This window comes from Metabacillus niabensis, from assembly GCF_902829255.1.
Classification (GTDB): domain Bacteria; phylum Bacillota; class Bacilli; order Bacillales; family Bacillaceae; genus Metabacillus; species Metabacillus niabensis.
Genome location: NZ_CADEPK010000353.1, coordinates 1 through 115,343 on the forward strand (window position 1 = coordinate 1; position 115,343 = coordinate 115,343).

A 115,343-nucleotide genomic window follows, 5' to 3' on the forward strand; every position below is an offset into this window, starting at 1 on the left:
TCTTCATTGTTTTTACTATTGTTAAATGCGATGACATTATCCTTACCTTTCATTACCTCTAAATAATGAATTTGATGACCATCACTATTATGTACTTTAAATATGAAACCAGCTTCTTCAACCTTAGCACCGACACTTGCGTCAAAGTTTTGTGTAAGGAACCATCCGCCAATTGTATCAATATCCTCATCAGAAAATGCTGTACCAAGGAGATTATTTACATCTTCTATAAGAAGTTTCCCATCGAGAATGTAGTGGCCGTCATTTATTCTACGAATTTCTGGTATTTCATCTTCATCGAATTCATCTCGAATTTCACCAACGATTTCCTCTAAAATATCCTCCACCGTTACTAATCCTGATGTCCCACCATATTCATCAATTAAAATAGCTAAATGTGTTCGTTCTTTTTGCATTTTCAATAACAAATCATGGATTGGGATCGTTTCGATGACGCGAATAACTGGGTTAATAAATGTATCGATTACAAATTCCTTATTGCTTTCCATATCTGTAAATCTAGAGGTTAAAAGCTCTTTTATATTTAGGAAGCCTACTATATTGTCCTTGCTTCCATCTGTTACAGGATAACGGGTATACTTCTCATTTTTAATAAGCTCTAAAATTTCATCATAGGAATCTTCGACTGAAATTGATACAATCTCAGTTCGTGGAACCATGATTTCTTTTGCTAACTTCTCGTCAAATTCAAATATATTATTGACGTACTTAAGCTCATTTTTATTTATTTCTCCACTTTTATAGCTTTCAGATAACAAAATTCGAAGCTCTTCCTCAGAATGTGCTAATTCATGCTCAGAGGCTGGCTTCAGTCCAAATATTCCTACTAAAACACGGGCAGATCCATTTAAGAACCAAATGAATGGATACATAATTCGATAGAACCATATAATTGGATTTGCAAACAGCAATGTTACCGTTTCTGCTTTTTGTATTGCAACGGTTTTTGGGGCAAGTTCACCGACTACAACGTGCAAAAATGTTACTAACGCAAAGGCAATACCAAACGATAAGATATGTGTTATCGACTCGTTAAAATGTAAATATTCAAACAAGGGATGTAATATCTTTTCTACGGTTGGTTCTCCTAACCAACCTAGTCCTAAAGCTGTGACAGTAATCCCCAACTGACATGCTGATAAATATTCATCTAAATGTGAAACTACCTTTTTTGCCGCCTTTGCTCCTTTTTTCCCTTCAGCAATTAATTGGTCAATTTTTGACATTCTGACCTTTACAATAGCAAACTCTGTTGCCACAAAAAAACCTGTTAAAGCAATTAATAGAAAAATTAAAATTAAGTTAATTGTCGTCAATGAGTAGTCCTACAAAAGTAAGACCTACACCTCCTAATAAATTGTATGATTGTTTATTATTCACTATTTCATCCATGAGATTCACCTTGCTAATTAAGCAGAAGTAACAAAGATTGAATTAATGAGAGACTTTCGTGTGAGACATGCTTTTTAACATATTCCTGATTTTTCATGTTACTTTTATCTAGCTGTGATAATACTTCGGTTACATCCTTTTCTAAGCATTGAATTTTCAATCGCAGTTCAAGGACATCAATTTCTTCTGCATTCTCTTCAATTATTTTTCTTTTTATTTCATCTAATGACATACCATCAGCTTTATGTTTTTCAATTAATTTTATTTGTTCAACTGTCGATTTATCGTAGTAGCGATAATTAGAAGCAGAACGTTCTGCTTTTAACAACCCTAAGTTGGTATAATAATCGATCGTTCTCTTTGTTACACCTGTTATTTCTGCAAGTTCTCCTATTTTTAGCTTTTCAGTCCCAATCGTTAAACCTCCAAACTATAACGTGATGGTTTTATTATATTTGTACAAATTCATTTCAACAACTATTCAAGTGAGTAATTAATAAAATGTTCACAAATATAAGTGAATGCTTCATTTATTGCTAGCACCTTGGACTATTCTTAGCTCATTATTAAAGCATTAACAATAAATACGATTAAACATAGATAAAGGTTTCAAAAATTTACTCTTCATGATATAAAAGAGAAAAGGGGGTGTATTATGTCCCCTCTTCAACTATTCATATCTGTTAGTATTTTAAAGCTAGTCTAATTCAACAAAAGTTACACCTAAAGCTTAAATGTATTAACAGTATCCTTCAGTTTTGTTGCAAGCTCTGATAACGTTCCGGCAGATGCTGAGATCTCCTCCATCGTCGCCATTTGTTCTTCTGTAGATGATGCAACGTTTTGTACATGAAGTGAGGATTTTTTAGAAATCGCAGAAATTCCGGCTACTGATGCTGAAACCTCCTGTGCACTTGCTGACATTTGTTCAGAAGTTGCCGCTATTTCACTAGTTTGATCCTTCATTTTATCCATTGTTTTTATAATTTCCCGGAAAGCAATATGTGATTTGTCGGCTATTGTTAACCCGTCTTGTACATCAGCTTTTACCTTGCTCACCGATTTGTTTGAACGTTCCATATCTTCCTGAATTTCAAAAATCAACTGTGAAATCTGAGCAGATGATTTTTGTGATTGTTCAGCAAGTGCGCGTACCTCTTCTGCAACAACAGCAAAGCCTTTTCCATGCTCTCCCGCTCGTGCTGCCTCAATCGCTGCATTTAATGCTAGTAAATTCGTTTGGTTTGCAATTTCATTTATCACCTTTGTAATCGAATCAATTTGTTGTGATCGTTTATCAAGCAGTGCGATGACTTCGCCTGTTTCTTGAACAGAGGTATGGATAGCATGCATCTGTGTTACTGTTTTTCCGACATAGTCACCGCCAAGAACTGCCTGTTTACTTGCGCTTTGTCCAGCCTCAACAATTTGTGACGTACTTTCAGCCATATTATTTATTCCGAGCGCAACTTCCTCTAACGCTATTGATGTTTCCTCAACACTATTCGTTTGCGCATCCGCTCCATTTGCTACTTCTTGTATCGCATCGGCTACTTGTGCTGACGCTAAACTTGTTTGCTCAGCACTTGCGTATAGCTCTTCAGATGAAGCAGCTACCTGTTCAGACGTATCGACGACATTGCTTATGAGCATTTTTAAACTATCCTTCATATGACGATAGCTTGTTGAAAGCTCCCCAAGCTCATCCTTTGTATTATCAATGATTTCGATTGTAAAATCCCCTCTCCCCGCATTTTCCAAAGCATTTGAGAGTGAACGAAGTCTTCTTTTTAAATTTCGCGTAAACAAGAAGACGATAATCGATGCTATAACGATAATAATTAGTAATGAAATGATAAATTTTACTATAAAGCTATTAATTGTATCATCGATAACCTGCTGTGACGCACCAACATAAAAAATACCGATCGCATCACCATTTTTATCATTTAGTGGCATATAAGCTGATTGATAAAGATATTCAGCCACCTTTGCTTCTCCGTAGTACTTTTCACCTTTCTTTAAGACTGCCTCAGCAACTTCCTCAGAAACAGTAGTCCCAATCGCCCGTTTTCCATCAATTTTAACATTTGTTGCGATCCTCGTATTCCCTTGAAAAATTGTGACAGTATCGTCTGTTTCCTCACCAATCTGATCAACAAGCGCAAAATTTTCATTCATAAGCTCATTGCCTTTATACAAATTTCCGTCCTTAATCTCCCAATCACCGGGAAATCTACTATCTATATAAGAATAAGCTAACCCTAAATCACCCTTTGCTTTCTCAATTGCAAAGCTTTTGATCCCTTTTGTTACCTCATGAACAACTAATGCACCAATTGTTATTGAAAAAAGCAAGATGATAGCAACAACAATGAGATTTATTTTAGTCCCGATTTTTAATCTCCCTTTTAACATAAATGTTCTCCTTTACTTTATATGTATACATATATATCGGATCATTTAATAGAGATTTTTAGATTAAAATTATTTTTAGATGATAATTTTTATTGGAAAATATACCCAATTAAAAAATTAATCATTAATAAAATCTCATAAAAGGGAGCAGGTATATCAAATCATCAAATCGTTGCCAATACAAACAAAAGGAATGCCTCCTATAAGCATTCCCCTCCTCATATATTTAACTAACTGTTCCCTATCGATTATTTCTTCTAATTCTTGAATAATAAACGTAGGATACTCTACTAAAGAAATTTCAATTCCCAATAGTTTAATACACTCTTTTAGTTTCTGTTCTATTGTTCAACCTACACACACGTTTCTTTCGAGTATAAATAGATTAGCAGGTTGTATTCACAATCTTGTAGCATCGTTTATCTTACAGCTCCTAAACGGCTATATTTACGCTTTACACTTATAAGTGAACGGTCAAGCTTATTGGCTACCTCATTTAATGTATAGCCTTCCATTACTAGCACTTTCAATTGGTTTTCTTCTTTTATACTCCAAACCTTGTATGAGGTTGGATTTTCATATTTTCTTTCCTTTTCAACCCATGATGGTTCAGGAATAATTGTATGTGGTTCAATTTTTGAAAAATCTATTTTCTCACGATTATCTTTTGCCCATTTCCAGAAATCTTCAGGATGAATAAAATAAAATTGCCTGCTGCAGCGAGTCGTTTTTTTTGTACTTTGTAACCCATGCTTTGTTATCCAGGCTCTAACAGTCGTTGCATCCTTTTGAACTAATTTCGCTAGTTCATAGGTTGTCAGGTACCCGGTTTGCGCCTTCGTATTTGATATACCTAATCGCTTCAACTTATTTTTGATTGATTCCTCTGTCCGATTTAACTTCTTCGACATCGTTGTAATCTTAAGTTTTCCAACATTATCTTTTAAAAAATCAATCTCTTCATCTGTCCAATTTCTTCTTTTCACCAAAACACTCACCCTATTTAGTCAAATATGAATAGTAAATACGAATTAAATTATATCAATCACTTACGAAATTTCAATCTTTTTTTATTAGTAAAATACAAAAAAACTTCATTTGTGTAGTAAAATATATCTACCCATAGTAATTTTATGCGGAATTGTGTAAAATATAGTCGAATAGTCGTTCTTGATAGGAGATAATATGAAAAAGCAAATACCTAGACATAATTCAATTGGAGAAAAGCTTCGCGAAGCAAGAAAAGCAAAAGGACTTACGTTAGGTGAATTAGCTAAAGGGATCTGTTCTCTCGGTAAAATGAGCAATATTGAAAATGGCCATGTATCCGTTACAGATGAAGAACTGAAAAAATTTTGTGAGAAATTAAATATCCCTATTAATTTTTTTGCTGATCCTAATATTGAAGACAAAATTAATGAACTCGACAATCAAAAGCAAATCATCATAGACTTAATTAGGTTAAAAAATTGGAAATCGATCAAGCTGCAGTTAGCAAGCTTTAAGAAAAAAATTGAAACCTATGCCATTCATACGAGAGAAATAGATTATAACTATTTAAGCGGTGTCTACTATTATGAAATAAAGCATTATTTGCTTGCAGAAGAATTTTTAACAAAAGTGATGGAGGAAGAAGAAGAGAACAATTATAATCTTCGTCTCAAAATAAAAGCGTATAACGTTCTTGTCGGAATTTACTTTTATCAAAAAAAGAGCGCAAAAAGCAATTACATATTAAGTGAGGCGTTAAAACTTTCACAGGCAAGTCCTACGATCACAAAAGAGGAAAGAGACAATATTTATTATAATTTCTCAATTCTTAACCTATACACTGGCTTAAACGATTTGGCATTAAATTATATAAATAAAGTAAATCATCATATCATTTCACCGCTCGAAACAGAATATATAAAGCTTTTAATTTCATTTTTAGAAAATGACTCTGTCGATGAAATGAGAGAAGACTTATTTAATCTAAGAGAGAAAGTTCAACAAACAAATGATAAAGAAGGCATCCTTAGAGGATGGGCACTCATGATATACTCAGACATGACTGCTAAACCGGCTATAGAGCTTATACAGCAATGGAAGGACAGTTTCTACTTCGACTTAGATTTAATCTCTCAAGAATTTGAAGAGGAAACATTATCATTGTTACAGTTAAGTATTTATGTCTGTTTAAAAAAATCCGAAGAGCAGGATCTTATTGAGGAACTATTTGAGAAAACAAGAACATTTCTTCCAAACATCTCAAATCAAGAGCTTATTGCAAGAAGCTACTTTTTAGAAGGAATTTTTGAAAGAGTTTATAAGCAAAATTCTGAAAGAGCCCTTACTCTTATGCAGCAAGCACTAGACACATTCGACAAAGCTGATGAAGGCTTATTAAAGGCAGACATTCTGTTTGAAATCAGCAGCTTATTAGGAATAGATAATCAAGCAATGGATGCGCTAAAAATTTATCATTCCCACACAAAAGGAAATTTCTTGTTTACTCATTTTCATGAACTGACATTACCAAGATTAAAATATTGAGATGTATAGAACGAGAAAGAACAGAACGTTTGTCTTTTCTCGTTTTTTATCCTTCACTTTTTATACTGGCTTCTTATTAGATTCAACATTCGGCTAATAGCTGCTTATTCATTCTTTAAAAATAATCCAATCAAAAGAAGATGCCCTTTCCTAAGAAAGAGCATCTTCAAAAATTCTTACTCTACTCTAATAATTGTTAACGCTGCTCCTGTTGCTCCCCCACCTAGTAATGTTGCTACTCCTAAAAGTCCAAATAGTTCTAATGAAATTGTATCCCCTGCAGTTAAATCAACGATTACATCATTATTATACTGTGATATACCAACAACTGGTGAAATGATAGATCCAGGAATTGGTGTAGTACCATTGATTACTAGTCTCGAGCTTACTAAAACTCCAGCAGTGGTGTTAATTTGATAACTAATATAGTAGCGACCAGTAGCTGGAACGGTAAATGCAGTATCTGTTGCATTTGCAGTGAAATCATCTAAATTTTTGACATTCGGAAGTGGTATTTCTGTTCCACCAACAACTACACTAATTACACTACCTTCAGTGTTTGCAGCAAACATTGAGTTAGAAGTAACTGTAGCTCCTGTTGGGCCTGCTGCTCCTGTTGGGCCTGCTGCTCCTGTTGGACCTGCTGCTCCTGTTGGACCTGCTGCTCCTGTTGGGCCTGCTGCTCCTGTTGGACCTGCTGCTCCTGTTGGGCCTGCTGCTCCTGTTGGACCTGCTGCTCCTGTTGGACCTGCTGCTCCTGTTGGGCCTGCTGCTCCTGTTGGACCTGCTGCTCCTGTTGGGCCTGCTGCTCCTGTTGGACCTGCTGCTCCTGTTGGACCTGCTGCTCCTGTTGGACCTGCTGCTCCTGTTGGGCCTGCTGCTCCTGTTGGACCTGCTGCTCCTGTTGGGCCTGCTGCTCCTGTTGGACCTGCTGCTCCTGTTGGGCCTGCTGCTCCTGTTGGACCTGCTGCTCCTGTTGGACCTGCTGCTCCTGTTGGACCCGCTGCTCCTGGTAATCCCGGTGCTCCTGTTGGACCTGGTGCTCCTGTTCCCCCACTACCTTCACCAATATATAATAGTGAAACATCATCAACAATTACATCTGAAGAACCACTCCTAGGTAGATTATTAACCAAGACTAAGGCCTGTGTAGTGCCTAAAGGAGCCGGTGATGTTGTTTGATAAACTTCTAACCATGTATTATTATCTTCAACATTAGGTATCCGATCTTCGTCTATTATTGTAATTAAACCATAACCTAGAAAATTGAAGAATTGATCATAGTAACCGACAGATAAGGTAATAGGTGAACTTAGAGAAGTACCAACTCTAGCTAAAGATGCTAAAAGTTCAAAACTTTCACCAGCATTTGCTTCGACTATTTGGTAAATGTAGCCGTTCACACTATCGCTTAGCAACCTAGTTGAATAGTATCCACTATGAGAAAATTCTCTTGTTACAAATGCATTAAAAGGAATCCATGGTGTAAGTAGACCAGTCTCAAAGCTGTTGTTAATGACTCTCATAACTCAATAATGTCCCCTCCTTTACTATTAAAATTCACTAATTTTATGAACACACTATTATATATTTCTAATAAAATTTAGCAGTGTGGGGATATATTACTCAAATTAATTAGTTAAAATCATTAATTACTGGTGAAATTAGCCACTAAGGATTGTCCAATTTCTCAATTGACTATAAAAAATTGAGCCACTTTTTAAATTACTATCACGGATTTGATAACTTTCACACTATGAGGAATTAATTATTAACAGCCAATAACACTGAATTAAATTAAAGGATAGTCGAATACATCTAGGTCAATTAACAATATATCTTCACGATTGTAATATTAATAAACATTTCATTGAAAAGAGATATGATTGCTTTTCTCTGCTTATCCCCATTCAATTAAATATGCTGCAGAAAAAACAAAGAAGCTGTCTAAAGGGTTATCCCCTTTGTATCGAGACAGCTTCTTTGTCATAAGAATCATTAAATATCAGATTTTAGCTTTGAATAAATTGCGAGATCAATAAATTTCCCTTTAGATTTTTCCGATTGTCTAAGTGTTCCTTCATAGGTGAAACCTAGTTTTTGTAAGACTTTAATTGAGTTTACATTTTCTGGTTCAACCTTTGCTTCAACCCTATTAAGGTTTAGTTCTTTAAATGCAGTTTCTACTAAAATAGCGATCGACTCTGGAGCATAGCCATTTCCCCAATAAGGCTTTGCTATATCATAACCTATTTCAGTCTTGCAATTTTCAAGGTCGAATGAATTAAATCCACAGGAGCCTATTATTTCATTCGTTTCTCTTTGAAAGATCGAATAACGGATCGCTTTATTTTCTTCCGCAAGTCCATTTAAAAAGGTAATCATTTCAATCGCCTCATTAACATTTGTGAAACGATGAATATTCATATATTTCGTTACATTTGGATCAGACCATATTTTAAATAATTTAGGCGCGTCCTCTATTGTCATTTTTCTTAAATGTAACCGCCTTGTGTACAAATCGTTAATCAATACCTTTACCTCCTAGGATGAATTTGGATGAAATAAAAATATTGATATCTGCGCATAATTCAGTCCCTTCAGTTCCAGTTTAAAAAGCACGATAAAAGTTAATAGTTAATTTTCGTTGCAGTTACTCGCTTTCTCGAAGGAAACCGAGACTTTTTCTGAATCAACAAAGTGCAATAAAGCTTAACAAACATATTTATGCTTTCATAGGCTCCAATTTCATAATAGCACCAAAATACTGCGAGGCTGTAGTAAAAGTAATAAAAGCACAAAGCTCGCTAATCTCTTCATCAGATAGGTGCTCCTTCAATACCTGAAATGTCGCATCAGATATATTTCCCTTTTGTTTACTAAATACCTCTGCGAATGCTACTGAAATTGCTATTTTTTCATTGAATAAACGTGGATCTGGCTTTCCTTTTGCTTTACAGTACTCACAGCCATTCGTTTGTGCTAACGTTCTTCTTACTTGCTCTTTTAACTGAGCAGAAAGAAGTCCATCCTTTTCAAGCCCTTCCCCTAATTTATTCCACGAATTCATGATCTCTATGTTATGTCCTAACAGTTTTTGAAATGGGGTATCCCCGTGATTTGATTGACGAATTCTTGCCATACTTCATACCTCCTTGTACTATTAATAATATCGAAGTATTTAGGGATTTCACATTAAATATGAAATTGAATTCGGCTTAACTTTTTAAAAGACGAATAAAAAAAGGAGATTAACTTTAAAAATGAAAATTGATTCAATAGATAAGAAAATTATTGATGAATTAAGAGAAAATAGCAGATTATCGATGAGTGAGTTAGGAAGAAGAATCAATTTATCTTCTCCATCTGTAACAGAACGTGTAAGGAGAATGGAGTCATTTGGGATAATCAAAAAGTATACATTGGAAGTGGATTATGAAAAATTAGGACTTCCGATTCAATGCATAATAGAAGCTACCGTTAAGAATGGCGACTATACCTCTTTTAAAAAATATATTGAGAAGTTACCCAATGTTGAATTTTGTTATCGAATTGCAGGAAATGCCTGTTACATGCTTAAAATGCAATTCGATACTTTTGCTAAAGCAGAGGAATTTATTGAAAATGTGAATCCGTATGCGCATACGATCACGCATTTTATTTTTTCACAGGTCGAGACTCAATTTAAAATGGATTCTAACGATTATTCATAAAAATTCTATATGTAAGACTGCCTGTAATATTCATTATCATTATATAATGGAAGCACAATAATAAAAAACGAGAGATTCAACTATCTCTCGTTTTTTACATTTAGAAATTACACCGCTTCATTTTCCCACTTCTTGTCATCTTCAACAAATAAGATGCCTAATTCATGATGCTCTCCATCATATAACGCGCGTTGGGTAAAGCGGATTTCTCCATTAAAATCGATGACCTCGAGCTTACAATATGCTCGGTTTTTTTGAAGTGCTTGATAAAATTCGTCAATTGTTTTTACAGCATGACCATTTACCTTCATTATCATTTCCCCGACCTGCAGACTCATTTTCTCCGCTGGTGAATGTGGAAGAATCCCGAGAATCATTAATCCTTTATCACGCTTTGAAAAATAAAATGCAGCAGAATCATCGTTCATTCGTTGTCTTATCGTAATAAATTCACGCCCAACAATTGCAACAAGTATAGCAATAAAGGAAACGATCGGTACCCATATGCTAACGACTGAAACGAGCAATGTGATAATCCCTAACCAAATAACTCGAACGCCCGTCACCTTAATGCTTTCCTTTGGTAATGAACCTTGGACTTGCTGATGAAATCCTAGGAAAAACGGAACGAAAAGCAGCATAAATGGTTCACCGTTTACCGTTAACACAGGCCACCATGGAAGAGTGGACGATAGCTCTCCACCAGGAACTAAGAATAATAATGGAAGCATCCATGACCGATTTGCAACATGTGTTCCAATCGGCAAGCCTCTCGTACTCGTCTTTACATATGGTGATGTCCGCTTATGTGCTGTCCGAAAAATAAGCACACCTTCTGCAATGATTAATAAGCTAGCAACAATGCTTAACGACGAAAAACTCGTTTCCGATAAACCGATTAAAAATTGCTCGGCATTAGCAACTTGTCCATTAACTAATATTTGTGCGGCTAAAAAGGTTATACCAACGGAAAATGCTGCCGAAAGCAAACGTAGACGCAATGTTAACCCAAGTATTGCCGTCACAATCGCGAGAAGAACCAATGTGCCAAACGGAAGGCTTACTCCAAGTGCGAAAAGAATGATGGAAACAATCAATCCGATGAATAAACCTTTTGTATACGTAAACTTTAGCTCTTCATACATATCTTGAACACGGATATGAAAGGAATTTCTTTCTCGTTTAATGCGAATATATCCATGAGCAAGAGCTAGTAGAAAGAACAAATAAAATAGGGGATGAAGAAAAAAACGGCCAACTGCAAAAAGCAACTCTAGTAACCATTGTTCTATCAAAACAGAATCCCACCTAACTGTTTCTACTCTATTGGTTACTCATATTTTACCACCTCTATGAATAATTGAGTATGCTTATTTTAAGTTGTTCCATAGACTTGTATTTGATAAAGAAAAATCACTTAATGAATGATCAATTTCAATATGCAAAATATCCTCTATCATTTGGAGTGATTTTTTTATATCTGCTAAATTCAATGACAGTCTCTTACTGTTCTGAACTAAGTATGTAAAATAGTCACGAACGACTTCTTTATCAATTTGCTCTGTTTCTTTCACTGTCGTGTAATTTGCTAAATATCTGCAAAATAACTGAATCCATTTACTCTAATGAGCAGCACCCTGTGCATCCGCGTTTATCTCACTTAATTCTTTAATTAAATGCTGATAAACCTTTTCCCGATGATAGCTAGACTTTTTCATGATGAATCCCCCGGCTTTCTAATCGTTTATCATTTATCTTACAATGTTTTATCCATGAGCCTATTTTTAATATCATTCGTGTTCACTTATATGTATTCGACATTTTTATCAGTTTTCCGTCTAACCGGATTAAAATTAGTGGATCTTACCTAGACGTTTTTTATTTATAGGCATTCAGAAATAAGAAATTACGGGAAATAAAAAGGGACTAACGACAGGTTAGCCCCTTTTTGCTTATTCAAACAATGCCTTCATTCCCATTTTTAATTGCTGGTCATTTTCATCATTGTCTTTTAGTTCACTGATTTTTTGATTTAATGTATCGGCAGTCTGCAAATCAATTTTTCCTGTTACCGGAAGCTCATTTGCTTCTTGGAACTTCTTAACTGCCTTTTCTGTTTCTTTACTAAAATAACCATCCTCACGACCTGGCTCAAAGCCTAATCCCTTTAAAGCAATTTGTGCAGTTTTTACTTGCTCATTATTCATATCAACAACTAATGATTTATCGATTTGCAACGGACTTAACTGGTAAACAGCCGACTGGGAAACAGGGATTGTCGGTTCTACACCTTTTTTATGAATCCAATTTCCTTCAGGTGTTAACCATTTGTAAAGTGTGAGCTTGATGTTACTTCCATCTCCCATTGGAACAGCCTGTTGTACCGTTCCTTTACCAAAGGATGTGTCACCAACAACCTTATAGCCAGATGCCTCCTTTAAGGCACCTGCAAGTATTTCTGAGGCAGAGGCACTTCCTTTATCAATAAGAACTGTTACAGGATATTTCTTTTTCTCTTTTAAAGTAGAGAAATATCGTTTTTTATCACCATTGCGTTCTTCAATTTGAATATACGGATGGTCCTTTGTGACAAATTGCTTTAAAATTTCCTCAACGCTTTGCAAGTATCCACCAGGATTTCCACGAACATCTAAGACAAGACCTTCCATCTTTTTATCCTCTAAATCCTTAAGGGTTGCCTGAAAATCTTTAGCAGTATTTTCAGAGAACGATGTAATTTGAATATACCCTACTTTTTTGCCTTTATAATCCTTCATTGAGCCGAATACCGTTTCAACTGGAATTTCATCACGAACAACATCAAATGTTAATCTTTCTCGAGAATTTGGCCTCATCACCTCGATGGCTACCTTCGTACCTTTTTCTCCACGAATTTTCAAAACCGTTTCATGTAAATTTAGCCCTTCGACATCTTCACCATTAATTTTTATAATTTGGTCATCTGGCTGAAGACCTGCCTTCTCAGCAGGAGAGCCTTTAAAAGGTGCAACAATCGTTACTTTACCACCCTTCATTCCAACTTCCGCACCGATTCCTTCAAATGAGGAATCAAGTGATTGTGAAAATTGCTTTGCCGTCTCCTTATCCATATAAACGGAATACGGATCATCTAACGTAGACAGCATCCCTTGAATGGCACCCTCTAAAAGCTTTTCTTCATCAACCTCTTCTACATAACGAGTTGAAATGAGCTCTAGTGCCTGCTTAAACTTATCAAATCCTTTTATTTCAGAAGCTTCCTCCTCAGCACTAAATACATTTCCCATTACCGGGAGTGCTTCAGTCTTGCTCGCGTTCTCCTGATGGAAAACTTCCGTGCCTAAGTACATGCTACCTGCTCCTGCAATGAATGCTAGTACGATTAACAATGCGGCTACTCTCTGCTTCATCCTATACCTCCTTGAAATTCCAATATAAACAGGTTTTAACAAACTTATAAGTAGACTTTTATTAGTATATGTTATGCTTGGACAAATCATGTAAGCAAATGTGAAAAGAAACAGCTAATATTAGAAATAGCATTTTCATACAGGTGTGACAAATTCAATATATTTTAGCTAGTTTTGTTTTATATGAGCATTTTATTTGGATTTGTCCGTATGATTCTTTTTTTAGCATGTATTTTTCCTTAGCACCTCTAGTATTTCATCGTTTCTTTCCCGCTAGTTCAGAATGCGGTTTTTAACATTCTATCGATTAACTAATACTTTTGCATAATAAAAAGCCTCTAAAACAATTGTTTTAGAGACTTCAATAATGATTGATGTTTACCGAAGATACTTTCTTGGATTGACAGCATTACTCGATCCATTCCAAGGTCCTTCGTGGATTTCAAAATGTAAATGCGGTCCAGTAGAAATACCTGTATTACCCATGAGTGCAATTTGTTGGCCTTGTGAGACTGTCTGACCAGCACTTACCAAACTTGCTTCAAGATGTCCATATACAGTTGTATATACTTGTCCATTCATATTATGAGTAATAAAAACAACATTACCATAGCCACTCATAACTCCTGAGCGAATAACTGTACCACTTGCTGGAGCATAAATCGGTGTCCCAGAACTGTTTGCGATATCAATTCCCGCATGTAGCTTTCTTTTCCCTGTTACCGGGTGAACACGCATGCCAAATTCAGATGTGACTGTTCCAGATGCTGGCCATATGAAACTACTACTTACTTCAGCAGGTGTTTCTGATGATGACGAGTTACTAGAATTGCTTGAGTCGTTTGAGCTACTTGAGTTATTTGATGAACTTGAACTACTTGAGCTTTGAGTGCTTTCTGTACTTTGTGTACTTTGAGTCGTTTGCTTACTCTGCTGTGCCTCTTGTGCTTTTTTTGCTTCCTCAGCTTGCTGCTTGGCTGCTTCAGCTTGTTTTTTTGCTTCTTCTGCTGCAGCACGGGCAGCTGCTTCAGCGGCTTCTTTTTGTCTCTTTTGTTCCTGCTCAATTGCTTTCTTTTGTTCAGCTAAAAAGTCTGCTTCAACTTCAAGCTCCTGAATATCTTGGATCGTATCGCCATATTTAGCCTGAACTTGCTTCATTAACTCCTGCTTTTGTTTAGACTGTTCGCTTAACTTTTTCTCTAATGATTCAAGCTCTTTTAAAGAATCCTCTAGGTTTTTCTTTTCTGTTATTAATGCAGTCTCAGCCGTTTCTAATGTTGCCTTGTCCTCTTCATGAGCTTTAAGTATCTCACGGTCTGCTTCAACGATCGTTGATACAGCACTAACTCGACTGACTAAGTCACCGAAGCTTTGCGCACCTAAAACGACCTCTAAATAACTAACTACTCCACCGCCTTGTTGCAATGAGCGAGCACGGTCTTCTAGTAAATTATTACGCTCTGAAATTCTCTTTTTGACTTCATCAATTTCAACCTTTAAATCTTCAATCTTCTTTGTTGTTTCTTCAATGCTTTCTTTTTTTTCACGGATTTTACCACTTGTTTCTGAAACTTGTAAGTCAATGGATTTAATTTCTTCATCAAGCTTTGACTTTTCCGCCTGCAATCCAGCTGCTTCGGTTTCCTTTTTTTCGAGATTTGTTGAAACATCTGATTGCTTTTGCTGGATATCTTGCTTTTTCTCCTCTAGCGTTTCAGCGAGGGCAGAATTGTTCAATGGTAGTAATAATCCGCTTGTACCGATAGCGGTAGCCAAGCTAAATGTCACAAATTTTCTGTTCACAATCTTTCCTCCCCAAATATATATGTAGACGCATTGAGCAGCGCCGATTTAAAAACTTTGGATTACGATGTTCAATGTGTTGATATATATGTAAAACGCAAGCGCCTTGCTTTTCTCGTAACAAAACTAGTAAACTAGCAATAAAATATTGCTAGTTTACACTTTTAAGAACTTACGTACAGACATTAAGCTTCCCCAAACACCTATTAAAGCACCAATTAACAGTAAGATAGCTGATACTTGGAAGACGAAAGGATTAAACGGTAAAAACTCAATAAATGTTCCTTGAACGCTTTGAGCAACATATTTATAAATGGAATTATAGCCAAAGATGATTAAGGCAATTGGAATAACAGCTCCTAATGCACCGAGGAATAACCCTTCTAGGAAAAATGGCCAACGAATAAATCCGTTCGTTGCTCCAACTAGTTTCATAATTTCAATTTCACGTCGACGCGCAAAAATTGTAATTTTAATAGTATTAGAAATTAAGAACATTGCTGTAAAGAGCAAACCAATGATTAAGGCAATCCCTATATTACGAGAGATTGTGAGGACATCGAATAGCTTTTCAACTTCCTCTTTTCCGTAATTTACTTTATATGCATTGTCTAGCTTTTCTATTTGTTTTGCTACTTTTTCCGTTGCCTGTGGCTCTTTTGCTTTGACAACATATACATCGTTTAGAGGGTTGTTTTGCTCAAACAGCTCAAACGATTTTCCTTCCTCACCTAAGCTATCAACTAGACTATCTAGTTCTTGATCTTTAGATGAGTACGTAATAGATTCTACTTGTTTTATCTTTTCAATTTCACTTTTAAGTGTTGCTTTCGCATTTTCATTTGCCGTTACGTCAATTAAAACCCGAATCTCTACATCGTTTTCTAAATTATCTGCGACATGATTTAAGTTCATCATGATCACTAGAAATGTACCAACTAGAATTAACGTCACCGTTACGGCACTAATTGATGCAAAGGTCATCCACGCATTTCTTGCCAAACTTTTTAAACTTTCACGAAAATGACGGCCAAGGGTATTAATCATATAAACCATACTCCCCTCTTGCTTCGTCACGCACAATTTTTCCATCTTCAACTGCGATGACACGCTTTTTCAACGTATTAACAATTTCCTTGTTATGTGTTGCCATAACAACCGTTGTTCCTCGATTATTAATTTCTTCAAATAGATGCATAATTTCCCATGATGTATCTGGATCAAGGTTACCAGTAGGCTCGTCAGCAATCATAACAGCTGGGTTATTAACGATTGAACGAGCAATTGATACACGCTGCTGTTCTCCGCCTGATAATTCATCTGGAAAAAATCGCGCTTTATGCTTAAGCTGAACTAAATCTAGTACATCTAAAACTCGTTTTCTAATATTTCTCGGACTTTCACCGATAACTTCTAAAGCAAATGCAACATTTTCAAAGACTGTTAGCTTTGGCAGCAATTTAAAGTCTTGGAAAACAACACCGATGCTACGTCTTAGCATTGGTACTTTTGATTCCTTCAAAGTTGATAAATCAATACCGTTTATAACAATCTTTCCGCTAGACGGCTTTTCTTCGCGGTACATCATTTTAATAAAAGTTGATTTCCCAGCACCACTAGGACCAACAACATAAACAAATTCACCAGGATGTATAACTATATCAATACCATTAATGGCTAATACCCCGTTCGGATATGTTTTATATACTTCTGACATTTCAATCATAAATTAATACCACCTATATAGTTGTGTATTTGGGGAGTACTGTCAGTTAGTGTCACATATTGTCGATACAAAAGACAGACGAACTCCTTGTCTTCAAACTACAAAATTCATTATACCATCAAATTTCGTCATTTATAGACTAAATTTATATTACATTTTTGTTTCATCTTTGTAGCATTGGATAAAAACCTTGTGTGGAGCGGAATTCTTGTTGAAATATGGAATAATGTGACAAGTGGGAGAGAAAAATGTAAGTGCTTCTACTATTTGAATTTTAGAACTTTTTGACTAAAACTGCAAGAAAAAATAAAAAAAGAGTGACCATTGTCTGATCACTCCTTCATCTTTTTATATGACATATGTTTTACTTTTTCTCAGCGAGCCAGCTAGCAACTGTTTCTGCTTCTGCCTCACCTAACACCTTAGGCATTCTCCCGTAGCCATTAACTAATATATCCTTTATTTCATCTTTATTATATTTTGCTCCTATTTCCGTTAAGTCTGGACCGTTTCGCCCTTGAAGGTTCTCACCATGGCAGCCAATACAGTTTTGTTGAACAATTTTTTCAACATCACTACTTGCTGTCATATTCGTATTCGAACCATCACTCGCTTCCTCTTCACCACCGCATGCTGCCAATACTATTGATGTTCCGAGTAATAACGCCGCTATTTTCTTTTTCATTTTCTAATCCTCCTCTATTTTCAATTTGCTTAAATGGAGTCTACTTATTTATTCACTATGTATCGTGATCTCGTCACTTATTATAACCACAATTTACTAGGTTTGAAACAAGTTCTATATACTACATCGGGCCTGTTTTTATAGAAAACCTTGATAATTCAACCGTTTGCTTAGTTTGATCAATTTTGTGAACTTATTAAGTAGCCTTTATTCTCTTTGCACTTTCAAACAAATTGTTGTTTTTTTAGGTTAATCGGAGCGTAAGTGTGAAACTACCGCGGGATATGTTGGATAGGTGATGCCCCGAAATAGCCATTTTTCAAATAAGGGATGGTAATTATTTCATTCTATTTTTCCTAGTAAATGAAACATGCCATATCATAAACAGACAAGCGTAAATATAAAATAGGATGGAATAGCTCGTTTTCCAGCCAGTAAATTCAAGATAATGAACATATCTCGCAATACCCTCAAAAATGGTCGAAAGCAAAACCCATAAAATAATATATAAAAAAAGCTTTACTTTTCCGGTAGGAAGGAAATTAACAAAAATAATCCCAAATAGTGCGGGTAAAGTCGTTTCTGTTATGAAATCTGATATTTGTGGGCCTTTCTTTCCCATAATATTGTACAAGCCCATGATGCTTGCAAATAAAAGATCAGCAGCTAATGTGTGGAAGGATACGACAAAGAAAGTCATATAAGCCTCTACTTTTGTGAGGCGCTTTGGCATCAAAAGCAAAACGAAGATGAGTACACTATAGGACACAATTAAAAAGGTAATGGTCACTTTGATACTCCTCAGTGTGGCGTAGTTTTCTTTATCTTAACCAATTCGATTTATTCTATACAAAAAAGCAGTGATGTTAAAAATTGAACTGTATCCCGAATAATGGACACTTTTAAAAAAGTCCATTATTCGGGATTTTTGTGTTTTATCATAAAAAAACCTTTATAATCAAAACAAATAGAGTGAACGGGGAATGAGATATGAGTAAGACATATATAGTCTGATTGACCTAAAATTAACAAGATCTTAATTACTACTTTCGAACGGATTTGCGACTTTTTTTATTTCATGGAAAACTTTGCATACTTTCTGTCCAACCAGCCAATTTTTCCATTTGAATCTTTAACCTGAATAAAGCTTCCGCTTGGGTTTTGCAGCAATGTAACAAATTGATTATTGGTAGCGGTTGCGATTACTTTGCTTGATGTATTTGCTGTTTGATAAAGAGGAGTTGTTCCCCCGCCGTAGTTGTATGTTTCAACACGTACTAAATTCGTTACCGTAACTGTTTTCGTATATTCATAGTATTTTAAACTGTTGGTCCAATAGAGTTTATTTTTATATTTAACCTTCACCCAAAAGTCGTTTCGCTTTTCTAACAAGTTAAACGTTTCTCCTGCCGAAATTGTTGCTTTTTTTCCTCCTGATGTTGAAGGAGATTGATACAAGGATAGCTTAGCACCATTTTTAACCTTCGCTACTGTTTCAGCTGGATAATAGTCAGATCCAGCAGGATACCCTGGATTTCCGACACGATTAGTATTAGGCTTTTTCGTTGCATAATACTTTGCATCAAATGCCTTGATGTTTTTCATATGGTTTGCAATTTTCGTGTGCCAGCTTGCGTCAGTTGAGTAGCTATTGTTCATTCCTGAAAGTGTTGGAGCTCCGCCATAATATGTTCCATTCGGATCGATATAATTAAATTTGACATATTGTGCTTCATAATGAATGGAATCCGCAACAGATTTGAATCGTAAAGCACTTTCATACGGCGCGGCATCATATGCTTTTAAGCCAAATAAATTGTTTTTAGAAATAGCTAAATTTGACGTACCATAGGCTGATTCATGAATACCGATTGCCGCTAAAAATAACGCATTTACCCCATATTTATCCCCAGCATCAATAAAAGCTTGTCCCTGACCTCGAAAAACACTTTTCTTCCCAGTTTTTTGCTCATATGAGGAAATATAACGATTAATCTCAGCAGCTGTTACATTTGCTGGTATTCGCAAATCGATATTACTATATGTAATATTGTCCATTTGATTATAAAGCGCGAAATAGCTCTTTCCGTTTACTTTAATTTGAACCTTATTGTTTACGACACTACCTTTTTTTACTAGGACTTCCACACCCGATTGTAAAGTACCAACCTTATTTGTAAATGAGATTGAGCTATAGTATGGCATATTGCTTGTCGTATAATAGGTGAAATAAACATTTTTATTCTTGGAAATATTACTGTATGGCGCATAGCCTTTTATTCCGTTATATTCAATTCTGCTCCAGCCGTTTTTAACACTTCCCTTTTTCACTTTAACAACAGCATCAACCGGAACATTTACCTTAGGTGTACCTGTATGTCTTTCATTGTAAAGAGTAAAATCCATTGTGGCATAATACGTGAAGTAAATTGGCGCTTTATTTGATAACTTATCATGCTGTACATAATACGAATTTCCTTTATATTGGATTTCAGACCAACCATTTAAGACTGAACCCTTTCTTACCTTTATAACGGAATCTTCAGCAATCGAACCAAATCGCTTAGTATTTGTACCTCTTCCGGCATAATAGCTAATCGGTTCTTTAGGATAGTAATTGAAATAGGTAGCCTGAGGTTTTCTATTGACGATCCATTTACTTTCTACATAAGCTGTTCGACCATTTAATTTGATTTCAGCCCAGCCATTTCGAATACTACCCTTTTTCACTTGAAAGGAGGTTTGAAATTCAAACGTACCTACCTTTGAATATTGATGTCCCCGCCCGGAATATGCAACCAAGTCATTTTTAGCATAATAAGTAAAGTAAACCTCACTAGCAACAGCCTTTTGCTGAGGATGAGAGAAGACTATGAAACTAAAAGCGAGAAGTACTGTATAACAAATAGACATGAAAGCCTTCAAATCTATCATTCCTCCCTTCTTTGTTATATAACTATCATTTTTTCCTCTATTTACTTTATCGGACAGAAGGATTTATTTTTTAGCCATATGCGAGATTTTTAACAAGGTTGTCATCGTTTCTTTACATTAGGTTAAAGAAATAGATTTTATTTCAAAAAAACAAAAATTAGTGGAATTTCAAATAAACGTCAAAAAAAGAGAGAAAAAGTAGGAAAGATAATGTTCTAAACATCTATTGAATCGATTACATTCATCTTTTCATGTAAAAGGTCTCTACTAAACTATACTGTATATTGACTATGTAAATTCCTGTCTATTTTTGTTATAAATAATGTAGTAGACATATATTATATGGAGGTATTAGATGCAGAAACTAATAAAGATCGCTCTTGCTGTTGTCCTTGCGCTATCAATCTTACAAATTTCGCCGATTGTAAATGCTGCGAGCGAACCGAATGTAACAGTTGAATTACGGAATTACATAGGGAATAAGACTTCATTAGACGTTAAACTATCTGGTGAATATAAAACTGGTAATACGAACAATGATAATCTGATAAAATCTCTTACTAGTTTTACATTAAAGGTAGAGAACAAAAAGCTAGTTTTATATGTAAATAACACGAAAAAGGGAATCGTTGAAGGAAATCTAGTTCTTACACCGACAAATTACGCAACTAGTTACGTCCAAATCAACGATCCGAATAATACGGATGCAAAGAAAATTAGAAAGTATCGTGGTTCATTCGAATTTAAGGTTGCATCTGAAAAATACGTACGTCCTTATAACACACTTCCATTAGAAGATTATATTAAGGGTGTTGTTCCAGAAGAAATGCTAGCATCCTGGGATCGAGAGGCACTTAAAGCACAAGCTGTTGCAGCGCGTTCAAAGGCTGCAAAGCTAAACTATAAATTGAATGACACTCAAGGAAATCAAGTATATGGTGGATTAGGCGATCCTGATTATGCAACAAAGATTTCAGAGGTTGTTGATGCAACGGAAGGTAAAATTTTAAAATACGGAAGCTCAGTCGCTGATACTGTCTATACCTCTAGTAACGGAGGATACATTGAATCTGCCTATGGAGCTTGGGGTCAAGCAGAATTCCCTTATCTAATCGCTAAAGAAGATTCTTTCGATCCAAAACAACGCTGGACTGTTGATGTTCAGTCAAAGCAAATTTCTTTAGATGGTTATGACCTTAACAATCCTGGTGCATGGTGGAGTTCAATCCAAGAAGCTGACGCTATCGCAAGAAATAGTATCAAGCCTTGGCTAAAAACTCAGGTTGGGTTACCATCGACATCAGATCTGAAAATTTTATCTATCGATGATTTCTCAATTAATCCAGAAAGAACACCTGGAAAACGAATTAAAAGCGGAAAGATTAAGATACAATATGTTGTGAAGGATGCACAAAATAACGTTTCCGTTAAAACATATGCGCCAACAAGTATATCTGCTGATCAAATACGCTCAATGTTCGGATCAATGACGATGAGAAGCACTCTTGTTGATCAAATTACGTCACCGACTTCAACAGATATCCAACGAATTAATGGCGATGATCGAATTGAAACTTCAATAGAAATTTCAAAGGAATTGTATCCGAATGGCTTCTCTTCAAGTCATCCATACAAAACCGTCTTTATTGCAACAAGAAGTCAATATGCAGATGCCTTATCAGCTGGACCACTAGCTTATCAATATGGGAATGCTCCTATATTGTTGACAGATTCTAAAAGTCTAAGCACGAAGATTGTAAATGAAATTACTCGTTTAAAAGCAACAAACGTCATTGTACTTGGCGGAAATACAGCTGTTTCTGATACTGTTGTTCAGCAAATCAAGCAAATTAATACAATTGCTGACAATAATGTCCAACGCGTATATGGCGATAACCGTTATGAAACAAATGCTGAAATAAATAAACGTCTTAAAAATATCGCAGGTACATTTGTTGCATCTGGAGAAGATTTTGCAGACGCACTTGCTAGCTCTTCTATTGCAGCTTTAAATAACTATGCGATTGTGTTAACAAGAGCAAGCTCATTACCTGCAGTTAGCAAAACCTTCATTTCAACACATGCAAGCAAGCCAGCCTATGTATTAGGTGGACCTGTTGCAGTTTCTGCTACTGCCTATCAACAAGTACAACATGTGAAAAGCAATGTCGCAAGATTGTCAGGTTCTAACCGTTACGGTACTTTAGCTGCATTACTTGAAAAATTCAAAGGATCCTTTAGCGGAACAGATGTTATTTATGCAACAGGTACTGACTTCCCAGACGCATTAACAAGCTCATCTTTATCTGCTGCTAAAAAAGCTCCACTTATCTTAGTTGGGGCAGATTTAAGTACAAAACTTGATAGCTTTTTGACAGGCTATAAACAATCAATTAAAACTATTCATGTGCTTGGTGGAACGGTTGCTGTTGATGAAGAAAAGGTTTCACAGTTAAAAGATAAGCTTGGCGTTATAACAACTCTACACTTAAGTGGATTAGGGTTTGGTCATGGTGTTGGAATGAGCCAATACGGTGCCCAAAAGCAAGCTAGAGAAGGTTATACCTATGCTCAGATCTTGAAATTCTATTATCCAAACACAAATTTAACAGACCTATATTAATCTAGCATTTACTCTAAACCCCGAATGAAAGAAAGGCTTTTTCGGGGTTTTTTAATAGACAACTATATAATGATAGGCACACAAAAAGGCTAAAAAGGTGATAAACCCTTTCTAGCCTTTAATTTATCTTATTCACTTAATCTCAATTTTTGCTGCAGTAACACTCTCACGTCCAATTGAAGAATAGGTCATATTCAATGCAGCAGCCTCTTTTACTTCATAACAATTTCGTCCATCAATAACGATTGGTGTTTTCATCAAATCGAGATAGTTGCGTAAAGGAAACTCCTTTACTTGCTTCCACTCGGTGACAATAAAGACGATCTCTGTGTCCTTAATAGCAGCTTCAATTGTTTCATAGTAAGTTACAGTATTCCCTAAAACCTTTCGGGCATTTGCAATCGCAATCGGGTCGTAAACGTTCACTTGTGCACCTTCATTTAACAAATGCTTTAAAACGACCAAAGCTGCCGATTCCCGTATATCGTCTGTGTTTGGCTTAAATGCAAGACCAAGGACAGCTACCTTCACATCTTTAAAAGAGCCAACATAATTCCTCGCCTTTTTTAGTAATAGGAGCGGTTGGTTATTGTTCACATTAATAACGGCTTCTAGAAGATGAAACCGGTGCTTAACATCACCTGCTAGCTGTACGAGCGCCTTCGTATCCTTTGGAAAACAAGACCCACCATATCCAATCCCCGCCTGTAAAAACTTAGAACCGATTCGTTGGTCCATTCCAATCCCTTTCGAAACATCTTCAATATTCGCGCCAACCTTTTCGCAAATATTCGCGATTTCATTTATAAAACTAATCTTCGTAGCTAAAAATGCATTTGATGCATATTTTATCATCTCTGCACTTTCAATATCTGTATGGATAATCGGGATATTTAGCGGCGAATAAAGCTCCTCCATTTTTGTTGCTGCTTCTTCATCTTCACTGCCAATGACAATTCGATCCCCATGAAAGGTATCATATAAGGCAGAGCCTTCCCTTAAAAACTCAGGGTTAGAAACGATATGTATTTTCGAGTGAAAATCTATCTCTTCTTCAATCCATTGCTTCACCTTACGATTTGTCCCGACAGGAACTGTACTCTTCGTCACAACAATTGCCTGTTGAGTATTTAAATATTTTGAAATGTCCTTTGCTACTTGATACACATAAGATAAATTAGCCGATCCATCTTCTTTTTCCGGTGTACCAACAGCTATCATAATGATGTCAGGGGTGGAATATACCTCACTACAATCCGAGCTAAAAGAAAGCCGATTGTTAAGCTGGTTCTTTACTAAAAGCTGATCAATTCCTGGTTCATAAATAGGTGAGATTCCTTCCTTTAATCGATTTACTTTTTCATCGTCAATATCGTAACAAATCACCTCATGACCAATTTCTGCTAAAGCAACACCTGTCACCAATCCAACATATCCAGTTCCAGCAATCGTAATTCTCAACCGTTTCCCCTCCTACAACATTCATTTTTTAAACGTTCTTTTTCGCTATGATATCTTCCAAATATAAGAGTAAATCATGCTTTATATCTTCTCGTTGTAAGGAAAAGTCTATCGTTGCTTTAATAAAACCGAGCTTATCTCCAACATCATATCGATTCCCGATAAAGTGATAGGCTAAAACCTGCTGTTGTGCGGAAAGCTGCTTTAATGCATCTGTCAATTGAATTTCCCCACCAGCTCCTGGCTTTTGCTGACTTAAAATATCAAAAATTTCAGGTGTTAGGATATACCTGCCAAGAATTGCACTATTAGAAGGTGCTGCTTCAGGTGTTGGCTTTTCCACCATATCATCGACTCTAAAGACATCATTCGCTAATTCCTCTCGATAGCTTACGATTCCATACTTAGATACTTCAGACTCAGCAACCTTTTGAACGCCAACAACTGTACTTTGGAACATGTCATAAACATCGATTAGCTGTTTTAAGCAAGGCTCAGTTACTGTTTGAACGATGTCATCTCCAAGCATGACAGCAAATGGCTCATTGCCGATAAATCTTCGTGCACAATAGATCGCATGACCGAGACCCTTTGGTTCCTTCTGTCTTATATAGTGAATATTTGCCAGCTCAGAAATTTTCTGAACTTCGTTTAGGATGTCCCACTTTTCCTTATTTGCTAACGTTTCCTCAAGCTCATACGATTTGTCGAAATGATCCTCAATCGCCCGCTTTCCACGCCCGCTAACAATTAATATATCTTCAATTCCGGAGGCTACAGCTTCTTCAATAATATATTGAATGGTTGGTTTATCAACAATCGGCAGCATTTCCTTCGGTTGCGCCTTCGTTGCTGGTAGAAACCTCGTCCCTAGTCCAGCTGCAGGAATAATTGCTTTTTTAATTTGCATGATAACTCCTCCTTTAATAAGTAACTACTATAGATACGTATTCATTTTATCGTATTTTACGCATACCAACGTTAATCTTTCGTAAATTTTCTGCATGATTAGTCTTATTAATACGCAATTTTAATATTTATAAAGTTCAATTTACTCGAGGAAATGCTTTGGCTCATTAGCTAGAAAAAATAATTATGCACTCATTTAAGTACTTAGTTTTAAGCTTATCTAGGTTTCCGGTTTGTCACTAATTGATTTTCCCTTTAGCTCTACATTCTCTACATTAAGTGACATCATTAAATTTACTGCAAGGGATATTCGCTCAAAAAAAATAGACAAGGGCACTCCCCTGTCTACTTACCGATAAAATATTTAGTTAGGTAATCCGCCCATACCTTATGCCCGCTTTGATTAGGCAAGCTAGGCTGTTCACCCATATCTGCTAAATAATCTTCCATTTTTTCATCATCTAATTCCGGCCAATTTTCCCAATGGTTTAAATAAACAATGTCATTCGTTTCTGTATATTCTTTTAATTGATTTACTTGCTTTGGATAAAAATTAGCATTGTATAATGGATTTGAAGGTTGTATGAATATCGTTACATCTTCATTTACTTCCTTCCATGCGTCCATCATCGTTTCGATGTTTTTCAGTGTGTTTTCAATGCCGATTACACTTTCGTTATCCTTTAACATAGGCGGTTCATAAAGAATGATGTCAGGCTTTGCATTACTTACTTGTTCATACGACTTTTCATCTACAACTTCTCTTGATGTCTTCGTTCCTTCTGAAAGAACAGTTATGTTAAAGATTCCTTCACCATATGATGCGGTTAATTGTTTCTTGAAAAGTTCTGGCCATGCCTCTTTGTCTGTTGCCGTTGAATCTGAACCATAAATGACGAACTGTAAAGGCTTCTTTGTATTTACAGCATTTTTTATTTTTTCTTGTACCTCTTTTGGTAGATTCGCAGAGAGTGCAGTCACATCGATCGCCTTCTTTTCGGAGGAAGTTTCCTCTTCAACAGGACTCACTTGCTCGACCTTTTTTTCAGCTACCGTTTTCTCTGCCTTTGCGGAGATTTTATGATTCCAGTGTAGATTACCAATAATGATTGCGGCCCCACACACTATTACTGTTAGTAAGACATAAAGCTTATTCAAAACAAGAATCCTCCAATTTTCGACATGTTCTATTCAAAATTATACACAAAAACAAAGGCATTTCAAACTATTTCCATTCTTTTTTCTTCTCACTTACTCTAGTAAACTCTATTTCTTATCTAGTAAGAAATAGGGGAGGTGTTGCGATGTTATAACAAATAAGCTCCTCCTCCAGCCTGAGGTGTTGTTCTCCGGAAAATTGGCATTGTGGGATAAACAAAAAAAGAAGGGAACATTAAATGTCCCCTTCTACCGCTTAACTATTTTTAACTTGTTTTCTTTTTTGGATAAATAATACTGCAGCACCTAAACATAAAGCAATGAAACCAATGAGTAATAGGTTATACATCATTGTAGCTGTTTCCGGAAGCTCATTTTTTGTTTTTTCTGATGAACCAGCTTTAATTGGTGTTAAAACATTATCATCTTTTCCATTTTTGTCAACTACTTTGATAGGAGCTGTTGGTTTTTCACTATCATTATTTGGTGTCGGAGCATTGTCATTACCACCTTGAGTCGGTTCTTTGTCCCCTCCACCTTGAATTGGGTCTGTTGGATTCTCCCCATTAGTTGGAGGTGTTACAGGCTCCTTGTCTCCCTCATCCTCTAATAAGAAGAAAAGTGGGTTCTCAAGATAATCGTCAGTGCTTGTAATTTCAAATTGGAACACATATTCTTTACCGTCCACTGTAGTAAAGACAATTTCATAGTTCCCAATAGGAAGAGTAAAAATGTCAATTGACTCCTCTGTTGCATAATTGATTAATTGACCTTGTTCATCTGATTCGCCAAAATAATAGACATCTTCATTTTCTTTATCTAATCCGTAAAGGTCAAAGGCTGCACCAGCTTCAGGAGCTTCAGCTGTTTTGTATACATACATGCTGACGTCCTTTACAGTTCCTTCGATAGGTAATGTTGTGAATTCAGCATATAGAGTATTCTCATATCCTTCCTCAGTCACATCAACCGTAATGTAATAATCTGTAAACGGGTCAAGTCCTTTAAACGTATGACTTCTAATCGAGCTATCAATCTCTTCCTCGATAATTGGCTCATCACTTTCATAGGAATATAAGGAAACCTTGTATTTCCCAACTCCATTTGGTAGCATTTGTCCCCATGAGAACGAAACAGTTGTTTCTGTTACATCGTCAATGATTATATCAGCCTTGCTATCTACCTCAGTATTAACATGGACATGATATTCCTTTAATTTCTTAATCACTTGAGCATTTGCGCTTCCCTCAGTTAAGTCAAGCGATGAAATATTATAAAGAGATACCATTCCTAAGCTGTCCATCTCTACTAATGGAGAGATATCAGTAATTTTTGTTCTATCTAAAATTAATTCGATTATTTGATCAAATTGAGCTAGTATTGAAATATTCTCAATCGGATTACCACTTACATCCAAATAGACTAATTGATGTTTTGACCCTTCTAATGGGGAAAGGTCTGAAATGTTATTGTCTGCTAGATTAACAAAAGTTAAGTTTGTTAGTGCTGCTAGAGCAGTGATATCCTTTATTTGATTATTTTCAAGTGACAATTCTGTTAGGTTTTTCATTCCACTTAAGAAGGAAAGATCACTTACATTGCTATTTGTTATATTTAGAGCTTCAAGATCAGGTAATTTTGCAAAAACAGAATAATCTTTAATTTGCGCATCACTTATTAAAATAGAACGTAATTGTTTTAAGCCTTGAATTGCTGATAAATCTAATGGACCGTCTTGATGGTCAAACACATTTAAGTCATATAGATTTGTTGCATATTCCAAGCCTGTTAAATCCTCGATGTCTGAGCCGTAAATATAGAATGAAGTTAATCTTTCCATATCACTTACTCTTGGATCACGTTCAATTCCAAGCTGCTCTTTTACAAGCTCTTTTAAATTTTCATCTTTAAAGACAACTGTTTCACCTGAAGGCTCCGACCATGTTGTTTCAGTGATTGGCTCACTGCTAATCACTAGCTCACCGTTTGCATCATATGCCTTCACAACAATCGTGTATGCTGTATTTGGTGTAAGCTTATCCATTTCCAAATACATTTCATCACCAGATACGGTTGAATGAAGCTTTTCATTTACATATACTTCATACTTAGTGATTTCACTTTCACCGTAATAATCCCAGAACAGATCCATTCTGTTTTCTGTTACCGTTGGAATGTATACATCCAGCCATTCTTCCCCAGGCTCTTCTTCTGAACTGTCAAATTCAACTTGTACATTTTTATCTCTTAGCTGTTCAACTACTTGTCGTGCCGGAGATGATTCATCCTCAAGGTTTAATGAGTCATTCCCGTAAAGGTAAACTTCGCTAAGATTAGCTAATTTTAATAACTCATCAATATTGTCTAATGATGTATTGCTTAATAAAACTGATTCTAATTCAGTTAACTTGTTAAGCCCTGCGATTGATGTTAATGGGTTATCATCGACATCAAGTGAAACTAATGCTGGAAATTTTTCAATACCTTTCAAATTTTTCAAGTTATTGATGTAAAGATTTAAATACGTTAAACCTTCTAACGCTGGCAATGCATCAATACTTTCAAGATTATTTTCATGTAGAGATAAAAACTCTAAATTAGTTAAATTCTCTAAAATAGAATAATCACTTATTCCCGTATTACCTAATGAGAGACTGATTAAATTTGTTAAATGGGAAATTGGTTCAAAGTTCTTAATTGGATTTCCATCAACACTTAAATATTCAAGGTTTACTGCCTTTTCTAGTCCTGAAAGGTCACTGATTTTTTTATAATCTAATAATAGATCTGTTAGTGACTTCATATCGCTTTCGTAAATTGCCCGGTCAATACCAAGCTCTGCTTTTATCGCCTTTTCAAGTCGTTCATCCTTAAATTGAACGGCCTCACCTGATGGGGCTGGCAATGTTTTAAACGTTTCTAACGTACTCGCGATAACCTCGCCCTTGCTGTTATAAGCAAAAAGCCCAACACGGTATTCCGTATTGCTAGTTAATGAATCGATGACTAGCGTATTTTCTTCGGCTGCTACCTTTGTCGTTTGCTCAGCAACCTTTACTTCATAATACGCAACATCCTCATCACCTTCATATTCCCACTCCAATGTTGCACGATTTTCGGTCGCTTTTATTTCATATAAATAAACAGAACTCCCTAGATCACTATAGATTGTTAAGCCTGTTTTCTTTAATTCATTTATTTGGTCGTTTAAATGAGCATACGTTTCCCCATAGACTATCAATGTTGTTAATTGATTTAGCTGTTGAATTGGTGAAAGTGTATGAAGCTCAAGATAGCTAAGATTTAATTCTTTTAATGCTGGATGATTTGTAATGGCAGATATATCCGTTACATTTGTAAGATTAATATCTAGCACCTCTAAATTTTTCAGGCTTGATAATGCTGTTAAATCAGCAAAATCTGTTTCTGATAGATTTAAAGACTTAAGGCTTGTTAGTTTTTGAATACTAGAGTAGTTAGACAATGAATTTCCTGTTAAATTTAGCTCTGTTAAATTCGTTGCCTTTTCTAAGCCTGTCAAATCATGAATGTCTAAGTAAGAGACATCAAGTGAAGTAAGCTTTTCTAAATCAGATGGATATATCTCATCACGATTTAGCTTTAGGGCTGATTTTATTTCTCGTTTTAAGTTTTTATCTGGAATTGTAACTGCTTCTTCTGTTGCTTCCGTAGAAGTTACAGCTGGCTCTTCACTTTGTTGAGCCTGTTCAGTTGATTTTTCGACAGCTTTTGTTGTTGCCGCTAGTGTTTCAACCTGCTTTGTTGCTTCTGCAATGACTTCCTCGCCTTGGATGGCACGAACACTAATTGTATAGCTTGTCCCATCTTCAAGGTTGTTCATTTGATATTGTGTAGTCTGACCAACTTGTTTGATGACTTTTCCATCAAGTAATACTTGATAAGCGTCCGCTAATTGGATTTCAGTCCAATTTAACTCAAATCCAGTTTCTGACACGTTTGTTGCATTTATTTCTAGCTTTTCCGCTTGAGTATATGTGACGGAGATTGCTTCAGATTTCAGCTCCTCCTCACCATTTCGTGTAACGGAATATTGATACGTTTCCCCAGGTATCACTTGGTCATCAATAAACTGATAAACCTTATGTATTGTACCCTCTTCGCCCGTTTTCTCTGAGATTAATTGTGCACTTGCAATTGTGCTCTGTGCATTATTTTTGATTAATGTAAAGCTTTCTTCAACTTCGGACGATGTAGTCGTTTCCCATTGAAGCTGGATGCCTTTTTCATTGCTAAGTGCTGGTAATAGACGTATGCTATCACTTAAAGCAGCAGTAGCATTAGCTGAAAATGGCGTTACCATTGTAAAAATCACCGTAAAAACTAGTAATAAAGTAACAATTCTTTTAATCAAGCTCGTCTTTCCTCCTATTAATTTCTATATATTGTAAGAAACATTATAGTGATATTTTTGCTTATTAGATAGCAAATCTTTTAGACAAATTTCTACAAAAGCCGAGTTTCGGGGACTGTCCCCCCTTTCGTTTATTTTTTTGTAACTTTTCCGATGTGCTAGACGTCTTAATAATGTAAGACTTTAAATAACTAGGTTGTTTTCCCCTAAAGGCTGAATTAGCGGCGAAATTTGTTAGATTTTACTTAGCGTCTTCTAGTAACCTTCAAGTAGTGTGTAACTGTCAACTAAATACGCATAATTGGAAACATTTTTTTACAAAAAAAGATTGTGATAATAGTAGGAGAGAACTATAATCTTTTATAGGCTAAAACATTAAATTTATTAAAAAAGGATGAAATGATATATGCGTGAAAAGAAACGTAAGAAGAAAAAATGGCTATGGATCGTACTTAGTATCATTGGGGTACTTGTGTTAGGTACAGGTGGCTATGCAGTCTATTTATACAAAACAGCTGCCGATACAGTTGCTAGCATCCATGAGGATATTGGTAGAGATAAATCAGATAAACGTACAGAAGAAGTGAAGTTTACCGAAAAGGATCCAATTTCGATTCTGCTAATGGGTGTCGATGAGCGTGAAGGTGACCGCGGACGTTCTGATTCATTGATTTTAATGACGGTGAATCCGAATACGCAATCAACACAAATGGTTAGTATCCCTCGTGATACAAGAACAGAAATCATCGGAAAAGGGAAGCAAGATAAAATCAACCATTCCTATGCGTTTGGTGGAACTGAAATGACTGTTGCGACTGTTGAAAACTTCTTAGACGTGCCTGTTGATTATTTTGTGAAAATCAATATGGAAAGCTTTAAAGATACGGTAGATGCCGTTGGTGGAGTAGAGGTTGAGAACAATTTAGACTTCACATACGAAGGATATCATTTTACTAAAGGGACTATTCAATTAGATGGGAAAAAGGCTTTAGCCTATTCAAGAATGCGTAAGGAAGACCCACGCGGTGACTTCGGTCGTCAAGAGCGTCAACGCCAAATCATCGAGGCTGTTATTAAAAAAGGTGCCAACATCTCATCTGTTACAAAATTTGGTGACATGTTCGGCGTCGTTCGTGACAATGTAAAAACAAATCTAACATTCGATGAAATGTGGGATATCCAGGCGAACTATAAAGAAGCTAGCAAAAAATTAGAACAGTTCCAAGTAAAAGGTGCTAATGAGAGAATCGACGGTATCTGGTATTATTTAGTTCCTGAAGAAGAACGATTAGCATTATCAAATCAACTGAAGGAGCATTTAGAAATTCCCGCAAACACTGCGAACGCAAATTAATTGGAATGCCAGCCTGTAGGGGCTGGCATTTTTTTGTTGTTGGGGACTGTCCCCACTTTGTGATTTTAACGCATTAACTGATTGGGGGACTGTCCCCCATATGAATAATTTTAATTTCTAACCATATCCTATAAGGTAAGCGGATATTTGGGAGGGATATATAATGGAATTATCTTTTGGTTTTATTGTATCCATAGTGATTGCAATTTATTTAGCAATTGATGCTCCTAAGTTCAATCGTAGCCCTTGGTTATGGGGAATTTTAGGATTCTTATTCGGACCAATTGTTTTAGGTATTTATTTAATCGTTACTGGACGAAAGGTCGTAGGCTGGATTATTTTAATTATCGCTATCCTTCTAATATTATTATTTATTTTGCTTTTTGCTGCAGGAATGTTTTTGATTTTTAGTGGAATGTAATTTGGGGACTGTCCCCGCTTTATTATTTTAACGCATTGCTATGATGGGGGACTGTCCCCCATTTTTTATTTACGTGGTATAATGGGTAAAAATGATATGTGGGGCGAGTGAGAGGTTATATGGGAGAGTGGATTCGTTTTTTTGTTGAGATTATGAATAATATTCATGATCTATTAATTGTTGTGTTGAATGATGTGTTAGGGCTGCAAATGTCTGATAAGGATATGCATTTTTGGATTATGGGGTTTATTGGGATGACAACGTTTGCGTGTGTATATGTAGTGTCAAAGTGGTTGTCTAAATTACCATATGGTATCCAGATCATTGCCTTTTTATATACATTAACCTTTATGTTTGTACTCGTATTCGCGATCGAAATCCAACAAGGGATAACGAACAGAGGAAATATGGAGTTTGCTGATGCGATCATCGGTCTATGGGGATTCTTTGCCATATTCTTCATTTATGTCGTAATTGCGATTTTCTTTATTTTCATTCGCTTCCTTTTTCGCAAGGTGAAAAATAAATATAACTAAAGCTGATTATGTTGGGGACTGTCCCCAACCAGCTATTACATTTTGATTTTCCCTAGCTAGTTTTTTAGAAATACTGTCTTTGTAGGGACTGTCCCCACATCAGCGGGCTTTTTTCAAGGTTTCGATTTCTAGTTGTAGTAGGGTGTTTGTTAGGTTTATCATTTGTGAGCGAGAGGAGTGGTTGAATTCGACTCCGTATCCGTAAAGTTCGTTTTCTAATAATTCTTCTCTTCTTACAATTTTCCCATGGATTGCATAGTTTTTCTCTTTTATTTGAAATTTCACCTCTATTGTGATGTTACCTTTTACTGGTAGGTCTTGCTTTGTCGTAAATTTTAATCCTCCCGCGCTTATATTATCAATATATCCTTCAAATTCCGTATTGTTCATCTGATTATCTAAGCTTCCAAAATGAATAATTTCAATTGAACAAATAACATCCTCAATTCCCAGTCGATAGTGCTTTCGTCTATTCCCATTTAACCGTTGTTCCCAGCTTTCCTCACTATCGATTAGAGATATTTGGTCCCCCTTTTTATTTAACAAGTATTCCCCTCTTAAATATAATACGAGCAACACAATGATAAAGATCCCTTGTATGATTAAGATATACTCCATTCTCAACTCTCCATCCACCATTTTAAACCGCTTTCATTCTCCGTGAGAAAAATAGCTTTACCAAGTCCGGAAAAGCTATTTTTAAATTAAGTCTAGATGTCGTGTTGAAGCTGCTTATATGTATAAGTAATCAATTTTTATCTTTACTGCTAGTTTATCGTGAAATAGGTCAAAAGTCCACCAAACATTATAGGCTAGTCATCACCCTTTTTTTCTCAACAAAATATGCCCATTCTTTAAAACCAATTTCCTTCAATCTTTTTCTGACAAGGTCGAAATCATCACAAATTCGTTCTGGTTTATGGGAATCTGAGCCAAAGGTTACCTTAACATTGTAATAAAGCGCCCGTTCTAAAATATCGTCAGCAGGATACCAGCCACCACAATCCTTTGTTTTTCCTGAAGTATTAATTTCAATCGCGACATCTGAATCAGAAATGATTTTTAATGTTTGTTCAATAATATCAGTCTTGATATCGGAAAACGCTGGATAAAAGCCTTTCATCGCATCAATATGTCCAAGGATTTGAAACAAACCACTTTTTGCTGACTGTTGGATAAGAGTGTAATATTCCTCTTTCACTTTTATCTGTTGTTCTGTAGACAATCCGTCCCAGCGATCTTTCTTAAAAATATTGACATCTTGTACATAATGAACAGACCCAATAATATAATCAATAGGATGTAAGAGGTATTGATCACGGTAAATGTTTACATGGTTTGGGAAAAAATCACTTTCTACACCTAAAAGAACATGAATTTTATCCTTGTATGCTTCTTTCAGACGGAGGACTTCTTCAATATACGGAACAAATTCACTTTTTGCCATCGCAATTGTTGGATAGAGCTGATCCTCATCACTATAAAAATAAGGTGAATGATCGGAAATACCAATATAATGTAGTCCATACTCAATCGCTTGCTTTACATAATCCTCAATTGTCCCTATCGCATGACCGCAACGATGATGGTGGGTATGCAAATCAAATTTAACAGTACTCGTCATCTTTATTCCCTCCTACTAAAATTACCCAATCTCAATACCTATCATAGCGTAGATTTTTGCTTTTATCTAGATGAAAAGGGCCAGTCTTGGGGACTGACCCTTCGATTTTGCTTACTCATCATCATGCTCTAGCTCAATGATTTCCTTTGTTTCAGCGTTTACTGTTATTTCTGCTTCACCGTTTGCTGTTCTAAATTCCATGTTATATTCATAACGACCGTCATCATCATCCAATTCAATTTCAATTAGCTCTCCGTCAATTTTTGTTTTAGCGATTTCAATTGCTTCTTTTTCTGTAATCACCGTTTTATTTTTAGCTGTTGCATTCGTGTCATCAAAGTCATCATCATCGTCGTTGTCGTCACGCTCATCTACTCTTGAAATAGCTGCTGTTGTACCATCAACATGAATGTCATATTCCTTATTATCTTTATCTACCTCTACTTCATAAGTTGACTTACCATTTTCCATTTCAAGCTCGACATCCTCGACAACCCCATCAACCTTTTTTTGCGCTGCTTCCTTCGCTTTATCAATCCCTATGACATCAGCTGGTTGTTTTTCCTCTGCAAAGCTATGATTGATTGCTACTCCGCCACCAAGAACAACAACGGCTGCTAATGTAATCGCAATAATTTTCTTCATTTCTTTTCCTCCTAAGATTGTTTTTCTCTTACATGTACTACTTTAAACACCTTAGATGAGAGGAAAGAGAGAGAAAGATTAAAATTTGATGAGAAAATGATAATATTTTATTCAGAGTCATCGTCATCATCATCTATAGAGCTATCAAAAATATTTCTTAATTCACCAGTATAAGCATCAATTTCATAGGTTTTTTCATCATCTTCTCCTTCGATTTCGACAAGGTAATAAGGAGTTGGCTCACCAGAAGGGAAAAATTCTACGTCTTCAACCTCCCCCTCCTTCTTAAACTCTTTCTTGGCAATCTCTATTGCTTCCTCTTCTTCCAACAAAGGTTTTGCATTTGGCGTTTCTTTCGTTGTCTCGCCTGTGTAAGCATCAAGCTCTAACGTAATCTCTTCGTTATTTTGATCAATGACTGCTACATAATGAGGTTTTTCTCCTTCAATTAGCTTCAGTGATTTAACTGTCCCTTGAGAGGAAATTCGTTCTTTTATCTCGGCTTCAGTTAATTGCTTTGGTTGCTCCTCTGTTCGTTGTTCTTGTTTGTTCACTTGCTTCTGTAGCTGAGAAACTGAGATTATATCACCACTAGTTGCGTCAATTTCTAGTTGGTAGAGCCCTGTCTCAGCCTGAAGCTCAATTTGATATTTATCATTTTGCTTAGTTGTTTTTATGATTTCACCAGCATATCGTTCCAAAGCTACGTTCTTTGCTTCTTCCTCTGTTAATGCTTTTGCTGAAAAAGCCGGTGAGAGCCATTGGAAGCCAATATAGACAAGAAGGATAGCTGCTAGGACTATGCCGATTAGCCATATCGTTTTTTTCATTTTTCCACCTCTCTAAACGTTTATTGCTTGAATTATAGCTTAGGAAAATGAGAATTTGCTGAGAAAAACAATGTTACAGTTGTCCCAACTCCTTCAAGACTGTCGAGCTCGATCCGAACATTGATTGCGTCGGCAATTTCCTTTGCCATCGAAAGTCCTAAGCCTGTCCCTCCTTGCTTTCGGCTTCTCGCTTTGTCGACACGGAAAAATCGGTCAAACACTTTCGGCAGGTCACTCTTTGGTATCCCAATTCCCCTATCCTCTATTTTGATGTAAGGACTTTCCTGAAGTTTACCTATGTGTACAGTTATTTCGTCTTCACTATATTTCCTTGCATTGTCAAAAAAGATAAAGAGTAGCTGCTTTAGCTTTTGCTCATCCGTTATTGCAAAAATATCTTCCGTACTTTGAATGTTGATTTTTCGCTGGTACGCATTTTGAAAGACCTTTGCCGATTCTGTTACTGTTTCGGGTAAATTCATTTGCTTCATCTCAAGCTTCCATTGGTCGTCATGTCTTGCAAGAAGCAGGAGTTGTTCGGTCATTTCTCGCATTCGGATTGCTTCAGAATGGATTGCCTCAACCGACTCGTCAAATAATTCCGGGCGATCCTTCCCACGTCTTTTTAATAGATCAGCATAGCTTTCAATGATCGTTAACGGTGTTTTTAATTCATGTGATGCATTTGCAACAAATTGCTCCTGCTTCTCAAAATTTGTTTTTAATAGATCGATCATATGATTAAATGTGCTCCCCATTTCAAAGAGCTCATCCTTAGATTTTTTATTAAGTGTGAGGCGTTTAAATTGACCGCTTCGTTGAATTTCCTTCATCGTGGCAATCATCGATTGAATGGGCCGGGTAATAAGATTACTTAAAATTCGACTTGATAATATAACAGGTATCATCGCAATCAGCGTTACGATAATTAACACAATGCGAAGAGTTGATAAAATTTCTTCGATATCTGCGATGCTGCTTGTTAATTGTAGGTTTACAACGCTTCCGTCAGACCAAATAATTGGTATCGATGCGAAGGCATACTTTTTTTGCTGAAAGGTGATGATTTTACTTGTTTCCCCTTGGTAGTATTCCGTTTTTCGTTCACTTAATTGTTTTTCTGTTATCGATGTACCGGATATAAGAGATGCTTCATTTTCAGCTATGACTTGAACCTTTCCGTTTATCGGCACATAGGCACGAAGCAGCTCGTTTGGGTTGATTTGTTTTATCCCTTGGCTGATATCCTTAGCTACTTTTTCAGTTTCTTCCTTTATTTGGTTTCGTTCATTCGCTATCATGAGGTTGCTAAAAACAAGATAGATTGAGATGTTCATGATGAGTAATAAACATACAAAAAGGACTGCTGTGTATAGGTTGATTTTATTTCGTAATCTCATTTTGCGTCCTTTAGCACGTACCCAACACCACGAACGGTATGGATAAGCGGTGCTTCAAATGGATAGTCAAGCTTTTTTCGAATATAGCGAATGTACACATCAACAACATTGGTATCACCGTAGTAGTCATAGCCCCAAACAGCCTCTAGTATTTGATCACGATTTAGCACTTGACGCTTGTTTTTGAGCAGGTAGAGAAGCAGGTCGTATTCCTTTGGTGTTAGGTCGATTTCTTGATTTTGTCTGATAACCTCACGGGTTTTTTCGTTTAGTTTTAAATCAGAGATAGTAAGCCACTCATCAGCTTCTCCTGTCTCTGCTTCCGTTTGTGTTGGCAGATTGGAGCGCATTCGTAAAACCGCACGGATTCTTGCGAGCAGCTCCTCGATTTGAAATGGCTTTGTGATGTAGTCGTTTGCCCCTAAGTCAAGACCAGATACTTTATCCTCAACTGAGCCCTTTGCCGTTAAAAGGATAACTGGTGTTACTAAGTCATTCGCGCGAATTCGCCGAAGCAATTCAATACCACTTAGCCCAGGTAGCATCACATCGAGTAAAATTAAATCCCACTTTCCATTACGATAAGCATCAAGCGCCTCCACTCCATCCATCGCCTTCCCTATCTCATACCCTTCATAACCAAGCTCAAGCTCAAGCAAACGCAAGATTTTCTCTTCATCTTCAACAATCAGAATAGTTTGTTTGTTCATTTTGAAAAACCTCCTTTTGTAGGGACGTTTGGCGGGGACAGTCCCCACCACCTTTGTTTTGGGGACTGTCCCTCTCCGTTCATTTCCTTACTTTCATCATACCAAAACGATCCAATCAATATCTATTTTTGAAGGTTTATGATTTTTTTGGGGACTGTCCCCAATTTCTATTGTTTCGCCCACCTTACAAGCTAGAAACCTATTAATATTAGGATTTATCGCTTATTGGGGACAGTCCCCAATAAGGGGCGGGGGACTGTCCCTCGGGTTTGAGGTGTTAGTTTTTCACGTTTAGATTTGTTTCTTTTTGACGAGAATAGGTGCTAGAAGGATTTAGGAGGTGTATGGTGTGACGAAGAAACAGATTGCTATTTTTTTGCTTATTCTTTTTTATTTATTGTCGGTTGGTAGTGCATATGCTTTTAATGGAGACACTACTGTTGAGGAACCGAGGGAGCATTCGCCACAGAGGAAGATTGAAAGAGAGCTTAAACAATTGCCAGATGAATCATTTCTTGAACAAGATGAGCGAAGTTAAGGCTGATTCTTTCTCTAGACTTTCCCATTAGGTCTAATTAGGTCATATTTTTATAAAATTGAAAGCATCCATTCAATATTAAAAAACAATCGTTATAAATAGTTGTGTCATAAGCAAGGATTGGGGACTGTCCCCCATCCAAAAAAACGAAGCCCCTTCTCATATTAACCGAGATGGGGCTTCGTTTTTTATAGTCTTGCTAACTTATTTTTTAAATCTGTTTCCATTGAAGCAAGGTCCTGTTCAGCCTGAAGGCGTTTTGCACGTCCTTCTGCTTGAATTCGCAACGTTTCCTCAAGTGTTGAGACAAGGTGGTCTTGGACCTTTTTCAGCGTATCGATGTCGACGAGACCGCGTTCGTTTTCCTTCGCTGTTTCAATTGTGTTCACTTTTAGTAATTCAGCATTTTTCAGCAATAAATCATTTGTTGTTTTTGAAACAAGCTTTTGCGCTTCAACAGCATTTTTTTGTCTAAGAAGTGTAAGGGCGATGGCGACTTGGTTTTTCCAAAGCGGGATCGCTGTTGTAATCGACGATTGAATTTTTTCGACTAGCGCTTGGTTCGTGCTTTGGATTAAGCGAATTTGCGGTGCGCTTTGAATCGTAATTTGTCTGCTCAATACTAAGTCATGTGTCCGTTTTTCAAGACGGTCAGCAAATTGCATGAGGTCGTTTACCTCTTGGAACGCCATTTGGTCTTGGGTTAGTTCGGCCTTCTTTTTCATCTCAGGAATAAGCTTTTTCTCTAATTCCTCGAGCTTCAATTCACCAGCTGCAATGTAGACATTCAAGGCGTGGAAATATTCCTTGTTCTTTTCATAGAGTTGCTCTAAAACATTAATATCGCGGAGCAGCTCATTTTTTGAATGATCCAATTTCACACTAATTCGGTCAATTTGTGCTCCCGTTTTTTGATAGCGTGATAACACCTCTTGAACAGAGTTTGAAATTTTTCCAAACATCCGTGTAATCAGGTTTTTCTTTTCAGGCTTTAAATCATCCGGGCTTACTTGCTCAAGCCGTTTCATTAAATCACTAATAATTTCGCCGATTTCTCCGCTATCCTTCTTTTGCACATGGTCGAGCATCGTGTGCGAGAAGTTTAATAGCTTTGATTGAGCTTGAGTTCCATAAAGTGAGATCGCCTGTTGATTTTTCGGGTCAATTTGCGCCGCAAGCTCAATCGCCTTCTGACGATTTTCTTCAGGTAGTACATCGATTAATCGCTTCGGCTTTTCAACTGCTTGTTCGTCCTTATCAATAACTAGTTCATTTTCCCCAAAAGGATTCGCTAATAAATCATCTAGTTCGTTGTGTTGATTCATCCTCATAACTCCTTACGTTCGATTATTCGTTTTATCAATAGTAAGCTTGGCAACATCAATTTCAAATTGCAGGTTATCTAGATCCTTTGCAAGAACATCATATAAATCCTTTTCTAATGTTTCGCCTAAACTTGAAATAGTCCTGCGCGTCTCACTTAATGAAATGCTTAATTCGGCATTTTTCTTCGGCTGTGAGGCTAAAAAGGCGTATTTTTCACTAATTTCTACTAATGAATCTAAATGGGAATAAAAAAATGGTTCGACGAGATAAAAACGCTTTGGCTCATTTTTGACAATCGTATAAATTTTGTTCACGACTCGATAAATCTCAAGATTTTGTTTAATTGATGAGAGCGAGCGAACATGTAAGAGCGATTTTCGCAGCCTGCTGATTTTTTTGCTCGCCTCTTGTAAATTTTTCTTAATGTATTTGTATTCTTTGCGAGAAAGTTGATTCTGTTTTAAAAATTTTTGATTTGTTATCCCTTTTACAGAATAGTAAGCGACTGCTCCTCCACCTACGGCATATGCGCTGGCGAGCAGATAAGGCTGGCTAAGTGCGAAATAGCTGACAAGCCAAACCGTCCCTGTTGAAACGGTCGCTACCGATGAGCGTATAAAAAAATTTGCAATTTGCCTCATTTATATCGACTCCTATTTGAAGTGAAATCTTATCTTTATCATACAACTTATAGTACGGATATTGAAGGTAGAAAGTTTCATTTCAATCATGAAAACTTGAATAGTTTTCTTTAATCATCTAAAATCACATATGTCTGTAAATTTAACTGTAAAGATAGATAGGTGATATTTTTGGCTATAAAACGAAATGATCCATGTCCATGTGGAAGTGGAAAAAAATATAAAAAATGCTGTTTGCAAAAAGAAAGCATCATTCAGCTACATGAAGTAAAGGAAGAGAAATTTTTTCAAGCGAAACAAGCGCTCGTTTTACAAGTGCGTGATTTTATCACAAAGCAGGTCCCTCCTACTTCATATTATCAATTGCAATCAGAATTTAAAAAACGGACAAATTACAAAATTGAGGAAAGACTCGTTAAAGGCCTTTTTCAATATTGGCTTTATTTTTTCCATCGCTTTGAAAACGGACTTCGCGGTATTGAATGGTTTATTCGCGAGACCGGTGGACGACTTTCAGAGGATGAAAGAAAAATGGCGGATACTTGGAATACGTTAACACCGAGAATTGTTCAGTGTGTCGAAAAACAGGACGAGACTCTTACCTTTGAAGATGTCTTCACATCTGAAACGTTTAAGGTAGCAAACTCGAAAGAAAATGTTCCTTATTTTGCCCCATGGTTCGGAACAATCACAATGCTCGAGCCGTTTGAAGACTTGCATTATTTCAACGGTGTTCGCAGCCTTGAAGGTCCCGATGGGGTGGCTCGTGCTATGGCAAAGGTACAAGCTCTTGTTGAAGAGAAAAAGCAGGATCATCAACAAATTTTACTAGATTATTATCCAGAAATTTTAACGGCATTGATGTTTGACGAGCAAAGAGAAAATCAGCCTGACCAGGAAATCGTAGAATATATTCTTCACTATCAAGTTGAAGATGAACTCAAGCTAACTAGCTTCCTTCAAGAGCAACAATCTTTTGAGATTGATGTTTGGGAAGATGAGAAAAAGCAAGGTAGCCTCGCTGGTAGTTGGTATCAATACACAGATAGCGAATTTTCTCAGCCTGTCTTTTTAGCTGAAGTATATGGAAAGCTATTTATTGAAAAAAATAGATTAAAATATAATAGTCTTGCTTTGGAACATGTGAATGAGTTTAAAGCGATGATTCAAGATTTACTTGACCGTGGTGTTTTGACCTTCTTAGAGGAAGAAACTAGTCGTTTTACAATACCGTTCCAAGCAGAGATTCGCGATGTCATGGTGACATTAGACAATGATACACCAAAGTATGTTGCCTTATACGCACAAAATGATATTCGCTTTGTATTCGATCGCCCTCTTCGTCAATTTGATGGTCTCTCGATTATGGAATTAGTTAAGGCTGGAAGATTTGATGATGCCGATAATCTATTAAAACAAATCGAGTATAATATGTATTTACAAGTGAAAAAGCAATTTGACAAAGTTGAGATAACCGCTGATTACAATTCAATGCGGAAGAAGCTCGGTCTTCCATTATCACCATTTGTTACAGGTGGCGAAGCGCGAACATCAACATTAGAGGTTGTCAAAGCAAATCAGCCAGTCGTGAACGAAAAGGATATCGAATACTTGGAACAGCTTGGTTTCACACCTGATACGGTGAACAACTTCTATTCAGATGATATCGTTCAGTTTTATAAGGAAAAAACCGATGGGAAATCTGAAGGGACAATACGTAAATATCGTAGCAGTCTCTTTGATTTAAGAATCATTCTAGAATCATACCCTACCCTCACAAGCTGGGCAGAATGTAACAATGAAGAGTTTTGGACAAAGGTCATCGAAAAGGACTTTCCAGCGCTCTATGAAACCCTATCTAAAACCGCAATAAAGGACTTCACAAGCACCATTAAAGCATTTGCGAAGTGGCTTAAGTAAGGGGGACAGTCCCCACGCTTGCATATTTCACCTAATTATTGGTAAAGGGGCATAATTTGGGGTCAGTCCCCAAATCATGCCCTTTTACTGCTTTAATAAGAAGCATCTACCCTTCAATCATTGCAAAATGATAAGGATAGGTGCTTTTTTTATTTTTTGGGGACAGTCCCCAATTCCACTTGTACAATTAAATTTTGTTGATTATCTTTGTTTTGGGGACTGTCCCCCATATCAATTCTCCTGTAAGATATTTACTATGAAGGAGGGTGTTTCGTTTAGTATGAGACTTTTATATATAGAGGATGATGTTGAGATCGGTCAGTGGGTTAAGGATGAGTTGACGGCTAAAGGGTATGAGGTTGTTTGGTTGACGTCTGGGCTCAACTTGCCGGAGAGCTTCGCTGATGTTGATTTGGTGATTTTAGATGTGATGCTGCCTGGTTTAGATGGGTTTTCCATCGGAAAGCGTATTAAGAGGGCAAAGCCTGAGATGCCAATTATTATGCTATCAGCACGCAGTTCAATTGAGGACAAGCTCGAGGGCCTTGAATTTGCTGAGGATTATGTAACGAAGCCCTTTCACCCCGATGAGCTAGCAAAACGTGTGGAGATTTTATTGCGGAGGTTTGACCGGACAACAACGTCTAAAAGGAAAATAAAGCATTTAGAAATCGACTTTTCTAGCAATCTCATTATCAACTCATTAACAGGTGAAGAAATTCTCCTTACAGGCAAGCAATTTCAAATTTTCTCCTATTTTCTTCGTCACCTAAATCAAATTCTCACAAAGGAGCAGCTCTATGAAGGGGTTTGGGAGGAGCCTTATATTGAGGGAGATAAAACGCTCATGGTCCATATTCGTTTTTTACGAGAAAAGCTAGAAATCAACCCATCACAACCTGAAATCATTGAAACGATCCGTGGAATCGGCTACAGGGTGAGAGCATGAAGCTAGTAAAATCATTACAATTTAAATACTTACTGATCATTTTCTTCGCGGTATTGCTAATCCCATTTTCAATGCCAATCATTTCAACAATTGTCACACTTCCGCTAATGGCCATAGATGATCAGAAAAAATCAGATGCATATGATGGCTTTGAAAAGTTAGAAAAGGAATGGCACAGTGAAGCGAAAAAGTTACAAGGGGCTAGTGATGAGCAAATAAAGCAGCAACTAGCAACCCTTCACAATAAGTACGATGATTCCCATATCTTTTGGGTCGACAAAAACGGGAAAACCCGAGACAAATTCTCGTATAAAAAAAACCTACCTGAGCAGTGGACAGCATCCTTTACTGTTCAATATATGAAGGATCACTATAACTCCGATCCATTTACCGTTGTCGCCTTCCTTGGTAATAACCTATCAGACGGCTTCATGGTCATTGAAGTGAAGCGCTCCTTAGTCGAGCCTCTTCTTCAAAAACATATGAGTCGCTTTGGATACGTTTATATTTACGTTCTAGTTCTCTTCCTACTAGTATTTATTTTAATATCATGGCTATTCTTTAGAAAAATTCATAAACGATTGCTTCGTTTATCTAATGCGATGCAAAATAAAAGTGAGTTTGGAATTCCCCAAACGATTGCCATTTCAAAAATGGATGAAATCGGCCAGCTTGAGGACAGCTTTAATCAGATGATAACAGAGCTAGAACAAAGCCGCCTCCGTGAGCAAAAGGAAGAAACATTACGAAAAGATTTAATCGCTAATTTATCACATGATCTGCGAACACCATTAACAGCGATTCGTGCTCAGCTTTCTCTCCTAAAAGAAGAAGTCATGACAGCAAAAGGCAGCAATGCGCTTGCATCGATAGATGAAAAAATTGATTATGTCAGCAAACTAATCGACAATTTGTTTTCGTACACCCTTCTATCTGCGAAAAAATATCCATTTCATCCAGAAAAAACGGAGATGACTCGCTTCTTAAGAAAAATCGCCGCGAGCTGGTACCCAGTTTTTGAGGAAAAGGACTTTGAAATTGACATCGACATTCAAACTGAAGCAATTAGTTGGGAAATTGATCCACAATGGATGGAGCGAATTATCGAAAACCTGCTACAAAACGTAATCCGACATGCCTCAGATGGCAAATATATCGGTTTTTTCTTAAAAGACGGTCAATTGCTTATTAAAGATCATGGCACAGGCTTTCAGGAAAAAAGTGAACATCAAGGTGCAGGAATCGGTCTTACGATTGTTAATGTCATGATAAACGAAATGGGCCTTCAATGGACGATTGATTCATCAAACGATGGAACGACCATTTCTATCTATTCTCCCCTTTCATAATGATATGAAGGGGTTTTTATTTTCGAGACTTATGTGGGATTGGTGAGAAGTAAGCAGGTGTTCAACCACACAGAAAGCGAGCATTGCATGAGGAAACCACCGAAAAGCTTCACAAATACACCCTAGAAACTTCCTTCCTCATATACACAAATTACGATTTTGAGTGTTATTCAAACGTTTGTTTAAGTGTATAAATTCATTAATTCTCCCTCCTTTCCTGAAGTAGGCTTTCATTTTATTTAACTTTTCCAAAACACCAACCCCCTTTTTTAAACAAAATTTAAACAAAACCGATCCTTCGATTTAACCAACGTCACCTATGCTATACATGAGGTGATAAAAATGAACGAAACATTAATAAAAACAACGAATTTAACAAAATCATTTAAAGGAAATCGTGTTGTAGATAGGTTGAATTTATCGATTGAAAAAGGAGAAATTTATGGATTTCTTGGTCCGAATGGGGCTGGAAAGACGACGACGATACGGATGCTGCTTGGGTTAATGAAGCCATCGAGTGGTGGCATTGAGCTATTTGGTGAAAATGTGAAAGGCAATCATTTAAAAGCATTAAAAAAAATTGGTTCATTAGTTGAGTCTCCCTCTTATTACGGGCATTTAACAGCTCGAGAAAACTTAGAGGCTGTGCGGAAAATTCTTCAAGTACCAAAAAGCCGAATTGATGAGGTGTTAAAAATTGTTCGGTTAACCAAGGATGCGGACAGAGCTGTGAAAGGCTATTCTCTTGGGATGAAGCAGCGACTTGGCATTGCATCAGCGATTTTAGCAAATCCAGAGCTACTCATTTTAGATGAACCGACAAACGGACTGGACCCTTCCGGAATCCATGAAATACGCGATTTGATTAAAAGAATGCCCAAGGATTATGGCATTACTATCTTAATTTCTAGTCATTTGTTAAGTGAAATTGACCAGATGGCGACGAAGGTTGGCATTATTTCAAAGGGAAATATGATTTTCCAGGATTCAATTGAAGTCCTTCGTAATAAAGCGAGAGCAAAAATCGCCATTAAGGTAAAGGATACGATGAAGGCAAAAACTCAGTTACTGACAATGGGACATATTGTAGAAAACGAGAATGATTATTTGCTATGTGAGGATATTTCCGATGGACAAATCGCAAGCATTATTACACACCTAGTTCAGCATGGCCATGAGATTTATCGTATTGAGGAAAAACGAAAATCGTTGGAAAGCATCTTCCTCGACTTAACGAATGAAGGAGGAACGCAGCATGTTGGCGGCACTGCAAGCTGATTTATTAAAGGTCAAACGGAAATGGTTTTGGTTTCTCGTTTTTCTAGGTCCGTTCGGTGTAATTTCACTACAAATGGTGAATTACGGGGTTCGCTATGACTATTTAGTTGGTGGAAGCAAGGATGTTTGGCGGGATTTACTCGGTAATCTTAATAGTTTTACATCACTGGCACTATTGCTAGGAATTACGATTTTAGCATCACAAATTGCTTCAATCGAGCATCAACAGAGCTCCTGGAAGCATCTTCTAAGCTTACCGATAAAACGTCGGGTCGTATATTCATCTAAGTTTTTTATTATTTTGTTTATGCTCCTTCTATCATGTGTCCTTTTATTCGTTGGAACGATTTTTTTAGGACTTGGATTAGGGTTTGGCTCTTCCCCAATGCCGCTCGATGATATTTTAATCAGCAGCTTTTATCCATTAATTGCTGGACTGCCAATTTTAGCGATTCAAACTTGGCTTTCGATTACATTTGACAATCAGGCGATTCCGTTAACGATTGGAATTTTCGGGACAATTGCTCCTTTCTTTTCAAGCAATATTCCTGATTGGTTCATTTGGAAGTGGCCAACATTAATGGGGGATCAGGAACCTATTTGGTATGTAGCAGCTGGACTAGCTGTTGGCATCGTCATTCTTTTCCTTGGGATGATTGATTTTCAAAAAAGGGATGTGAAATAATGTTTTGGAATTTAGTGCAATCTGAATTTTTAAAAATGCGGAAAACTTATATATGGCTTTTATTATTTGTCAGTCCAGCGTTCGCATTTGTTGCTGGATTTCTGACCGAGCAGGTTGAAGGGGCACCAAATGAATGGGTGATCCCACTGGTTATTATGACACCCATCCATACCATCTTGTTCCTCCCTCTCATTATTGGTGTGTTTACAAGCTTCTTATGCCGATATGAGCACAAGAATGGCGGATGGAAGCAATTATTAAGTCTTCCTGTGAAAAGAACGAATGTGTATCTATCGAAATTCTTTCTTACGATTATGCTTATTGCGATTAACCAAGGTCTTGTTTTAGTAGCATGGCTTGCGATAGGGTTTATTAAAGGATTTGAAGACCCGATTCCTTATGATGTCATGGTAAGGAGCTTTGTTGGCGGATGGATTGCCACCCTTCCCCTTGCTGCAATTATGTTACTCATATCGATGGCATGGTCTAGCTTCGCCGCACCTTTAGCATTTAACGTAGTGTTTACAGTACCGAATATTTTAGTAGCAAACTCAGAAACATATGCACCCTTCTATCCATGGGTCCAACCATTCCTCACAATGATTCCAAAAGGTGGCGAAGGACCATGGGGCGGATTTTTCATGTCATTCGAATCACTCGTCTATGCAATAATCGGCGGATTTATCCTCTTCTTCGCCAGCGGTCTTATCTACATCAACAAAAAGGCAGTGTGAGTAGCAATTTGGGGACTCAATTTGGGGACTGTCCCCAAAACAGTGCAGTCCCCAAAGTTATAACACTAAAAACACCGTTTGGGGGACTGTCCCCAAATCAACAGATTTTCCCTTTTATGCTGCAACAAACCTTATTCTATCAAGATTGGGGACAGTCCCCCACTTTAATGACATTAGCTCAAATCCCGCGCAAAACACCCTTTTCGGGGACTGTCCCCAAAAAACTCCCAACCTCCTCTCCTTCCGCCAAAAAGGGACTAATGGCCTATTCGGCGGGGGACTGTCCCCAAAAATCCATTAAAATTATCTGGAAAATGCGAAACTTTCTCCTATTTAATTCGTATTAGGTGTTGTGAGATGATTATAGTATGTTTAAGGATATGAAGTTGAGGTGGGTGCATGAGTTTTTTTAGCAGGTTGTTTGGAAAGAAGGACGATGCTCCTAGGTCCGTCGAGGAACGGAATGTATTTAATCTTCAGCCAAATGATATTGTGACATATGATTTAGAGGATTATAAGGTTGTTGGAAAGATTAGTTATGATGACCATGGCTTCAAATGGTATGCATACCAGCTTGAAGGTGTCGCAAAAACGATTTGGTTAAGCGTTGAGATGGACGATGAGCTTTACCTTGGTATTTATGAAAAGGTAAAATTAAAGCTGGATGAACCGATCCCGAAAAAAATTCGTCATGAGGGAATTACTTATTACCTAGATGAATCAGGGAAAGCACGCGTAACTGGCATTGGAAGAAATCAGAATATTAATGGTATGATTTGTGAGTACTATGATTATTGTGATGAAGAAGAAGAAAAGTACCTCTCTGTTGAAAAATGGGGAAGCGAAATTGAAGTAAGTGCTGGTTATGATATTGAAGAATATGAATTAAAATTTATTGCAAGCAAATAGGAGGAATAAACAATGTTCAAATTTTTTAAACGTGTAAAAACAGTTGTTGACTCAGAGCTTAATGCATTATTAGACAAAGCAGAAGATCCAGTAAAAATGCTAGACCAATTTATGCGCGATATGGAATCAGATATTCGCGAGGCAGAAGCAGCTGTTGCTAAGCAAATTGCCAATGAAAAAATGCTGCAAAAGAAATATGAAGAAGCACAAAAAATGGTTGAAAAGCGTGAAGAACAAGCGCTTAAAGCAGTTGAAGCTGGAAACGATGATTTAGCTCGCCGCGCGCTAGAGGATAAAAAGCTTCACACACAAACAGCGGAAACATTAAAGGAATCATACGAACGTGCGAAGCTTGATTCTGAAGCTGTGCGTAAAAAGCTTGATGAAATGAAGGCTGAATATTATCAAATGAAGCTAAAAAAGGATTCCTTAAAAGCTCGTGCGGAATCTGCGAAGGCAAAAACAAAAATGAACCGTACCCTTTCTGGTATTGGCTCTGATGAATCAAAACGAGGCTTCGAACGAATGGAAGAAAAGGTTCTCCAATTTGAAGCAGAAGCAGAAACAAGTGAAGACTTACGCTCTTCAAACAAAAGCCTTGATGATGAATTCGAATCATTAGAAAAAAATGATGTTGATGACGAGCTTGCTGCGTTAAAACGTAAATTAGGAAAAGAATAACGACCTATTACGTACACACTACAAGTGAATCAAACAAATAAGTATGAAGGGACTGTTTCAATGTGAGGGCTCATCCTTACTAAAAACAGCCCCTTTATCATGAAAACAAATTCATATTCCAAAATGAAAGAGGGTGAGTCAATGAAAAAACCACTTCTTTTTGTTATGCTATCTTTTTCACTCCTTTTAGCCGCTTGTGGAAATATTGAGGGATCAACGAGCGGAACGATTTTCAAAGATGAAATAGCTGAATATATCGATACAAATTATATCCTTCAAGACGTTGTCACAGGTCAGTCAGGATCAAATGACATCTCAGAAATCTACCTCGCAGAAAACAAATCAATCGATGAAGTGTCAAAAGAGCTACAAGATCATGAAAAACCACGTGAAATAAGCGAAAAGGTCAATAATAAGCAAGTCCTTATTTACCAGGATGTTTTTATTAGTCTAACTCTTTCAGAAGATAATCAGGATGACACAATGGTCGAAATATCCTCCTATGACTTTGTCCGGAACAATTATCATCCTAATTATTTCAATGGATTATTTGCATTATGGATTTTAGATGATATTCTTAGGGACGATAATTGGGCAAACAAAAGAGAAAGAAAATGCTCTGCAACAAATGATGACTGCTATCAAGGATATGGAGCATCAGGCGGTACATATAAAAGCTCAACAAGCGGTTCCACTTCTGTAAGAGGAAGCACGTCAACCGTTCGTGGTGGCGGACCTGGTGCCGGAAAATAAAATTTCATTATGCTCAAAAAAGAGTACAGAGGGAAACCTCAGGAGAAACTCAACAAAATTTGCTTTTTTAGTTTTTACAAAAAATGAATATGAGAAAGGATGAATCAGATGGAACCATTTATTTTAACGGCTGTCTACTTCTTAATTGCCATTATTATTGTACTTATTGGATTAGTTATTTTCGAATTCCTTACAAAGAAATATAAAGACTGGGATGAGGTACTAAACGGAAACCACGCTGTCTCTCTATCAATTGGTGGGAAAATCGTCGGTATCTGTATTATTCTTTCATTCTCGATTTACCATAGTGCGAATGTGCTAGATACATTGATTTGGGGCGCATACGGAATTTTATTGCAAATGGTTGCTTATCTTCTATTTGAGCTTTTCACAAGAAAATTCTCTGTTGAAGAACAATTGCAAAAGGGAAATATTTCAGTCGGGATTATCAGCATGTGTGTATCGATCGGCCTTGGATTTGTCATCGGTGCATCGATTACGTAACATAAGGAGACGACTTTTATAGTGAGTGAGAAAAAAAATAAACAAAGCAAAGCGATTTATTGGGCTTCGGGGATCGTTTCCGTTTGCGGGATTATCTTCGAGGTTCTATTCGGCGCAGCTGGTTCTTATTTACTTGGTGATGGTGTAAAGCAATACACCCTCACCATTTCTCTTTTTCTAACCGGAATGGGAATCGGTGCGTCAATAAGTGAAAGAGTAACAAAAAATTTAATATTATCATTTGTTTGGATTGAATATCTCATTGGAATTCTAGCCGGATTTTCAACCTTCCTCCTCTTCGGGGTATCCGCGTTTTTAAGTGAAGGAATGGATTCGTTATTCCTTTATACAATTACATTAGTTGTTGGAGGATTAACAGGTGTTGAATTACCGATTTTAATTCGTAAAGCAAATGAAATTGGTGTCACCGTTCAAAAAAGTACTGCACGAGTGCTTTTTTCAGATTACGCAGGTGGATTAATTGGCGGTATCCTCTTCGTCTACTTGTTTCGACCAGAGTTTGGCCTAGTGAAAACAGCGTTTATCGTAGCATTAATAAATGTCATCGTGGCACTCTGGATCCTTCTCTATTTTAAAAAGGAAATAAAAACGTTCAAGCGCCATTTCACAGCTGGAATTGCGATCTTCCTCCTGCTCATCGTCGGCATATTTTTCGGTGAGGAAACAGCGTTTACGTTTGAACAAAAGCTTTACCGAGATCCGATTATTTATACAGAGCAAACCGCCTACCAGCAAATCATTTTAACAAAGGAACAAGGTGATTTGCGTCTTTTCCTTGATGGCCAGCTGCAATTTAGCTCAACAGATGAGCATCGCTATCATGAGACACTTGTTCACCCTACAATGGCAACAGCGGAGAAAAGAGAAAACATTCTTATTCTTGGCGGCGGTGACGGCTTAGCCTTACGCGAGCTGCAAAAATATGATGAGGTTAAATCGATGACACTCGTAGACCTTGATCCAAAGGTCGTTGAGCTCGGTAAAACGAATCGTGATATCGTCACATTAAATAAACATTCGTATGAGGATGAACGTGTCAATGTTGTTAACGAGGACGCGTTTCAATATTTAAAAAGGGACAAGCAATTTTACGACGTCATTCTCGTTGATTTGCCTGACCCGAATAATGAATCATTGAACAAGCTGTATACACTTGAGTTTTATCAGCTGCTGCGAAATCATTTAACACCAGGCGGCTCAATGATGATCCAGGCAACGAGCCCAACGTTTGCAACAGAGGTTTATTGGTCGATTAACCAAACCGTTCAGGCTGCTGACCTACAAACAGCCAACCTTCACGTAGATGTCCCAAGCTTTGGAGATTGGGGATTTGTTCTTGCGAAACGAGAGCCCGTCAACCTAAAGGATGCAAAAATAACCGTCGAAACGGAATTTTTAACGAATGATGTCCTCGATGGTCTTACAACGTTCGGCAAGGATATTGACAAAGATATCGTCGATGAAAAGGGGCGAAAAGTACCAATCGAAACAAACACACTAACCCGTCCAACGATTATCGAAAAATACGAAAAAGCATGGAAAAGCTACTAAAGCAAAGCGAGCAACCTCTTGGGGACAGTCCCCAATGAAGGATGCTCGTTTTTATTATATTTGTTTGTCGACAAATTACGACAATTACACATATAATCTAGGAAAAAAGAATGATGTGATGAGGCATTTTATGATAGAATGTAAGAAAAAATAGAATTATTCTACTAAAAAGGCAAACTCATCGAAAGGTGAAGACGCAAAGCTACAGACCTAAAGGAAACTATGGTGGCTGAGTTACCAAAGGAATAGCGAAAAAGGTTATTACCAATGGGAAATAGCCTTTTTTATTTACACAATTTACTTTTAGTGACTAACTGTGAGGTACTACGATGTTAAAATCAAAGCGTTCAGCCTACTTATTCTTTTTCATTCTTATTGCAGTATACTACGCTAGTCTCATTTTATTTCACGACAATCTCTGGATGAGAGCCTTTATCGCATCCTTTCTTCCCATTGTCGCAGGCCTTGTAAGCTTTTCTTGGACGTTTAAAGCTTATCAAACGATGGCAGATAAAAATCGCTATTTTTGGCTCCTATTTAGTATTGGGATTTTATTTTTTACGCTATTTCATTTCACCTTATTATTTTTTCTTTTAACTAACCGGACACACAATATAGAAATCGCTATCATTTTATTATCCGCTTATTTGCTATTTCTTACCGGGTTAGCATATAAAATTAGACAAATCAAAACAAATCCAAATCGTCCTTTTTTCTTTAATCTCATCATCTTTATGACAGTTGTCATGACGGTTAGTATTCATTACATCGTTAATCCTATTTTGCCTTATAGAAATTTCTCGCTTATCTCAACGAGTATTTCGTTATGCTTTCCAGTCATCATTTGGAGCATATCTTTTACAATCACTTACTTATTCTATCTGTTTCCCGCTATCCAAGATAAGAGGTCTTCCCTTTTTATTATAGGCGGCTCTATTATTCTAGTTATCGCGGATGTCATCTATATTTTCCAAAATCTAAATAATGATTTTTTGCCAGGGAATATGACTGATCCATTGTTAACGATTGCCATCTTAATCATTGGACTTGGAGGCTTGTACACGAAGGAAAAGACAAATGAGCGAGAATGGTTTACAGATACGTTAGCAAAAAATAATGGCTATATCTTCCCATACTTAAGCGTCATGATTTTACTCGTCCTTTATTTAGAAAGCACAAACTGGTATTATAATTCCCTTACGATCGGTCTTTGCCTAACATTGTTTTTAATTGTTGGCAGGCAAATTCTTTTAGTAAGAAAAAATTATTTATTAATTGCTGAATATCATCATTTAGCATACCACGATCCTCTTACAGGCTTATACAATCGCGCAAAATTAACAGAGGATTTTACCCAGCTTCAAGAAAAAATGGATTCAAGCCCGAACCCAATTGCATTGCTTTTATTCGATTTAGATCGATTTAAAAATATCAATGATTCGTTTGGACATTATATTGGCGATAGCCTATTAGAAGAAGTGGCGAAAAGACTAAAATCAAGCGCAAAGGAAAATGCACGCATTTACCGAATGGGTGGCGATGAATTCATCTTTTTATTAGTCAATGCGACAAAAGACGATAGTATCACAACGGCTAAACAGATTCTAGCTGAATTTTCTAGACCATTTAAAATTGCTGACTATGACATAACGATAACACCGAGTATTGGCATCAGCATGTATCCAGAAAACGCAGCAAACCCTGTCTCTTTACTAAAAAATGCTGATGCCGCCATGTATTTAGCTAAGGAAAAAGGAAAAAATAACTACCAATTTTATTGCTCTCAGCTAAATGAAACGATGAATCGAAAAATGCTGCTTGAAACTGAGCTGCGTAACGCCATTGAAAAAAATCAGCTACAGCTTTATTATCAGCCTAAAATTGATTTGAAAACGAGAAAATTAGTCGGTATGGAGGCATTATTACGTTGGCAACACCCTACATTAGGGGTCATTGCACCAAGTGAGTTTATTCCGATTGCTGAAGAATCTAGACAAATTATTAGCATTGGCGAATGGGTACTTTTGACAGCCTGCAAGCAAAATAAACTGTGGCAGAATAGCGGGCTCCCCCATCTTTCTGTTTCGGTCAACGTCTCTGTTCGCCAATTTCAAGACAGTGATTTTTTACTAACGGTGAAAAGGGTCATTGCTGAATCTGGACTTGATCCACAGTACTTAGAACTGGAAATAACGGAAAGCATCATGCAAAACATGAATGAATCGCTACTGATTTTAACCGGGCTAAGAAAGCTTGGCGTAAAGCTATCGATTGATGACTTTGGAACAGGCTATTCGTCCTTGCATGTTTTAAAGGAGCTTCCAATTGATACGCTAAAAATCGATAAATCATTTATTGACAATATTTCAGATCCAAAAAATCAGTCGATGGTAAAAACAATTATTGATTTAGGGTTAAATTTCAACTTAAATATCGTTGCTGAAGGAATTGAGCATGAGCATCAAGCACAGGTTCTCTCAAGCTTTAACTGCAACTATGGACAAGGCTATCTCTTTTCAAAACCAATTCCGACTGAACAATTCAATCATCTACTCATACAAATAAAAATAGGCGGAAGCACACTAGGTTGTAAGAGTACGAATTTTTAAAAAGGGAAAGATAAATAAGGACATATCCTATGTTATTAGACTAATAGGGTATGTCCTTTTCTTATCCTGAATTTCCCCACTACCTTTAGCATGAAGCAGAAATGACTTAATTTAAGTGACTATAGTTCCAGCTCATCTAACCTTCCCATTAGCTTTTTATAGCTCACCAAGGTTTCTTTATCAACAACTTTAGAACCAGATTGAAAATAAACAATATCCCCTGTTCCATCGTTTATTTGATTCCTTGCTTCGAGAATTCGCTTTAGATTTTTTGCGGTACCTACACTTCCTGAAATAATGTCCACCTTTTCAGGAAAGATTTCCCTTACGCTATTTTCGAAATATGGGAAATGAGTACAGCCAAGAACAATCGTTCCATACTGCTCTAGATCCAATGCACTTACCTTTTCTCTTAAATATGGTACAACGACCTCTTCTCTAAATTCAAAGCTCTCGGCAAATTCGACTAGACCAGGGAGTGGCAAGCTTTCAACAATATCATGATGGTCTATACTTTTTACGAGATTATGGAATTTTTCCTCTTTGAGAGTCAAGCTAGTCGCCAATACTAATACTTTTTTTCGCTTTCCTTTACAGCTTTGAACAGCAGGCTTTACCGCCGGTTCAATCCCTAAAATAGGGAAGTCATACTTTTTTCGAAGATCATCAACCGCGATACTTGTAGCAGTATTACAAGCAATCACCAATGCCTTCACACCTTGATTTGCCATAAAGTCGGCCGCACGAAAAATATAATCCCTTACCTCTTCCTTTGGCTTTTCTCCATAAGGAACATGTGAGGTGTCTGCATAAAAGATATAGTCTTCATTCGGTAGGTACTTCAATGCTTGATGAAGTACAGTTATTCCACCGATACCAGAATCAAAAAAACCAATTCTCATTACGTTCACTCTTCCCTTTATTAATGCTGTTCTATTCTTTCATCATCTCCGAAAGAATGACCTATTCACTTAACATTTCAATAAATTTTAACAAAGCTATTGGTAAATAGTTTTCCTTTCGATAAATAAACATCGTTTTGACTTTCCCGTAGGAATTCGGCAATGAATGCTGTTTAACAGTTCCTGCTTGTACATGATTTTCAACTACACTGGAAGGAAGCATGCTAATACCGAGACCTGCAGCTACACAACCGATAATTCCATCTATCGTGCCAAACTCCATTATCTTATAGGGTATCATTTTTTCTATGTGTAGCCATTGTTCAAACCTTTCCCGATAAGCACATCCTTTATGAAAAACAAGCAATGTTCTTGTTTGAATATCTTTGATTGAAGCTATTGATGGATGGACGTTATCTGTAATGATAACGAGTTCCTCCTCGAATACTTCTTTCTCTATGAGATCAGGGTGATGAATAGGTCCAGACACAAAGGCACCATCAAGTTCATACTGAAGAATACCTTGAATACTTTGTTCAGTAGAGCCTGTTTTTAACGTTAAATCTACCTCTGGAAAGTGTCTATGATACTTTGAAAATAGGACTGGCAGGCGAACTGCTGCGGTTGTTTCCATTGAACCAATCATTAAAGAACCTTTTTGCGTTTGCTCATCCATCATCACATGTTTCGTTTCTTCTATAAGATCGAATATTTTTTCCGTATACGAAAGCAACAGGCTTCCTTTAGTTGTTAATACAGTACCACGATTATGCCTATAGAAAAGCGTTGTTTGAAGATCCGATTCCAGCTGCTGAATTTTCATTGTGATATTAGACTGCGCATATTGAAGCTCTCTTGCAGCTTTCGATATACTTCCTAGCCTTGCGACAGTCTGGAAAATTTTCAACGAGTGCAAATCCATAAAATTCCTCCACCACTTTTCAGATATCAAAATACCTGATAGCAAATCTCATTATTATGTATTATTCAATATACCAAAAAAGAGATATGCTTTAAATAGATTATTTTTTGGAAGAATTTCAACTTCGAAAATGAATCTCTAATTGCAGTTGAACATTGCCTTTCTAAACTCTATTTATACGATTGGACAGTTGATGGGGTCCATCTTGGTAGGAATCCTTATCATCTTGAGAGAAATCTAAAGGAAAATCAAATGACAGACGAGGTGAGAAATCATGTTTAGTAATGAAATGACAGAGCTTTTAAACATTAAATACCCTATTATACAAGCTCCTATGGCTGGCGGGATAACAACCTCAACATTAGTCGCTGAGGTTTCAAATTCTGGGGGGCTAGGGATGATTGGCGCAGGGTATATGACTCCTGTTCAAATACGAGAACAAATTAGGGAAATAAAGAAGCTAACTTCAAATCCGTTTGGGATTAATCTATTTGTTCCTAACGAATTTAGAGTGACAGAGAATGAAATAAAATCTTCCAATCAGCTCTTAGACCCTATTCGTCAGCAGTTACATTTACCTCAGCAAGATAACTTTGAACCACCATATTTCGAGAGTGTTTTTGAGGAATTTATTCAACAAATAAAAGTTGTCATGGAAGAAAAGATTCCTATTTGTTCATTTACATTTGGCATTCCTTCTAGAGAATGGATGACTGAATTAAAAAAATCAAACATAATTCTGATCGGAACTGCTACAACTGTTACAGAGGCAGTTGAAAACGAAAAAGCAGGAATGGATATTGTTGTTGTTCAAGGTAGTGAAGCTGGTGGACATCGCGGGAACTTTATTAACCGTTCACAAGAAAGCTCGATTGGGTTAATGTCCTTAATTCCCCAGGTTGTTGACAATGTTAGCATTCCTGTTGTTGCTGCAGGAGGAATTATGGATGGAAGAGGGTTAATAGCCTCGAAATGTTTAGGCGCAATGGGTGTACAAATGGGGACGGCTTTTTTGACCTGTATTGAAAGTGGCGCACATAAGGTTCATAAAGAAGCAATCCTTCATGCTAAAGAAGACGAAACGATTTTAACTCGTTCATTTTCAGGTAAATGGGCCAGAGGTATTAATAATAAATTTATTATCGAAATGAAGAAACACGAAGCATTTTTACCAGACTTCCCTATTCAAAATACACTTACTCAAGATATTCGCAAAGCTTCTATTCTCCAAAACAAGCAAGATTTTACGCCACTATGGTCTGGTCAAAGCCCAAGATTGGCGAAAAATCAAACCGTTGAATCATTAATTCAAACTATTATAGCTGAAGCAAGAAAATTAATTTCTATAGAAGCAAGGTAATGCTAATATACACAAAAAGCCTAGCTGTAAAAGCTAGGTTTTCGTCTATACCTTATTGAAGTATTCCTTTGATTACTTCAACTAATTCATTTCTTGTCTCTAACAATTTACTCTTTAAGCCTTCATTATTTAAAGGGGTTTCTAAATAGAAATCCGCAAACGGCTGATGCTTATATCTTGGTACAACATGCATATGATAATGAGATAATTCACTAAATATTCCCCCATTTTGGCATATAGTTATCCCGTCAGGTTTATATAGTGTCTTAATAGCTTTTGCAAGCAGCCTTGATGTCTGCATGATAGCATTCGCCGTTTCTTCATCCAGTTCATCAACATCTTCAAAATGCCCTTTTGGAAGGATCATAACATGTCCTTCATTAAATGGGTCATGGTCTAAAATGCAGCAAATAAAATCGTCCTCATAAACGACATTCACACGTTTCATCTTATTAGCTAACTCACACCCTAAACAACTCACAGAATCACCTCTCTGTTGTATTTCTTTTTCTATATATCATTTCCTTCTTTACCTTCTAAACTACTCTTTTTCCGCCATACCCCCTCCTCCGCTCGTCTTCCCCTGTGAATAAAGACCCTTATTTTGTATAATAGAATTAGGATATGTCGAACAAGAAAGGAAATTGTAGAACGAGCAACTAGTCTGGGAGTCGAATCAACCTGAAAATCGCCAAGGCGAATAACTAAGCTTTTGACGTTTACAAGAAAATCCGTTATGACTCTTCTATCCTGTGATTCAAGTGAATAAGTTATTACAAACGATGGACACGTCCTTTTTAAATGTTGGAGGAGGAAGTGCAGGGTTACCCGACAATTTCACTTATCAATTTTTTCAGATGCCTTTTCAGCCAAAAAGTAGTTATATCATCGACTTAACGAATATATTATTTTTGAAGAGGACTAGTTTTACAGTTTGCAAGGAATTCCATTCTTTTATTGATGGAGTAAACAATTGCTGGGTTAAATTTAACTAACTATTTCTTGAGACTTCCGAATATTTAAAGCAACTTAACATGAATAAATTGAAATTCAAATCTTTTTGCTCTCATAATTACGAGCATATATATGTCAATAACAGAATAAATCATTTGCTGAAGCTACATATGACCTTCAGAACCGATAGAACTGATGAAACAAAGAGGAGGACGACAAGATGAATTTAATTGATGTACAACCTGTCAAATTTAGTTTTTTTGAGAAGCCACCTGCATCATCGATGACACAAGCCTTTGTTTATACAAATGAAAATAATAATTTTTTAGTTGTGAAAAATGGTGACCGCATTTCCCGCAGTGATTTACGGGCAGGAAAATATACGAAGATGTATATCGTCAATATGTCGACGTTAAATTTCCATTTTGAAAAAGAGGTCCCTTCTCAGGATCGCGGTCGCCAATTTTTAATTGACTTATCGATTGATTATAAGGTTGTTGACCCAATTTCATTAATCCAACAAAATGCTGGAGAAATCGTAACCTATATTAAAAAGAAGCTTCCATATTGGCTTGAGGAAATTACGATCGATTACCCAATTTCTGAGTCAAAACGAGTGAAGCGTCATATCGAGGATCTTCACGAGCATTCATCAATGGTTGCAGGCTTAAAACAAGTCGGTGTTGCGATTACTGATATAAATGTTCTTGTGAAGCAAAGTACAAATGATCAGGAGCATGATAAAAAATTTAGAGAGATTGACCAGGAGCATGAGCTTGAGGTTCACCGTCGGGAAAAGAGATTAATGAAGGCTCGCTCACTTGCTAAGGAAATACAGGATGCAATCGAAAAGGGTGACTTGCTGACTGCCTTACTTATTGCTGAGGAAAATCAGGATGCTCGTGATATCGTGAAAGCTCGCTTACAAAATGAGGAAGGCTTCCGTCTCGAAGTGCAGGACCAAGTCAGAAAATTGCTGCTTGACCCTTCCGTTAGTGAGTTTGAAGCGAAGGAGCAAATTGCGAAAATAAGAGCATACTTCCCACATGACCCTATACCTGAGAGCAAGCGTCTATCAGATGTCAGCTATGAGGCAGATCCTCTAGATGATTTGAAACGTCTTTATCATTCAACAAAAGGAGAGTAGGTGAACTGTGGAAACCATTATCAATCAACTATTTTGGCTTTGGGTCCCACTGTCATTACTGCCTGTTTGGCTACGAATCGCCATCATCACATATATCGTGGTTGTATGCCTAAGACCAATTATTATACGCCTACTCCCCCGTCTAATAAAATGGGGCAGTATTTTGCTACAAAAAATAACTGAACTCGTCTCATTGGCTTTCATGAAGCTTGCACATCGCAAGCTAATGAAACGACGTGATGAAGGCAACTATGTCATTCCAGCATGGGTTGACGTGATGGAGGATAGCGTTGCCTTCCTATTAAAGGGATTTATGAAAACTGAGCAACTGTTCAAAAAACGGACAAGAAATAAATACACGCTAAGAAAAACGTTCCGGATTACCGCACTTTTATTAGCTATCATTTTACCTATGGCCATTATCAACAACCCAACGACGACCTATTCAAAATCGTGGTACCAATTTGAAAAATGGGCATCAGAGGAAAAGGTAAAAAAAGCTTTAGGCTTTGATTTGAGTGATTTGCAAGGAAAGGTAGGAACGACTTTAAAGCAGGTTGAAGGCGTAGAATACACACTAAAGGAGCAATATGAAGAAGGCGGCAATATCCGAGAAACCCCTTCCCTAGACGGAAATATTGTTGATAGCTTAAAACTAGGTGAAACTGTAACATACTTAGAGGAAGAAGAAACTGATAATCGTGGAATCACTTGGCTAAAGGTGAAAACCGCTGATGGAAAAGAAGGCTGGATTTCTGCCAATATTGTTGTAAAAGCATAGGGTTAAAGGAGAAGGAACAATCCTTTTCACCATACAAAAGGGTCCGAATCGTTCCTTCTCATTTCGATTTCATTAATTTTCAAATCTAGGAATTTTATAAATCGTTTGGCTTTCAGCAATGATTTGACTGCGATACAAGTCGGTGATCTTTTGATAACGAATTTCATATGTATCAACTAATCGTGCAGCCTTCTCTATTCGTCTTTCTAGCGTATCACGGGTAATGTTAAGCTCGACTCGCTTGTGGTTTTCTAGCGTGACAATTGAACGATTCCCCTTCGGATCGATACTTCGAACATGCCGATAGGAAATCCAGCAATTTTCTGACTTTGTCGGTGAACAGGTTGGAATCATACACATTTTTGATCTTTCACTAATTAATACCGGGAGCAGCCTTTGATTGCGCAAAATTCCGCCTGCCGATTGATTTCTCCCTGGTAAATCAGCACCAAAATACTCTAAACTATTCATGACAATCTTTCTCGGATTCTCTTTAACCTGTATTTCTTGATATACCTCCATCACATGGCTATGAAGATAAGCTTGCTCTGTGTAAAATGGAGTAATAAGCATTGTATTTTCATGAATAATATAAGGATCCTCAACGATCGGTAATAAATGGTCATCCATAACTTTTATAGCTCCCCTCAAAAAAATTCATTCTTTCATTTTTATGTGGAGTTGGATATAATACCAAATGTAGTTGGAATCTTTTCAACTCCAAACAGTCCTTAAGCACACACCTCACCAAAGCTGTCGTGCTTAAGGATTTTTGTCTACCTTTGCGAACAATTTTAACATTTTAAAGCTCCTATTTTAATGTTAGTACTACGTTAAATGGCCTGGATAAAATACATGAGTAGTCATAATCAAATAATCTAGGATGTTCGTTTGCTACCATCACCATCACACTGAACTCTCCCTTTTCATTTAATTATTTTTTCTGAATCGAAGCTTGTAAACCTTATCATCTACTGGAATTTTTGATCATCACCTCCGTTTTCAATGTAGACTTTACGTCGAAAACTAAGATGTTGCGGAACTTGCGAGGTAAAAGCGAGTAAGGGTGAAGTCGAATCATAGGTGAAGAACACGAATATATTATAACTTCTTTCCTAGGAAAATAAAGCCATTTTACAAATTCTTATCAAAATTTTAACATTTTTTCCCTATTGGAAATTAATTTTTCACTACATTTAATAGCTGATTTTACAAAAAAATAGAGATTTGGTTGTTCTAATACATCACGTTTTCTTAGTGAAATAATAATAGAGCTTTTTACTTATATGAACCTGTACATTGGTCTCTGAAATTATCAGTGTTTCAAGCATACTATTAGATTTTGCTATGATAATAAAAAACACTCTATTCTCGCGAGAAAATAGAGTATTATGATCACAATGAAAAGGTCTAGCTAGAACCTATTACCTTTAATAGACGATCTAATCCTAGCTTTAATCCCTCCAAAGAAGCATACGCATAGGAAAGACGAATATGATGTAAATCACTTGAATCATAAATATAGCCAGGGTTTATTAACACATTTTGTTTTAGTAGATTTAAAAATAACGATTTATTTACAATCGGTTGATTAAATCGTAGCCAAATATAAAAGCCTCCCTCTGACCTTTTCCATGTAGCCATTTTACTAAATTGTTGTTCTAAAATCCTTTCAACGAATGCTGCCCTTTTCTTCAATTGCTCACGTAGGTTAGTTAAATGCTTTTCATATAAACCAGTTGATATCCAGTGTGCGACAATTTCTTGGGAAAAGGCACTTGAACCATAATCTGTTTGCATTTTTATATCTGCTAATCTGGCAATGACAGGTGAAGGTGCGATAACCCAGCCAATTCGTAAGCCTGGGCTTAACGTTTTAGATACACTCCCTATATAAAGGACTTGCCCAGATGTATCAAACGATTTTATTGCCGGTGGCGCGGTCTCAAATAACAATTCATGGTATACATCATCCTCAATAATAGGGATTTGGAGCTCATTGCACACATGATATAATTGTTCCTTTTCTTTTACAGACAAGCTATCCCCTGTTGGATTATGCAATGTCGGAACAGTGTAAAATAACGATTGTCTTTTTCTTTTTAAAACCCTTAAATGATCAGATAAATTAGCATTTCGCGTTACTGAAATCATCCGCATTCCAGCAGATTGAAACGGATGGACAGAGCTTAAGTATGATGGCTGCTCGTGAAAAACGATCGAGCCTTCCTCTAGCAATCCCATTGCAATTAATTGAAGGGCTTGGAGCGCACCAGAAACAATAAGGATGTTCTCTGGCTCTGTTTGAATACCGCGCTTTTTTACATATTCACAAATGATGTTTCTAAGCCGCTCATTCCCTTTTGGCGGTGAATAGCCAATTGATTTTGCATCAAGGGAAATCTCCTTTAAAGACTGTTCAATTTGGTCTGTCGGGAGTAATTCTGGTGATAATTCACCTGTTCCGAGGCGGATGATATGGTCGTATTGCTCATATTCATTGATGAGTTGAATCGTGTGGTAGTTTGGCTTATAAATACTTGATTCAATATGCTGCTTCCAATTCGGCTGAGACCTGTTCAAAAGCACATTCCATGAATGATTAGCAACAAATACACCTGAGCCCATTTTTGACTCAAGTAAACCATCTGCCTTTAATTCATCAAGTGCAAGCTGGACGGTGCTTCGATTTACATGAAATTGTGTTGCCAGTTGTCGCTGTGTCGGGAGCTTTGTGCCAACAGTCCAATCTCCCCTTTCAATCCGAGCTTTTATCCATTCGACAATTTGCTCTTGAATCGTCAAATGAGACTTACGGTTTGGTACCCACTTCAAAATATATCCCCTCTTAAATTGGATGGATAAAAAGCCATCCAATTGGTCGTTTTCTTTAAGTTTTATCATAGTAAGATAGAAATTGAAAGGAAGTTGATAAAAATGGAACCTATTCTTCACGGAATCATTCTAGCATTCGGACTTATTTTACCTTTAGGCGTACAAAACGTATTTGTGTTTTCACAGGGAGCCACACAGCCAAAGCTACTTCAAGCACTTCCTGCGACGATAACGGCCGCCCTATGTGATACACTTTTGATCGTTTTAGCGATATTCGGCTTATCTGTTATCGTCCTTCAATTTGAATGGCTGCGGATTAGCCTAATGGTTGTCGGCATTTTGTTTTTATTTTACATGGGATATGCGATTTGGCGGTCTGTACCTAAAGCAAAGGAAACGGGCAAAGCATTATCAATCCGGCAACAAATTGTTTTCGCTCTATCCGTTTCTTTATTAAACCCACATGCGATCTTAGATATCGTCGGTGTTATTGGAACAAGTGCATTAAAATATGTCGGAACAGAACAATTTTTATTTACGATTGCATGCATTCTCGTATCCTGGATTTGGTTCTTCGGATTAACGGTCGCAGGTGCAGCAATGAAAAGGTTAGATGGGACAGGAGCATTAATGAACATCTTCAACAAATGCTCCTCAATATTTATCTGGGGAACAGCCATTTATATCGCGATTGGGTTACGGTGATACAGTAAAATACATATAAAGGATCGATTTCATTGTGAAATCGATCCTTTTGCTGTTCTTCTACGTTCCTAGATTATAGTACTTTTTGAGTAATTTTAGAGAAAACCGCAATGAAAAGAAGGATTTCATTCTTTGGCATCTAAATATTACACTTGTAATATTTGAGTTTCCCAATTTATAATCATAGTGAAGGGTGGCGAAATTTTGAGAAAAGCGTAATTTACGTCTAATGAAACAACATACACAAATGAAAAACAAAGGAAAAGGGAGGCACTCTACTGATGAATGATTCAACGAAAAGGTGGTTTAAGCTTGCAGCATTCTTTATGCTCTTAATGCTCCTCGTTCAAACAAATCTAGTAAATGTCAGTGAAGCAAAGGCGCAAAAAACAAAGGAACTAAACATCGAAAATTTGTTTAATGGAAAAGACGGGACTATGGTGCTTAAAAATGTGAAAAAGGATGATATTTATCTTTATAACAAGGAAAGAAGCATAAAAAGATTTACTCCTGAATCAACATTTAAAGTGGCAAATTCTTTAATCGGATTGGAAACAGGTGTAGTAAGAGACGAGTATGAAGTGAAGCGTTGGGATGGTGTGAAAAGAGAATTCGAAGGCTGGAATCGTGACCATTCATTAGCCTCAGCAATGAGAGAATCAGCCGTTTGGTTTTATCAAGATATGGCAAGAGATATCGGAAACGAAAAGATGCAGGAATCTATCAACAAAATAAACTACGGAAACAATGATATATCAGGAGGCATTGACCAATTCTGGCTAGACAGCACATTGAAGATTTCCGCCAAAGAACAGGTTGAGTTCATCGAAGACCTTGTTAAAGAGGAACTCCCCTTTCAGGAAACGATCCAAAAGACAGTGAAACGAATGATGATCCAAGATGAACAGGATGAGTATATTCTTCACGGAAAAACAGGAACAAGGCTTTCAGATATGGGATTAGGGTGGTACATCGGTTTTATCGAAACAGATAAAGAAACATGGGTATTTGCCGTAAATCTTAATGGATCTGGAACTGAAGCAAAAACGATAGCAATCGAAGCATTAAAGCAAATGAACATAATGAATGAGGATAAATAAGGTCATGATATAGAAACCTGTAGTTACTCCTAAATTACAGGTTTCTTCATGAAAATACCTTACCCTCTATTCTAGTTTTTCTTACTGGCTACCCCTTTGCCAACAACGTTCTTTTTGTCCAAATCAACAAAAACAATTAGATTGCCAGAGGTTTCTGTATTTGTATGGTTAAATGTAACAGAGTAAACCTCGTCTTTGTCATAGTCATGATTAATGAATGATTCTATATCGTGATCAACTGCCACTTTCTTAACAAGTGAATCTTTAGGGCTTACAGGGATTAAATCTTGTTCTTTTTCAGATAAACTGTTGAAGGCAACCATTTCAATCGGCAAATCATTTTTCGAAAATAAATTACAGCCAAATAAAACAGCAGATAAAAGAATGAGCACTGAACTAACTACGAGCTTTTTCACAATCTCCCTCCCTTTACAAAATGGACGTTTCTCCTTTGCTTTTAGTTACAATAACATCGTTAGTTAGTAAAATCTCTTCAACAAGGTACTCCTTTAAGACAAAACTCCCTTGTCTACTCAAAATTGAACAAGAGAGTTTTGTTATGTAATGATAAATTGTAAAATTGCAACAATGAAAGTATCTCACTTAATTTAATATGTGACGAGTTAACTGAATAAAGGCTTGTAAGTGAGGTGTCATCCATTTATCTTTATGCCAGGCAATTTGCGTAAAAACTGGAGAAGGAAACCCATTCCAAGCAAGCTCCGTCATTTTTCCCATTTTCAGCTCAGTTTCAACAACCATTGAAGGTAAAACCGCTATACCTAGCCCAACCATTACACACTGTTTGATTGCTTCCACACTGACAAATTCAATTTTATTTAATGGATAAACCCCTTCAGCACTTAGCATTTCTTCAAACAAATTGCGATAAGAGCACCCTGTTTCAGTAAGCAAAAGCGTCTCGTGGATTAGATCAGTTGACTGGATCTCCTTTTTCGTTACAAACGGATGATCAGGTGAAGCTACCATTTTGAAATCTTCTTGGATAAGCTTCTCGACCTTTAAAACATCTTCAGGCTTTGAGGTGTCCATTATAAATGCAAAGTCGAGCGCCCCCTCTAAGAGCTGCTCCCTAGCTTTCTCGTCGGAATATGCTGGCTTAAATACGACCTTTACGTTAGGATACTGGTTTTTAAATTCCTTTAAAATTTGAGGAAGTCGGTATGTACATTGACTTTCTGGCGCTCCAATAATAAGACTCCCTGCTGACTCTTTATCACCACTTATTGCTTGTTTTGCTTCTTCGTTAAGCATAATCATTTTATCAGCATATAATTTAAACTTTTCCCCATCTTCTGTCAAAATCAGGCGCTTTCCTAGACGCTCGAACAACGGTTTCCCGAGTTCAGACTCCAATGATTTTATTTGCGCAGTGACACTTGATTGAGCAAAATTTAAAATTTTTGCTGTATGCGTAAAATTCAAATTTTCCGCAGCTGTTTTAAACGTAATTAATTGTTTGATCTCCATTGCCATAACCTCTTTTATTATATAAATCGAATTTTCCGATTGATTATATCAATATATTCAGCTTTATTGATTTATGATTCTATCATAAAATATTTGTAATCTTGCTGCAAGGTATTAAAATTGGATCCATTTTGCTGAACGTATACATCATTATGACTATAAATGGCTGAATAAAGAAAATGATGAGGAAGGAGGAAAGCGAGTGAAAAAGCACTCTAGCAAGTGGAAAGAATATTATTACGAAATCGTGAAAGCTATTTTGTTATATAAGTGAATCGATCGTTTTGTCTTAAAGGTGAATTATCATTTAGTAGCCAGATAGTGTAACCTATTTTAGATGAATGTCTTTGGAGAAATCACTAATCATTTTTAAAGGGGAAGAGTATTCCCTTCCCCCTATTTCTCATTGCAACTTCAGTCGAAGGTTGCTTTTTCTAATTATCTTATTCATTTTTTTGTACTAGGAGAATTTTTATAAGTTTCCGCTTGTCAGCATCTATCCTAGTGGGAATTCCCCCTTAAAAAAGCTTTAACGTCGCTACGGTTAAGAAAGCTGACAATCGCTAATAAGAGACATGGGCTCACATTACCTTGATGGATGAGACTTCATGATTATGTTGGTATGGATATTCCAATCCTCAAAGAACGTTTCGATGTTTTAGCTATCTCGATAATCATATGTCATTCAAAATGTTCTTTTAATCAAACGTTAAACCCTATTACTCGTTGGAATATCATCAATTAAGAATTTCCCATCCTGATTGTCCACCACTAATCCACGAACTTTAACTTCTGGCGGAACTAATGCATGATGTCTGATGATATCAACACTTTTTTCGATATTCTCAATGATGTTTTCTTTTCCATTTAGCCATTCATCTAGTGTACCGCCCTGAAACTCAGGTGTGCTATTTTGAAAAAGATAATCCAATGTATTTATCTTGTCTTTTATTGCTTCAAGTTGAGTTGGTATTTTAACTGTGGGAGTCCGTTGATCTTTTGTTCCAACAACTAAAATCTCTTCAACATTGTCCTGATAAATAGCAATAACAACAGCTCTCATTAAATCTCCATAAGGATGTGAAACGATGCAGCCATAGCTTTGTAGTGTTAGGATGTTTTCTGGTTGAATGGTCGTTACTTGTTGTAGGATAGGCATTAATTCTTGTGCAAAGTCTGATATCACTAAAACCTTTTTATGTTTATTTAAATTCATAAGACATACTCCTTCTCAATCATTTTTATGATTTTTTAACAATAATATTTTAGTAGTTACCAGTTTTCCCATCGACCATTTGGATCAACACTAGCAAGTCTAACCCATCCATTTTGAACCTTTTCTCGAAATGCTAAATCATGATTTAATAAACGCTCTACATAGTTTCTAGGTGCCTGGATAACAATTAGCAAACGAATTGGCGCATGAAAAGCTTCGTGATCTGATAGCATAACAGATTGCCAAGGTAGTCCTGACAATAAGTCACTTGCATTCCCTTGCATAACACCTACTCCTGCTGTCACAGTTTGTGTTGCTTTATTTCCACTACCATAATAATGAGGAGCTACCGTTGAAGCGTAATATTGTAAATTGATCATTTGCGCCACCGTTCCTGGACCAGCAATGATATTAGATAAGAGCTCACCGCCTTCATCCTGCCTCCAATCATAATTATGAAGGAACGCTCTACCTTCCAAATCACACTCCTGTGTTAATTCACGTTGCCCGATAATAAACGATGCGTTACGAGCTAACCCCCATTCAGGACGAATCTCACTCCAATCCTCTGCAAAACGGTGTGCTTCAGCATTAGGATTTTTAAGTTTCGATTTGAAATTCGGTAATTGAGCAAGACGCTCTGCATTTGCATTTTGACTTACTTTCGGCATAATTGCCTCAATACGATTAAATGCTTCTTGTGCAGGTTCAGAAAGTTCAGGGACGTAAATCCAGCCTAATTCATCGACTGTTGTATGATGCTCTGCTGCGACGAAAACCGTATCATTAGGGATGTTAATACCTTCTGTAGAAAGGACTTCCCTTACCTCAGGTAAATTGCATAAGGTAGCTAATACCCTTGCGTTAAATCCACCTGCAGCACCACCACATGCACCACATTCAAGAGCTGATGCATAAGGATTATTTGTACTTTGACTACTATGTCCACATATCACGACTAATGGTGCAAAATCCTTTGTTAGTCCCATCATTTTTAGAGCTTGGCGCACATAATTCACTTTTTCCTCTTCAGAAAAGCCAACAGGTATGTCTGACTCTTCGTCATGAACATGATGAAGTGAGAGTGTCGTATCAGGTTTGTGCAACCATGACTTTCGAAAATTGCGGATGAACCGATCTGCTTTTTTTGGTACAAAACTTCGTGCGACCATTTGCAAGCTAAGCAATGGGCCACTAATTTCAGGTAAAAATAAGCTTGTAAGTACATTCTGCTTCATCGTCTTAAATGTATAGCTTATTGAATTTTCTACCTGCTTGCGTTGTTGAAAAGATTTAAATTCATTTTCATTTGCGATCTCTTTTATTTTGTGCTTGGGATTTTGAATAACCGGCAAGGATGGATGACAATGTTCATTCCCAAGTTCCCTAGTGGCAATCGGTAACCCAAAAAAACCAGCAATTCCAATCGTTTCAAACGGGCCCTCATTTTCAAGATGGCGGCGAAAAGGCTCTGAACGTACATCAATACAAAAGGCTAATTGAGCCATTACAGTTTTTTTACTTTTAGGCTGTTTAGACGTAATCTTCTCTCTTAATCTGTCTGTGTGTGTTTGTTCCCAAGCCTCCAACCAAAGTTTTCTGCGAAGCTTTTCGTCAAAACGATAGGCAAATGATAAATATTCGGTTTGTTCAGACAGAGACATTCGTGACCAATCCTCGACCGAAAGACCGCCCCAATGAATCCATGCTGCTAAAAGTGATGGAATTGAAATCTTCTCCTCAGATTGTTGTTGCTTTGATAATGATACATAAGGTTTTACTAAAGCCAATTCCATGGAAATTCGAACCGCTAAATATTCGGTTAGAAGTTGTCGTTCATGACTCGATTGTTGGGAGCGCCAAAGCATCATTCCTGCCCATCCAGGTAAGGAAAGAAGATGGCCTTCTAGATAAGTTTGTATCTCTGAATAAGGGATTTCCAGCGCAGATAATGATACTGTTAGTGCTTCATGTGCCTCTTGTGGTAAGTCTTTTAAGCTTTTTCGCTCGAGTTTGTTAAGTGATGGATCATATTGAATGAGACGATGCCACGCACGATAGAAACCTTCCTCTCGATTCGGCATTGTCCAACCTGCCTGTTGATCATCCAAATATAATTTGCACCACTTGATAACATGATGATCGAGAATATTGATTAACGTTTCACCGTTTTCATTTTCTAATTTCGAGCTTATTGGTTTGCTTGTAACATCTTCAATGCCTTCCATATCAAGGCTAATGATTTCCTCAACTACTCTTTTTAACTCTGGTGAGGAAACGAGATTAGAAGGTAATGGTTCAAGCTTTAATGCTGCCTGGCAAAAAAGCTCTGCAGCTTCCCGTGGAATACGAAACGATTGTGAGTTTAGCCATTGTTGCAATCCCATTTGGAGAAAGGACTCATCAATCTCACCTCGTTCCTTTGCCGAAAGAATGACGCTAGAACTAGGATAGATATCGACATCACGGATATTTTTAAGCAACTCAGCAACATGTTCAAATGTTTGCTTTTCAAGTCCGACCCAAGGATTACGTGCTGCAAACATAGAGATTGGCGAAAGTGGTGTAATGACTCTGCTAGCTGTTTCAACTAAATCATTCAGTTTATTTTCTTGAAAATCAGTATTTGTATTTTTCAAATGTCCTTTAGTTAATACTGATGTAACGCTCATCACTGATTACCTCCTTGGAATAAATATTGCTTAAGGTAGTTTGGATGACTTTCTACTGATTTATATTTCGCCTCACCAAATCGAACTAACCAAAGATAAAGGATAGCGAATGTAGTAGAAGATTGATTACGGGCAACTAAAGCCCCAATAGCACTACCAAATAACAAGATGCAGACAACAACGATAACAGCTGCCATCGGAGGTTCACTTTGATAAACGACTGTATGCAACCACTGATGGAAAAGGTTATGAATGAAAAAGTAAATCACCGAAAATACAACCACAAATAACAAACCAGCCATTCGAGCAATTTTTCCCTCTCCAAAAGCAACAAGTTGTGTCCAAGAAACAGACAACGACCACCCTAGAATAATTGCACTAACCAATTGATACCCCTCTTCTGGAGCCATCAGCCAAAAAGCTACCCCAACTAGTAAGCCTAGCCCACGCCCAAACATAATCGATACTTTTGATGGTCTTTTATTATAACTAGTTGCAGGATGATAACTGCGTACTGCCGAACCAGCCTGTAAAAACAATGTAGCCTTGAACAAGCCATGTAAAACTAGATGAATAATGGCTGCTAAATAGGCACCTAATGCACATTGAATGAGCATAAATCCCATTTGCGCAATCGTTGAGCCCACAAGCTGACGTTTATAGTCAACCTGGACTAAGCTAATTCCAGTTCCGATTAATACGGAAATACTCGCAAGAATTAGTAAAATCATTTGCGTTATATCCCCGTTAAAAAGAGGAGAAAATCTCGTTAGCAATATCCCCCCCGCATTTACTAATCCTGCGTGCATAATTGCCGAAACAGGAGTTGGAGCAACTACAGACTCTATTAGCCATCGCTGGAAAGGCCATTGCGCTGCTGGAATCATCACAGCAAACATGATCAATAAATTAATTCCTGTTCTCTCCAAATCACCAAGTTGAGCTAAAATTTCATCAGTTAGAACGAAAGATAGCTGCCATTGACCTGTGACTAGATAAAGCCAAACTACCGCAGATGATAGTAAAACCCAACTTATTGCAAATAAACGTCCTGAAACTCTTGCTGCCTCATTTGCAACTTTCCAGCTGCTGTTCAACCTTATAAGGAGGGTCAATCCGATAAGAGTTATCCCCCAGCATACGACCATTAAGCGAAGATCATCACTTAACCAGGCAACTGAAGCTGCAGCTGTAGTGAAGGTAAAAAGTGTAAAATATTTTCTATATGAGCGATCACCCATTAAGTAACGAACGGAAAAGCGCTGAATAATTAAACCCATAAAAAGAACGAAGAAAGCCAATAACCAAGCTAAAGAATCTAGGTGCCAAAGACCGACAACTTCATTCGAATTAGTATTAATAAGTGCAAGTAATGAAACAAGTGGAGGTAAAGCAACAATAAAGATATGAATACGCACAAAGCTTAATGGCATTTTTGAATGTAAAAATATGAATCCACTTAAGCAAGAAGCAATAAGCATAATAAAATATAATGTTAAAAATGTTGATGAACTCAGCGAAACTAACATTTAAAATTCTCCCTTTTAATTAAGCTGACATTTCCCATAAATCCCATTTGATATTTACCCAATAAAAAAACCGACAACCTCAAAATTCAATGATGTTTTAAAATCATTGAATTTTGAAAATTGTCGGCTTCACTTCAACTAACTTTACCGAAGTTTTTTGAAGAGCTACCATTTATAATTAATTACAGCTTTTGTTTTAATCTCATTTGTCTAAGTTATGGAATTCTAGACTTATATTTCAATCCCCTTCAGATTTTCGGATACTTTTTCATTCAGTCAATATAACTATTAACAAAATGCTAAAGCCCTAATCATCATGAAAGTAATTGAAAATAACAACTACCGATTATTATGTTAAATTTAATATAAACTAAATTTTTTTAATTTGTCAACTTCTTGATGAGATTTTATTTTCGGTTATATTAGTCAATCGCTTTTAGCCATTGATACTTTACACATTAAATAATTTTTTTAAAAGCCATATGCTAGCCTATCTTAAATAGATTTTTAAAATTTTTTCTCAAGATCATTAAACAATTTAAATACCATTATTCGTTCTCCCGTGCGAGAGCTGAGGTCAGTATGAAAGCTTTTTACCTTTTCCCCTGTTACCGTTAAGACAATATTATAAAGCTCTTCGATACCTGATTCAACTAGCTCCGAACGTGTCCGCTTTATATTTAACATTCCACCTTTTGTTTCACATACGTTATATTCAGCAGGTGTTAAAATCCCTTGTAAATTTACAATGATCATATCCCGTAAAATATCTGTCTTAACAGATATAGAGCCACGCCCAAGAAAATCCTTTTCCCATTGCGTAATAGCCTTGCTTATTTCTGATTCGATAAAACCTTTTGATTTTTCCATTTTCTTGTGTATCCTCCTCAAAAGAAACATGTCATTCATAACGACCAACATATTTGGATGTACTCTTATTTTCACTTCACGAGGTGTGAAATGATACAAATATCTAATAAAAATTGCTTCCCCTTTATCAAAAGGATCAACTATTTAACCCTAAGTATAATAGTTTGACGATCTTTTGCTTCTTAGAATAAATGAGTAAGGTATCATTCTGCAAGAAAAAAAATCGAATTCAATTTCGCTAACCATGAATCTCTCTGCAAAATTGGTTCTAATTTACTATAAATGACTGAATGCAGAAAATCGAGAGAAGGAACAAAAGCGGAAATTAAAAAACTTTATTAAAATAGCATCGAATTCAATCAAGGAGCCTAACATTTTGACTGATCTTTCCAAATAGTTGAGGTTTTGCGAGGTTATCCCATGTGTTAAATAACATTAAATCTACGACATTTTAAAGGATTTATTACTATATGCATTAATTCACCTTTAAAAAAATATAAAAAAAGCAACCATTCAAAAGTTGCTTTTTCAAAATATCTTATTCACTCTTTTGTATACTAGAAGAATTTTCAACAATGCTCCCCTTGCTAATATCAATCCTAGTAGGATTTCCCCCTTTAATAAGCTTTAACGTCGCTACGATAAGAAAGCTAACAATCACTAATAAGAGCCATGAGCTCACCTTGCCTAGATGGACGAGACTCCATGCCTTCGTTTGGTTTGGATATTCCCAAGCGCCAAAGAACGTTGCGATGTTTTCAGCGATCCATATGAAAAATCCGATGAGGACAAAGGAAAGTGCAAGTGGCATACGGTAGAGAGTTCCACCAACCTCATATGTAACCCACGCTTTCCAAAAGACAATTATGACAAGGCCCGATAACCACCAGCGGACATCAATCCAATAATGGTGGGTGAAAAAATTCAAATAAATCGCAGCTGCAAGAGGGACAACGACAAAAAATGGTGGCCACTTGACCAATTGAACGTTAAGTCTCCGCCACGCCTGACAAAGATAACTCGCCACACTTGCGTACATAAATCCACTGTACAAAGGCACTCCAAAAACTTTGAAATATCCTTCCTCTGGATAAGACCATGAGCCCATATGTACCTTAAAAATTTCAAGCGCAAGTCCAATTAGGTGGAACAATGAAATGACCTTTAGCTCATCCTTTGTTTCAAGCCCAGAACGCACCATCAACCACTGCATGAAAAGGCAAATGATAAGCAGCCAATCATACCTTGGCAAAAAGGGAAGCGGAATGATTTTTGTCAACGCCAGAGAAGCAAAAATCACGACAGGAAACAAACATGATAAGGCCTGCTCCCACCCAAAACGAACGAGCTGTTTAAGTGCTCTCATACTTAAAGCCTCCCTCGGTTTTTTCTTCTTACTATATAAAAATCATGACTACTATAGTAGCTTTTAGATTTAACGATAAATGTTCACTGCAAAATTATGATTCTTGAATATCTTCATCGTTTTTGTATTCTAAAATATCCCCAGGCTGACATTCTAACGCCTTGCAAATCGCATCTAAAGTCGAAAGCCGAATCGCCTTTGCTTTTCCATTTTTCAAGATTGAAAGGTTAGCCATTGTGATTCCAACCCTTTCCGAAAGCTCTGTCACGCTCATTTTCCGTTTAGCTAGCATTACATCAATATTGATTATTATTGCCATATTATCACCTCAGACTACTAAGTCATTTTCAGATTTTATATCAATCGCTTCTTGTAAAAGCCTTTGAAGAACTGCAGCAAATACCGCAATGACCAGCGAAGCAAAGATAGGGACCATTCCGAATATGATAAGTCCTGGCGCATCGTCTTTCTCTGCTACGAGATAAACAAATGGCATCAATACGACATACAAGCTACTGATAGTAACTGCACAATATTTGATATTTTTTAAAGCTTTCACAGAAATTTGTGAAAAGGCTTTGTTCTCGTCAATATAATTTAAAAGTCGAAAGGCATTATACAATGCAAAATAAAACGGGATCGCCGACACATACATACCAATTAAAATTGGATAAAGTAAATAAGCATAAGCTGGATTTACCGGATTATTCATTAGCTTAATCAAGCCAAATATGCACAAAGCAAGAACTGGAGTTCCAATTAGAAAAACAGCTATTTTTAAAAAGAGTGTAGAACCAGATTTCATAAAAAAAGCACCTCACTTGTTTATTTTCAAATTGATTATAATACACGATTTATCGTTTTACAATAAAAAGTTATTGTATTTAATGATATTATTATTGTTCAATAGTAGTTATCTAGAACTATTCACATGTCCTCAATATTGAAATTGAGTATAACTTCCTAATGAAATTTTGCGCGGCGGAAAACCTTTATTGTGTTTCCATATGATGACCTTAAGAGGTTAAAATCTTTATATAAAGTGGTTAATTAGGGAGTATGAACCTGATTCATGCTTGTACATCTTTTCTCTATACACTTGTTGTTATAATAACAACTAAAATATTTCTCCAAATTCGTATTTTTATCCTAAAATACACAAGACTTACTCGAATATATAAAAATAAAAGGCAACGGAAAACTTCATTATTTTTCCATCACCTTTATTTTTAGATTAAGCAACTATTATTGAGCGATTATTCTTCCTGCTCTTCAACATCAACATACCTGTCTTTCATACAATTATCGCAAACACCATAGATGTCATACGCCTCTTCCTCCTGGTGTTCCTCTGTTCTTCCGCAAACCTCACAAATTTTCGGCATACTATCACCTCTTATTGTTTAATTGGTCCTTCTTCATTCCTCACTTCAAAGCCGCTATCAACAATTGCCTGGTGAAAGTCTTGGATGGAGGCAGCCTTTTCATCATAGGAAATCGTTGCTTCACCCTTATCGAGCTGAATCTCGACATTGCGAATTCCCCACACATCATGTAACGTTTCACTTACTCTTTTCGCATCCTCTGGTGTGTTCATATCTTTTAGGGAAATCGTTTTTTTCACTACCATCTTTAACACCCCTTTGTCTACGTTAATGAAACGACTTTTGATTCGTATTAAATTCCTTGCCCATCCCTTGGAGGAAGCCTGTCATGGTTGCGATAGAGGCAAGAACATCCGGATCATTCATTGATTTAATGAGCCTCCATTTGCTTACCTTGCCGTCTTGTTCACCCATTTGGTCTAAGCCGCTCATAACAGCACTCATCAATGTATTTACCTTTTCTGGGTCCATTTCACCAACGAGCTTTACCATGTTAATTGCATTTTTGATCGTGTTGTGCATGTTCGGTTGATTTAATTGTCCCATAGCAAGGACACCAACCTTTTCACGCGTTTTTAATAATCCCTTCACTGCATCTAACACACCTGTGCTATGCAGCTCTTGAAGGATTTCCAGGCTAGTTGTTATTGCCTCGCGATTATTTGCGATTAACGACATAATTTCACCTATTGCTTCAGCCTGTTCCTCCGCTTTCGTCGGTACCCTTTTTTCAATGTGATGAATAGGCTTGGCCATCATCTGTTCCCTCACTTTCCATCATCTCAGGGATTTGTATGAAATCACGGCGATTCCACTTTTTCTCAACCTCTACACCAATATGTGGCTGACGATTACCAAAGCGATAGTTTTCCTTAATGATCGGTGAAGGACCTTCAGCCTCGAGCACCTCCATCTTGACGTGCATCTCTTTGTAGTTAGGTGTATGTGTAATTTTATCGTGATAGCTACTTGTTAATTTGTTCACTGCCGACTCATCACTTCGTGTATTCATCGGTAAATAAAGTTGTTTTCCTTTTACAAGATCAGTTACCCAAACTCTAATCTTTACTTCACCATACGGAGAAATTAATTTCACCAATGCCCCTGTCTTTATCCCTCTTTCCTCTGCTAGCTCAGGAGACACCTCAAGCCAAGGATCTGGAACCTTTTTCGCAATCCCTTCGACGCGATACGTCATATTGCCTTCATGGAAATGCTCAAGCATCCGTCCGTTATTTAAATGCAAATCATACTCTTCTCCAACCTCAAGCGGCTCCGTCCATTCAACAGGGAAGAGACGCGCTAAGCCATCTGGGAAGCCGAACTTATCTTCATAAAGAAGCGGTGTGTCTGTTCCATCAGCAGCAACTGGCCATACGAGACTATTCCAGTTTTCAAGGCGTTCATAGCTTACTCCTGCAAAGATTGGCGCAAGACTAGCTGCCTCTGCCATAATTTCACCTGGATGTGCATAATTCCAATTTGCCCCTAGTGCATTTGCAATTTCTTGAAAAATCACCCAATCAGGCTTACTATCACCAAGTGGCTCAAATACTTGGTAAAGCCGTTGAATTCGGCGTTCAGTATTTGTAAACGTTCCTTCCTTTTCTAGGCTTGGTGAAGCTGGAAGAACAACATCTGCATACTTCGCCGTTTTTGAAAGGAAGATGTCCTGAACAACGAAGAAATCAAGCTTTTCAAACGCATTTTCTACATAATTAATGTTTGAGTCTACTAGCCCCATTTCTTCACCGAATAAATACATTGCCTTTACCTTTCCATCCATAATTGCCTCTACAATTTGGTGGTTATTTAAGCCAGGCTTTTTCGGGATTTCTGTCCCCCATTTTTTTTCATAACGAGCTCTTACCTTATCATTTTCAACTGGCTCATAGCCTGGCAACCATGCAGGCATTGTTCCAAAGTCACATGCCCCTTGAACATTGTTATGCCCACGCAATGGATAAGCACCACAACCTGGCTTTGCATAATTTCCTGTCACTAATAAAAGATTCGAAATCGCTGTACTTGTATCAGATCCACCCATATGTTGAGTAACACCCATTGCCCAAAGAATACAGACAGTTTTTGCCTCATGAATCATTGTTGCGAGCTGAATAAGCTCTTCCTTGCTAACACCTGTTTTTTCCTCTGCATATTCGAGAGTGAATTTATCTAATGATGAAACATATTCCTCATAGCCTTTTACCCGTTTTTGTAAAAATTCTTGATCCTGCCAACCCTGTTCGATAATATATTTCGTTATCGCATTTAACATGACTAAATCACTACCAGGGTTTGGATGGATTTTAAAATCAGCCATTTGTGCCAGCTCATGCTCACGTATATCAGCAACAACAATTTTTTGTCCATGAAGCTTATGAGCGCGCTTCACCCGAGTTGCAAGCACAGGATGTGATTCAGCGGGGTTAGCCCCAATAACAAAGACGAGGTCAGAACTTGCAATATCCTTCATCGTTCCAGAATCACCACCATAGCCAACCGTCCGCATTAAGCCTGTTGTTGCAGGTGATTGACAATACCGTGAGCAATTGTCAACATTATTCGTCTTGAATATTGAACGGGCTAACTTCTGGAAAAGATAGTTTTCTTCATTTGTACATTTTGACGAGGCAATAAACCCTAATGATTCAGGACCATGCTCATCCATTGTTGTTTTAAGCTTTGATGCAACAAGAGCAATTGCTTCCTCCCAAGTAGCTTCAACAAACATATCTCCCTGACGGATAAGCGGCTTCGTCAGACGGTCCTCACTATTAACAAAGTCCCAGCCGAATTTCCCCTTCACACACGTAGAAATTCCATTCACTGGTGCTTCAGCTTGTGGCTGTATTTTTAAAATATCCCGATCCTTTGTCCAAACCTCAAAGCTGCAGCCAACTCCACAGTAGGTACAAACAGTTTTAGTTCGTTTAACCCTATCCTCCCGCATCGTTGCTTCAATATTTGATATCGTAAATATCTCTTTGTAGCCTGGCTCTACCTCTTTTGTAAGGTCAATCATCGGTTCAAGAATATCCTTTGGAATCCCTGTCATATAGCCTGCTTTTCCAAGCATCGATTTTTCCATTAATGCATTACAAGGGCAAACCGTTACACAATGGCCACATGATACACATGATGATTCGTTTATCGGGACATCATTATCCCAAATCACTCTTGGGCGTTCCCGTTCCCAATCAATACTTAACACTTCACTCACTTGAACATCCTGACATGCTTCCACACACATTCCACATAAAATACATTGGTCCGGTTCATAGCGATACATTGGATGTGAGTTGTCTGCAGGGTATGGTTTTGGTTCAAATGGATATTTTTGATGCTCTATGCCGAGATGCTCTGCGGTATTATGTACTTCACAATTCCCATTGTTATTATCACAAACCGTACAATAAAGCTCGTGATTTTTTAAAATTCGCGACATCGCTTCATGCTGCGCAGCTTGTGTTTTTTGTGAATTTGTATTAACCTTCATTTCTGGCTCTGCCTTTGTTGCACAAGCTCTTTTTAACTCTCCATTTATCTCAACCATACAGGTATCACATGTTTGCAATACACCAACTCCAACCTGTGGCTGATATGAACAAATTCCAGGTATGTATAAGTCACTATGATTTTTCGCAATTTCAAAGATCGATTGCTCAGAGCTGGCCTCATATGTCTTCCCGTTTATTTCAATCGAGAATGTTTTCAAAGATTCATGCCTCCTTCTAATGTTTATTTTCTAATACTATTTTTCACTATTTTTTAACTGATATACTCAAATTCTCCTTGTCTCTCTGTCTTTATACTCATTCATACAAAATAAATGGAATCCATGATATAACGAATGACTTATTTCTAAGCTCTGTTGCTTTTTATTAGCGGTTGTTTTATTAATGATGCAGTGCTCACTTTCTGCACCAATCACCCTTTAAAAAGCAATAACAAAAAGACCTTCCGACTAGGAAGGCCTTTCACATGAACTATTTCGCTTTTGCCAGCACCATAAAGCGATGCTGTGTAAAATCAATATAACCCTTTTGCTCAATTTTCTGATGAATCTTATATAAACTAGGTAGGAAGGCTTCAACATCAAAATTAGGGACTTGCCAAGGAATGGCTTTTAAATAATAAACCAATGCGCCAACATCATAAAACCGTTGAGCTGGATAATCCTCACAAGCTTTTATCACTTCAAAATTATATGTCTTTAACTCTTTTAAAGCTGCTTTTAAGCTCCAATCAGCATATTCATGGTTAATCGAGACACCTAACATCTCATTTATCCCTTTACAGTCAAGACCACCAACCTGTTGCGTTAAAAACATTCCATCGTTTTTGAGAATCCTTCTTACTTCCTTCGCTGAAAAGGATTCATGTTGATTCAGAATAAGGTCAAACTGTCCTGTCTGAAATGGAAGCCTATTATCCTCTTCTATCTGAACCACCTTTACTCCTAATGGTGTTAAACGAGCTTTTGCAATTGTTACATTAGGCAAATAGCTTTCTGTTGCATAAACGGAAGGTGGAAAAGGTCTTAACGATTCTAAAAACTCTCCACCACCTGTTCCCATATCTAACATAGATGATGCCTGTTGAATCGCTCGAATAGCCATACTTCCATATGACCATGGCAATGGCTCACTTCTCATTCTGCCTGAATCTGTAATATACGAAAAATCCCAGCCGACAAATGGTTCATCAGCCTGTTTAATAAAAGCACGAAATGAATGATCCATTATGATTCCCTCCAAATTTATTGTTAACGTTATAAAAATTTGTCTATTTGGAGGACCTCTTTGTGATACGAAAAATTGTTATGTATCATGTTCTTTTCTGTTCATTTTTCATCTCCGTTTAACATATTTTCATTAAATTTAGTAAAGTGGGGTTTTATAAATTTGGTTGCTGCAACATAACTAAGCATTGCCAAGCCAAGTAGTAAAAAGCAATAGTGGAAGCTTTTTAATCCTACTGTTGGCGAATTTGCTATTACAGAACTCCCACAAAGAAGAAGCAGCCCAAGACTAGTTAAAAGCACCGTGAACATGCCATTACGCCTGAATAGTATAGAGCTTAATAAAACGATAATGTACATACCACTAAAAAACATCATGAGCGGGAATAGCGGTAGAAACTTTGCTGCGTATACAACATGATCAATAGGTAATATATCATTTGCTTGTTCCACCGAACCGTTCATCATCCGAGAAAATATTGCTGAATATTTCCATTCCCATGGATTATCTAAAATCTGACTACCTTCATACCAAGCTGCAGCAGTTGAGATAAGGAATAAAAGAAAAGCTGTTCCTAATTGAGTCCATTTACTTAACAACACGCTCAAATCCCTCGATTCTATTTGCATTTATATTCTTCTTAATAAGACGAATCCCATCGAACAAAGTTCCTTTTTCTAACAATTTTATTTGTACCATTTCTGTAATATTATTACAATTATTTTATCGTCTAAGTCAATAAAACTTAAGTTTTATCCTATACAATCGTTCGAACTGTCTAAGGTGAGCATAAATTGACAGGATGGATTTCATTTATGCTGCTACAATTTTGTTAGGAGTTGAGAAGCATGGCACTAGTTGAATCATTACAAAAGGCAATCGATTATATGGAGGACCATTTATTAGAAGATATCAAAATTGAAGATATCGCAAAGGAAGCTAATATTTCGCCGTTCCATTTCCAGCGTACGTTTATTATTCTGACAGATATATCAATCGGAGAATATATACGCCGGCGCCGTTTGACATTAGCTGCTCAAGAATTAATAAGTACAAACAGAAAAGTTATCGATCTTGCCTACCGCTACGGCTATGAAACTCCCGAGGCTTTTTCAAAGGCTTTTCGAAAGCAGCATAAGATTACTCCAACTGAAGCGCGAAAAGGGTTTGGAAGGCTGCAAGCTTATAATCGCCTAACAATACAGGTTAGTCTGAAAGGAGCAGATCCCATGAATTATCGAATGATTGAAAGAAACGCCTTTCAAGTGGTCGGTGTCAAGCGTACATGTACTACAGAGACAACAAATGAAGGTTTACCAGGTATTACAGATTTTTGGGCTGATATGCATCAACAAGGTGTAATCAAACAATTACTTGAGCAAAATGACGGGCAAATAAAAGGATTATTAGGTATTAATGACTGCTACAATGATGAACAAAATACGCTTGATTATTGGATTGCAACTGAACATAAAGGAAGCGTACCAGAAGGCATGAGTGCGTTTCATTTTCCAGCTTCAAAATGGGTCGTGTTTGAGGTACGCGGCCCCGTACCAGATGCTTTTATTCAAACATGGCGCAGCATTTATTCAGAATGGTTCCCGTCGAATAGGTATGAGCCAGCAGACATCGCTGGATTTGAGCTTTATATAAGCGAGGATGTTAATCAACCAGATTCGATAAATGAGATTTGGATTGCAATTAAATAAGCTGTAAATTGCTAAGGGCAGGTTTTGTTAACCTGCCTTTAGTTCGTCCTTATCTTTCGTATTACTGTTGATTTTGCTCTCCTTAAAATCCTACTCCTACCAAACTAAACTATTTCTGACGAGAAATTTACCATCGAATCGGATCGGGACTCCCTTACCATCCTTTTCTGCGTGAATATGTAAATGTGGTTCGGTTGTATTACCCGAATTGCCGACAAGACCAATCGGTTGACCTGTCTTTACAGCATCACCTGCTTCCACAAGAATACTCCCTTTTTTCATATGAGCAATAAGGATAGTTGTATTCTCATTTTTACAGTTGATTTTGACATAATTCCCTTCCGGATTTTTCAGATCAGCCTTCGGTGGAGCTAAATCCGGTAAATCATTTCTTGCTTCGATAATTTCACCAGTACAAGGACTATATAATGTATCCTCATAAATTTCATATTTAGACAGCTGCTCAGGGTATATGCCCGTTGCTCTCATCCCAAATTGATTCAGTTTCAAAACATCTAGTGCATACTTTTGCTCTGGATAAGATTGATGATAATTCAATTGCACATGATTCCCACCTTGACCAACATAATACCACCCATCCTTCAATGGGAAGTCAAGTTCGATCGCTTGCTCATTTGTTGAAAATCCGTTAAATACCCATACATTATACATACCGAAGATACTGATTAACAAAACACTAATTCCAAGTGAAAGCTTTTGCTTACCAGTATCATTCAGCCAAAATGATAACTCGCGAGCCTTTCTCCATGAAATAATGAAGACAACAATAAATAAAAGAACCCAAGCAAACCGCAGGTAATAACTAAACCAGCTCCATGGCGATGAAAAAAATCCCCAGCTTATTACTAAAAGTGCCAGTAACCCATGTAATATCCAATCAAGCCTACTTTGATATTTTCCTCTCCATAATGAATAAATAAAATAAGCTGGCAGGATAAACTGGACGACAATTAATTGTAATATAGCAACTATCATTTTTTATCTCCTTTATATAAGAACAAATGTTATTAATGCATACGAGTGAAAAACCGATAAGTTCCTTTTAAATCTCATCCTTATTTCATTTTAGCTTCATGAAAATGAATGAATTCATCGTCTCAGGATACATTAACAAAGAGGTTATTAAAGGAGGATTCACATGGAAAACACACATGAATTTGTAGAAAAATTACACGAAGATCAAGCTAAGGCAAGACAAAACGAAAAACGCCAAAGCAAAGCACAGGCTAATCGTAAATTACCAAATAAACAGCATAGCACGAATAAGTAATGTCCATTTGGCTGCTAATCTGCAGCCTATTTTCTTATCTTACATTTTAAGAATCATACGATTTCAACTTTCCATTCTTCCAATAAATCGATTATGAGAGGTGAAGACAATGAAAAAGCATTTTCTACTCATCATTTGTCTGATTTATTGCCTAGTCATTGTAGCTAATTCTGCTTATGCTCAAAGACCGAGCAATCTTTACGAGGTAAAGCCTGATGATACGTTATCTAAAATCGCACAAAAATATCATACCTCTATAGCAGATCTTAAATTATACAATGGTTTGCAAGCAAATACCGTTACAGAAGGACAAAAGCTACTTGTTCCAATTACGTATACGGTTCGCTCTGGAGATACGCTAAAACATTTGTCTTCAACCTTTCAGCTATCAAGCGAGGCAATAAAAAAGGCAAACCGACTTTCTTCAGACCAACTACAAAAAGGGCAACAATTAAGGATTGTTCCTAAAAAGCTAAGCATGCATGGTCAGCATATTGTTATGACAAGGGAACAATTTAAAACGTGGCTAGAAAACAACACATTTAATCGCAAAATCACACTCATTCAGCATCATCACACATGGCTGCCATCATACAAGGATTTTACTGGAAATAACCATTTTGCAATGCTCGAGGGAATGGAAAATTTTCATAGAAAAAATATGAACTGGAAAACGATCGCTCAAAATCTTACAACATTTCCCGATGGGACTATTGCCGTCTCAAGGCCATTTAATATTGCCCCGGAAGGTTCAATTGGAAATAAAGCGAACGATGCCGGACTAATGATTGAAAATATCGGTAATTTCGATATCGGACATGACGTCATGACAAAGGAGCAAAAGGATACAATCGTCTACATGACAGCACTACTTTGTCTCAAATTTGGGTTAACCCCATCAATTGATAGCATTACCTACCATCATTGGTGGAATTTAAAAACCGGAGAAAGAGTATTAGACAATGCCAAAAGCTTTGACGTTAAAACATGCCCAGGCACCGGTTTTTTTGGCGGAAACACAACCACCAGTGCAAAAAAATACTTTTACCCACTCATCCAAAAGAAAATGAACGAAATCTCCTCTACTTTTGAATAAAATAGGAAAGGGACAGTCCCCAGTGGGGACTGTCCCTAATATCTCCTTCTTAACCTGCCACTTGTTGCTCGGAAAATTGGCTATTGTATAGGTCAGCATAAAAGCCTTTTTTCTCTAATAACTCTTCATGTGATCCTTGTTCAATAACCTTTCCTTGGTTCATAACGAGAATTAGGTCAGCATCTCGGATTGTTGAAAGACGATGAGCGATGACAAAGCTCGTTCTTCCTTCCAACAAACGATTCATAGCTTGCTGAATAAAAATCTCTGTTCGAGTATCAACACTTGATGTCGCCTCATCTAAAATCATCATTGGCGGGTTAGCTAAAACAGCTCTGGCAATCGTTAATAATTGTTTTTGACCTTGGGAAATATTCGATGCCTCTTCATTTAAGACCGTGTCATAGCCATCAGGCAATGTTCTAATAAAATGGTCGGCATGAGCAATTCGTGCTGCCTCAAATATTTCCTCATCTGTTGCCCCTTCCTTGCCATAAGCTAAATTCTCTTTAATCGTTCCATTAAAGAGCCAAGTATCCTGAAGAACCATCCCGAAGCTTTTTCTCAACTCACTTCGCGAAATTTCCCTCGTATCAATTCCATCAATTTTAATTTTTCCGTTGTTCACCTCATAGAAGCGCATCAATAAATTAATCATTGTCGTTTTCCCAGCACCAGTTGGCCCAACAATTGCAACCGTTTGACCAGGTGATACATGAAGATTCATATCGGTAATTAATAAATCATCACCATAACCAAAATCAACATGCTCAAAATCAACCTCACCTTTTGCATTTGTAAGAGTTGCTGTTGTAACTTCCTTCACTTCTTCCTCTTCATCTAAAAGCTCAAAGACACGTTCAGCAGCTGCAACTGTTGCTTGAACAATATTTGCAATGTTTGCCGTTTGCGTAAGCGGTTGGGTAAACTGCTTTGAATACGTAATAAATGCCTGAATATCCCCGATTGTAATCGCACGTTGGGTAACTAAAATCCCACCTACAACACTAATAACAACATAGCTGAGATTTCCGATAAAAAACATGAGCGGCATGATAATCCCTGAAACAAATTGTGCTTTGCTTCCCGCTTCATATAATTCTTCGTTAACGGCATCAAATTTAGCCCCTGCTTTTTTCTCATAGCCAAACGCTTTAACAACCTGATGACCGGTATACATTTCTTCAATATGACCATTTAGCTCACCAAGTGTCCGTTGCTGATCAGAAAAATGCTTTTGCGACCGTTTAAGAATTGGTCCAATCACAAAGAGTGAGATTGGCAATGTAATAACAGTAATTAATGTTAACAATGGACTGATTGTAAGCATCATAATGATAATCCCAACAATCGTAACAATCGACGTTATAAATTGTGTTAAGCTTTGCTGAAGCGTGCTACCGATTGTATCGATATCATTTGTTACCCGGCTAAGAATTTCACCATTTGTTCGTCCATCAAAATACTTCAACGGCAATCTTTCAAGCTTTTCATTCACATCTTCCCGTAAATCATATACTGTTTTCTGAGCAACACTAGACATAATATATTGTTGAACATAAGTAAATAAACTACTAAACACATATAATCCAGCTAAAAATAACAAAATCCGCCCAATCTCTGGAAAATCAATTGCCGCTCCTGAAACTCCCTGAAACTTCGCATAGGCTCCTTCAAACAGTAAGGTAATCGCGTCACCCATGATTTTCGGACCAACAATCGTAAAGACCGTACTTAAAATTGCCGCGATAAATACTGCAATTAATTGATTTCTTCTAGGCTTTAGATAGGTTAGAAGCCGACCAAGTGTCCCTTTGAAATTTTTCGGCTTTTGTCCCATCACCATCATGCCACCACCTGGACCATGACCAGGATGTCCGCCTTGAGGCTTTTTATGCTTACTCATGCAATCTCCTCCTCTGACAGCTGGGACTCTACAATCTCTCGGTAAACATCATTTGTTTCTAGCAGCTCTTGATGTGTTCCCATTCCTGCAATTTTCCCATTATCTAAAACAATAATTCGATCTGCATCAACAACTGTACTTACACGCTGAGCAACTAATAGCATCGTCGCATCACGTATCTCATCCTTCAATGCAGCTCGCAGCTTTGCATCTGTTTTAAAGTCTAGCGCAGAGAAGCTATCATCAAAGATATAAATATCCGGTTTACGGACAAGAGCTCTTGCAATCGATAGTCTTTGCTTTTGCCCTCCAGATAAATTCGAGCCACCTTGTTCAATTTCAGAATGATAGCCATCAGGCATTTTTTGAATGAAATCATCAGCTTGAGCAATTTTTGCTGCATGAATAATCTCATTCTCTGTTGCATCCTCTTTCCCGAACCGGATATTATCTGCAATCGTCCCTGTAAATATCACGGCTTTTTGTGGGACAAAGCCAATCTTTGAACGGATTTCTGCTTGAGAGGCATCGCGAATATCAACACCATTGACACGAATAACACCACTTGATACCTCATAAAATCGAGGAACTAGATTAACTAGCGTCGATTTTCCTGAACCCGTACCACCGATAATAGCAGTCACCTCACCTTGCTCAGCAGTAAAGCTAATGTTCGATAATGCAGGCTCCTCCGCTCCTGGATAACTGAATGACACGTTTTCAAATTCAAGCGTACCTTGCTTCTTATTTGCATGCGATGTTCCATTATCTTGGAAGGATGGCTTCATTTCAAGAACATCATTAATTCGCTTCGCTGATACAGCAGCTCTCGGAATCATGACAAACATCATCGATGCCATAACAAGCGCAAACATAATTTGCATCACATATTGGATAAATGCCATCAAATCACCAATTTGCATTGCACCGTTATCGATGCGAATTCCACCAAACCAAATGATAGCAACAACTGTTAAATTCATCACAAGCATCATTACAGGCATCATAAACGCCATTACTTTATTCACCTTGATCGAAACATCTGTTAAATCTCGATTTGCCCGCTTAAGACGTTGCTTTTCTTGCGTTTCCTTATTAAATGCACGAATTACGCGAATCCCTGTTAAATTTTCTCTAAAAACAAGATTCAATTGATCGAGTCGCTTTTGTACAAGCTGAAACAGCGGCATCCCGATCTTGAATATCAAAAGTATCGCACCAATTAAAACTGGCATTGTAACAAGTACAATTAGAGAAAGCTTCGGATCCTTTGATACCGCCATAATGATGCCCCCAATTAACATAATTGGAGCGCTAACGACCATACGCAGCATCATGATGACGACCTGCTGAACTTGGGTAATATCATTTGTCGTCCGTGTAATGAGTGAAGCTGTACCAACCTCATCAAATTCCTGTAAAGAAAAATTCTCGACATGATAAAAAACCTTTTTTCGAACATCTCTACCAAATCCCATTGCTGCACGGGACGAATAATAGCTTGCAACGACTGATGCCAACGCACCAATCGCTGAAACACCAAGCATCAAACCACCGATTTTCCAAATGTATGCCGTATCCCCTGATACAACTCCTTTATCAACAATATCGGCCATAAGTGTTGGTAAATATAACTCAGCCATCGATTGTAAAAAGATCAAACCTAATACAGCTAAAATCATCCATTTATAGGCTGTTAACTTCTTTAATAATTTGAACAATTTCAGTTTCCCCCCTTTTCATTACCTTGCCTTTCCAAAAAATCAGCTAGTTGACGATGTGCTTCAAGAAGACCTTCATACTGCTTCTCAGATAAAGTTTGGATTGCAGATTGAAAAATCTTAAACAACCCATCCTCACGATTATGAACTGATTTTAAAAACTCCACACCCTCATCTGTGATCATTAACTGTATTTCACGGCGATTCCCTTCCATCTGCGCTCGGCTTAAGTAATTCGCACGAACGAGTCCATCAACAGCTTGACTTAATGTACTTTTCGGAAAAAAGGTTACTTCTCCTACCTTTTTTTGTGACATTTTCGCGTATTGGGCAACCGTCGTCAAAATTGTATACTGTGGGACGGTTAATCCACTCTCGACAGCAGCTTTTTGGACATATCGCATAATGTTTTTTTGAACATGATAAAAGGATTGCAAAAGCTCGATTGCTCGAGGTAATTCTGAAGTTTCCTTTTCCATCATTATCACCATCTTCCATTTTCAAATTGTTCCATACCGAACTGTTTATATATGAACTTTAAACCATTTTAACTAATTAGTCAATCGATTCTCACTAAATTCTTCCTATCTATTAACCTTAAACTTATACGTCTAAAATCCTATTAAACAAAGGATTTCAACCCCTCCTTTCTAATTATGGCATTTTTACCCAGAAAAAACCTTTTGTAAAACGCTTGCAATGAGAATTATTTTAGATATAATACTTGTATACAAGTATACTTGAATAATAAGCAGGTGAAATACATGTCAGAATCAAAGGAATTACTTTATCCTTCAAAATGGCTTGCAAAGGCTTCCGCCGGTGACCGTGTTGCATATGAGCTAAGAATGCGAATTATTTCTGGCTTAATTGAAAGCGGTACCGTTCTATCTGAAAATAAATTAGCTGCTGATTTTGCGGTGAGTAGGTCTCCTATTCGGGATGCGCTAAAAATACTTGCCTCTGAAAATATCATTCGTTTAGAAAGAATGGGTGCAGTGGTTATTGGTCTAACCGAAAAGGAAATTGAAGAAATTTATGATGTTCGCTTACTTATTGAAACATTTGTATTTGAACGACTTGTCAAAATTGACACAACAGAGCTCGTTATCGAGCTTAGTAAAATATTAGAAATGATGAAGGTTGCCATTAAATATCACGATGCTGACGAATTTTCCTATCAGGATGTCCTGTTTCACGAAACGATTATTCGCTCAGTTAACCACTCATACATCCTTATGATTTGGGACAATTTAAAGCCAGTTATGGAAGGCTTTATTCTCATTTCAATGCGAACTCGTTTCAAAGAGAAGTATGAGGATTTTACAAGAATTATTAATAATCATGAGCTCTATTTGGAAGCGATTAAAACTCGAAATCGAGACCTCATGATTAAATCTTTACATGAAAACTTTGATGATGTTCAAGGAAAAGTTGAAGACCTATGGATGTCACAACAAATGTATTCCAAAGGAGTCGAACAAAATAATGACTAGCTATATGTTAGGTATTGATATTGGTACGACAAGTACAAAAGCTGTTTTATTTACTGAAGAGGGTAAAGTTATTGCAAATGAAAATATCGGTTACCCGCTTCATACCCCGGATATTTCGACAGCAGAACAAAATCCAAATGAAATTTTTCAAGCTGTTTTACAAGCGATTACATCGATCACGAAAAATCATTCTGAGAAAAAGATTGGCTTTGTTTCTTTCAGTAGTGCCATGCACAGTTTGATTGCAATTGGTCAGGATGATAAGCCGCTCACACCATGTATTACATGGGCTGATAATCGGAGTGAAGCATGGGCACATAAAATCAAGGATGAGTTAAACGGTCATCAAGTGTATAAGCGAACTGGTACACCAATTCATCCAATGTCACCTTTAACGAAAATTACTTGGATTGAGAATGACCGACGTGAAATCGCTAACAAGGTGAAAAAGTATATCGGAATTAAGGAATATATTTTCTTCAAGTTCTTTGACCAATATGTTGTTGATTATTCCCTTGCATCTGCTATGGGAATGATGAATTTGAAAACGTTAGATTGGGATGAAGAAGCATTAAGTATTGCGGGAATCACAAGCGATAAATTATCTGAGCTCGTACCAACTACAAAAATCTTTAGCAACTGCAAACCTGAGTTAGCAAAGCAAATCGGAATAGACCCTGAAACACCATTTGTTATTGGTGCAAGTGACGGTGTTTTATCAAACCTTGGTGTAAATGCAATTCGAAAAGGTGAAGTGGCCATTACGATTGGAACGAGCGGAGCGATTCGAACAATTATTGATAAGCCGCAGACAGATGATAAAGAACGAATTTTTTGTTACGCCTTAACTGAAAACCATTGGGTCATCGGTGGACCTGTTAACAATGGTGGAATGGTGCTTCGCTGGATACGAGATGAGCTTGCATCCTCTGAGGTGGAAACAGCGAAAAGATTAGGTATTGACCCATATGAGGTATTAACAAAAATCGCCGAGAGAGTTAGACCAGGCTCAGATGGGCTGCTATTTCACCCATACCTTGCCGGTGAACGTGCCCCATTATGGAATCCAGATGTCCGCGGTTCATTTTTCGGATTAACGATGTCACATAAAAAGGAGCATATGATTCGAGCTGCCTTAGAAGGTGTCATTTACAATTTATACACTGTGTTTCTTGCCTTAACAGAATGTATGGACGGTCCTGTAACACGGATTCAAGCAACAGGAGGCTTCGCAAGATCAGAGGTGTGGCGCCAAATGATGGCCGATATTTTTGAATCTGAAGTTGTCGTACCTGAAAGCTTTGAAAGCTCATGTCTTGGTGCTTGTATTTTAGGGCTTTATGCAACTGGAAAGATTGACAATTTTGAAATCGTTTCAGAAATGATTGGCAGCACTTACAAGCACTCTTCACAGGAAGAGGCTGCAAAGGAATACCGAGAATTGATGCCAATTTTCATTAATTTATCAAGAGTATTAACAGAAGATTATACGCGCATTGCGAATTATCAAAGAAGTTTACTCAACTAGAATAGACAATAGGAGGATTTATCATGCCATTAGTTATCGTAGCTATCGGAATCGTAGCATTACTCATTTTAATTATGGGATTGAAACTAAATACGTTTATTTCATTAATCATTGTTTCCTTCGGTGTTGCTTTAGCGCTTGGAATGCCACTTGATCAAATCGTTAAAACGATAGAGGCTGGATTAGGCGGAACACTCGGACATTTAGCATTAATCTTCGGACTTGGCGCGATGCTCGGAAGATTAATTGCTGACGCTGGTGGTGCACAACGAATTGCGATGACCCTTGTTAATAAATTCGGTGAAAAAAATATTCAATGGGCTGTCGTAGTAGCTTCATTCATTATTGGTGTTGCCTTATTCTTTGAAGTAGGACTAGTATTATTAATTCCAATTGTTTTTGCAATCTCGAAAGAATTAAAGGTTTCAGTCTTGTTCCTCGGAATTCCGATGGCAGCAGCATTGTCAGTCACACACGGATTTTTACCACCACACCCAGGTCCAACCGTAATTGCTGGTGAATATGGAGCAAACCTTGGTGAGGTATTACTTTACGGCTTTATTGTTGCTGTTCCTACTGTCATTTTAGCAGGTCCAGTATTTACAAAAATTGCGAAAAAGCTCGTTCCAAACTCTTTCACAAAAACAGGTAGTATTGCATCTTTAGGTGAACAAAAAACATTTAAATTAGAAGAAACACCTGGATTTGGTATTAGTGTATTTACAGCAATGCTTCCGGTTATCTTAATGTCAATTGCAACAATTATTAATTTACTTCAAAAAACAATGGGCTTTGAGGATAATAGTTTACTTGCTGCAATACGTTTTATTGGAGATGCTTCCACATCTATGCTAATCTCATTATTAGTTGCTGTTTATACAATGGGCTTAGCAAGAAAAATTCCAATCAAAACAGTAATGGAATCTTGTACAACCGCAATTACACATATCGGAATGATGTTATTAATTATTGGTGGTGGCGGTGCCTTCAAACAAGTGTTAATTGATGGCGGTGTTGGTGACTATGTTGCAGAGCTATTTAGCACAACAAATTTATCACCAATCTTGCTTGCATGGTTAATTGCTGCAATCCTTCGTATTTCATTAGGTTCAGCAACCGTTGCAGCATTAACAACTGCAGGACTTGTTATTCCAATGTTAGGTCAATCTGACGTGAATCTTGCTTTAGTTGTTCTGGCAACAGGAGCTGGTAGTGTCATTGCATCACATGTAAATGATGCGGGCTTCTGGATGTTTAAGGAATACTTCGGATTAAGCATGAAAGAAACATTTGCCACATGGACATTACTAGAAACAATCATTGCTGTAGCAGGATTAGGATTTACTTTATTACTAAGTTTATTTGTATAAGTCCATACTACTTATAGGTAAGGCAGTAAACCCCATTTTTTATATGAGGGTTTACTGCCTATTCATCTGAGAGAAAGGGAGTCATAAAATGGGAAATACAATTGGTGTTATCGGTCTAGGAGTTATGGGAAGTAATATCGCACTAAATATGGCGAATCATGGTGAAAAGGTTGCTGTCTATAATTACACGAGAGATTTAACAGACAAGCTCATGGAAAAAAGTGAGGCACAAGCACTTCATCCATATTATGAAGTTCAAGATTTTGTTCAATCTTTAGAGGTTCCACGTAAAATCTTTGTCATGGTTACTGCTGGAAAAGCAATTGATTCTGTTATTAGCTCTGTCGTTCCGTTCCTTGAGGAAGGCGATGTCATTATGGATGGCGGTAACTCCCACTATAAAGATACTGAGCGTCGCTATGATGAATTAAAAGCAAAAGGAATCGGCTATTTAGGCATCGGAATTTCCGGTGGTGAGGTCGGTGCATTAACTGGCCCTTCGATTATGCCTGGCGGAGATAAAGACGTTTACGATAAAGTAGCACCTATTTTAACAAAAATCGCTGCACAAGTTGATGGAGATCCTTGCTGTGTTTATATCGGTCCAAAGGGTGCCGGTCATTTTGTAAAAATGGTACATAACGGAATTGAATATGCTGATATGCAATTAATTGCTGAAGCATACACATTTTTACGAAACAGACTACATTTACAGGTTGATGAAATTGCTGAGATTTTTGAAACATGGAATAAAGGTGAGCTTAAAAGCTATTTAATCGAAATTACAGCTGAAATTTTAAGAAAAAAGGACGAATTAACAGGCCTTCCATTAATTGATGTCATCCTTGATAAAACTGGTCAAAAGGGTACAGGAAAATGGACAAGCATGCAGGCGATTGATAATGGAATTCCATCTTCCATCATTACTGAATCATTATTCGCCCGCTATATATCCTCGTTAAAAGAAGAACGTGTTCAAGCAGAGGACGTTTTAGCAGGTCCAGAACTAGAGCTACAAGAGCTTGATAAGGAGCAGTGGATTGAATATATTCGCCAAGCATTATACATGGGAAAAGTTTGTGCCTACACTCAAGGCTTTGCCCAATATAAAATGAGCTCTGACCTTTATAACTGGAATTTACCATTAAAGGATATCGCTCTTATCTTCCGTGGTGGATGTATCATTCGTGCAGACTTTTTGAATGTTATTAGCCAATCATTCAGTAAGCAAGAAAATTTATCGAATTTACTTCTTGCTCCATTCTTTGCTGAAAAGGTTAAGGAATACCAAATGGGATTACGTAAGGTTGTTAGCGATGGAGTTCTGTCTGGTATCTCGTTCCCATGCTTTAGCTCCTCACTTACTTACTATGATAGCTATCGCAATGGTCGCTCAAATGCTAGTCTGCTTCAGGCTCAACGCGATTACTTCGGCGCTCATACTTATGAGAGAATTGATCGTGAAGGTGTTTTCCATACAAACTGGCAATAAGAAGATTGATAAAAAAAGCTCTTATGAAGTGTTTAAGCTTCATAAGAGCTTTTCTTCTTATATTTGCTAGTCGGAACAATTAATCGATTATAAGATATGGCCGCATCATATCATAATCCTCATGCTCAAGAACGTGGCAATGCCACACATATTGACCTGAATAAGGAGCAAAACGGACAATAACACGAGTTACTTCACCAGAATGTGCAGCAACTGTATCCTTATATCCCCGTTCATTAAGTTCCGGAGGTCGAGCTGGCCCTGTATATTTGATTTCTCCAGTCTCATTATAATGCGCCAAATCAAATGGTCTCCGATCTAAAATTTGAAATTGAATTAAATGGAGATGTATTGGATGAGTAAAGCCCATGATATTAATAAATGACCATATTTCTGTCGTACCTAAACCTGGCTTCTCTGTAACTGGATCCGCCCATTTTTTCCCGTTAAGCAATGGAAGTGGACGACCATATTCATCCGTTGTTCCAGTTAACTTTAAATTCCGATGTGCAGTAATTCGATTTCCCTTAAGTGAAGGGATGTAAGATAAACGCTTTGGAATGTTGTTAGTACCCTCTTCTGAAAGAGGTAGGCTAACTTTAAATTTCATCACATCAAATGTTTCATCCTCAGGATCTGGATTTGGACCTAAATCATTTTTCAAAATAATCTCTTCACCAGCATAATTTGAAAAATCAATTAGTAAATCTGCTCGTTCCGCTGGCTCTAGTGTGAACCTATCAAGCTTCACTGGCTTACGCAATAACCCTCCATCTGTACCAATTTGAAAAAAGGATTGGCCTGAATCAAGGTATAATTGATAGGAACGGCCATTCGATGCATTCAATAGGCGGAATCGGTATAAACGGGGTTCAACCTCAAGATAAGGCCATACCTTGCCATTTACTAAAAGCGTATCACCTTGAAAAAACGGAACAATCGATGGATTTGGCAGATTTTCCGAGGCATTATCAGGCTGGTTAGGATAAAGCAAAGACCCATCATCATGAAAGGAACGATCTAATAGAATGAGAGGAATTTCATACTCCCCTTTTGGAAGCTTCAAGCTTTCCTCCCTTTTATCACGTAAAATATACATCCCAACAAGACCTGCATAGACGTTAAGCCTAGTCATCCCCATAGCATGATCATGGTACCATAACGTAGCTCCACGCTGATGATTTGGATAATGATAAATCTCCCTTTTGAAAAACGGACCTACATGTTGAAAGTCCTTTGTAAACCAAGCTTCTGGATAGCCGTCACTATCCGGCTCCGTCTCCATGCCATGTAAATGTGTCACCGTTCGAACTTCCGCATCATGCCCGTCATGAAAAATAGAATGATCGACCGGAAGGAAATGGTTATCTGGAAGCTGATTTATCCATTTCACATCAACAGGCTCCCCTTGTTTAACATCGAACAACGGGCCTGGGAACTGACGATTATACCCCCATAGTTTAGTTTCTTCTAAATCTCTATGCAGCTTTTGTGTAAACTCCTCCATCGTCACTTCATAATATGCTGTATGATTATCCTTCTTAAGAGGAGTAGCTACTGACATTTTAGGAAGCATATCAACAAATTTTTCAAGTTTTCTTGTCATCATACTCAACTCCACTCCATTATGCTCTATATAGTAGATGACAAAAATACCCATTTGTAGATAGGCTATTTCACTAAAAACACTTTATCGTAACGGCAAGAAATTTACGTCATTCTGTTTAGATGTATTTATCTTATAAACTGATTATCATCTCGTTCTTTTCTAATTGAATATTCTTTAATTCACTTTCCTTTTGGTCAATTTGGTTCGATAACTTTATTAAAATTTGATTTACTTTTTCATAATGCTCTCTTGTTTGTTTTAGTGATTCAGTAATCTTCCCTTGAACCATATAATCAGTGATAAATCCATCAAAGAAGAAATCAGCGAACTTTAGCATCTCAGATATATTTACTTCCACTTGAACAGCTTCTTTGACATCTAATAGTTCCTTTTGGAATTGGCGCATTCTTGTTTGAGCTTCATGTAAATCCTTTTCAGCTTGATCAATATGCTGATGCTTTACAAATCCTGATATTGTCCCCCCGCCGAACATGTCTAAAGCTCCCCAATTTTCTGCGTTTTCCAGCGATGTAATTGCTTGTTTAAGAGAATGCTTAACCCGCTCTCCAGCGATTTTTGCTTCTTCAAGCTCTGCTATGTATGCTTTTAAATTACCTTCCTTTTCACTTAATTCAAACACATCATTCGCATAAGACAACGAACTCGCTTTAATAAGAGTTTCTTTTTGCAGCAATAACTGCTGATATTCGTATTCCGTATTTTTTAAATGGAATAGCTTTTGCTTGAGCTTCTGTATTGCTTCTTCAATTTCCATTTTCGATTTTGCCGCCTCTTCAAGCTTATGCTGGGCAGCAAGCAAATCCTGTTTTTCCTTTGATAATTTATCATGCTTCGACCCAGATAATGTTGCAAATAAGTTCGTTAAGCTAAAGCCTTCTAGCTTCTCAACATCTACCTTCTCTGCCTTAAATTGGATTCTAAGCTCTGATAATCGTTCATCAAGTAGTTCTGCTTCCTTATAATAATCTGCTAGTTGGAGCTCATACTTCTCTTTCTTCCGTAAATCCCCTCGTATTTCAACTAGCCTTTCATTTATTTCTGTGAACATGGAGATCCCTCCTATTAGTACTAGTAATTAATACGCAAATAGGGGAAAAAGGTTTCATCAATCATCAGCCTTATTTCCTATCAATCTGCTACTCTAAATAATTTCCTTAATAAGCATTTCATAATTTCATATTGTGTAAGTTTTTCCAATAGGTTATCATTGATAATGATTATCGATATCACTTAGAGAATTACTTCTCATATAAATTACCGACCAACTAGTTGGAACTAAACAATCAAAAAAAATAAAATCTTTATACGACGGAGGATAAAAATGAAAGGGAAAAAATATTGGCTTTTAGGTGGAGCGGCATTACTAGCAATTAGCTTATCAGCATGTAGTGATAACAAGGAGACCACTCCTGCGACAGCAAAGGAGGATGTAACAACAGAAAAGGAAACAAAAGAAGGTCAAGCTACTGAACAGACTATTTCCTACTTAGGAGAAAATTATACGCTACCAGCGGAGGTTAATAATATTGTCACTGCTAGCCTTGAATCAATGGAGGATGCAGCAATTTTAGGGGTGAAACCAGTCGGTGTACTAGCGATTGCCAACGAAATTCCTACATATCTAGCAAATGAATTAGAAGGTGCAGAGTTAATCGGTGATAAATTCGCTCCAAATAACGAGGCTATCCTTGCATTAAAACCAGACGTCATTATCGGCTCATCAAAGTTTCAGGAGGAAGTTGTAACTCAATTAAATAAAATTCAAACGATGATCCCTTATTCTCATATTTCATCAAATTGGAAAGACAATTTAAAGCTATTAGGACAGCTTTCTGGAAAGGAATCTGAGGCTGATAGCATCATTGCTGATTATGAAAAAAAGGCAGCTGAGGCAAAGGAAAAAATAGAAGGCTCAATAAAGGATAAGCAAATCCTTATTATTCGTGTACGCCAAGGTATTATGAACGTTTATCCTGCAAATGTTTATTTAAATCCAGTACTATATGAAGATTTAGGTGCGCAAATTCCAGAGGTTATTAGCAACACAAAGGCACAGGCAGAAATTTCATTAGAGGCTTTAGCAGAGGTCAATCCAGATTATATCTTTTTACAATTTGAGACAAGTGAAAACAGTGAAAATCCAACTGCACTTGATGAATTAATGGAAAATCCAATTTTCCAAAGTATTGAGGCCGCAAAAAATGATCATGTTTTCGTAAATGTCGTTGATCCGTTAGCACAAGGTGGAACTGCTTGGTCAAAAGTTAAATTTCTAGATGCTGCCATCGAAAGCCTCTCAAAGGAATGACGAAGGTGTGAAGAATGGTCATGACGAAAAACAATTGGCTTGCAACGATGATTCTCGTCATTTCTCCATTATTCATTGTTTTAGCGATTATCGTTTCTATCTCATATGGTGCAAAGGATATTTCTCCTTTCACTATTTGGGAGGCGCTAACACAATTCAATGGAAATAATGTCGATCATACTATCATTACAACAGCCCGATTACCTCGTGTAATCGCCGCATTATTAGTAGGGGCATTTTTAGCGGTTTCCGGTGCAGTCATGCAAGGAATGACGCGAAATTACCTTGCCTCACCTTCAATTATGGGAGTAAATGACGGATCAGCCTTTGTTATTACGTTGGCAACTGTCTTTATCCCAGGGCTTTCAAATGTACAGATGATTTTATTATCAATGGTTGGCTCTGCTATAGGTGCTGGCTTAGTTTTTGGCTTTGGCTCCCTTGTAAAAAACGGGCTCTCACCTGTCCGCCTCGCCATTATTGGAACGGTAATTGGGACCTTTTTAAGCAGCATTGCTCAAGCAATCGCTATGTATTTCCAAGTTTCCCAAACGATTAGTGTTTGGTATAATGCAAAGCTTCAAACAGTAAACCCAGATTTATTGCTCGTATCAATTCCTTTTGGGATAGTCGGTCTTCTTCTCGCTTTACTCATAGCAAAATCAGTTACGATCGCTTCTTTAGGAGAAGATGTTGCTCTCGGGTTAGGCTTGCGAACAAAATGGGTGAAAGCGATTAGCATTCTCTCTGTCATTTGTCTGACCGGAACAGCTGTTGCATTAGTTGGGAAAATTGCCTTTGTCGGACTTGTCATCCCTCATATTACCCGCTTTATTGTTGGCGTTGATTATCGTTTAATCATCCCGTGCTCAGCTGTGATTGGCGCGGTTTTCCTAGCGTTTTGCGACATATTTAGCCGATTCATTAATTATCCTTTTGAAACCCCAGTCGGTGTTGTAACTGCGATGATTGGCATTCCCTTCTTTCTTTATTTAATAAAGACAAAAGGAGGAGGACGCCATGGGTAAGCAAGCACTAGGTAGATTTATCATTACAATGCTCGTTTTTTTAGGATTAACCTTTATCGCCTTTTATTTTCATTTAACAAATGGCGCTTTTGATATGTCTGTTGCCGACGTTATCAAAACAATCCTTCACATTGATGCAAATGAACATCACCAATTAGTTATTTTTGAATTTCGCTTACCGCGAATTATCATTGCTGCAATAGTTGGAATAGGGTTAGGGATTGCCGGAACTGTCATTCAAGGAATCACGCGAAATGGCTTAGCCGATCCTGGAATATTAGGTATTAATGCCGGCGCTAGCGCTTCAATTGTTTTGTTTATGTTTTTCTTTCAATTCGCTTATACAAACATGAGTGAAAACAATTGGACATCGATCTTGATGATGCCTCTTTTTGGCTTTGTTGGCGGTTGCCTTGCCGCACTAATCATCTTTCTTTTTGCCATGCGTCGAGGCGTTCTAGATATGCAAAGGCTCATTCTTACAGGAATAGCCATTAGCAGCGGCTTTAGTGCTGTTACTCTTTATCTATCATTAAAAATGAATGAAAAGGATTACGAAATGGCTGCTGTTTGGATATCTGGAAGCATCTATCAGGCGAATTGGACCTTTATCATTGCCATTCTCCCTTGGATTATCCTATTAGGATCAATCATTATAAGAAAAAGCTATTTACTCAATTACTTTCAATTAGAAGAAACAAGTGTAAGAAGCTTAGGAATTTCGGTAAATAAAGAAAGGGCGATCCTCTTACTATGCAGCATTGGCATTGTAAGTGCATGTGTCTCTGTATCAGGTGGAATCGGATTTATCGGTTTAATCGCCCCACATATTGCGAGAAGATTAGTCGGAATTGATCATCGCTTCATTGTCCCAGCAAGTGCGATAATTGGGATGTTCTTGCTCATTGTCTCAGACTTTTTTGCGAAAACATTATTTGAACCATCAGAGCTCCCTGTAGGAATTGTTATTTCAATTGTCGGCATCCCGTACTTTTTATATTTATTAGCTAAGGCAAAGGCCTAAAATTTTCGGCTATCTATAGGAGGATAGTCTAAAAGAGGTGATATTTCTTTGAAAACTAACGTTCAGTTAGCTCAAACAGAAGCATGGGAAATCTACTCGCAAATCATGGACTACACATATGAGATAAAGGTTTATCTTCCAGATGAGGAGCCGCCTGAAAAGGGATTTCCGGTTTATTACCTGTTGGACGGAAATGATTATTTTCAATTCGGACGTGACATTGTTAAGCTACAATCTCGAAACACACAAAAAACAGCGATTTCTCCTGCCATCGTCATTGGTATTGGACATAAGCATCTTGAGGAAAGAGTAAAAATGCGTTTTTATGATTTTACACCCCCTGCACCACAATATGTTTATCCTGATCGGATAAAGGAAAAGAACTTAAATTTAGGAAAACACGGTGGAGCAGAAAAGTTTCTCACCTTTTTAGAAAGTGAATTACTGCCAATCATTTCGAAAACCTATCACATCAATCGTGAAAAACAAGCATTATTTGGTCATTCACTAGGTGGCTTATTCGTACTTTGGACGCTATTTACTCGACCAGAGCTTTTTCAAGTCTATTTGGCCTCAAGCCCTTCAACATGGTGGAATGATTACGAAATCAGAAAGTACGCGGGGAAGTTCTGTGAAAAGAAAATCAACGTTGATCGTAAACTATTTGTGTCAGTTGGCAGCGAGGAAATGTTTATGGTGGAAGATGCGAAACAAATTGTTTCAAGCTTAAATGATTATAACATCGAAAAATTACATAAAAGCATCTATGTGGCACCGGATGAAAATCATGCATCTGTCGTGCCAACAATTATGAGTCGGGCCTTTCGCTTTGCCGCCTTTTGATAAAGCAATTTAATGAGAAAAGAGGGTGACTCAAAAGGGTCTGACCGCCTTGTAAATTGAGTTTGAGGGGTCTGAACCTTTGGTTTTGAGCGACCCTCTTTTTTTAAAAAGCTTTATGTAGATACAATGGATGTGATAATGAAATGCTCATCAGGAAAACTAACTGTTTTGAGCCTGCATTAGTTCGTAAATTTTACGAGCAGTGTTGACATTTCTCACCGTAACTTGTTTGTATATCTTTGTACCAATGATTTTTGACTTTCCGCTTTTGGTTACATTTTGCTTATCGACTGACCAAAGGATTGCACCTGGGACATATTTGACTGTGTCAATATTCGGTTTAATGACAAGATTCTCAAGAACAGATTCATCATCGATTTCATCCCATAAAAACATGACATCACTTGACATGTCTTTGTCATTTTTCCATGTGTCAGGAATAACGCTAATTATTCCCCCGACATCATCTATACTGCGAACTACTACTTTAATTTGCAATCCGAAATCACGCTCGATTGCCTCTTCCAACATGCTAGGTAGTTCCGTTTTTGATAAGACTTTGTTTGAAAAAATAATATTACCTGTATTGATGTATGTTACAACATCTTTCATCCCGGCTTGTTCAAACGTTTGTTTAAGCAGCTTCATGTCAATTTTATTTTTTCCACCAACATTAATCCCCCGAAGCAAAGCAACATAAACCATACCCATCCACCTTTCAACTTTTTACATATAAATCCATTATATTATTAGCGATGATACTTGTCATACTAAACCTTTGGCTCTTATCTCTTCATTTTATTCTAGTAATTAACGGATCAAAAAATCATTCCTCTATAGAATGGAAGCGAACCTCGGGATAGTTAGCGTTTTGCTTATATATTAACCTTCCATCTATCCCTTGCAAATGGATAGAAAAGAAATCGACTACATATTTGTTTAAAATTTCAGTACCTCGTTTTCCATCGATTGAGCCTGTATAGCCAATTAAGCTTAATAGATTAGAAAAAAGCTGGAAGTCTGTAAAATTATAATGCTTCGTTCCTTTAATAGAGATCATTACCCCTCGTGAAGCGAGAGATTGATTAATTACTTCAAATTCTTTTCGCTTATAATTCATTAATTCATTCCATTCTTCCTCTGTCATATTACTTGTATTTGTCACTTGATTCTTTTCAATTTCTTCCTTCTGAACGATAAATTCTTCAGGCTGAATGAACATAAATGGTTTTGTTGAACTAGGTATACTATCCATGTTATACAGCGTACCATCCATATTGATCCCTGCCTTTATTCGTTCATTTGTAGCTACCGCATTGAAAGCTGTTGCTCCTCCAAACGAATGCCCCATCATGCCAATATTGTTTAAGTCTAGCTTTCCTTCAAATTTACTTCGAATTGCTCCGTTATTTATTTTCTCTAGATTATCAAGAACAAATTGTAAATCCGCCATCCAAACCTCTCCGTATTTCTTGCTAGTGCCAAAAAAGTCGGTTAGCGCATCCTTTGCTTTAAATCCAGTGACTGTTCCATCAGGAAAAGCAGTTGCTGCTGTAAAATACGGATGATCAATTGCGATCGCAATAAAGCCGTTACTGGCAAGATTCTCAGCCTGAGTTGTATGCAATACCCTACTCGTACCACCACCATGACTAATAAGAACAACCGGAAGCGATGTCTTTGTATCTATTAAACGTGCATCCTCATAAGCATTGCTTTTTATATATTTCCAATAGTCGAGCATAAATGAAGGAACCCCTAATGATTCTGCAAAAGCCTTTTTATACTTTTGTAAAATTTCTTTATCCTGAGGAATCAGATATTGCCTTTTTCTCTTATTAACATTTTCTGCTGGATACCAAACCTGTACGATAAGCTCTCTCTTTCCATCCTCGCTTTCACTAAATGGATCCACTCTTTTTTCATCAATAAAATGAAATGTCTGTGTACCTACTTTATATGGTCCCTGAACCTCTGGCAGGTTAAACACTGGAAAAGATAAAGATAAAAAAATGGAGACCGCTATGAGCAGTACTGCAAAGAAATGGCAGCAAACCCTTATAAACCTCACCTTTATTTTTAATCGAAGGAACGAAATAATCATTAGCAGGAAGGTGAGAAAATAAAGAAACACCATTTGCCAACGATAGCCTTCAAAGATGAGCTGACAAACGAATATTCCAAGGCTAAAGCATATTGTCGCTATCCTTATGTTACGGCTAATCTTCATACGAAACCAAACATTTACTAACAAGCTTATACATGATAAAACTAGTAGCAATTCTAATATTCTCATCTTTTCATTCTCCTTATAGGAATTCTCCATTTACTTTGATATCAATCATAATGTCCCGAGTTTAAAAACGACTCCTAAGTTTGGTTAAAATTCGGTTAAATAGCTAAAAAGGCAATAGATAAAGTGGTAACCTCCACCATCTATTGCCTTGCTTTTTTGTAGATTTTAAAGTTTGCCATTGTAAAGCCCAGACTACTACTCTCCTTCGCTAAGAAGATAAGCGACAACTGCATAACTTCACGTATTGCTCACAACCCACTCTGCTAAAAAGCTCAATCTCATTAATTACATTCTATTAAAATTCATCAATTGTCTACATTTCTGTTACATAGCTACCTTGACGGTTAAAGGATATTCTTGTTATTCTAAGTCATTGTTATTAGTTAATCTAGTTAACAATTCACATCCTTGATCTTCCTAATAAAATCGGTTTTACGTGGAGGTTATCTTTTGAAAATATTCACAAATTATATAAAAGGAATGTCCTATAAGCGTGTTGCTTTTTATATTCTTTTAGGTCTTTGTTTCGTTATTTCCGTATATTTTGTACACCACAACTATTCTTTTTATGACCGGACAATTGCGGAGGTCATCAAAACAAATATTGAAAAATCATCAGAAATACGAGATGAACATCAAAATCATGACAAGCTTTATACTCAGCATATCGTTGCGAAAATAAAAAATGGAGAAGATAAAGGAAAGTTCATTCATTTAACGAATGAATTCACATCATCTGGAGCCTATGATCAGGAATACGTTGTCGGGAATGAGCTATTTGTTTCAATCGATAAAAAAGCTGACGGAACGAAGGATTTAACTGGAACAATAAAAGATGTTAAACGAGATAAATATGTTTTAACGGTAGGATGGATTTTTATCTTCATTTTACTTTTCGTAGCAAAAAAGCAAGGGTTATTTTCGATCATTAGCTTAGTTGTTAATGCGATTTTGTTATCGTATGCTTTAGACATTTACTTAAATACATCACATATTAGCCTGCTTTTCATTTGCAGTATAAGTGCGATTTTGTTTACAGTCATCTCTTTACTACTCGTTAGTGGTTTTAAAGAAAAAACCTATGCAGCTATTATTGCTACATTGCTAGGAACCTTCATTACGATGATCATCACCTATTTTGTGATGAAAATCACGATGGGAAACGGCCTTCGCTATGAAGAAATGCAATTTTTAACTCGTCCACCTCAAGTAGTATTTATAGCCGGAGTATTAGTTGGTTCATTGGGAGCAGTGATGGATGTTGCGATTACGATGTCATCTTCCTTATTTGAGCTATATGAAAAAAATAACGATATACCAGTTAAAGCGTTGAAAGCCTCAGGAAGAGATATTGGAAAAGATGTGATGGGAATCATGACGAATATTCTATTTTTCGCCTATATAAGCGGATCTATTCCAATGCTTATCCTTTATTTTAAAAATTCCTCATCATTGTCGTTTACTCTATCGATGAACCTTTCTTTAGAAATAGCACGGGCCCTTGCAGGGGGAATCGGTATTGTCTTAACGATTCCAATCGCTTTATATACGACTATTTTTTTCATTAATCGAAAGAGGGAAAGAGTATGAATGTACTAGTTATCCTAACAGCTATTTTATTTATATCGATGATTTGTATCGGTGGTAAAGAAGGAGCTCGGTCTTTTGTTGCAGTTTTCATAAATTTTGCGGTGCTTTTTTTAACGATCCTTTTCATGGCGGATCCAAATGTTGATCCAATATTGTTAACGATAATCGCATGTATTATCATTAGCTGCACCAATTTATTTTACATTAATCAAGTGAACAAAAAAACAACGATCGCTTTCCTATCTACCATAATTACGACTTCTATTTTAATCCTCATGATTGTGATTATAACTGAGAAAGCAATGATTCAAGGCTTCGGGGAAGAGGAGGCTGGTGAGCTGGACGCATTCTCCCTGTACATTGGAGTTGATTTTGTTAAAATAGGTGCTTCTATGATTATTATGAGTACAATTGGTGCGATTACCGATGTTGCCATTTCGATTACTTCTCCTATGCGTGAAATTGTACTTCATAATCCTGAGATTAGTAGGAAGGCATTATTTAAATCTGGAATCAGTATTGGCAAAGATATTTTAGGCTCTACGACAAATACATTATTTTTTGCTTTCTTCGGCGGCTATTTAGGTTTACTAATATGGTTCAAGGATTTATCTTATTCATTTGGAGATATTGTTAATTCAAAAGTATTTAGTGCCGAAATGATAACGATCCTTTTTGGTGGAATTGGTGTAGCGTTAGTTATTCCGATTACATCATGTATCACAGCATATTTTATCTTAAATACAAGAAATACTAAAAAGTTGATGAAATAATTCTAACGGAGCTGACCGAATCATCCTAAAGTCAGCTCCGTTTTCTATAGCTTATGAGGAATAAATACGAGGAGCTCTTTTTCGTTCCCTTTAAAGGATGACCGAAAACACGCTTTACAAGCAATGCATCATCGCTTCGGCCTCATCCCATTTGACAGTAAAGCCCTGCCCCTTCGCACAAAAAATCGAGGACGATGTATACTCTGGATCCGCATTCTTATCATAGCCAATTCGTTCGATAACCTCTTCTTCATTATGGCAACGATGATAGCCTCCAAACGTTAAACTTATCCTCCCTTTTCCATGTGTAAAGGAAGCAAGAACTGTACTATAGTCCATAAACGTAGCAACAGGAGCAAATCCGGTAATTATTGCTTTATCTCCTTCCGTTTCCGGTGCTTCAAACCGTCCATTTGCAGCCTGAATGTCCGATAACACCCTACCCATTTGGTCTAAATCTACCTTTATCTTAAACTTGTAAAATGGTTCGAGCAAAATATTGCTTGCTTTTTCCAAGCCTTGTCTTAACGCGCGATATGTTGCCTCGCGGAAATCGCCGCCGTGTGTATGCTTATTATGGTCTCTGCCTGTTAGCAATGTGACCTTTATATCCGTTACCTGTGAACCTGTAAGCAAACCGTGATGCTCCCGTTCTAATACATGCTGACCAACTAGGTTTTGCAAGCCAACCGATAAGTTATCCGTATGGCATGTGCTTTCAAAAACAATGCCACTATTCCGTTCCCCAGGCGTTAATTTCAGATGCACCTCAGCATAGTGTCGCAATGGCTCAAAATGTCCGTATCCAACTACTTCATTTTCAATCGTTTCCTTATAAAGAATCTCTGGCTGTTCAAAATGAATTTTTAACGAAAAACGTTCCAACACCATTTGTTCTAGTACCTCTAATTGGATCGTGCCCATTACATGTAGCTGAATTTCCTGAAGCCGCTCCACCCAAGTAACATTTAAGGAAGGGTCCTCCGCTTCAAGAATGCGAAAATACCTTAAAGCCTCTTTTGCGTTTACTCCAGGCTCAAAAACAACCTTCGATTTTAAGGCTGGAACCATTTCATACATGGAGGCTTCCTTTAGAACACCGACCCCATCTCCAACTACAGCATTCGAAAGACCTACCACAGCAATGAGCTCACCTGCAGTTGCTTGATTCACTTGCTGAAATTGCTTGCCATTATATTTGCGAATTTGTGTAACCTTTTCGATATCTCCATTACCATATACTAAATCATCTCTAACCTTCAACGTTCCACATAATGCTTTTATATACGTTACTCTTGTACCGGCTTCATCATAGCGAATTTTATAGACACGGCCACCAAACGGCTCACTTGTCGAATAATTTGTGACAGTTAATAAGTGAAACTTCTCTAGAAATTCCTTTACACCAATATCTTGTAATGCCGACCCCCTTGAGCATGGATAAATTTTCGACGACTTTATCATTTCTTTCATTTTCAATAGCCATAGCTTAGAATCATAGCCATTTTCTATATAGTAAGAAAGCAGCTCTTCATCTCGCTCAGCGATAAATTCAATTAACTCTTCCGTCATTTTTTCATCTGAAAATCCTTCGGAAAGATCAATCATATTTTCTGTAAGCTGACTCCGAATTTCGTCCAAGACCATCTCGACATTTGCACCAGTACGATCTGTTTTATTTATAAAGAAAAAGGTCGGAATGTTATGTTTCTTTAATAGGTTCCAAACCGTTTCTGTATGTCCCTCGATTCCTTCTACTGCACTTACAATGACTATCGCAAAGTCCATCACCTGAATAGCCCGCTCCATTTCAGGGGAAAAGTCGACATGACCAGGAGTATCGATTAAATAGTATGTACAGTCCTCATATTGAAACATTCCTTGGTCAGCAAACACCGTAATGCCACGCTGTTTTTCGATTTCATGGCTGTCAAGATATGCATTTTGGTGGTCGACACGTCCGCGCGTTTTAATACTTTTCGTATGATAAAGCAGCTGCTCTGAAAACGTTGTCTTTCCTGCATCTACATGTGCTAATATCCCAATCGTTTTGTTCATTGTTCATCTATTGCTCCTATTCTGTAGCTTGTTACTTATCAGTCATTATACCAGACTAATAGCATATTACGCTTACAAGAGATAGTAATAATCACTCCTCATGTATTTAAGATGAATGTACATAATAAAGGAGACATTCAGTAAAAAAGGAGGATAAAAATGAATTATCAGCATATTACAGTTGCCGGAAGTGGTGTTTTAGGCAGTCAAATTGCCTTTCAAACTGCTTTTAAAGGATTTGTGGTATCAATTTATGACATTAATGATGATGCAATTGAACGTGCAAAGGAAAGAATCACAAAGCTTAAAAAACGTTATCAGGAGGATCTAGGAGCAACAGATGATGCAGTTAATGATGCTTTTAACCGAATTTCCTTTCATAGTGACCTAGCTAAAGCCGTTGCTAATGCTGACCTCGTTATTGAAGCTGTTCCTGAGGTTGTAAATATTAAAACCAATTTTTACAAACACCTTGCAGAAGTTGCACCTGATAAAACAATTTTCGTTACGAATTCCTCGACAATGCTACCTAGTCAATTTGCAGAAGCAACAGGCCGTCCTGAGAAATTCCTTGCTCTCCACTTCGCAAATGAAATTTGGAAAAACAATACAGCAGAAATTATGAAGCATCCTGGGACAGATATGGATGTTTTTCAAGACGTCATCGAATTTGCAAAAGCAATTGGCATGGTCGCTTTACCATTGCAAAAGGAGCAGCCAGGCTATATTTTAAATTCGCTATTAGTTCCATTTTTAGAGGCAGCCCAAATGCTATTAATAAATGAAGTAGCCGACCCTGAAACCATTGATAAAACATGGATGATCGCAACAGGCTCTCCTAAAGGTCCATTTGCCATTTTAGACGTAGTTGGAATTACTACTGCCTATAATATCGCTAACGGTAAAGCTCAGGCAGGCAAAAAAGAATTTGAAAAATTAGCTGCATACTTAAAAACGGAATATATTGATAAAGGAAAGCTAGGAACTGCATCTGGTGAAGGATTTTATACATATCCAAATCCAAGCTATATGAAGCCTGACTTTTTACAATAAAACAGAAAAGGGCATGGAGATGAGGAATCCCTCATCTTCATGCCCTCCTTCTTATTGTAACTTCATCAGGTTTGTTCATTTCATTTATCTTTGATTTAATTCAATAGTAAATGGTCTTAACTGCTTTGCTTCAATTAAGGATGTAAAATCTACTTGTACAACCGTGTTTTCCAACTTAAATTGTTTGATTTTTTCTTCACCATTAAGCTGAAATTCTGAGCGAAACCTTGCATTCTTTTTATCTATTATTTTAACCGTATTTCTTGACACACTGTGATTTTCAGGTGGAAATGGGTTATCCTTATCTATTTCATCTACGTACTCCTTGTCAACTAACGTAAACATATAACCTAAATTATGTGATACTAAATCAAGCTTATGTTTACTTAATGAGTATGGTAGCCCTAATAACTGATAATCTAACGTTAACTTATCACCAACATGCTTAACCTGATTAACCTTTAACATCAAGTCTGTTCTCTCGCTTTTTAAAGTAAAGGAATTAGTATTGAGTAAATGTTCAACTTTTGGATCTGCAATTGATAATTGTGGATAGAAGGTAAGTGCTGTAATATCTTTATCGATTTTTTTAGTCGTTCCTCGTAATGTTTTATGGTACTTTTCGTCTTGATACCCTTCAGATAAGATGGTTCCTCCTTCTATCCCCAATATCCGTCCTTTATTGTCTATTACTTTAACAAAGTCAATTGCATCCTCTTTATAGGTCGTAATCGTTTCATATACGAAAGAAGAAGATGCTTGGGCTATGCTTACCTCTTTTACACTGATCGCTGCCCCTTCTTCTTGGTATGTTATGGCATCTTCATCAAAGGAAATCAAATTAGATTTCTTTTGAGAAATAGGAATTGTAAAATTCCATTCACCTTTGATCCCATTAATCGAATGGATTGAAATTGGAACTGTTAGGTTTTCGCTAATCTCTTTATAAGGATATGCCATAATCCATTGAAAATCATATCCATCTTTATTAGGCTTTACATCTGTACTTTTCCCATCTAGCCATGGATCTTGATCACCCTGATTATTGTCAAAGTTGACATCAAAGCTTATTTCACCTGGCTCATTATGTCCTTTCTCTAGCTCACCTTTAACATGTCCAGTAATTGAAACCACATTCCCATCAAAATAAGCACTCGTCATTTTTACTGTTACACCATTTTTTGTTAACGCTTGGTTAAGCTCTGTTACCATGTTCTGATTGGCAAGATTGATTCCTAAAGAATCCCCAAAATCGACAAATAATTGACCAATGAAAGGAGTCTTTGCAAGAACTTTATTCATACTAGGATGGACAAAACCAGAAATGACTGTTCCTCCAATTAATAATGATGCTGCGACTGAACTAATAAGAAGCTTTCTATTATTTGATAATTTTTTTTGTTCATGCCCCCTTCTAAGACCTCTATCTATTGCTTCGAATACCTTATCTCTCGGAACTGGTATTTGCTCCATTGCATGTTTTATCTCTTTTTCACCCATAGCTTTCTTCCTCCTGTAAATACTTTTTTAACATTTCCTTGCCTCGACTTAGATTTGTCTTTACCGTACCTTCAGGAATCCCCATAAACTCACTAATCATTTTTATCGAATAATCATGATAGTAGAAAAGAATAATTGTCATTCGATAATTCTCTTTCAATTGTCTAACAGCATCTAAAATATGAATGGAATCATCATATTGAATAACTTGCTGTTGAAGTTGGTTTTGCACCTCTTCTGACATTTGTACAACATTCGTTCTTTTCTTTATTATCTTCGATGAACAACGGATAACAATTTTAGTAAACCAGGTAAGAAAATACTCGGGTTTCTTTAAAGTATGAATGGATATGATTGCTTGATATGTCGCCTCTTGCACAGCATCTAGAGCATCTGCCTCATTATGCACATATAAAAAAGCCGTCCGATAAATTTGTTCATAATGCTCTTTGATTAACTTTTCAAAGGCATGTCGATTACCCTTAATCGCTTTTTTTACTAAACGCTGTTCTTTTTCTCTCATTACTTTTCCTCCCTTCTTCTTATTAGTGGATAAGATGGAAAGAAAAAGTTTCAATAAAGGATTAATTTTTTCATAAAAATAACCCGGAGTTCGAAACGACTGCCTTCTCAAACTCCGGGGATGATACAAATCGAGCTATGTAACAACTATTTTAATAACTCCTGCAAATACGCCGACAACTCAGCTGCTGCTTTTTCATGTGCTAGCTTGCCTGGATGACTTCTTGCACCTACTGTTTCGTCCGTCATATTTGGAAGCTGAAAAACTGAAACCATAAGGTCCCCTGTTGTCCTCTTATACGAATCAACAGCACGGTATATCGACGGCATCATCTCGTTACCTAACATGCCATAGGCCCAAACAATTTGTGCTTTTTTGTTATAGGCTCGTAGCTTAGTAAGAAACTTCTCTGCTGCTGCTTCAAACCGTTTTATGTCCTCTTCATTGAACGTACCATCTTCATTCAAACGTTGCTTATAAATCTTTCCTGTCGCTTCATCCTTCCATTCTGGTGAATAGAAGGCTCCGCAGTCATTTGTTCCTAGATTTACAACAACAATATCAGGCTGCCACGCATCGAAATCATGTTCCTGTAAAGCTCCTAATCTTTCATTTTTCTCTCCAGTAAGCAGACCACATACTTTTTCATAGTAGTCAGGTAGATTATAGTTAGGGTTGTTATCCCAGCTTGTTAAAACTCCCCATCCACTTTGAGAAATGACCCGATAATCTGCATTCAACGCATTCGCTGTTAAAGCCGTATAATTGTCGGTGGCACTAAACCACATGGAAATCCAGTCTTCTTCAGCCTTTGCTCCTATTGTTCCTTCACCAGAAGTAATGCTATCTCCGATAAATTCAATCTTATATTGTTTATCTTCAACAGGTAAAAATTGCCCATCAAATTTCACAGCATGTATTTGCAATGAAGAGCTTTCATCTCCGTTCATTGCTTGGACATCTCTTACAACGCGAACATTTTTTACAACGCTTTCATTCATTCCTCTAAATAAGCAAATCCAATATCTTCCCTTTGTTAGCATCTGTCTCCCAACAGGTGCCGAATTAATGATAATACTTATCCATGGCTCATATAAATCGTAATCTACCTCAACTTCCATCCAAAGCTCTGATCCTTTTGCATTTAATTCAAGTGCACTTCCTGTCCAAAACAATGTTAATGGTGAAAGTGAATTTGTTGTTCGACCATGGACCTTTAAATGTTCGATGTTCGCTAATGCATGTATCTTCATATTTTGCAACGTATTCCACTCCTAAAGTTATCTGTCTATTTACTATTTATTATAATGAATCGATTTGCAAGTTGTACATATTCCTTAAACGCGTTTCCTATTTATTAAGGTTCTGTTAATATCCCCTTCATGTAGTGATAATCCACCCCCTATATAATAGGAAATGGAAGGAGATGTTAACATGACAGCTATTTGTTTACGAGAATTCAAGAGCCTTTTTAAAAGCGTTCGTTCTATTATCATTATTTTCATTTTGCTTGGCGGGACATTAGGTACAGCAAAGTTACTTAGCCAATTTAACTCAGAGTTAAAGGAGTTTGGTCTTGATAATGCCTATGTGGCGGGACTATTTTTTCTATTGTTAGTTCTCGGTCCATTATTTGTGACAAGCCTATCACATGATGTGATAAATAGAGAGACACATTCTCGAACAATAAGATTTTTAGTAACAAAGCTATCAAGAGATAAAATTGTCATTGCAAAGTTTTTGGGGATTTCCTTTTTCTGGTTTATCTGTATTTTCGTTTCATTACTATTGCTAATTCCTTTTTCTAAAACGTTTTACTTTTTTGATTTAATCGTAGCATTTTTATTCATTACCTATTTTATTGCCCTATCCTTACTTTTTTCGACTGTTATTAGCAAGCCTGGACTAAGTATGTTTATCGGTATTACACTATCAATCGCTTTTCCGATTCTCGGTTTTTGGGGGATGCTTTCTAAAGATTTAATTGTATTAAAAATCTTTAGTTACGTTACACCTTATTTTTACGTTGGACAGGAAGAAACCTTTTACGTATTTTTCATTCCAATATGGACGCTTTTATTTCTTATCACAAGTGTCATCATTAATAGAAGGAGGGATTTTTAATGTATGCGTTTGAAACAAATCAGCTAACAAAAACCTATGGATATCGTACAGTTGTCAATCATGTTGATTTAAAAGTTACCCAAGGGCATATATTTGGCTTCTTAGGGAAAAACGGTGCCGGTAAGTCGACCTTTATTAATATAGTAACAGGTATTATTAAGCCAACCTCTGGTAGCTTTAAAATTTTAGGAATAGAAGGTACAGATGATAAAGTGAAGAAAAAAATTGGTGTTCTACCAGACTATTCAACCTTTTATGATGATTTAACAGGGATTGAACATTTGCGGTATTTCGGAAAAATATTAGGAGTATCCCATTCCCAAGCAGACTTAATCAAGCTGTTAGAAGCAACTGAACTAGGAGATGCCATAAAAACAAAAACGAAAAAATACTCGTTCGGTATGAAGAAAAAACTAGGGATTGCTCAAGCTCTTATCAATAATCCTGATTTAGTCTTTCTTGATGAGCCAACCTCTGGTGTAGATGCAAACGCCGTTCTAACAATTCACTCCTTAATTAAAAGCGTAGCAGCAAGTGGAAAAACAATATTTTTAACATCCCATAACTTAGATGAAGTCGAAAAACTATGTGATGAAATTGCAATAATGGATAAAGGGATGATACAAGAGCAAGGAAGCATGGCTCAATTAAGAAAAAAATATCAATCACAAGTTACAGTAAAAGTGAAACATCATAAAATTCCGAGCGAACAGAAAACAGTTTTAAACGAAATCTTTAGCAAAATTGCAAGGGATATCGTATGGGAGACAGAATATACGACATTAGTAGCAGATGAAGAATCGATTATCCCAATTATTCATAGGGCATTTGCTAGATTAAACATTGATGTATATCGGATAGAAGTTGACGAGCCCTCTCTTGAAGAAATATTCCTTAATCTAAACACGAGCAACAAAAGCGCCTAGTAAGTTATCAAAACATGAGGTTCAGTAAGAATATATGGTGGTAAATCTTGTTGGGAAATACATTTACAGGTAGGCAAAATTGATTGAGATAAAAAGAAAGGTTCAAAACATACAAAGATCTAAAAATGGTTAAAACGAGAACAAAGTCAACTCTTGTAAAAGTTGACTTTGTTCTCGTTTTTTCGATCTTCATTCATAATACATATAAGAATTTTTCCCTCTTTGTTTCGAACGGTACATTGCAATATCCGCATGCTTTAATACTTTTTGCAATTCAGTTCCATCCTGAGGGAACTTAGCAATTCCTATGCTTACAGTTATATCAATTGGATATTTAAAGCTATCCCAGTTAGATAATGTTGTTAATATCTGCTTTGCAGCCACAGCTATTTTTTTGTTATCTAATAAGTTTGGAAATAAAATGACAAACTCATCTCCCCCTAATCGAAAAGGGATATTGAATTGTTTGATTTTGTTTAATCTTTGACCAATCTCCATCAGGACTGAATCCCCTACATCATGGCCATAGCTATCATTGACTTGTTTAAACCCATCAAGATCAAGCAGCATAAGCGTCCCCTTATCTGCAATATAGTCAAAGTTATCAAATAAGTAGCCACGATTATATAGGTTAGTCAATGTATCAAGATTAACTCGCTTTTCTAATTCAATAACATATGAGAAAAGCTTAGAAAACCTCTCTAAAATTTTGATATCCTTTTCGGTAAAGTTTGATATTTTGGAGTCTATTGCACATAATGTGCCGTACATTTCACCATTTTGATAGAATACTGGAACACCTAGATAGGAACGGATGTTTAGTTCAGAAGTTAAGGGTAATTTGCTTGTTATTGGATGAGTACGAGTGTCGTTAATAATAAGAGGTGTTTGACTACCAAAGAAAATTTGCTGACAATACGATTCTTTAA

101 protein-coding genes and 1 riboswitch (1 of these 102 running past the window's edge) are annotated in these 115,343 nt (G+C 37.1%); of the genes, 40 read left to right on the forward strand and 61 right to left on the reverse strand.

Annotation, left to right across the window (positions count from 1 at the left end; translation table 11 throughout):
- The 4 genes from HU235_RS19905 to HU235_RS19920 form a co-directional block, all read right to left on the reverse strand.
- Positions 1 to 1,337: hemolysin family protein (locus HU235_RS19905; RefSeq protein WP_174881340.1), on the reverse strand; the 1,337-nt coding region annotated here is incomplete at its 3' end.
- Positions 1,338 to 1,426: 89 nt separating this feature from the next.
- Positions 1,427 to 1,828: a MerR family transcriptional regulator gene (locus tag HU235_RS19910; protein ID WP_325100946.1), complete on the reverse strand. Its 402-nt coding sequence runs from the start codon at positions 1,826 to 1,828 to the stop codon at positions 1,427 to 1,429.
- Between the two features lie 308 nt (positions 1,829 to 2,136).
- Positions 2,137 to 3,831 carry a methyl-accepting chemotaxis protein gene (locus HU235_RS19915; RefSeq protein WP_174881341.1) on the reverse strand — a complete coding sequence of 565 codons (1,695 nt, stop codon included), beginning with the start codon at positions 3,829 to 3,831 and terminating at the stop codon, positions 2,137 to 2,139.
- 419 nt (positions 3,832 to 4,250) lie between these two features.
- Positions 4,251 to 4,817, reverse strand: a complete 567-nt coding sequence (locus tag HU235_RS19920) for a hypothetical protein (protein WP_095297092.1) — start codon at positions 4,815 to 4,817, stop codon at positions 4,251 to 4,253.
- Positions 4,818 to 5,016: 199 nt separating this feature from the next.
- Here HU235_RS19920 and HU235_RS19925 point away from each other — a divergent pair, with 199 nt between their 5' ends.
- A complete protein-coding gene (locus HU235_RS19925) occupies positions 5,017 to 6,366 on the forward strand; it encodes a helix-turn-helix domain-containing protein (protein ID WP_174881342.1) in 1,350 nt (449 codons plus the stop codon).
- A 176-nt stretch (positions 6,367 to 6,542) separates the two neighbouring features.
- Here the strand turns inward: HU235_RS19925 and HU235_RS19930 are convergent, their stop codons facing one another.
- The 3 genes from HU235_RS19930 to HU235_RS19940 all read right to left on the reverse strand — a co-directional run bounded on the left by HU235_RS19930 (position 6,543) and on the right by HU235_RS19940 (position 9,508).
- Positions 6,543 to 7,892, reverse strand: coding sequence for an NTTRR-F1 domain (locus HU235_RS19930; RefSeq protein WP_174881343.1), 1,350 nt, complete (start codon positions 7,890 to 7,892; stop codon positions 6,543 to 6,545).
- A gap of 472 nt (positions 7,893 to 8,364) precedes the next feature.
- A complete protein-coding gene (locus HU235_RS19935; protein ID WP_095299784.1) occupies positions 8,365 to 8,898 on the reverse strand; it encodes a GNAT family N-acetyltransferase in 534 nt (177 codons plus the stop codon).
- A 193-nt stretch (positions 8,899 to 9,091) separates the two neighbouring features.
- Positions 9,092 to 9,508: a carboxymuconolactone decarboxylase family protein gene (locus HU235_RS19940; protein WP_174881344.1), complete on the reverse strand. Its 417-nt coding sequence runs from the start codon at positions 9,506 to 9,508 to the stop codon at positions 9,092 to 9,094.
- Positions 9,509 to 9,629: 121 nt separating this feature from the next.
- Between HU235_RS19940 and HU235_RS19945 the strand changes: the two genes are divergently transcribed.
- A complete protein-coding gene (locus tag HU235_RS19945) occupies positions 9,630 to 10,079 on the forward strand; it encodes an Lrp/AsnC family transcriptional regulator (protein ID WP_174881345.1) in 450 nt (149 codons plus the stop codon).
- A 107-nt stretch (positions 10,080 to 10,186) separates the two neighbouring features.
- Here the strand turns inward: HU235_RS19945 and HU235_RS19950 are convergent, their stop codons facing one another.
- From HU235_RS19950 to HU235_RS19995, 9 genes are all read right to left on the reverse strand, one after another.
- Complete coding sequence (locus tag HU235_RS19950; protein ID WP_174881346.1) at positions 10,187 to 11,374, reverse strand: PDZ domain-containing protein; 1,188 nt, start codon at positions 11,372 to 11,374, stop codon at positions 10,187 to 10,189.
- Between the two features lie 75 nt (positions 11,375 to 11,449).
- On the reverse strand, positions 11,450 to 11,692 hold the full coding sequence (locus HU235_RS19955) for a swarming motility protein SwrAA (RefSeq protein WP_174881413.1): 243 nt from the start codon (positions 11,690 to 11,692) through the stop codon (positions 11,450 to 11,452).
- 339 nt (positions 11,693 to 12,031) lie between these two features.
- Positions 12,032 to 13,489 carry a S41 family peptidase gene (locus tag HU235_RS19965; protein ID WP_174881348.1) on the reverse strand — a complete coding sequence of 486 codons (1,458 nt, stop codon included), beginning with the start codon at positions 13,487 to 13,489 and terminating at the stop codon, positions 12,032 to 12,034.
- Positions 13,490 to 13,867: 378 nt separating this feature from the next.
- Entirely contained in the window at positions 13,868 to 15,292 is a 1,425-nt protein-coding gene (locus tag HU235_RS19970; RefSeq protein WP_174881349.1) for a murein hydrolase activator EnvC family protein, read from the reverse strand.
- 156 nt (positions 15,293 to 15,448) lie between these two features.
- Positions 15,449 to 16,339 (reverse strand): permease-like cell division protein FtsX, encoded by an 891-nt coding sequence (gene ftsX / locus HU235_RS19975; RefSeq protein ID WP_174881414.1) that lies wholly within the window; start codon positions 16,337 to 16,339, stop codon positions 15,449 to 15,451.
- On the reverse strand, positions 16,332 to 17,018 hold the full coding sequence (gene ftsE, locus HU235_RS19980) for a cell division ATP-binding protein FtsE (RefSeq protein ID WP_095299777.1): 687 nt from the start codon (positions 17,016 to 17,018) through the stop codon (positions 16,332 to 16,334). Before ftsE ends, ftsX begins: the two co-directional genes overlap by 8 nt.
- Positions 17,019 to 17,382: 364 nt before the next feature.
- Positions 17,383 to 17,703 carry a cytochrome c551 gene (gene cccB / locus HU235_RS19985; protein WP_174881350.1) on the reverse strand — a complete coding sequence of 107 codons (321 nt, stop codon included), beginning with the start codon at positions 17,701 to 17,703 and terminating at the stop codon, positions 17,383 to 17,385.
- 337 nt (positions 17,704 to 18,040) lie between these two features.
- The gene (locus HU235_RS19990) at positions 18,041 to 18,493 is read right to left on the reverse strand and encodes a hypothetical protein (protein WP_174881351.1); all 453 of its coding nucleotides are present in this window, start codon (positions 18,491 to 18,493) and stop codon (positions 18,041 to 18,043) included.
- Positions 18,494 to 18,774: 281 nt separating this feature from the next.
- Positions 18,775 to 20,628 carry an SH3 domain-containing protein gene (locus HU235_RS19995; protein WP_174881352.1) on the reverse strand — a complete coding sequence of 618 codons (1,854 nt, stop codon included), beginning with the start codon at positions 20,626 to 20,628 and terminating at the stop codon, positions 18,775 to 18,777.
- A gap of 364 nt (positions 20,629 to 20,992) precedes the next feature.
- On the opposite strand from HU235_RS19995, the gene HU235_RS20000 reads away from it, so the two are divergent.
- Positions 20,993 to 23,260 (forward strand): SpoIID/LytB domain-containing protein, encoded by a 2,268-nt coding sequence (locus tag HU235_RS20000; RefSeq protein ID WP_174881353.1) that lies wholly within the window; start codon positions 20,993 to 20,995, stop codon positions 23,258 to 23,260.
- Between the two features lie 132 nt (positions 23,261 to 23,392).
- Here HU235_RS20000 and HU235_RS20005 read toward each other — a convergent pair whose 3' ends face one another.
- From HU235_RS20005 to HU235_RS20020, 4 genes are all read right to left on the reverse strand, one after another.
- Positions 23,393 to 24,721: a UDP-glucose dehydrogenase family protein gene (locus HU235_RS20005; protein ID WP_174881354.1), complete on the reverse strand. Its 1,329-nt coding sequence runs from the start codon at positions 24,719 to 24,721 to the stop codon at positions 23,393 to 23,395.
- A 28-nt stretch (positions 24,722 to 24,749) separates the two neighbouring features.
- The gene (gene galU, locus HU235_RS20010) at positions 24,750 to 25,631 is read right to left on the reverse strand and encodes a UTP--glucose-1-phosphate uridylyltransferase GalU (protein ID WP_095299725.1); all 882 of its coding nucleotides are present in this window, start codon (positions 25,629 to 25,631) and stop codon (positions 24,750 to 24,752) included.
- Positions 25,632 to 25,975: 344 nt separating this feature from the next.
- Positions 25,976 to 26,788, reverse strand: a complete 813-nt coding sequence (locus HU235_RS20015) for an SGNH/GDSL hydrolase family protein (RefSeq protein WP_095299724.1) — start codon at positions 26,786 to 26,788, stop codon at positions 25,976 to 25,978.
- 256 nt (positions 26,789 to 27,044) lie between these two features.
- Complete coding sequence (locus HU235_RS20020; protein ID WP_174881355.1) at positions 27,045 to 31,181, reverse strand: leucine-rich repeat domain-containing protein; 4,137 nt, start codon at positions 31,179 to 31,181, stop codon at positions 27,045 to 27,047.
- Between the two features lie 406 nt (positions 31,182 to 31,587).
- Between HU235_RS20020 and tagU the strand changes: the two genes are divergently transcribed.
- The 3 genes from tagU (at position 31,588) to HU235_RS20035 (ending at position 33,492) form a co-directional block, all read left to right on the forward strand.
- Complete coding sequence (tagU, locus tag HU235_RS20025) at positions 31,588 to 32,535, forward strand: polyisoprenyl-teichoic acid--peptidoglycan teichoic acid transferase TagU (protein WP_174881356.1); 948 nt, start codon at positions 31,588 to 31,590, stop codon at positions 32,533 to 32,535.
- 163 nt (positions 32,536 to 32,698) lie between these two features.
- Complete coding sequence (locus tag HU235_RS20030; RefSeq protein ID WP_095299721.1) at positions 32,699 to 32,956, forward strand: hypothetical protein; 258 nt, start codon at positions 32,699 to 32,701, stop codon at positions 32,954 to 32,956.
- Positions 32,957 to 33,075: 119 nt separating this feature from the next.
- Positions 33,076 to 33,492: a hypothetical protein gene (locus HU235_RS20035; RefSeq protein WP_174881357.1), complete on the forward strand. Its 417-nt coding sequence runs from the start codon at positions 33,076 to 33,078 to the stop codon at positions 33,490 to 33,492.
- A 99-nt stretch (positions 33,493 to 33,591) separates the two neighbouring features.
- On the opposite strand, the gene HU235_RS20040 is transcribed toward HU235_RS20035, so the two are convergent.
- The 6 genes from HU235_RS20040 to HU235_RS20065 all read right to left on the reverse strand — a co-directional run bounded on the left by HU235_RS20040 (position 33,592) and on the right by HU235_RS20065 (position 38,701).
- Entirely contained in the window at positions 33,592 to 34,110 is a 519-nt protein-coding gene (locus tag HU235_RS20040) for a PilZ domain-containing protein (protein ID WP_170944301.1), read from the reverse strand.
- 187 nt (positions 34,111 to 34,297) lie between these two features.
- The gene (locus tag HU235_RS20045; protein WP_174881358.1) at positions 34,298 to 35,116 is read right to left on the reverse strand and encodes a histidinol-phosphatase; all 819 of its coding nucleotides are present in this window, start codon (positions 35,114 to 35,116) and stop codon (positions 34,298 to 34,300) included.
- Positions 35,117 to 35,227: 111 nt separating this feature from the next.
- Positions 35,228 to 35,761 (reverse strand): PepSY domain-containing protein, encoded by a 534-nt coding sequence (locus HU235_RS20050; RefSeq protein ID WP_174881359.1) that lies wholly within the window; start codon positions 35,759 to 35,761, stop codon positions 35,228 to 35,230.
- A gap of 107 nt (positions 35,762 to 35,868) precedes the next feature.
- Positions 35,869 to 36,591, reverse strand: coding sequence for a PepSY domain-containing protein (locus HU235_RS20055; protein ID WP_095299716.1), 723 nt, complete (start codon positions 36,589 to 36,591; stop codon positions 35,869 to 35,871).
- A 32-nt stretch (positions 36,592 to 36,623) separates the two neighbouring features.
- Entirely contained in the window at positions 36,624 to 37,991 is a 1,368-nt protein-coding gene (locus HU235_RS20060; protein WP_095299715.1) for a sensor histidine kinase, read from the reverse strand.
- A complete protein-coding gene (locus HU235_RS20065; protein ID WP_145581599.1) occupies positions 37,988 to 38,701 on the reverse strand; it encodes a response regulator transcription factor in 714 nt (237 codons plus the stop codon). Before HU235_RS20065 ends, HU235_RS20060 begins: the two co-directional genes overlap by 4 nt.
- 349 nt (positions 38,702 to 39,050) lie before the next feature.
- On the opposite strand from HU235_RS20065, the gene HU235_RS20070 reads away from it, so the two are divergent.
- Positions 39,051 to 39,239, forward strand: a complete 189-nt coding sequence (locus tag HU235_RS20070; RefSeq protein WP_095299713.1) for a hypothetical protein — start codon at positions 39,051 to 39,053, stop codon at positions 39,237 to 39,239.
- A gap of 188 nt (positions 39,240 to 39,427) precedes the next feature.
- Here the strand turns inward: HU235_RS20070 and HU235_RS20075 are convergent, their stop codons facing one another.
- Both HU235_RS20075 and HU235_RS20080 read right to left on the reverse strand, forming a co-directional pair.
- Positions 39,428 to 40,564 carry a toxic anion resistance protein gene (locus HU235_RS20075; protein ID WP_095299712.1) on the reverse strand — a complete coding sequence of 379 codons (1,137 nt, stop codon included), beginning with the start codon at positions 40,562 to 40,564 and terminating at the stop codon, positions 39,428 to 39,430.
- A gap of 12 nt (positions 40,565 to 40,576) precedes the next feature.
- Complete coding sequence (locus tag HU235_RS20080) at positions 40,577 to 41,206, reverse strand: 5-bromo-4-chloroindolyl phosphate hydrolysis family protein (RefSeq protein ID WP_174881360.1); 630 nt, start codon at positions 41,204 to 41,206, stop codon at positions 40,577 to 40,579.
- A gap of 171 nt (positions 41,207 to 41,377) precedes the next feature.
- Between HU235_RS20080 and HU235_RS20085 the strand changes: the two genes are divergently transcribed.
- The 12 genes from HU235_RS20085 to HU235_RS20140 all read left to right on the forward strand — a co-directional run bounded on the left by HU235_RS20085 (position 41,378) and on the right by HU235_RS20140 (position 55,149).
- A complete protein-coding gene (locus tag HU235_RS20085; protein ID WP_174881361.1) occupies positions 41,378 to 43,126 on the forward strand; it encodes a YecA family protein in 1,749 nt (582 codons plus the stop codon).
- Positions 43,127 to 43,406: 280 nt separating this feature from the next.
- A complete protein-coding gene (locus tag HU235_RS20090; RefSeq protein WP_174881362.1) occupies positions 43,407 to 44,075 on the forward strand; it encodes a response regulator transcription factor in 669 nt (222 codons plus the stop codon).
- Positions 44,072 to 45,424 carry a HAMP domain-containing sensor histidine kinase gene (locus HU235_RS20095; protein WP_174881363.1) on the forward strand — a complete coding sequence of 451 codons (1,353 nt, stop codon included), beginning with the start codon at positions 44,072 to 44,074 and terminating at the stop codon, positions 45,422 to 45,424. The genes HU235_RS20090 and HU235_RS20095 overlap by 4 nt, the downstream gene beginning before the upstream one ends.
- 342 nt (positions 45,425 to 45,766) lie before the next feature.
- On the forward strand, positions 45,767 to 46,702 hold the full coding sequence (locus HU235_RS20100; RefSeq protein ID WP_174881364.1) for an ABC transporter ATP-binding protein: 936 nt from the start codon (positions 45,767 to 45,769) through the stop codon (positions 46,700 to 46,702).
- Positions 46,680 to 47,387 (forward strand): ABC transporter permease, encoded by a 708-nt coding sequence (locus HU235_RS20105; protein WP_145581606.1) that lies wholly within the window; start codon positions 46,680 to 46,682, stop codon positions 47,385 to 47,387. The genes HU235_RS20100 and HU235_RS20105 overlap by 23 nt, the downstream gene beginning before the upstream one ends.
- Complete coding sequence (locus HU235_RS20110) at positions 47,387 to 48,121, forward strand: ABC transporter permease (protein ID WP_095299705.1); 735 nt, start codon at positions 47,387 to 47,389, stop codon at positions 48,119 to 48,121. The genes HU235_RS20105 and HU235_RS20110 overlap by 1 nt, the downstream gene beginning before the upstream one ends.
- Positions 48,122 to 48,520: 399 nt before the next feature.
- Positions 48,521 to 49,030 carry a DUF4178 domain-containing protein gene (locus HU235_RS20115; protein ID WP_095299704.1) on the forward strand — a complete coding sequence of 170 codons (510 nt, stop codon included), beginning with the start codon at positions 48,521 to 48,523 and terminating at the stop codon, positions 49,028 to 49,030.
- Between the two features lie 12 nt (positions 49,031 to 49,042).
- Positions 49,043 to 49,711 carry a PspA/IM30 family protein gene (locus HU235_RS20120; RefSeq protein ID WP_095299703.1) on the forward strand — a complete coding sequence of 223 codons (669 nt, stop codon included), beginning with the start codon at positions 49,043 to 49,045 and terminating at the stop codon, positions 49,709 to 49,711.
- 141 nt (positions 49,712 to 49,852) lie between these two features.
- Entirely contained in the window at positions 49,853 to 50,464 is a 612-nt protein-coding gene (locus HU235_RS20125; protein WP_174881365.1) for a DUF4247 domain-containing protein, read from the forward strand.
- 108 nt (positions 50,465 to 50,572) lie between these two features.
- Complete coding sequence (locus HU235_RS20130) at positions 50,573 to 50,968, forward strand: DUF350 domain-containing protein (protein ID WP_174881366.1); 396 nt, start codon at positions 50,573 to 50,575, stop codon at positions 50,966 to 50,968.
- Between the two features lie 18 nt (positions 50,969 to 50,986).
- Positions 50,987 to 52,540: a polyamine aminopropyltransferase gene (locus HU235_RS20135; RefSeq protein ID WP_145581609.1), complete on the forward strand. Its 1,554-nt coding sequence runs from the start codon at positions 50,987 to 50,989 to the stop codon at positions 52,538 to 52,540.
- A 161-nt stretch (positions 52,541 to 52,701) separates the two neighbouring features.
- Positions 52,702 to 52,782, forward strand: a riboswitch (cyclic di-GMP riboswitch).
- An 87-nt stretch (positions 52,783 to 52,869) separates the two neighbouring features.
- Entirely contained in the window at positions 52,870 to 55,149 is a 2,280-nt protein-coding gene (locus tag HU235_RS20140; protein ID WP_233452324.1) for a putative bifunctional diguanylate cyclase/phosphodiesterase, read from the forward strand.
- A 119-nt stretch (positions 55,150 to 55,268) separates the two neighbouring features.
- On the opposite strand, the gene murI is transcribed toward HU235_RS20140, so the two are convergent.
- The gene (murI, locus tag HU235_RS20145) at positions 55,269 to 56,051 is read right to left on the reverse strand and encodes a glutamate racemase (protein WP_174881367.1); all 783 of its coding nucleotides are present in this window, start codon (positions 56,049 to 56,051) and stop codon (positions 55,269 to 55,271) included.
- Between the two features lie 61 nt (positions 56,052 to 56,112).
- On the reverse strand, positions 56,113 to 56,973 hold the full coding sequence (locus tag HU235_RS20150) for a LysR family transcriptional regulator (protein WP_174881368.1): 861 nt from the start codon (positions 56,971 to 56,973) through the stop codon (positions 56,113 to 56,115).
- A gap of 274 nt (positions 56,974 to 57,247) precedes the next feature.
- On the opposite strand from HU235_RS20150, the gene HU235_RS20155 reads away from it, so the two are divergent.
- Positions 57,248 to 58,333 (forward strand): NAD(P)H-dependent flavin oxidoreductase, encoded by a 1,086-nt coding sequence (locus tag HU235_RS20155; RefSeq protein WP_174881369.1) that lies wholly within the window; start codon positions 57,248 to 57,250, stop codon positions 58,331 to 58,333.
- Between the two features lie 52 nt (positions 58,334 to 58,385).
- Here the strand turns inward: HU235_RS20155 and HU235_RS20160 are convergent, their stop codons facing one another.
- Positions 58,386 to 58,814 carry an HIT family protein gene (locus tag HU235_RS20160; protein WP_174881370.1) on the reverse strand — a complete coding sequence of 143 codons (429 nt, stop codon included), beginning with the start codon at positions 58,812 to 58,814 and terminating at the stop codon, positions 58,386 to 58,388.
- 693 nt (positions 58,815 to 59,507) lie between these two features.
- Here HU235_RS20160 and HU235_RS20165 point away from each other — a divergent pair.
- Entirely contained in the window at positions 59,508 to 60,434 is a 927-nt protein-coding gene (locus HU235_RS20165; RefSeq protein WP_174881371.1) for a hypothetical protein, read from the forward strand.
- Positions 60,435 to 60,441: 7 nt separating this feature from the next.
- Positions 60,442 to 61,215 carry an SH3 domain-containing protein gene (locus HU235_RS20170; protein WP_141231497.1) on the forward strand — a complete coding sequence of 258 codons (774 nt, stop codon included), beginning with the start codon at positions 60,442 to 60,444 and terminating at the stop codon, positions 61,213 to 61,215.
- Between the two features lie 72 nt (positions 61,216 to 61,287).
- On the opposite strand, the gene HU235_RS20175 is transcribed toward HU235_RS20170, so the two are convergent.
- A complete protein-coding gene (locus HU235_RS20175) occupies positions 61,288 to 61,845 on the reverse strand; it encodes a competence protein ComK (RefSeq protein ID WP_174881372.1) in 558 nt (185 codons plus the stop codon).
- 780 nt (positions 61,846 to 62,625) lie between these two features.
- A complete protein-coding gene (locus HU235_RS20180) occupies positions 62,626 to 64,050 on the reverse strand; it encodes an aminotransferase-like domain-containing protein (protein ID WP_174881373.1) in 1,425 nt (474 codons plus the stop codon).
- A gap of 102 nt (positions 64,051 to 64,152) precedes the next feature.
- Between HU235_RS20180 and HU235_RS20185 the strand changes: the two genes are divergently transcribed.
- Together HU235_RS20185 and blaOXA are read left to right on the forward strand one after the other, a co-directional pair.
- Complete coding sequence (locus HU235_RS20185; protein ID WP_095299691.1) at positions 64,153 to 64,755, forward strand: LysE/ArgO family amino acid transporter; 603 nt, start codon at positions 64,153 to 64,155, stop codon at positions 64,753 to 64,755.
- Between the two features lie 281 nt (positions 64,756 to 65,036).
- Complete coding sequence (gene blaOXA, locus HU235_RS20190; RefSeq protein ID WP_233452326.1) at positions 65,037 to 65,855, forward strand: class D beta-lactamase; 819 nt, start codon at positions 65,037 to 65,039, stop codon at positions 65,853 to 65,855.
- A gap of 71 nt (positions 65,856 to 65,926) precedes the next feature.
- Here the strand turns inward: blaOXA and HU235_RS20195 are convergent, their stop codons facing one another.
- The 15 genes from HU235_RS20195 to HU235_RS20260 form a co-directional block, all read right to left on the reverse strand.
- Positions 65,927 to 66,271, reverse strand: coding sequence for a hypothetical protein (locus HU235_RS20195; RefSeq protein WP_174881374.1), 345 nt, complete (start codon positions 66,269 to 66,271; stop codon positions 65,927 to 65,929).
- Positions 66,272 to 66,458: 187 nt separating this feature from the next.
- Complete coding sequence (locus HU235_RS20200) at positions 66,459 to 67,346, reverse strand: LysR family transcriptional regulator (protein WP_174881375.1); 888 nt, start codon at positions 67,344 to 67,346, stop codon at positions 66,459 to 66,461.
- A gap of 709 nt (positions 67,347 to 68,055) precedes the next feature.
- On the reverse strand, positions 68,056 to 68,562 hold the full coding sequence (locus tag HU235_RS20205) for a carbonic anhydrase (protein ID WP_174881376.1): 507 nt from the start codon (positions 68,560 to 68,562) through the stop codon (positions 68,056 to 68,058).
- 56 nt (positions 68,563 to 68,618) lie between these two features.
- On the reverse strand, positions 68,619 to 71,234 hold the full coding sequence (locus tag HU235_RS20210) for a DUF2309 domain-containing protein (protein ID WP_174881377.1): 2,616 nt from the start codon (positions 71,232 to 71,234) through the stop codon (positions 68,619 to 68,621).
- Positions 71,234 to 72,763: an NADH dehydrogenase subunit 5 gene (locus HU235_RS20215; protein WP_174881378.1), complete on the reverse strand. Its 1,530-nt coding sequence runs from the start codon at positions 72,761 to 72,763 to the stop codon at positions 71,234 to 71,236. The genes HU235_RS20210 and HU235_RS20215 overlap by 1 nt, the downstream gene beginning before the upstream one ends.
- A gap of 507 nt (positions 72,764 to 73,270) precedes the next feature.
- Entirely contained in the window at positions 73,271 to 73,633 is a 363-nt protein-coding gene (locus HU235_RS20220) for a Na-translocating system protein MpsC family protein (RefSeq protein ID WP_145581623.1), read from the reverse strand.
- 538 nt (positions 73,634 to 74,171) lie between these two features.
- Complete coding sequence (locus HU235_RS20225) at positions 74,172 to 74,999, reverse strand: DUF817 domain-containing protein (RefSeq protein ID WP_174881379.1); 828 nt, start codon at positions 74,997 to 74,999, stop codon at positions 74,172 to 74,174.
- 94 nt (positions 75,000 to 75,093) lie between these two features.
- Positions 75,094 to 75,318: a helix-turn-helix domain-containing protein gene (locus HU235_RS20230; protein WP_145581625.1), complete on the reverse strand. Its 225-nt coding sequence runs from the start codon at positions 75,316 to 75,318 to the stop codon at positions 75,094 to 75,096.
- Positions 75,319 to 75,327: 9 nt separating this feature from the next.
- Positions 75,328 to 75,804 carry a DUF2975 domain-containing protein gene (locus HU235_RS20235; RefSeq protein WP_174881380.1) on the reverse strand — a complete coding sequence of 159 codons (477 nt, stop codon included), beginning with the start codon at positions 75,802 to 75,804 and terminating at the stop codon, positions 75,328 to 75,330.
- Positions 75,805 to 76,255: 451 nt separating this feature from the next.
- Positions 76,256 to 76,384, reverse strand: coding sequence for a hypothetical protein (locus HU235_RS25315; RefSeq protein ID WP_267905726.1), 129 nt, complete (start codon positions 76,382 to 76,384; stop codon positions 76,256 to 76,258).
- An 11-nt stretch (positions 76,385 to 76,395) separates the two neighbouring features.
- Positions 76,396 to 76,629 (reverse strand): heavy-metal-associated domain-containing protein, encoded by a 234-nt coding sequence (locus HU235_RS20240; protein WP_095299417.1) that lies wholly within the window; start codon positions 76,627 to 76,629, stop codon positions 76,396 to 76,398.
- A gap of 22 nt (positions 76,630 to 76,651) precedes the next feature.
- Positions 76,652 to 77,140 carry a helical membrane plugin domain-containing protein gene (locus HU235_RS20245; RefSeq protein WP_174881381.1) on the reverse strand — a complete coding sequence of 163 codons (489 nt, stop codon included), beginning with the start codon at positions 77,138 to 77,140 and terminating at the stop codon, positions 76,652 to 76,654.
- Positions 77,115 to 80,102, reverse strand: a complete 2,988-nt coding sequence (gene fdhF / locus HU235_RS20250) for a formate dehydrogenase subunit alpha (RefSeq protein ID WP_174881382.1) — start codon at positions 80,100 to 80,102, stop codon at positions 77,115 to 77,117. Before fdhF ends, HU235_RS20245 begins: the two co-directional genes overlap by 26 nt.
- Positions 80,103 to 80,373: 271 nt before the next feature.
- Entirely contained in the window at positions 80,374 to 81,135 is a 762-nt protein-coding gene (locus HU235_RS20255) for a class I SAM-dependent methyltransferase (RefSeq protein ID WP_370877268.1), read from the reverse strand.
- A gap of 95 nt (positions 81,136 to 81,230) precedes the next feature.
- Positions 81,231 to 81,758, reverse strand: coding sequence for a YjdJ family protein (locus HU235_RS20260; RefSeq protein ID WP_174881384.1), 528 nt, complete (start codon positions 81,756 to 81,758; stop codon positions 81,231 to 81,233).
- 219 nt (positions 81,759 to 81,977) lie between these two features.
- Between HU235_RS20260 and HU235_RS20265 the strand changes: the two genes are divergently transcribed.
- Positions 81,978 to 82,838: an AraC family transcriptional regulator gene (locus tag HU235_RS20265; RefSeq protein ID WP_174881385.1), complete on the forward strand. Its 861-nt coding sequence runs from the start codon at positions 81,978 to 81,980 to the stop codon at positions 82,836 to 82,838.
- A gap of 96 nt (positions 82,839 to 82,934) precedes the next feature.
- Here HU235_RS20265 and HU235_RS20270 read toward each other — a convergent pair whose 3' ends face one another.
- Positions 82,935 to 83,834, reverse strand: a complete 900-nt coding sequence (locus tag HU235_RS20270; protein ID WP_174881386.1) for a M23 family metallopeptidase — start codon at positions 83,832 to 83,834, stop codon at positions 82,935 to 82,937.
- Between the two features lie 163 nt (positions 83,835 to 83,997).
- Between HU235_RS20270 and HU235_RS20275 the strand changes: the two genes are divergently transcribed.
- Together HU235_RS20275 and HU235_RS20280 are read left to right on the forward strand one after the other, a co-directional pair.
- Positions 83,998 to 84,129, forward strand: coding sequence for a DUF4023 domain-containing protein (locus tag HU235_RS20275; RefSeq protein WP_095299392.1), 132 nt, complete (start codon positions 83,998 to 84,000; stop codon positions 84,127 to 84,129).
- 109 nt (positions 84,130 to 84,238) lie between these two features.
- The gene (locus tag HU235_RS20280) at positions 84,239 to 85,225 is read left to right on the forward strand and encodes a LysM peptidoglycan-binding domain-containing protein (protein WP_174881387.1); all 987 of its coding nucleotides are present in this window, start codon (positions 84,239 to 84,241) and stop codon (positions 85,223 to 85,225) included.
- 49 nt (positions 85,226 to 85,274) lie between these two features.
- Here HU235_RS20280 and HU235_RS20285 read toward each other — a convergent pair whose 3' ends face one another.
- The 3 genes from HU235_RS20285 to HU235_RS20295 are packed head-to-tail and all read right to left on the reverse strand — an operon-like array spanning position 85,275 to position 89,331.
- On the reverse strand, positions 85,275 to 87,131 hold the full coding sequence (locus HU235_RS20285) for an ABC transporter ATP-binding protein (protein ID WP_174881388.1): 1,857 nt from the start codon (positions 87,129 to 87,131) through the stop codon (positions 85,275 to 85,277).
- Entirely contained in the window at positions 87,128 to 88,852 is a 1,725-nt protein-coding gene (locus HU235_RS20290) for an ABC transporter ATP-binding protein (protein ID WP_174881389.1), read from the reverse strand. The genes HU235_RS20285 and HU235_RS20290 overlap by 4 nt, the downstream gene beginning before the upstream one ends.
- Positions 88,853 to 88,854: 2 nt before the next feature.
- Entirely contained in the window at positions 88,855 to 89,331 is a 477-nt protein-coding gene (locus HU235_RS20295) for a MarR family winged helix-turn-helix transcriptional regulator (RefSeq protein WP_174881390.1), read from the reverse strand.
- A 285-nt stretch (positions 89,332 to 89,616) separates the two neighbouring features.
- Between HU235_RS20295 and HU235_RS20300 the strand changes: the two genes are divergently transcribed.
- From HU235_RS20300 to gnd, 4 genes are all read left to right on the forward strand, one after another.
- The gene (locus HU235_RS20300; RefSeq protein WP_174881391.1) at positions 89,617 to 90,348 is read left to right on the forward strand and encodes a GntR family transcriptional regulator; all 732 of its coding nucleotides are present in this window, start codon (positions 89,617 to 89,619) and stop codon (positions 90,346 to 90,348) included.
- A complete protein-coding gene (gene gntK / locus HU235_RS20305) occupies positions 90,341 to 91,876 on the forward strand; it encodes a gluconokinase (RefSeq protein WP_174881392.1) in 1,536 nt (511 codons plus the stop codon). Before HU235_RS20300 ends, gntK begins: the two co-directional genes overlap by 8 nt.
- 23 nt (positions 91,877 to 91,899) lie before the next feature.
- A complete protein-coding gene (locus tag HU235_RS20310) occupies positions 91,900 to 93,246 on the forward strand; it encodes a GntP family permease (RefSeq protein ID WP_095299382.1) in 1,347 nt (448 codons plus the stop codon).
- Between the two features lie 88 nt (positions 93,247 to 93,334).
- Positions 93,335 to 94,738 (forward strand): decarboxylating NADP(+)-dependent phosphogluconate dehydrogenase, encoded by a 1,404-nt coding sequence (gene gnd, locus HU235_RS20315; RefSeq protein ID WP_095299380.1) that lies wholly within the window; start codon positions 93,335 to 93,337, stop codon positions 94,736 to 94,738.
- A 79-nt stretch (positions 94,739 to 94,817) separates the two neighbouring features.
- On the opposite strand, the gene HU235_RS20320 is transcribed toward gnd, so the two are convergent.
- On the reverse strand, positions 94,818 to 96,344 hold the full coding sequence (locus tag HU235_RS20320; RefSeq protein ID WP_174881393.1) for a multicopper oxidase family protein: 1,527 nt from the start codon (positions 96,342 to 96,344) through the stop codon (positions 94,818 to 94,820).
- Positions 96,345 to 96,477: 133 nt separating this feature from the next.
- Positions 96,478 to 97,416, reverse strand: a complete 939-nt coding sequence (locus tag HU235_RS20325; RefSeq protein ID WP_095299376.1) for an AAA family ATPase — start codon at positions 97,414 to 97,416, stop codon at positions 96,478 to 96,480.
- A 273-nt stretch (positions 97,417 to 97,689) separates the two neighbouring features.
- Here HU235_RS20325 and HU235_RS20330 point away from each other — a divergent pair, with 273 nt between their 5' ends.
- The 4 genes from HU235_RS20330 to HU235_RS20345 are packed head-to-tail and all read left to right on the forward strand — an operon-like array spanning position 97,690 to position 101,571.
- Positions 97,690 to 98,676, forward strand: a complete 987-nt coding sequence (locus HU235_RS20330; RefSeq protein ID WP_174881394.1) for an ABC transporter substrate-binding protein — start codon at positions 97,690 to 97,692, stop codon at positions 98,674 to 98,676.
- A 20-nt stretch (positions 98,677 to 98,696) separates the two neighbouring features.
- A complete protein-coding gene (locus tag HU235_RS20335; protein WP_174881417.1) occupies positions 98,697 to 99,704 on the forward strand; it encodes a FecCD family ABC transporter permease in 1,008 nt (335 codons plus the stop codon).
- On the forward strand, positions 99,697 to 100,728 hold the full coding sequence (locus tag HU235_RS20340; RefSeq protein ID WP_174881395.1) for a FecCD family ABC transporter permease: 1,032 nt from the start codon (positions 99,697 to 99,699) through the stop codon (positions 100,726 to 100,728). Before HU235_RS20335 ends, HU235_RS20340 begins: the two co-directional genes overlap by 8 nt.
- A gap of 48 nt (positions 100,729 to 100,776) precedes the next feature.
- Positions 100,777 to 101,571, forward strand: a complete 795-nt coding sequence (locus HU235_RS20345) for an alpha/beta hydrolase (RefSeq protein ID WP_233452328.1) — start codon at positions 100,777 to 100,779, stop codon at positions 101,569 to 101,571.
- A 159-nt stretch (positions 101,572 to 101,730) separates the two neighbouring features.
- On the opposite strand, the gene HU235_RS20350 is transcribed toward HU235_RS20345, so the two are convergent.
- Positions 101,731 to 102,276 carry a DUF1697 domain-containing protein gene (locus tag HU235_RS20350; protein WP_174881396.1) on the reverse strand — a complete coding sequence of 182 codons (546 nt, stop codon included), beginning with the start codon at positions 102,274 to 102,276 and terminating at the stop codon, positions 101,731 to 101,733.
- 121 nt (positions 102,277 to 102,397) lie between these two features.
- Positions 102,398 to 103,867: an alpha/beta hydrolase family protein gene (locus HU235_RS20355; RefSeq protein ID WP_174881397.1), complete on the reverse strand. Its 1,470-nt coding sequence runs from the start codon at positions 103,865 to 103,867 to the stop codon at positions 102,398 to 102,400.
- A 450-nt stretch (positions 103,868 to 104,317) separates the two neighbouring features.
- Here HU235_RS20355 and HU235_RS20360 point away from each other — a divergent pair, with 450 nt between their 5' ends.
- Both HU235_RS20360 and HU235_RS20365 read left to right on the forward strand, forming a co-directional pair.
- Positions 104,318 to 105,457, forward strand: coding sequence for a YibE/F family protein (locus HU235_RS20360; protein ID WP_370877264.1), 1,140 nt, complete (start codon positions 104,318 to 104,320; stop codon positions 105,455 to 105,457).
- Positions 105,454 to 106,230 carry a YibE/F family protein gene (locus HU235_RS20365; RefSeq protein WP_145581685.1) on the forward strand — a complete coding sequence of 259 codons (777 nt, stop codon included), beginning with the start codon at positions 105,454 to 105,456 and terminating at the stop codon, positions 106,228 to 106,230. The genes HU235_RS20360 and HU235_RS20365 overlap by 4 nt, the downstream gene beginning before the upstream one ends.
- Positions 106,231 to 106,344: 114 nt before the next feature.
- Here the strand turns inward: HU235_RS20365 and HU235_RS20370 are convergent, their stop codons facing one another.
- A complete protein-coding gene (locus tag HU235_RS20370; protein WP_174881398.1) occupies positions 106,345 to 108,288 on the reverse strand; it encodes a GTP-binding protein in 1,944 nt (647 codons plus the stop codon).
- Positions 108,289 to 108,447: 159 nt separating this feature from the next.
- Between HU235_RS20370 and HU235_RS20375 the strand changes: the two genes are divergently transcribed.
- Positions 108,448 to 109,341: a 3-hydroxyacyl-CoA dehydrogenase gene (locus HU235_RS20375; RefSeq protein ID WP_174881399.1), complete on the forward strand. Its 894-nt coding sequence runs from the start codon at positions 108,448 to 108,450 to the stop codon at positions 109,339 to 109,341.
- Positions 109,342 to 109,425: 84 nt separating this feature from the next.
- Here the strand turns inward: HU235_RS20375 and HU235_RS20380 are convergent, their stop codons facing one another.
- The 3 genes from HU235_RS20380 to HU235_RS20390 form a co-directional block, all read right to left on the reverse strand.
- Positions 109,426 to 110,841, reverse strand: coding sequence for a DUF4179 domain-containing protein (locus HU235_RS20380; RefSeq protein ID WP_174881400.1), 1,416 nt, complete (start codon positions 110,839 to 110,841; stop codon positions 109,426 to 109,428).
- Positions 110,834 to 111,364 (reverse strand): sigma-70 family RNA polymerase sigma factor, encoded by a 531-nt coding sequence (locus tag HU235_RS20385; RefSeq protein WP_174881401.1) that lies wholly within the window; start codon positions 111,362 to 111,364, stop codon positions 110,834 to 110,836. Before HU235_RS20385 ends, HU235_RS20380 begins: the two co-directional genes overlap by 8 nt.
- A 146-nt stretch (positions 111,365 to 111,510) precedes the next feature.
- A complete protein-coding gene (locus tag HU235_RS20390) occupies positions 111,511 to 112,617 on the reverse strand; it encodes an SGNH/GDSL hydrolase family protein (RefSeq protein ID WP_174881420.1) in 1,107 nt (368 codons plus the stop codon).
- Positions 112,618 to 112,798: 181 nt separating this feature from the next.
- Here HU235_RS20390 and HU235_RS20395 point away from each other — a divergent pair, with 181 nt between their 5' ends.
- Complete coding sequence (locus tag HU235_RS20395; RefSeq protein ID WP_145581680.1) at positions 112,799 to 113,488, forward strand: ABC transporter permease; 690 nt, start codon at positions 112,799 to 112,801, stop codon at positions 113,486 to 113,488.
- Positions 113,488 to 114,414, forward strand: a complete 927-nt coding sequence (locus HU235_RS20400; protein ID WP_174881402.1) for an ABC transporter ATP-binding protein — start codon at positions 113,488 to 113,490, stop codon at positions 114,412 to 114,414. The genes HU235_RS20395 and HU235_RS20400 overlap by 1 nt, the downstream gene beginning before the upstream one ends.
- A gap of 189 nt (positions 114,415 to 114,603) precedes the next feature.
- Here the strand turns inward: HU235_RS20400 and HU235_RS20405 are convergent, their stop codons facing one another.
- On the reverse strand, positions 114,604 to 115,343 hold the 3' portion of the coding sequence (locus tag HU235_RS20405; RefSeq protein WP_174881403.1) for a sensor domain-containing diguanylate cyclase. 163 nt of this gene lie beyond the right edge of the window; 740 of the gene's 903 nt are visible here — the last part of the coding sequence; its start codon lies beyond the right edge, outside the window — the gene reads right to left on this strand; the stop codon is at positions 114,604 to 114,606.

What these genes read in the sequence shown, in the direction of transcription:
- HU235_RS20115 (WP_095299704.1), top strand. Translation starts at nt 48,521, where the DNA reads ATGAGTTTTTTTAGCAGGTTGTTTGGAAAGAAGGACGATGCTCCTAGG.
- HU235_RS20030 (WP_095299721.1), top strand. Translation starts at nt 32,699, where the DNA reads ATGGAATTATCTTTTGGTTTTATTGTATCCATAGTGATTGCAATTTAT.
- HU235_RS20285 (WP_174881388.1), bottom strand. Translation starts at nt 87,131, where the DNA reads ATGAGTAAGCATAAAAAGCCTCAAGGCGGACATCCTGGTCATGGTCCA.
- HU235_RS20100 (WP_174881364.1), top strand. Translation starts at nt 45,767, where the DNA reads ATGAACGAAACATTAATAAAAACAACGAATTTAACAAAATCATTTAAA.
- ftsX (WP_174881414.1), bottom strand. Translation starts at nt 16,339, where the DNA reads ATGATTAATACCCTTGGCCGTCATTTTCGTGAAAGTTTAAAAAGTTTG.
- HU235_RS20065 (WP_145581599.1), bottom strand. Translation starts at nt 38,701, where the DNA reads ATGAACAAACAAACTATTCTGATTGTTGAAGATGAAGAGAAAATCTTG.
- HU235_RS20040 (WP_170944301.1), bottom strand. Translation starts at nt 34,110, where the DNA reads ATGGAGTATATCTTAATCATACAAGGGATCTTTATCATTGTGTTGCTC.
- HU235_RS20240 (WP_095299417.1), bottom strand. Translation starts at nt 76,629, where the DNA reads ATGGTAGTGAAAAAAACGATTTCCCTAAAAGATATGAACACACCAGAG.
- HU235_RS20050 (WP_174881359.1), bottom strand. Translation starts at nt 35,761, where the DNA reads ATGAAGAAAATTATTGCGATTACATTAGCAGCCGTTGTTGTTCTTGGT.
- HU235_RS19965 (WP_174881348.1), bottom strand. Translation starts at nt 13,489, where the DNA reads ATGAAGCAGAGAGTAGCCGCATTGTTAATCGTACTAGCATTCATTGCA.
- HU235_RS20165 (WP_174881371.1), top strand. Translation starts at nt 59,508, where the DNA reads ATGAATTTAATTGATGTACAACCTGTCAAATTTAGTTTTTTTGAGAAG.
- HU235_RS20060 (WP_095299715.1), bottom strand. Translation starts at nt 37,991, where the DNA reads ATGAGATTACGAAATAAAATCAACCTATACACAGCAGTCCTTTTTGTA.
- HU235_RS20120 (WP_095299703.1), top strand. Translation starts at nt 49,043, where the DNA reads ATGTTCAAATTTTTTAAACGTGTAAAAACAGTTGTTGACTCAGAGCTT.
- HU235_RS20150 (WP_174881368.1), bottom strand. Translation starts at nt 56,973, where the DNA reads ATGGATTTGCACTCGTTGAAAATTTTCCAGACTGTCGCAAGGCTAGGA.
- HU235_RS20055 (WP_095299716.1), bottom strand. Translation starts at nt 36,591, where the DNA reads ATGAAAAAAACGATATGGCTAATCGGCATAGTCCTAGCAGCTATCCTT.
- HU235_RS20245 (WP_174881381.1), bottom strand. Translation starts at nt 77,140, where the DNA reads ATGGCCAAGCCTATTCATCACATTGAAAAAAGGGTACCGACGAAAGCG.
- HU235_RS20235 (WP_174881380.1), bottom strand. Translation starts at nt 75,804, where the DNA reads ATGAAATCTGGTTCTACACTCTTTTTAAAAATAGCTGTTTTTCTAATT.
- HU235_RS20215 (WP_174881378.1), bottom strand. Translation starts at nt 72,763, where the DNA reads ATGTTAGTTTCGCTGAGTTCATCAACATTTTTAACATTATATTTTATT.
- HU235_RS19930 (WP_174881343.1), bottom strand. Translation starts at nt 7,892, where the DNA reads ATGAGAGTCATTAACAACAGCTTTGAGACTGGTCTACTTACACCATGG.
- HU235_RS20365 (WP_145581685.1), top strand. Translation starts at nt 105,454, where the DNA reads ATGAATGTACTAGTTATCCTAACAGCTATTTTATTTATATCGATGATT.
- HU235_RS20000 (WP_174881353.1), top strand. Translation starts at nt 20,993, where the DNA reads ATGCAGAAACTAATAAAGATCGCTCTTGCTGTTGTCCTTGCGCTATCA.
- HU235_RS25315 (WP_267905726.1), bottom strand. Translation starts at nt 76,384, where the DNA reads ATGCCGAAAATTTGTGAGGTTTGCGGAAGAACAGAGGAACACCAGGAG.
- gnd (WP_095299380.1), top strand. Translation starts at nt 93,335, where the DNA reads ATGGGAAATACAATTGGTGTTATCGGTCTAGGAGTTATGGGAAGTAAT.
- HU235_RS20400 (WP_174881402.1), top strand. Translation starts at nt 113,488, where the DNA reads ATGTATGCGTTTGAAACAAATCAGCTAACAAAAACCTATGGATATCGT.
- HU235_RS20390 (WP_174881420.1), bottom strand. Translation starts at nt 112,617, where the DNA reads ATGAAGATACATGCATTAGCGAACATCGAACATTTAAAGGTCCATGGT.
- HU235_RS20220 (WP_145581623.1), bottom strand. Translation starts at nt 73,633, where the DNA reads ATGGAAAAATCAAAAGGTTTTATCGAATCAGAAATAAGCAAGGCTATT.
- HU235_RS19945 (WP_174881345.1), top strand. Translation starts at nt 9,630, where the DNA reads ATGAAAATTGATTCAATAGATAAGAAAATTATTGATGAATTAAGAGAA.
- HU235_RS20355 (WP_174881397.1), bottom strand. Translation starts at nt 103,867, where the DNA reads ATGAGAATATTAGAATTGCTACTAGTTTTATCATGTATAAGCTTGTTA.
- galU (WP_095299725.1), bottom strand. Translation starts at nt 25,631, where the DNA reads ATGCAAATTAAAAAAGCAATTATTCCTGCAGCTGGACTAGGGACGAGG.
- HU235_RS20230 (WP_145581625.1), bottom strand. Translation starts at nt 75,318, where the DNA reads ATGGCAATAATAATCAATATTGATGTAATGCTAGCTAAACGGAAAATG.
- HU235_RS20175 (WP_174881372.1), bottom strand. Translation starts at nt 61,845, where the DNA reads ATGGATGACCATTTATTACCGATCGTTGAGGATCCTTATATTATTCAT.
- blaOXA (WP_233452326.1), top strand. Translation starts at nt 65,037, where the DNA reads ATGAATGATTCAACGAAAAGGTGGTTTAAGCTTGCAGCATTCTTTATG.
- HU235_RS20125 (WP_174881365.1), top strand. Translation starts at nt 49,853, where the DNA reads ATGAAAAAACCACTTCTTTTTGTTATGCTATCTTTTTCACTCCTTTTA.
- murI (WP_174881367.1), bottom strand. Translation starts at nt 56,051, where the DNA reads ATGAGAATTGGTTTTTTTGATTCTGGTATCGGTGGAATAACTGTACTT.
- HU235_RS20075 (WP_095299712.1), bottom strand. Translation starts at nt 40,564, where the DNA reads ATGAATCAACACAACGAACTAGATGATTTATTAGCGAATCCTTTTGGG.
- HU235_RS20200 (WP_174881375.1), bottom strand. Translation starts at nt 67,346, where the DNA reads ATGGAGATCAAACAATTAATTACGTTTAAAACAGCTGCGGAAAATTTG.
- HU235_RS20035 (WP_174881357.1), top strand. Translation starts at nt 33,076, where the DNA reads ATGGGAGAGTGGATTCGTTTTTTTGTTGAGATTATGAATAATATTCAT.
- HU235_RS20300 (WP_174881391.1), top strand. Translation starts at nt 89,617, where the DNA reads ATGTCAGAATCAAAGGAATTACTTTATCCTTCAAAATGGCTTGCAAAG.
- HU235_RS20325 (WP_095299376.1), bottom strand. Translation starts at nt 97,416, where the DNA reads ATGTTCACAGAAATAAATGAAAGGCTAGTTGAAATACGAGGGGATTTA.
- HU235_RS20280 (WP_174881387.1), top strand. Translation starts at nt 84,239, where the DNA reads ATGAAAAAGCATTTTCTACTCATCATTTGTCTGATTTATTGCCTAGTC.
- HU235_RS19940 (WP_174881344.1), bottom strand. Translation starts at nt 9,508, where the DNA reads ATGGCAAGAATTCGTCAATCAAATCACGGGGATACCCCATTTCAAAAA.
- HU235_RS20370 (WP_174881398.1), bottom strand. Translation starts at nt 108,288, where the DNA reads ATGAACAAAACGATTGGGATATTAGCACATGTAGATGCAGGAAAGACA.
- HU235_RS19915 (WP_174881341.1), bottom strand. Translation starts at nt 3,831, where the DNA reads ATGTTAAAAGGGAGATTAAAAATCGGGACTAAAATAAATCTCATTGTT.
- HU235_RS20320 (WP_174881393.1), bottom strand. Translation starts at nt 96,344, where the DNA reads ATGACAAGAAAACTTGAAAAATTTGTTGATATGCTTCCTAAAATGTCA.
- HU235_RS20385 (WP_174881401.1), bottom strand. Translation starts at nt 111,364, where the DNA reads ATGAGAGAAAAAGAACAGCGTTTAGTAAAAAAAGCGATTAAGGGTAAT.
- HU235_RS20185 (WP_095299691.1), top strand. Translation starts at nt 64,153, where the DNA reads ATGGAACCTATTCTTCACGGAATCATTCTAGCATTCGGACTTATTTTA.
- HU235_RS20335 (WP_174881417.1), top strand. Translation starts at nt 98,697, where the DNA reads ATGACGAAAAACAATTGGCTTGCAACGATGATTCTCGTCATTTCTCCA.
- HU235_RS20105 (WP_145581606.1), top strand. Translation starts at nt 46,680, where the DNA reads ATGTTGGCGGCACTGCAAGCTGATTTATTAAAGGTCAAACGGAAATGG.
- cccB (WP_174881350.1), bottom strand. Translation starts at nt 17,703, where the DNA reads ATGAAAAAGAAAATAGCGGCGTTATTACTCGGAACATCAATAGTATTG.
- HU235_RS20140 (WP_233452324.1), top strand. Translation starts at nt 52,870, where the DNA reads ATGTTAAAATCAAAGCGTTCAGCCTACTTATTCTTTTTCATTCTTATT.
- HU235_RS20340 (WP_174881395.1), top strand. Translation starts at nt 99,697, where the DNA reads ATGGGTAAGCAAGCACTAGGTAGATTTATCATTACAATGCTCGTTTTT.
- HU235_RS20350 (WP_174881396.1), bottom strand. Translation starts at nt 102,276, where the DNA reads ATGGTTTATGTTGCTTTGCTTCGGGGGATTAATGTTGGTGGAAAAAAT.
- tagU (WP_174881356.1), top strand. Translation starts at nt 31,588, where the DNA reads ATGCGTGAAAAGAAACGTAAGAAGAAAAAATGGCTATGGATCGTACTT.
- HU235_RS20130 (WP_174881366.1), top strand. Translation starts at nt 50,573, where the DNA reads ATGGAACCATTTATTTTAACGGCTGTCTACTTCTTAATTGCCATTATT.
- HU235_RS20265 (WP_174881385.1), top strand. Translation starts at nt 81,978, where the DNA reads ATGGCACTAGTTGAATCATTACAAAAGGCAATCGATTATATGGAGGAC.
- HU235_RS20095 (WP_174881363.1), top strand. Translation starts at nt 44,072, where the DNA reads ATGAAGCTAGTAAAATCATTACAATTTAAATACTTACTGATCATTTTC.
- HU235_RS20310 (WP_095299382.1), top strand. Translation starts at nt 91,900, where the DNA reads ATGCCATTAGTTATCGTAGCTATCGGAATCGTAGCATTACTCATTTTA.
- HU235_RS20395 (WP_145581680.1), top strand. Translation starts at nt 112,799, where the DNA reads ATGACAGCTATTTGTTTACGAGAATTCAAGAGCCTTTTTAAAAGCGTT.
- HU235_RS20110 (WP_095299705.1), top strand. Translation starts at nt 47,387, where the DNA reads ATGTTTTGGAATTTAGTGCAATCTGAATTTTTAAAAATGCGGAAAACT.
- HU235_RS20330 (WP_174881394.1), top strand. Translation starts at nt 97,690, where the DNA reads ATGAAAGGGAAAAAATATTGGCTTTTAGGTGGAGCGGCATTACTAGCA.
- HU235_RS20295 (WP_174881390.1), bottom strand. Translation starts at nt 89,331, where the DNA reads ATGGAAAAGGAAACTTCAGAATTACCTCGAGCAATCGAGCTTTTGCAA.
- HU235_RS20045 (WP_174881358.1), bottom strand. Translation starts at nt 35,116, where the DNA reads ATGACGAGTACTGTTAAATTTGATTTGCATACCCACCATCATCGTTGC.
- HU235_RS20090 (WP_174881362.1), top strand. Translation starts at nt 43,407, where the DNA reads ATGAGACTTTTATATATAGAGGATGATGTTGAGATCGGTCAGTGGGTT.
- HU235_RS20225 (WP_174881379.1), bottom strand. Translation starts at nt 74,999, where the DNA reads ATGAGAGCACTTAAACAGCTCGTTCGTTTTGGGTGGGAGCAGGCCTTA.
- HU235_RS20270 (WP_174881386.1), bottom strand. Translation starts at nt 83,834, where the DNA reads ATGATAGTTGCTATATTACAATTAATTGTCGTCCAGTTTATCCTGCCA.
- HU235_RS20205 (WP_174881376.1), bottom strand. Translation starts at nt 68,562, where the DNA reads ATGAATTTAAATAAACATAAAAAGGTTTTAGTGATATCAGACTTTGCA.
- HU235_RS20375 (WP_174881399.1), top strand. Translation starts at nt 108,448, where the DNA reads ATGAATTATCAGCATATTACAGTTGCCGGAAGTGGTGTTTTAGGCAGT.
- HU235_RS20155 (WP_174881369.1), top strand. Translation starts at nt 57,248, where the DNA reads ATGTTTAGTAATGAAATGACAGAGCTTTTAAACATTAAATACCCTATT.
- gntK (WP_174881392.1), top strand. Translation starts at nt 90,341, where the DNA reads ATGACTAGCTATATGTTAGGTATTGATATTGGTACGACAAGTACAAAA.
- ftsE (WP_095299777.1), bottom strand. Translation starts at nt 17,018, where the DNA reads ATGATTGAAATGTCAGAAGTATATAAAACATATCCGAACGGGGTATTA.
- HU235_RS20380 (WP_174881400.1), bottom strand. Translation starts at nt 110,841, where the DNA reads ATGGGTGAAAAAGAGATAAAACATGCAATGGAGCAAATACCAGTTCCG.
- HU235_RS19925 (WP_174881342.1), top strand. Translation starts at nt 5,017, where the DNA reads ATGAAAAAGCAAATACCTAGACATAATTCAATTGGAGAAAAGCTTCGC.
- HU235_RS20275 (WP_095299392.1), top strand. Translation starts at nt 83,998, where the DNA reads ATGGAAAACACACATGAATTTGTAGAAAAATTACACGAAGATCAAGCT.
- HU235_RS20210 (WP_174881377.1), bottom strand. Translation starts at nt 71,234, where the DNA reads ATGAGCGTTACATCAGTATTAACTAAAGGACATTTGAAAAATACAAAT.
- HU235_RS20080 (WP_174881360.1), bottom strand. Translation starts at nt 41,206, where the DNA reads ATGAGGCAAATTGCAAATTTTTTTATACGCTCATCGGTAGCGACCGTT.
- HU235_RS20260 (WP_174881384.1), bottom strand. Translation starts at nt 81,758, where the DNA reads ATGCAAATAGAATCGAGGGATTTGAGCGTGTTGTTAAGTAAATGGACT.